110 protein-coding genes, 1 tRNA gene and 1 pseudogene (1 of these 112 only partly in view) are annotated in these 112,011 nt (G+C 63.5%); 64 read left to right on the top strand and 48 right to left on the bottom strand.

What is annotated here, in order from left to right; translation table 11 throughout:
* The 3 genes from HYH07_RS11185 to HYH07_RS11195 form a co-directional block, all read right to left on the bottom strand.
* Positions 1-593 carry the 5' portion of an outer membrane protein gene (locus HYH07_RS11185; RefSeq protein ID WP_220002548.1) on the bottom strand. The gene continues 112 nt to the left of window position 1, outside the view, so 593 of the gene's 705 nt are visible here — the first part of the coding sequence; it begins with the start codon at positions 591-593; its stop codon lies off the left edge, out of view.
* 284 nt (positions 594-877) lie between these two features.
* The gene (locus HYH07_RS11190; protein ID WP_220002549.1) at positions 878-1,297 is read right to left on the bottom strand and encodes a hypothetical protein; all 420 of its coding nucleotides are present in this window, start codon (positions 1,295-1,297) and stop codon (positions 878-880) included.
* A gap of 201 nt (positions 1,298-1,498) precedes the next feature.
* A complete protein-coding gene (locus tag HYH07_RS11195) occupies positions 1,499-1,891 on the bottom strand; it encodes a His-rich protein BRANT (protein WP_220002550.1) in 393 nt (130 codons plus the stop codon).
* Between the two features lie 251 nt (positions 1,892-2,142).
* On the opposite strand from HYH07_RS11195, the gene HYH07_RS11200 reads away from it, so the two are divergent.
* Positions 2,143-2,685 carry a lipopolysaccharide assembly protein LapB gene (locus HYH07_RS11200; protein WP_220002551.1) on the top strand — a complete coding sequence of 181 codons (543 nt, stop codon included), beginning with the start codon at positions 2,143-2,145 and terminating at the stop codon, positions 2,683-2,685.
* Positions 2,686-2,793: 108 nt separating this feature from the next.
* Positions 2,794-4,176, top strand: coding sequence for a serine hydrolase (locus HYH07_RS11205; protein WP_220002552.1), 1,383 nt, complete (start codon positions 2,794-2,796; stop codon positions 4,174-4,176).
* Positions 4,177-4,184: 8 nt separating this feature from the next.
* Here the strand turns inward: HYH07_RS11205 and HYH07_RS11210 are convergent, their stop codons facing one another.
* Positions 4,185-5,087, bottom strand: coding sequence for a LysR family transcriptional regulator (locus tag HYH07_RS11210; RefSeq protein ID WP_220002553.1), 903 nt, complete (start codon positions 5,085-5,087; stop codon positions 4,185-4,187).
* Between the two features lie 171 nt (positions 5,088-5,258).
* Between HYH07_RS11210 and HYH07_RS11215 the strand changes: the two genes are divergently transcribed.
* Complete coding sequence (locus HYH07_RS11215) at positions 5,259-5,648, top strand: RidA family protein (protein WP_220002554.1); 390 nt, start codon at positions 5,259-5,261, stop codon at positions 5,646-5,648.
* A 36-nt stretch (positions 5,649-5,684) separates the two neighbouring features.
* Here HYH07_RS11215 and HYH07_RS11220 read toward each other — a convergent pair whose 3' ends face one another.
* On the bottom strand, positions 5,685-7,250 hold the full coding sequence (locus HYH07_RS11220; protein WP_220002555.1) for a S10 family peptidase: 1,566 nt from the start codon (positions 7,248-7,250) through the stop codon (positions 5,685-5,687).
* Between the two features lie 247 nt (positions 7,251-7,497).
* Between HYH07_RS11220 and HYH07_RS11225 the strand changes: the two genes are divergently transcribed.
* The 3 genes from HYH07_RS11225 (at position 7,498) to HYH07_RS11235 (ending at position 9,519) form a co-directional block, all read left to right on the top strand.
* Entirely contained in the window at positions 7,498-8,277 is a 780-nt protein-coding gene (locus HYH07_RS11225) for an NAD kinase (protein WP_220002556.1), read from the top strand.
* Positions 8,278-8,364: 87 nt separating this feature from the next.
* Positions 8,365-8,910: a response regulator gene (locus HYH07_RS11230; protein ID WP_057745877.1), complete on the top strand. Its 546-nt coding sequence runs from the start codon at positions 8,365-8,367 to the stop codon at positions 8,908-8,910.
* A gap of 30 nt (positions 8,911-8,940) precedes the next feature.
* A complete protein-coding gene (locus HYH07_RS11235) occupies positions 8,941-9,519 on the top strand; it encodes an Hpt domain-containing protein (protein ID WP_220002557.1) in 579 nt (192 codons plus the stop codon).
* Positions 9,520-9,651: 132 nt separating this feature from the next.
* Here HYH07_RS11235 and HYH07_RS11240 read toward each other — a convergent pair whose 3' ends face one another.
* From HYH07_RS11240 to folE, 4 genes are all read right to left on the bottom strand, one after another.
* The gene (locus tag HYH07_RS11240) at positions 9,652-10,827 is read right to left on the bottom strand and encodes a DUF2336 domain-containing protein (protein ID WP_220002558.1); all 1,176 of its coding nucleotides are present in this window, start codon (positions 10,825-10,827) and stop codon (positions 9,652-9,654) included.
* A 156-nt stretch (positions 10,828-10,983) separates the two neighbouring features.
* Positions 10,984-11,991: a lytic transglycosylase domain-containing protein gene (locus HYH07_RS11245; protein WP_220002559.1), complete on the bottom strand. Its 1,008-nt coding sequence runs from the start codon at positions 11,989-11,991 to the stop codon at positions 10,984-10,986.
* A gap of 218 nt (positions 11,992-12,209) precedes the next feature.
* A complete protein-coding gene (gene hisI, locus HYH07_RS11250; protein WP_220002560.1) occupies positions 12,210-12,632 on the bottom strand; it encodes a phosphoribosyl-AMP cyclohydrolase in 423 nt (140 codons plus the stop codon).
* Positions 12,633-12,659: 27 nt separating this feature from the next.
* Positions 12,660-13,352, bottom strand: coding sequence for a GTP cyclohydrolase I FolE (gene folE / locus HYH07_RS11255; protein ID WP_057744242.1), 693 nt, complete (start codon positions 13,350-13,352; stop codon positions 12,660-12,662).
* Positions 13,353-13,593: 241 nt separating this feature from the next.
* Here folE and HYH07_RS11260 point away from each other — a divergent pair, with 241 nt between their 5' ends.
* Positions 13,594-14,049 (top strand): iron-sulfur cluster assembly scaffold protein, encoded by a 456-nt coding sequence (locus HYH07_RS11260; protein ID WP_220002561.1) that lies wholly within the window; start codon positions 13,594-13,596, stop codon positions 14,047-14,049.
* Positions 14,050-14,060: 11 nt separating this feature from the next.
* On the opposite strand, the gene HYH07_RS11265 is transcribed toward HYH07_RS11260, so the two are convergent.
* The gene (locus tag HYH07_RS11265; RefSeq protein ID WP_220002562.1) at positions 14,061-14,957 is read right to left on the bottom strand and encodes a hypothetical protein; all 897 of its coding nucleotides are present in this window, start codon (positions 14,955-14,957) and stop codon (positions 14,061-14,063) included.
* Positions 14,958-15,187: 230 nt separating this feature from the next.
* On the opposite strand from HYH07_RS11265, the gene yidD reads away from it, so the two are divergent.
* Together yidD and HYH07_RS11275 are read left to right on the top strand one after the other, a co-directional pair.
* On the top strand, positions 15,188-15,526 hold the full coding sequence (yidD, locus tag HYH07_RS11270) for a membrane protein insertion efficiency factor YidD (RefSeq protein ID WP_220002563.1): 339 nt from the start codon (positions 15,188-15,190) through the stop codon (positions 15,524-15,526).
* Between the two features lie 91 nt (positions 15,527-15,617).
* Positions 15,618-15,830, top strand: a complete 213-nt coding sequence (locus HYH07_RS11275) for a hypothetical protein (protein ID WP_220002564.1) — start codon at positions 15,618-15,620, stop codon at positions 15,828-15,830.
* Here HYH07_RS11275 and HYH07_RS11280 read toward each other — a convergent pair whose 3' ends face one another.
* Together HYH07_RS11280 and HYH07_RS11285 are read right to left on the bottom strand one after the other, a co-directional pair.
* Positions 15,831-17,033: a hypothetical protein gene (locus HYH07_RS11280; RefSeq protein WP_228749406.1), complete on the bottom strand. Its 1,203-nt coding sequence runs from the start codon at positions 17,031-17,033 to the stop codon at positions 15,831-15,833. It abuts the gene before it with no gap.
* A 14-nt stretch (positions 17,034-17,047) separates the two neighbouring features.
* Positions 17,048-18,412, bottom strand: coding sequence for an APC family permease (locus HYH07_RS11285; RefSeq protein WP_220002566.1), 1,365 nt, complete (start codon positions 18,410-18,412; stop codon positions 17,048-17,050).
* A gap of 371 nt (positions 18,413-18,783) precedes the next feature.
* On the opposite strand from HYH07_RS11285, the gene HYH07_RS11290 reads away from it, so the two are divergent.
* Entirely contained in the window at positions 18,784-20,085 is a 1,302-nt protein-coding gene (locus tag HYH07_RS11290) for an alpha/beta hydrolase (RefSeq protein WP_228749408.1), read from the top strand.
* A gap of 23 nt (positions 20,086-20,108) precedes the next feature.
* Here HYH07_RS11290 and HYH07_RS11295 read toward each other — a convergent pair whose 3' ends face one another.
* Together HYH07_RS11295 and HYH07_RS11300 are read right to left on the bottom strand one after the other, a co-directional pair.
* Positions 20,109-20,504, bottom strand: coding sequence for a hypothetical protein (locus HYH07_RS11295; protein ID WP_220002568.1), 396 nt, complete (start codon positions 20,502-20,504; stop codon positions 20,109-20,111).
* Positions 20,505-20,594: 90 nt separating this feature from the next.
* Complete coding sequence (locus tag HYH07_RS11300; protein WP_220002569.1) at positions 20,595-21,767, bottom strand: MFS transporter; 1,173 nt, start codon at positions 21,765-21,767, stop codon at positions 20,595-20,597.
* 185 nt (positions 21,768-21,952) lie between these two features.
* On the opposite strand from HYH07_RS11300, the gene thrS reads away from it, so the two are divergent.
* The 3 genes from thrS to HYH07_RS11315 all read left to right on the top strand — a co-directional run bounded on the left by thrS (position 21,953) and on the right by HYH07_RS11315 (position 25,984).
* Positions 21,953-23,995 carry a threonine--tRNA ligase gene (gene thrS, locus HYH07_RS11305; RefSeq protein ID WP_220002570.1) on the top strand — a complete coding sequence of 681 codons (2,043 nt, stop codon included), beginning with the start codon at positions 21,953-21,955 and terminating at the stop codon, positions 23,993-23,995.
* Between the two features lie 93 nt (positions 23,996-24,088).
* Positions 24,089-24,652: a nitroreductase gene (locus HYH07_RS11310; protein ID WP_220002571.1), complete on the top strand. Its 564-nt coding sequence runs from the start codon at positions 24,089-24,091 to the stop codon at positions 24,650-24,652.
* Between the two features lie 63 nt (positions 24,653-24,715).
* The gene (locus tag HYH07_RS11315) at positions 24,716-25,984 is read left to right on the top strand and encodes a serine hydrolase (protein WP_220002572.1); all 1,269 of its coding nucleotides are present in this window, start codon (positions 24,716-24,718) and stop codon (positions 25,982-25,984) included.
* 939 nt (positions 25,985-26,923) lie between these two features.
* Here HYH07_RS11315 and HYH07_RS11320 read toward each other — a convergent pair.
* Positions 26,924-27,775, bottom strand: coding sequence for a LysR family transcriptional regulator (locus HYH07_RS11320; protein WP_220002573.1), 852 nt, complete (start codon positions 27,773-27,775; stop codon positions 26,924-26,926).
* Between the two features lie 104 nt (positions 27,776-27,879).
* Between HYH07_RS11320 and HYH07_RS11325 the strand changes: the two genes are divergently transcribed.
* Positions 27,880-28,872 carry a zinc-dependent alcohol dehydrogenase family protein gene (locus HYH07_RS11325; protein ID WP_228749410.1) on the top strand — a complete coding sequence of 331 codons (993 nt, stop codon included), beginning with the start codon at positions 27,880-27,882 and terminating at the stop codon, positions 28,870-28,872.
* 16 nt (positions 28,873-28,888) lie between these two features.
* Here HYH07_RS11325 and HYH07_RS11330 read toward each other — a convergent pair whose 3' ends face one another.
* Together HYH07_RS11330 and HYH07_RS11335 are read right to left on the bottom strand one after the other, a co-directional pair.
* A complete protein-coding gene (locus HYH07_RS11330; protein WP_312016658.1) occupies positions 28,889-29,119 on the bottom strand; it encodes a hypothetical protein in 231 nt (76 codons plus the stop codon).
* A gap of 334 nt (positions 29,120-29,453) precedes the next feature.
* A complete protein-coding gene (locus HYH07_RS11335; protein ID WP_220002574.1) occupies positions 29,454-30,539 on the bottom strand; it encodes a hypothetical protein in 1,086 nt (361 codons plus the stop codon).
* Between the two features lie 233 nt (positions 30,540-30,772).
* On the opposite strand from HYH07_RS11335, the gene HYH07_RS11340 reads away from it, so the two are divergent.
* Positions 30,773-31,804, top strand: a complete 1,032-nt coding sequence (locus tag HYH07_RS11340) for a patatin-like phospholipase family protein (protein WP_220002575.1) — start codon at positions 30,773-30,775, stop codon at positions 31,802-31,804.
* Between the two features lie 103 nt (positions 31,805-31,907).
* Here the strand turns inward: HYH07_RS11340 and HYH07_RS11345 are convergent, their stop codons facing one another.
* Positions 31,908-32,336 (bottom strand): CBS domain-containing protein, encoded by a 429-nt coding sequence (locus HYH07_RS11345; protein ID WP_220002576.1) that lies wholly within the window; start codon positions 32,334-32,336, stop codon positions 31,908-31,910.
* 189 nt (positions 32,337-32,525) lie between these two features.
* Complete coding sequence (locus HYH07_RS11350) at positions 32,526-33,335, bottom strand: rhomboid family intramembrane serine protease (protein WP_220002577.1); 810 nt, start codon at positions 33,333-33,335, stop codon at positions 32,526-32,528.
* Between the two features lie 469 nt (positions 33,336-33,804).
* On the opposite strand from HYH07_RS11350, the gene HYH07_RS11355 reads away from it, so the two are divergent.
* Together HYH07_RS11355 and HYH07_RS11360 are read left to right on the top strand one after the other, a co-directional pair.
* The gene (locus HYH07_RS11355; RefSeq protein WP_220002578.1) at positions 33,805-34,359 is read left to right on the top strand and encodes a PAS domain-containing protein; all 555 of its coding nucleotides are present in this window, start codon (positions 33,805-33,807) and stop codon (positions 34,357-34,359) included.
* A 260-nt stretch (positions 34,360-34,619) separates the two neighbouring features.
* Complete coding sequence (locus HYH07_RS11360) at positions 34,620-35,408, top strand: Crp/Fnr family transcriptional regulator (RefSeq protein WP_220002719.1); 789 nt, start codon at positions 34,620-34,622, stop codon at positions 35,406-35,408.
* Positions 35,409-35,684: 276 nt separating this feature from the next.
* Here HYH07_RS11360 and HYH07_RS11365 read toward each other — a convergent pair whose 3' ends face one another.
* The gene (locus HYH07_RS11365) at positions 35,685-36,071 is read right to left on the bottom strand and encodes a phasin (protein WP_228749413.1); all 387 of its coding nucleotides are present in this window, start codon (positions 36,069-36,071) and stop codon (positions 35,685-35,687) included.
* A gap of 218 nt (positions 36,072-36,289) precedes the next feature.
* On the opposite strand from HYH07_RS11365, the gene HYH07_RS11370 reads away from it, so the two are divergent.
* The 3 genes from HYH07_RS11370 (at position 36,290) to HYH07_RS11380 (ending at position 37,587) form a co-directional block, all read left to right on the top strand.
* Positions 36,290-36,646, top strand: coding sequence for a hypothetical protein (locus tag HYH07_RS11370; RefSeq protein ID WP_220002580.1), 357 nt, complete (start codon positions 36,290-36,292; stop codon positions 36,644-36,646).
* 18 nt (positions 36,647-36,664) lie between these two features.
* A complete protein-coding gene (locus tag HYH07_RS11375) occupies positions 36,665-37,168 on the top strand; it encodes a GNAT family N-acetyltransferase (protein ID WP_220002581.1) in 504 nt (167 codons plus the stop codon).
* A gap of 125 nt (positions 37,169-37,293) precedes the next feature.
* Entirely contained in the window at positions 37,294-37,587 is a 294-nt protein-coding gene (locus HYH07_RS11380; protein WP_220002582.1) for a hypothetical protein, read from the top strand.
* 76 nt (positions 37,588-37,663) lie between these two features.
* Here HYH07_RS11380 and HYH07_RS11385 read toward each other — a convergent pair whose 3' ends face one another.
* A complete protein-coding gene (locus tag HYH07_RS11385; protein ID WP_220002583.1) occupies positions 37,664-39,661 on the bottom strand; it encodes a DEAD/DEAH box helicase in 1,998 nt (665 codons plus the stop codon).
* A gap of 285 nt (positions 39,662-39,946) precedes the next feature.
* Between HYH07_RS11385 and HYH07_RS11390 the strand changes: the two genes are divergently transcribed.
* Positions 39,947-40,471 (top strand): hypothetical protein, encoded by a 525-nt coding sequence (locus HYH07_RS11390; protein ID WP_220002584.1) that lies wholly within the window; start codon positions 39,947-39,949, stop codon positions 40,469-40,471.
* Positions 40,472-40,518: 47 nt separating this feature from the next.
* Here the strand turns inward: HYH07_RS11390 and HYH07_RS11395 are convergent, their stop codons facing one another.
* The 3 genes from HYH07_RS11395 to HYH07_RS11405 all read right to left on the bottom strand — a co-directional run bounded on the left by HYH07_RS11395 (position 40,519) and on the right by HYH07_RS11405 (position 42,790).
* Positions 40,519-41,031: a hypothetical protein gene (locus tag HYH07_RS11395; protein ID WP_220002585.1), complete on the bottom strand. Its 513-nt coding sequence runs from the start codon at positions 41,029-41,031 to the stop codon at positions 40,519-40,521.
* Positions 41,032-41,140: 109 nt separating this feature from the next.
* A complete protein-coding gene (locus tag HYH07_RS11400; protein ID WP_220002586.1) occupies positions 41,141-41,581 on the bottom strand; it encodes a VOC family protein in 441 nt (146 codons plus the stop codon).
* Positions 41,582-41,638: 57 nt separating this feature from the next.
* Positions 41,639-42,790 carry a zinc-binding dehydrogenase gene (locus HYH07_RS11405; RefSeq protein WP_220002587.1) on the bottom strand — a complete coding sequence of 384 codons (1,152 nt, stop codon included), beginning with the start codon at positions 42,788-42,790 and terminating at the stop codon, positions 41,639-41,641.
* Between the two features lie 182 nt (positions 42,791-42,972).
* On the opposite strand from HYH07_RS11405, the gene HYH07_RS11410 reads away from it, so the two are divergent.
* From HYH07_RS11410 to HYH07_RS11425, 4 genes are all read left to right on the top strand, one after another.
* Positions 42,973-43,380, top strand: a complete 408-nt coding sequence (locus HYH07_RS11410) for a nuclear transport factor 2 family protein (RefSeq protein WP_220002720.1) — start codon at positions 42,973-42,975, stop codon at positions 43,378-43,380.
* A gap of 208 nt (positions 43,381-43,588) precedes the next feature.
* Positions 43,589-44,806 (top strand): MFS transporter, encoded by a 1,218-nt coding sequence (locus HYH07_RS11415; RefSeq protein ID WP_220002588.1) that lies wholly within the window; start codon positions 43,589-43,591, stop codon positions 44,804-44,806.
* A 164-nt stretch (positions 44,807-44,970) separates the two neighbouring features.
* A complete protein-coding gene (locus HYH07_RS11420; RefSeq protein WP_057744308.1) occupies positions 44,971-45,582 on the top strand; it encodes a PilZ domain-containing protein in 612 nt (203 codons plus the stop codon).
* A gap of 330 nt (positions 45,583-45,912) precedes the next feature.
* Complete coding sequence (locus HYH07_RS11425; RefSeq protein WP_220002589.1) at positions 45,913-46,539, top strand: transglutaminase-like cysteine peptidase; 627 nt, start codon at positions 45,913-45,915, stop codon at positions 46,537-46,539.
* A gap of 127 nt (positions 46,540-46,666) precedes the next feature.
* Here HYH07_RS11425 and HYH07_RS11430 read toward each other — a convergent pair whose 3' ends face one another.
* Positions 46,667-48,010, bottom strand: coding sequence for an amidohydrolase family protein (locus HYH07_RS11430; RefSeq protein WP_220002590.1), 1,344 nt, complete (start codon positions 48,008-48,010; stop codon positions 46,667-46,669).
* Positions 48,011-48,364: 354 nt separating this feature from the next.
* Between HYH07_RS11430 and HYH07_RS11435 the strand changes: the two genes are divergently transcribed.
* Complete coding sequence (locus HYH07_RS11435; protein WP_220002591.1) at positions 48,365-48,574, top strand: hypothetical protein; 210 nt, start codon at positions 48,365-48,367, stop codon at positions 48,572-48,574.
* A gap of 19 nt (positions 48,575-48,593) precedes the next feature.
* On the opposite strand, the gene HYH07_RS11440 is transcribed toward HYH07_RS11435, so the two are convergent.
* Positions 48,594-49,301, bottom strand: a complete 708-nt coding sequence (locus tag HYH07_RS11440) for a GntR family transcriptional regulator (protein ID WP_220002592.1) — start codon at positions 49,299-49,301, stop codon at positions 48,594-48,596.
* Positions 49,302-49,568: 267 nt separating this feature from the next.
* Between HYH07_RS11440 and HYH07_RS11445 the strand changes: the two genes are divergently transcribed.
* The 6 genes from HYH07_RS11445 to HYH07_RS11470 all read left to right on the top strand — a co-directional run bounded on the left by HYH07_RS11445 (position 49,569) and on the right by HYH07_RS11470 (position 55,227).
* Positions 49,569-50,555, top strand: a complete 987-nt coding sequence (locus HYH07_RS11445) for an ABC transporter ATP-binding protein (protein WP_220002593.1) — start codon at positions 49,569-49,571, stop codon at positions 50,553-50,555.
* Between the two features lie 43 nt (positions 50,556-50,598).
* Complete coding sequence (locus tag HYH07_RS11450; protein ID WP_057744324.1) at positions 50,599-51,888, top strand: PotD/PotF family extracellular solute-binding protein; 1,290 nt, start codon at positions 50,599-50,601, stop codon at positions 51,886-51,888.
* Positions 51,888-52,847, top strand: coding sequence for an ABC transporter permease (locus tag HYH07_RS11455; protein ID WP_057744328.1), 960 nt, complete (start codon positions 51,888-51,890; stop codon positions 52,845-52,847). Before HYH07_RS11450 ends, HYH07_RS11455 begins: the two co-directional genes overlap by 1 nt.
* Before the next feature lie 3 nt (positions 52,848-52,850).
* A complete protein-coding gene (locus tag HYH07_RS11460; RefSeq protein WP_220002594.1) occupies positions 52,851-53,729 on the top strand; it encodes an ABC transporter permease in 879 nt (292 codons plus the stop codon).
* A gap of 5 nt (positions 53,730-53,734) precedes the next feature.
* Entirely contained in the window at positions 53,735-54,466 is a 732-nt protein-coding gene (locus HYH07_RS11465) for an aspartate/glutamate racemase family protein (protein ID WP_220002595.1), read from the top strand.
* A gap of 266 nt (positions 54,467-54,732) precedes the next feature.
* Positions 54,733-55,227: a hypothetical protein gene (locus tag HYH07_RS11470; RefSeq protein WP_220002596.1), complete on the top strand. Its 495-nt coding sequence runs from the start codon at positions 54,733-54,735 to the stop codon at positions 55,225-55,227.
* A gap of 219 nt (positions 55,228-55,446) precedes the next feature.
* Here the strand turns inward: HYH07_RS11470 and HYH07_RS11475 are convergent, their stop codons facing one another.
* Positions 55,447-55,755, bottom strand: coding sequence for a hypothetical protein (locus HYH07_RS11475; RefSeq protein ID WP_220002597.1), 309 nt, complete (start codon positions 55,753-55,755; stop codon positions 55,447-55,449).
* A gap of 103 nt (positions 55,756-55,858) precedes the next feature.
* Positions 55,859-56,170: a hypothetical protein gene (locus tag HYH07_RS11480; RefSeq protein ID WP_220002598.1), complete on the bottom strand. Its 312-nt coding sequence runs from the start codon at positions 56,168-56,170 to the stop codon at positions 55,859-55,861.
* On the opposite strand from HYH07_RS11480, the gene HYH07_RS11485 reads away from it, so the two are divergent.
* Complete coding sequence (locus tag HYH07_RS11485; protein WP_220002728.1) at positions 56,121-56,468, top strand: hypothetical protein; 348 nt, start codon at positions 56,121-56,123, stop codon at positions 56,466-56,468. The genes HYH07_RS11480 and HYH07_RS11485 overlap by 50 nt on opposite strands.
* Before the next feature lie 105 nt (positions 56,469-56,573).
* Here the strand turns inward: HYH07_RS11485 and HYH07_RS11490 are convergent, their stop codons facing one another.
* Entirely contained in the window at positions 56,574-57,104 is a 531-nt protein-coding gene (locus HYH07_RS11490) for a gamma carbonic anhydrase family protein (RefSeq protein ID WP_220002599.1), read from the bottom strand.
* An 82-nt stretch (positions 57,105-57,186) separates the two neighbouring features.
* Entirely contained in the window at positions 57,187-57,516 is a 330-nt protein-coding gene (locus tag HYH07_RS11495; protein WP_220002600.1) for a DUF6949 family protein, read from the bottom strand.
* Between the two features lie 217 nt (positions 57,517-57,733).
* On the opposite strand from HYH07_RS11495, the gene HYH07_RS11500 reads away from it, so the two are divergent.
* The 5 genes from HYH07_RS11500 (at position 57,734) to HYH07_RS11520 (ending at position 64,463) form a co-directional block, all read left to right on the top strand.
* A complete protein-coding gene (locus HYH07_RS11500) occupies positions 57,734-58,477 on the top strand; it encodes a hypothetical protein (RefSeq protein WP_220002601.1) in 744 nt (247 codons plus the stop codon).
* A 252-nt stretch (positions 58,478-58,729) separates the two neighbouring features.
* Positions 58,730-60,589, top strand: a complete 1,860-nt coding sequence (locus HYH07_RS11505) for a caspase family protein (RefSeq protein WP_220002602.1) — start codon at positions 58,730-58,732, stop codon at positions 60,587-60,589.
* Between the two features lie 14 nt (positions 60,590-60,603).
* The gene (locus HYH07_RS11510; RefSeq protein WP_220002603.1) at positions 60,604-62,448 is read left to right on the top strand and encodes a caspase family protein; all 1,845 of its coding nucleotides are present in this window, start codon (positions 60,604-60,606) and stop codon (positions 62,446-62,448) included.
* 368 nt (positions 62,449-62,816) lie between these two features.
* A complete protein-coding gene (locus HYH07_RS11515; protein ID WP_220002604.1) occupies positions 62,817-63,878 on the top strand; it encodes a tetratricopeptide repeat protein in 1,062 nt (353 codons plus the stop codon).
* 63 nt (positions 63,879-63,941) lie between these two features.
* On the top strand, positions 63,942-64,463 hold the full coding sequence (locus HYH07_RS11520) for a PaaI family thioesterase (protein ID WP_228749414.1): 522 nt from the start codon (positions 63,942-63,944) through the stop codon (positions 64,461-64,463).
* Between the two features lie 250 nt (positions 64,464-64,713).
* On the opposite strand, the gene HYH07_RS11525 is transcribed toward HYH07_RS11520, so the two are convergent.
* Positions 64,714-64,932, bottom strand: a complete 219-nt coding sequence (locus tag HYH07_RS11525; protein WP_007602550.1) for a DUF3126 family protein — start codon at positions 64,930-64,932, stop codon at positions 64,714-64,716.
* Between the two features lie 125 nt (positions 64,933-65,057).
* The gene (gene cysE, locus HYH07_RS11530; protein ID WP_057740949.1) at positions 65,058-65,882 is read right to left on the bottom strand and encodes a serine O-acetyltransferase; all 825 of its coding nucleotides are present in this window, start codon (positions 65,880-65,882) and stop codon (positions 65,058-65,060) included.
* Positions 65,883-66,169: 287 nt separating this feature from the next.
* Between cysE and HYH07_RS11535 the strand changes: the two genes are divergently transcribed.
* Complete coding sequence (locus tag HYH07_RS11535) at positions 66,170-67,534, top strand: hypothetical protein (RefSeq protein ID WP_220002605.1); 1,365 nt, start codon at positions 66,170-66,172, stop codon at positions 67,532-67,534.
* Between the two features lie 20 nt (positions 67,535-67,554).
* Here HYH07_RS11535 and HYH07_RS11540 read toward each other — a convergent pair whose 3' ends face one another.
* Positions 67,555-67,968, bottom strand: coding sequence for a hypothetical protein (locus tag HYH07_RS11540; RefSeq protein ID WP_220002606.1), 414 nt, complete (start codon positions 67,966-67,968; stop codon positions 67,555-67,557).
* A 107-nt stretch (positions 67,969-68,075) separates the two neighbouring features.
* On the opposite strand from HYH07_RS11540, the gene HYH07_RS11545 reads away from it, so the two are divergent.
* The gene (locus HYH07_RS11545; protein WP_220002607.1) at positions 68,076-69,011 is read left to right on the top strand and encodes a LysR family transcriptional regulator; all 936 of its coding nucleotides are present in this window, start codon (positions 68,076-68,078) and stop codon (positions 69,009-69,011) included.
* Positions 69,012-69,046: 35 nt separating this feature from the next.
* Here the strand turns inward: HYH07_RS11545 and HYH07_RS11550 are convergent, their stop codons facing one another.
* Together HYH07_RS11550 and HYH07_RS11555 are read right to left on the bottom strand one after the other, a co-directional pair.
* Positions 69,047-69,802, bottom strand: coding sequence for an alpha/beta fold hydrolase (locus HYH07_RS11550; protein ID WP_220002608.1), 756 nt, complete (start codon positions 69,800-69,802; stop codon positions 69,047-69,049).
* A 35-nt stretch (positions 69,803-69,837) separates the two neighbouring features.
* Positions 69,838-70,974 carry a hypothetical protein gene (locus tag HYH07_RS11555; protein ID WP_220002609.1) on the bottom strand — a complete coding sequence of 379 codons (1,137 nt, stop codon included), beginning with the start codon at positions 70,972-70,974 and terminating at the stop codon, positions 69,838-69,840.
* A gap of 306 nt (positions 70,975-71,280) precedes the next feature.
* Between HYH07_RS11555 and HYH07_RS11560 the strand changes: the two genes are divergently transcribed.
* Together HYH07_RS11560 and HYH07_RS11565 are read left to right on the top strand one after the other, a co-directional pair.
* A complete protein-coding gene (locus HYH07_RS11560; protein WP_007602543.1) occupies positions 71,281-71,526 on the top strand; it encodes a zinc-finger domain-containing protein in 246 nt (81 codons plus the stop codon).
* Positions 71,527-71,544: 18 nt separating this feature from the next.
* Positions 71,545-72,747, top strand: a complete 1,203-nt coding sequence (locus HYH07_RS11565; protein WP_220002610.1) for an FAD-dependent monooxygenase — start codon at positions 71,545-71,547, stop codon at positions 72,745-72,747.
* 18 nt (positions 72,748-72,765) lie between these two features.
* Here the strand turns inward: HYH07_RS11565 and HYH07_RS11570 are convergent, their stop codons facing one another.
* On the bottom strand, positions 72,766-73,176 hold the full coding sequence (locus tag HYH07_RS11570) for a twin-arginine translocation pathway signal (RefSeq protein ID WP_220002611.1): 411 nt from the start codon (positions 73,174-73,176) through the stop codon (positions 72,766-72,768).
* Between the two features lie 789 nt (positions 73,177-73,965).
* On the opposite strand from HYH07_RS11570, the gene HYH07_RS11575 reads away from it, so the two are divergent.
* From HYH07_RS11575 to HYH07_RS11605, 7 genes and pseudogenes are all read left to right on the top strand, one after another.
* Positions 73,966-74,054 (top strand) — tRNA-Leu (locus HYH07_RS11575).
* Between the two features lie 562 nt (positions 74,055-74,616).
* Complete coding sequence (locus tag HYH07_RS11580; protein ID WP_220002612.1) at positions 74,617-75,816, top strand: FAD-dependent monooxygenase; 1,200 nt, start codon at positions 74,617-74,619, stop codon at positions 75,814-75,816.
* Positions 75,817-75,850: 34 nt separating this feature from the next.
* A pseudogene (locus HYH07_RS11585) lies at positions 75,851-76,015 on the top strand (IS3 family transposase); the annotation flags it as partial.
* Between the two features lie 575 nt (positions 76,016-76,590).
* Entirely contained in the window at positions 76,591-77,496 is a 906-nt protein-coding gene (locus tag HYH07_RS11590; RefSeq protein ID WP_220002613.1) for a fatty acid desaturase, read from the top strand.
* 41 nt (positions 77,497-77,537) lie between these two features.
* Positions 77,538-78,284 carry a hypothetical protein gene (locus HYH07_RS11595; RefSeq protein ID WP_220002614.1) on the top strand — a complete coding sequence of 249 codons (747 nt, stop codon included), beginning with the start codon at positions 77,538-77,540 and terminating at the stop codon, positions 78,282-78,284.
* Positions 78,285-78,348: 64 nt separating this feature from the next.
* Positions 78,349-79,392: a lysine-2,3-aminomutase-like protein gene (locus HYH07_RS11600; RefSeq protein ID WP_220002615.1), complete on the top strand. Its 1,044-nt coding sequence runs from the start codon at positions 78,349-78,351 to the stop codon at positions 79,390-79,392.
* Between the two features lie 35 nt (positions 79,393-79,427).
* Positions 79,428-80,174: a GNAT family N-acetyltransferase gene (locus tag HYH07_RS11605; protein ID WP_220002616.1), complete on the top strand. Its 747-nt coding sequence runs from the start codon at positions 79,428-79,430 to the stop codon at positions 80,172-80,174.
* Between the two features lie 2 nt (positions 80,175-80,176).
* On the opposite strand, the gene HYH07_RS11610 is transcribed toward HYH07_RS11605, so the two are convergent.
* From HYH07_RS11610 to HYH07_RS11620, 3 genes are all read right to left on the bottom strand, one after another.
* Entirely contained in the window at positions 80,177-81,415 is a 1,239-nt protein-coding gene (locus HYH07_RS11610; RefSeq protein WP_220002617.1) for an MFS transporter, read from the bottom strand.
* Positions 81,416-81,901: 486 nt separating this feature from the next.
* Positions 81,902-83,281, bottom strand: coding sequence for a hypothetical protein (locus HYH07_RS11615; protein ID WP_220002618.1), 1,380 nt, complete (start codon positions 83,279-83,281; stop codon positions 81,902-81,904).
* Complete coding sequence (locus tag HYH07_RS11620; protein ID WP_220002619.1) at positions 83,278-84,597, bottom strand: hypothetical protein; 1,320 nt, start codon at positions 84,595-84,597, stop codon at positions 83,278-83,280. The genes HYH07_RS11615 and HYH07_RS11620 overlap by 4 nt, the downstream gene beginning before the upstream one ends.
* 401 nt (positions 84,598-84,998) lie before the next feature.
* On the opposite strand from HYH07_RS11620, the gene HYH07_RS11625 reads away from it, so the two are divergent.
* Both HYH07_RS11625 and HYH07_RS11630 read left to right on the top strand, forming a co-directional pair.
* Complete coding sequence (locus tag HYH07_RS11625; protein ID WP_220002620.1) at positions 84,999-86,249, top strand: multidrug effflux MFS transporter; 1,251 nt, start codon at positions 84,999-85,001, stop codon at positions 86,247-86,249.
* 54 nt (positions 86,250-86,303) lie between these two features.
* Positions 86,304-86,444: a hypothetical protein gene (locus HYH07_RS11630; protein WP_220002621.1), complete on the top strand. Its 141-nt coding sequence runs from the start codon at positions 86,304-86,306 to the stop codon at positions 86,442-86,444.
* A 51-nt stretch (positions 86,445-86,495) separates the two neighbouring features.
* On the opposite strand, the gene HYH07_RS11635 is transcribed toward HYH07_RS11630, so the two are convergent.
* Complete coding sequence (locus tag HYH07_RS11635; protein ID WP_220002622.1) at positions 86,496-88,094, bottom strand: glycosyltransferase family 39 protein; 1,599 nt, start codon at positions 88,092-88,094, stop codon at positions 86,496-86,498.
* Positions 88,095-88,553: 459 nt separating this feature from the next.
* A complete protein-coding gene (locus HYH07_RS11640; protein ID WP_220002623.1) occupies positions 88,554-90,164 on the bottom strand; it encodes an ABC transporter substrate-binding protein in 1,611 nt (536 codons plus the stop codon).
* Between the two features lie 280 nt (positions 90,165-90,444).
* On the opposite strand from HYH07_RS11640, the gene HYH07_RS11645 reads away from it, so the two are divergent.
* From HYH07_RS11645 to HYH07_RS11675, 7 genes are all read left to right on the top strand, one after another.
* Entirely contained in the window at positions 90,445-91,575 is a 1,131-nt protein-coding gene (locus HYH07_RS11645) for a M20/M25/M40 family metallo-hydrolase (protein WP_220002624.1), read from the top strand.
* 234 nt (positions 91,576-91,809) lie between these two features.
* Positions 91,810-92,751: an ABC transporter permease gene (locus tag HYH07_RS11650; RefSeq protein WP_220002625.1), complete on the top strand. Its 942-nt coding sequence runs from the start codon at positions 91,810-91,812 to the stop codon at positions 92,749-92,751.
* A 20-nt stretch (positions 92,752-92,771) separates the two neighbouring features.
* Positions 92,772-93,659 carry an ABC transporter permease gene (locus HYH07_RS11655; protein WP_057740926.1) on the top strand — a complete coding sequence of 296 codons (888 nt, stop codon included), beginning with the start codon at positions 92,772-92,774 and terminating at the stop codon, positions 93,657-93,659.
* Positions 93,660-93,685: 26 nt separating this feature from the next.
* Entirely contained in the window at positions 93,686-95,335 is a 1,650-nt protein-coding gene (locus HYH07_RS11660; protein WP_220002626.1) for an ABC transporter ATP-binding protein, read from the top strand.
* Between the two features lie 217 nt (positions 95,336-95,552).
* On the top strand, positions 95,553-96,716 hold the full coding sequence (locus tag HYH07_RS11665; protein ID WP_220002627.1) for a M20 aminoacylase family protein: 1,164 nt from the start codon (positions 95,553-95,555) through the stop codon (positions 96,714-96,716).
* 2 nt (positions 96,717-96,718) lie between these two features.
* Positions 96,719-98,140, top strand: coding sequence for an amidase (locus HYH07_RS11670; protein ID WP_220002628.1), 1,422 nt, complete (start codon positions 96,719-96,721; stop codon positions 98,138-98,140).
* Positions 98,141-98,278: 138 nt separating this feature from the next.
* A complete protein-coding gene (locus tag HYH07_RS11675; RefSeq protein WP_220002629.1) occupies positions 98,279-99,169 on the top strand; it encodes a crotonase/enoyl-CoA hydratase family protein in 891 nt (296 codons plus the stop codon).
* Positions 99,170-99,307: 138 nt separating this feature from the next.
* On the opposite strand, the gene HYH07_RS11680 is transcribed toward HYH07_RS11675, so the two are convergent.
* Positions 99,308-100,285: an NADPH:quinone oxidoreductase family protein gene (locus HYH07_RS11680; protein WP_220002630.1), complete on the bottom strand. Its 978-nt coding sequence runs from the start codon at positions 100,283-100,285 to the stop codon at positions 99,308-99,310.
* Positions 100,285-100,893 carry a 2-hydroxychromene-2-carboxylate isomerase gene (locus HYH07_RS11685; protein WP_220002631.1) on the bottom strand — a complete coding sequence of 203 codons (609 nt, stop codon included), beginning with the start codon at positions 100,891-100,893 and terminating at the stop codon, positions 100,285-100,287. Before HYH07_RS11685 ends, HYH07_RS11680 begins: the two co-directional genes overlap by 1 nt.
* Positions 100,894-101,189: 296 nt before the next feature.
* On the opposite strand from HYH07_RS11685, the gene HYH07_RS11690 reads away from it, so the two are divergent.
* Entirely contained in the window at positions 101,190-102,212 is a 1,023-nt protein-coding gene (locus HYH07_RS11690) for a methionine synthase (protein WP_220002632.1), read from the top strand.
* Between the two features lie 16 nt (positions 102,213-102,228).
* On the opposite strand, the gene HYH07_RS11695 is transcribed toward HYH07_RS11690, so the two are convergent.
* The 3 genes from HYH07_RS11695 to HYH07_RS11705 are packed head-to-tail and all read right to left on the bottom strand — an operon-like array spanning position 102,229 to position 104,162.
* Positions 102,229-102,846, bottom strand: a complete 618-nt coding sequence (locus tag HYH07_RS11695) for a hypothetical protein (protein ID WP_220002633.1) — start codon at positions 102,844-102,846, stop codon at positions 102,229-102,231.
* 18 nt (positions 102,847-102,864) lie between these two features.
* Positions 102,865-103,392, bottom strand: coding sequence for a xanthine phosphoribosyltransferase (gpt, locus tag HYH07_RS11700; protein WP_057740910.1), 528 nt, complete (start codon positions 103,390-103,392; stop codon positions 102,865-102,867).
* A gap of 32 nt (positions 103,393-103,424) precedes the next feature.
* On the bottom strand, positions 103,425-104,162 hold the full coding sequence (locus HYH07_RS11705) for a molybdopterin-binding protein (protein ID WP_220002634.1): 738 nt from the start codon (positions 104,160-104,162) through the stop codon (positions 103,425-103,427).
* A gap of 277 nt (positions 104,163-104,439) precedes the next feature.
* Here HYH07_RS11705 and HYH07_RS11710 point away from each other — a divergent pair, with 277 nt between their 5' ends.
* From HYH07_RS11710 to HYH07_RS11730, 5 genes are all read left to right on the top strand, one after another.
* The gene (locus HYH07_RS11710; protein WP_220002635.1) at positions 104,440-105,858 is read left to right on the top strand and encodes a circularly permuted type 2 ATP-grasp protein; all 1,419 of its coding nucleotides are present in this window, start codon (positions 104,440-104,442) and stop codon (positions 105,856-105,858) included.
* 4 nt (positions 105,859-105,862) lie between these two features.
* Entirely contained in the window at positions 105,863-106,807 is a 945-nt protein-coding gene (locus HYH07_RS11715) for an alpha-E domain-containing protein (protein ID WP_057740903.1), read from the top strand.
* 105 nt (positions 106,808-106,912) lie between these two features.
* The gene (locus HYH07_RS11720; RefSeq protein ID WP_220002636.1) at positions 106,913-107,761 is read left to right on the top strand and encodes a transglutaminase family protein; all 849 of its coding nucleotides are present in this window, start codon (positions 106,913-106,915) and stop codon (positions 107,759-107,761) included.
* A gap of 190 nt (positions 107,762-107,951) precedes the next feature.
* Entirely contained in the window at positions 107,952-108,710 is a 759-nt protein-coding gene (locus tag HYH07_RS11725) for a proteasome-type protease (RefSeq protein WP_057740901.1), read from the top strand.
* A gap of 25 nt (positions 108,711-108,735) precedes the next feature.
* Positions 108,736-109,494, top strand: coding sequence for an SDR family oxidoreductase (locus HYH07_RS11730; RefSeq protein ID WP_057740898.1), 759 nt, complete (start codon positions 108,736-108,738; stop codon positions 109,492-109,494).
* Between the two features lie 110 nt (positions 109,495-109,604).
* Here the strand turns inward: HYH07_RS11730 and HYH07_RS11735 are convergent, their stop codons facing one another.
* Positions 109,605-111,224, bottom strand: coding sequence for an FGGY-family carbohydrate kinase (locus tag HYH07_RS11735; protein WP_220002637.1), 1,620 nt, complete (start codon positions 111,222-111,224; stop codon positions 109,605-109,607).
* Between the two features lie 50 nt (positions 111,225-111,274).
* A complete protein-coding gene (locus HYH07_RS11740; protein WP_220002638.1) occupies positions 111,275-112,003 on the bottom strand; it encodes an SDR family oxidoreductase in 729 nt (242 codons plus the stop codon).
* Positions 112,004-112,011: the final 8 nt, after the last annotated feature.

Consider the following 112,011-nt stretch of genomic DNA (forward strand, 5'->3'; position numbering starts at 1 on the left):
ATCGTCGTGCTGCCGAAATTGTAATACTGGTACTCGGCCTTGGCCGACCAGTTCGGCGCGAACATGTATTCGAGGCCGGTGCCGACGGTGTAGCCGTCCTTGCTGTTGCCGCTGGCGGTGAAGGGCTGCGGCACGCCGGCGACGTTGACGCCGAGGCCGCCATTGCGCCAGGCGTAGCCGCCCTTGGCATAAAGCAGGGCCGGACCCCAAGTGTAGCCGAGGCGGCCGGTCACCGACCCGATCTGGTCCGTGTTCGATGTCACCTGCGTCCCGAGCGGGAACGTGACGCCCCTGTTGTTGGTCGGCAGCCAGGAATATTGGGCCTCGATACCCACCACCCAATTGGGCGCAAACTGGTAGTCGAAGCCACCCTGCACGCCACCCAGGAAGCGGGCGTCGCTGGACTGGAAGGTGGTGTCGCCTGCGAAGGCGCCGCCGACATGGCCGCCGATATAGAAGCCGGTCCAGTTGTAGATCACCTGCGGCGGCGTGTAGGCCGGAGCCTTGGTGTAGGGGCGCGGCTGCATGTCTGCCGCGGCCGCCGGTGCGGCCAGCGCCAGCAGAGCTGCTGCGCCCAGCAAAAACCTCTTCATGATCATCCCCGTTCTTTCAAATTCGACCCTCGGGAAACAACGTGGCGTGAATTTGGTTGCCTCGCGGCGATGCCGGAACGTTGATCGTTCGTTACTGTGACGGGGCGGCAACATCGCGATTTTGTTCCGTCACGTCCGCTTGCCGCGACCGACTTCGTTCGCGCAAGACTAGTCGTAACGATTTGTCGCAAGGCAAACCCGCCCCGTTCAAAGCTCGCCAAAATGTGATCCAGCAGCTCCGGCTGCTCCTGATCTAGCAGTCCGCGATGAAGGCGGCCTTTGCGCTACCGCGTCATCTTTTCCAGTTCTGGAAAGGGTGCGTAAACCGCGCCGGCGCAGAGCTCGCTGGCGCGATCGACGACACGGTCGGCTCTGCCATTGACATAGACCACGGCGCGCTCGCGCATGGCCTTGTAGCTGCCGTCAGTCTCCCGCGGCGTGAAGTGAAGGCAGCTGACGTAGAATTGCCGTCCGCCGATCTCACGCAGCACCGGATCCGCCATGCTGGCGTCGCGCACGCCGACCGGATTGTTGAGATAGGCGTGAATCAGGGCGAGTGCGTCGCCGCGAAAATTGTCGGGAAACGGCTGCGGGCCGCCGGCCTGGGTCCCTTCCATCAGGGACGGACGGTCACCATCGCCAAAACAGGCCGTGAGCGCCAGAGGCAGCAACAGGACCGTCGCGCGTTTCGCCAATTGCCCCAAGGGATCAAGTTCTCCAGTCAGTCGGTTCGGCAGACGTTGTAGCCCCAAGGTTGCACAAAGGGAATTCGCTTCCGCAAACGGCGCACCGGCCCGCCGTCAGCACCTCGCGCTTTGATGCGAAGCATGACGAACGGGCCGGGCCTGAACTCCACGCGAGACGACGGGGCAATGCCAGGGACGCCGCCTCGCTGGGGTCAGTTGTTAGCCGCGCTTCTCGGTCGCCACCGGCTTGGTGAGGCCCGGCTGCGTCTTCAGCGACTTCTTGGCCGACAGATGCTTGTGGTGATGACGATGCGTCCGCACGGTCTTGTGCTCGTCCGGCGTGACCGCGGCGTTGGCGTTCATCGCCTTGGTCTTGGTATCGACCTTGGCAGGCGACTTGATGTCGGCAGTCTTGTCAGCCGTCTTGGCATCGGCCTTGACGCCGGCGTCGGGCTTGGCAGCGGGGGTCGAGACCTTGCTCTGGGTCTGGTCCGACTTGATCACCGGGGCAGTCGCGGTGGTCTTGGCGGCATCCTTCGCGGCATCCTTGGCGAAGGCCGGAGCGGCGATGACGGAAGCTGCGAGCAAGGCTGCGGAAATGGTCTTCAACATGGTGGTCTCCTCTTGGAAGGATCTTGAGGCGGCGCCCTCTCGCCAACTCTTCGATCATGGGGGAGAGCCTAGACGGCGCGCGCTGAACCCGTTCTGAAGCGCGTAGCAGGCTTCCGTTCATCTGGATGACAAGTTTGTCATCTTGCGGCTGCCGAACCGGCCAGAGGCGGCCGGGAATGTTTTTGCCGCCCGGGTGTTCCGGTCTTTGGGCAATCGTGTAGGATCGCCACGTTCCATTCGGGAGAACTTAGATGCGCAGACTCGCAACGCTTCTTGTGCCGGGACTTGTCGCCATGAGCTTGGCGGCCGGACCGGCTCTGACCAGCGCCTATGCCGCCGGCAGTGACGAGCCCTCCTCGCCGCCGAAGTCCGATACATCGACCAAGAAGGGCAAGAAGAAGAGCTCTTCCGTCAGCGATCCGAAATTCCTCGCGGCGTACCGGACCGCGTACACCACGATCTACGACAAGCACGACTATACGGACGCGATCGGCCAACTGAAGCAGCTCAAGCGTGACGACGTCGCCGACGTCGCCAACCTGATCGGCTACTCCTATCGCAAGCTCGGCGACTACCAGTCGTCGAAGGTCTATTATGAGATCGCGCTGAAGGACGATCCGAACCACGTCCGCACCTGGCAGTATTACGGTCTCTGGCAGCTCGAGCAGGGTAACCGCGAACAGGCGCAGTATCACCTGAACAAGATCGCCTCGCTCGCCGGCACCGACAGCTCCGAATATCGCTCGCTGGCTGCCGCGCTTGACAAGCCGACCGGCGCGACGCTGGTCTACTGAGAAATCGCATCTTCTGAGGACGCGAACGGGCACAACCTTCCGGTTGTGCCCGTTCTGCTTTCTCGGCTAGCTTTCACACACCATCCTCCCTCACAAACCGGTGGCGCAATGGACACGTGGCTGCGATCCGCGATCGACTACATCGGCTCCTGGATCGAATTCCAACAGACGACCTTCCAGCAGCCAGGCGTCCTGCTCGCCTTCGTCCATCGCGGCGAGGTCGTCGCCGAGCATGCATTTGGGCTTGCCAATCTCGATACCGGCGAGAAGCTCACCCCGCGCCATCGCTTCCGCATCGCTTCGCACTCCAAGAGCTTTACCTCGGCCGGCATCATGAAGCTGCGCGAGCAGCGCAAGCTCCGGCTCGATGATCCAGTCGGCCAATATGTCAGCGGTCTGCATCCGCGCGTCGCCGAGACGACGATCGCGCAGGTGCTCTCGCACAGCGCCGGGCTGACGCGGGACGGCGTCGATTCCGGCCAGTTCATCGACAGCCGTCCCTATCTCAACGCCAAAGAGCTGCTCGCCGAGCTGAAGCAGCCGACCGCGATCGAGCCAGGCACGCGTTTCAAATATTCCAACCACGGCTTTGCCCTGATGGGCCTCCTCATCGAAGCCGTGACGAAGCAGCCCTACTCCGCCTGGATCAAGCGCGAGATCATCGAGCCTGCGAGCCTTCGCGAGACCGAGCCGAATACGCCGCTTCCCCGGGGTGCGCTGTTCGCGCGCGGCCATACGCGCAAGCTGCCGCTGGGCGAACGCTGCGTGATCCCAGGCGACAATCCGGCCCATGCATTGGCGTCAGCCGCGGGCTTCGTTGCCACTGCCGCGGACACCGCGCGATTCTTTGCTCAGCTTGCCCCCAACGCGAAGAAGAGCGTTCTGTCGGTCGCGAGCCGCCGCGAGATGACACGGCATCATTGGCGCGTGCCGCAGAGCTTCGAGGCCTATTACGGCCTCGGCGTCAACGCCGGCAAGACCGACGGCTGGGACTGGTTCGGCCACGGCGGTGGCTTCCAGGGGTATATCTCGCGGACCTGCTCAATTCCCGAATGCGAGCTCGCGATCAGCATTCTCAGCAACTCCATCGACGGCGGCGCACCGTTCTGGATGGACGGCGCGATGCAGATCCTGCGCGTCTTCAAAACACGTGGCGCGCCCGACCGACGCGTGCGCGACTGGACCGGCCGCTGGTGGACGATCTGGGGCGCGACAGACTTCGTGCCGGCCGGCAACCGCGTGCTCGTCGCCAACCCGCAGTTCAACAATCCCTTCATGGACGCCGGCGAGATCGAGGTCACGGGCCGCGATACCGGCAAGCTCGTCTGGGCAGCCGGCTATTCCAGCCATGGTGAGCCGGTGCGCCGCGCTCGCGACAAGCGCGGCAAGATCAGCGACGTCTGGCTTGGCGGAGCAAACCTCAAACCTGGAAGCGTCGTGGCGCGCGAGATCGCGCAGAGATACAAGCCGCGGAAACGACGGCCGAAATGATGGCCTTGCTAGGGCCTCGTGGCAAGCTCCCCGATCATCAGATCGATAAAGCGCCGCACCCGAGGCTCCAACAGGCGCTTACCGGGATAGAGCGTAACGATCTTGACCGGGTCGGTTTCAAAGCCGGGCAGAAGCCGCCGCAGGCGGCCCGCCCTTAAATCGTCCTTGATCAGGAAATCGGGAAGAAGCACGAGGCCGAGCCCCGCGAGGGCGCAGTCCCGAAGCGCCTCGCCGCTGTCGAGCCGCAAGCGACTGCGGACTTGCGCCCTGCTCCAGGGCCCGCCGGCCTCGCGAAAGCGCCAGCCTTGCCGCTGATTGCGGCTGGAGAAGATCAGGCCATCATGGGCAGCGAGATCGTCGATGTTCCGGGGCTCGCCACGCCCGGCGAGATAGGCGGGCGCCGCGCAAAGGATCGCTTCGTAGCTCGCGACCACACGCGAGACGAGCCGCGTGTCCGGAGCCGTCAGTCCGATCCGGATCGCCAGGTCGAATCCCTCCTCGACGAGGTCGGCGACGCGATCACTGAAACTCGCTTCGACCTGGATACCCGGCCATTGCAGGAGATATTTCTGCAGCAAGGGCAGAACGACGAGCCGGCCGAAGGCGTCCGGTGCAGTCAGCCGTAACACGCCGCGTGGCGTGCCTGATTTCTTGGCGACGCTTGCTTCCGCCTGGTCGATCGACGCTATTACCTGGAGGCCGCGCTCGTAGAACACGCGGCCTTCGCTGGTGACGCTCAGCTTCCGGGTCGAGCGATTCAAGAGGCGCGTGGCCAGCCGGTCTTCCAGCCGCATGACGGCCTTGCCTGCCGCAGAGCGCGAGAGGCCCATGCTCTGGCCTCCGGCCACGAAGCTGCCGGCCTCGACCACGGCCATGAACACGAGAATATCGTTCACATTCGCACGCGGCAAGATAAAGCCCCCTCGCTCGCCCGGCCGACGCATCGCTTCTGTGTCGCCCGCCATTCGCCAATCAGCCGGCTATATGCACCAACACGCCGCCGATGTCGCGGCGCGCGTCGCGGGGCTGCAACGGGAACGAACGTGCCGGGCGCCTCTGCGGCAAATCCAACGGAGACACAATTGATCAGCAAAACGAAAATCTTCGATCACGGCGTCGCCTGGGAAGCGGCCAACAGCGTCACCCAGGGCTACAGCGTCAACGGCACGATCTATATTTCGGGGCAGTTTTCCCATGATCAGCACGGCTTCATCGACGGCGACATCGAGACGCAAACCCGATTGACGCTCGACAATCTCGACCGCGTGCTCAAGGGCTTCGGCATCACGAAAGCGAACCTCGCCTATCTGGAGATCTATCTGACGAAGCCGCAAGAGCATTTCGAAACATTCGTCCAGGTGTTCAAGGACTACCTTGAAGGTCACCGTCCGGCCGCCACACTCATCGGCGTGACTTATCTCGCCTCGCCGCAGCAGATCGTCGAGATCAGCGCCGTTGCACACGCGAGCTGAGCCTGAGCGCGGGCACGGACGCCGAGCCTTGCCGAGCTATTCGCGGACCAGCGCCTCGACCTCACCGCGAAGCGCCTGCCGCGAGCCGTCGCGCGAATAGAACATATGACCGCCGGGATAGACGACGAACTTCACGCGCGTTGTCACGAAGGCCGGCAATTGGTCGAGCGCCCGCTTCGTGCCGAAATAGGGCGTCGCGAGATCGAACAGACCGTGCGCGACCAGCACGTTCAGCTTCGCATCGGTGGCGAGAATCTGGCGCAGCTCCGACAGCGATTGCGGTGGGTTGATGCCGCCGCCAAAATCCCAGTTGTGCTCGACGGAGCCATTGAGGACTTCATAAGAGCCGTCGGGCCGCCAGTTGAGTTTTTGCGTGAGCACATCGACCGCGGCGCTCGTCAGCGGCGCCTGAAGCGCATCGCCGGAAGGGTCGCCAAAGCGCGAGCTGCCCGAATCCGGATAGGGGTCGAGACCACGTACCGAGCCGTCGTAACGCCCGGTCACCATGCCGTTCTTGCGGTCGAGCTCGCGACGGAATTCGCCGACATCGAAGCGGCCGGCGAGCCTGCGGCTTACTGCCTGGTCGATGCCGGTGAGTTCGGCGACCTTGTCGGCGAGGCGATTGGTGGCCTCCTTGTCCGCCTCGCCCTTGACGAGGTCAGTCAGAAATTCGCCGCGTGCGTAGGCCTCCACGTCGGCGAGATCGGCGCGCTTGACCGGTCCCTTGGCTTCGCGCGCCACGGCCACGTAACTCGGCAAGCTCGCGACATATTGCAGCAGGCTGGTGCCGGTGAACTCGCGGAAATCGAGCAGCGGTGACACCAGGATCAAGCCTCTGACGCCCACGCCATGCTGAATCTGCAACTGACGCACGACCTTCGGCCCACGAATACCGCCATAGCTTTCGCCCGCGACATATTTCGGCGAGGTCAGCCGGTTGTGCTTTTCGAGCCAGCGGCGAATGACGAGCGCGATCGAGTTGACATCCCCGTCGACCGAGTAGAACCGCTTGCGCGCATCCTCATCGCTCGCGATGACGCGGCTGTAGCCGGTACCGACAGGATCGATGAAGACGAGATCAGTGAAGTCGAGCCAGGTCTCCGCGTTCGGTTTCACCTCGGGCGAGGCCGACGGCGACAGCCCCTCGCCATCAAGCGGCAGCCGCCATGGCCCGACCGCGCCGAACTGGAGCCAGGCCGAGGATGCGCCGGGGCCGCCGTTGAAGAGGAACGTCACCGGACGCGTGGCGCGGTCGGCGCCGTCGAGCTCGTAAGAGATGACGGCGACGTCGGCGAGCGGCTCGCGCTTCTCATTGAATACCCGGATCGAGCCGGCGGTCGCGGCGAAGTTGAGGGTTCGGCCCGGCAGATCGAGGGTCTGTTTGGTGGTCGAGTCATCAGGGAGGCGACGATCGGAAGCCGCTGGCGAAGCCTGCGCCGCATTTTGTGCATTGCCGCCGCGCCCGGTCTTCTGTCCGGCGGGCGTTGACGCCTCGTTGCGTGGCTGCGGCGGATCGTCCGCCCTCGCCGGGCCCGCAAGCGCGAAAGCAACGACCGCAAGCACCAGCCCTGCACGGCATTGCATCGGCAAGCTCATCGACATGTTTGTTCTCCTGCCCCGCTCGCTGCTTCTCGTCCCGGAAATAGCCGCCAATTGCGACGGTTTGGGGGACCGGAGGCCCTGGATCGGCTTTCCGGGGCCGATGAAGTCGGCTTTTGCCCTCAGACGGGACGTCCGGTCAGCCTCCCGCGTTTGCCTTGCCAACCGGTCATCCTCGACAATACGGGCCCAGGTCGTATAGACGACCTCGGCGGACCTTTCTCGAGCCAGCGGCACCTGCCTGGAAGCCATGACCAAGCCATCGCGATACGAACGGATCGCCTTCGTCGCCAGCCCGGGCAGCGAGGCCGCGGCCGCCTTCCACCAGCTTACGGCGCAATACGGCAATTGCGATCCCGACGAGGCCGACGTCGTGGTCGCGCTTGGCGGCGACGGGCTGATGCTCCAGACGCTGCACCACCACATGCGCTCCGGCAAGCCGATCTACGGCATGCACCGCGGCACGGTCGGCTTCCTGATGAACGAGTACTCGACGCATGATCTGCGCGCGCGGCTTGAGGCGGCCCATGAATCCGAGATCAATCCGCTGCTGATGCGCGCGACTGATGTCAACGACCGCGTCCATCTGCACCACGCCATCAACGAGGTCTACCTGTTCCGGCAGACTTCGCAGGCGGCGCGCCTGCGCATCCTGATCGACGAGCGCGAGCGCATGCCCGAGCTGATTGCCGACGGCATCATCGTTGCGACGCCGGCGGGCTCGACGGCCTACAATCTCTCCGCCCAAGGCCCGATCCTGCCGATCAACGCGGCGCTGCTGGCACTGACGCCGATCAGCGCCTTCCGGCCGCGGCGCTGGCGCGGCGCCCTGCTCCCCAACACCGCCTATGTCGTGATCGAGGTGCTGGAAGACGACAAGCGCCCGGTGGCGGCGGTCGCCGACCATGAGGAGGTGCGCAGGGTCCGGCGGGTCGAAGTCCTGTCCGACAAATCCATCTCGATGCGCATGCTGTTCGACCCCGGCCACAGCCTGGAAGAGCGCATCTTGCGCGAGCAGTTCGGCTATTGAGGCCCCTCCCGGGCGCCCGAAGGCAACGCTTCGTTAACCCGAGCCACGATATGGTTAACGAAGGTTGACCGCTTTGGCCCGGGCGTCATGTTCCGCATCGACTTCAACAAGCTGCGCTTTCTCGTCTGCGACGACAATCCCCATATGCGCCGCATCCTGCGGACGCTGCTGCATTCATTCGGCGCGCGCGAGGTCTATGAGGCCGAGGACGGCGCCACTGCGCTGGAAATGTACAGCCACTACGTGCCCGACATCGTCATCACCGACTGGGCGATGCCGATCTTCGACGGGCTCGAGCTGGCCCAGATGATCCGGCAGCCGGAATCCAAGGGCAATCCCTACGCACCGATCATCATGCTGACGGGGCATTCCGAGAAGCGCCGCGTCACTGTCGCGCGCGATGCCGGCGTCACCGAATTCCTCGCCAAGCCGATCTCGGCCAAGGGCCTCTACCAGCGCATCCTCAACGTCGTCGCCAGCCCCCGGCCCTTCATCAAGACCAAGACCTATTTCGGCCCCGACCGGCGCCGCAACACCAATTCCGCCTATATGGGCCCGGAGCGCCGTGTCGGCGAAAAGCACGAGGTGCTGCAGCAGCCCTCGCTGCTCGACAAGGCCCGCTCCACCATCTAGCGCAACGTCTCATCCGGCGAGGCAGGCATCATGGCGAAGAACACCGCAAAGGACATCGAGATCAAGGCCTTCGCCACGCATCACGTGATCACACAGCCCAATCCGCTGCGCAAAGTCCTGCGCCGGGTCGAGGCAAAGGACATGGATGATCCGATCGGCCGCGCCGAGCAGGCGCTGGCCGGTCTATCCGGCGAGTTCAAGAGCTGGATGACGACCGAGGTCAACCGTCTCTCGACCGCCTACGTCGCAATTCGCAACGACGGCTTCACCAAGGAACGGCGCGACGAACTATTCCACGCCGCGCATGACATCAAGGGCGACGCGGCGACGTTCGGTTTTCCGGCCGCGGCGGGAGTTGCCGAGAGCCTGTGCCGCATCATCGAGCATGCCCCGGACCTCGAGAAGGTTCCGGCAGAGCTGTTCACGCACCATATCAACGCCATCCTCGCCATCGTGCACGAGAACACCAGGCTCGACAGCATCAGCGTCTCCGCCGAACTCAGCCGCCGTCTGCGCAAGGTCGCCGACGACTATCTCACCGACGTCAACCGCGACCGCCCCGAGCATCTCGAGGTGATCCTGGCGCCGAGCATCGTGCCGGTGGAGTAGTACGCTCTCACCATTATGAAGATTGTAGTATCGTAGGGTGGGCAAAGCGAAGCGTGCCCACCAAAACTTGATTGTACGGATAAAAATGGTGGGCACGGCGCTATGCGCCTTTGCCCACCCTACGGCATCTCGTTACGCCGCGATCAAATCGCTATACATTGGATCAATCGCGTCCTCCGCGACCAGCTCGTCACAGAACAGCCTCGCCTCTTCGCGCGCTGATTCGGTGGCGAAGCGGCGCAGCAGGACCATCAGCGGCTCGGTGGCGCCGCGGTCGCTCTCGCAATGGGTGAGCACGCGCTCGACCATGCGCCGGCGCAAGCGCGCCGCGGTGTCGTCGGTATCGACATAGCCCTGCTCGTGGCAGGCATCGAGCGCGACCTGGAATGCGGCGAAGGTTGCTTCCGGCAACCCGGCACGACGGAGCAGCGCATGCAGGCTGTTGCCGCCGCGATCGTGCAGCAGCGCCGAGACGCGCGCCAGCGGCAGGTCGGCGAGCTCGGCCAGCGCTGCATCAAACAGGTCGAGATTGCTCGACAGCAGCGCGCGCAGGATCAGGCCCGCGGTGAGCTGGCCGGTGACGCGCAGGTGCTTCACCAGGCCCTGCATGTCATCGCCGCGCGAGCGCGCCGCGATGTTGATGGTGGAGCGGTCACGGGCCTCGATCGTCATGCGCTCGGCGCGGTCGGCGCTCAGCCAGTTGCGCGCGACGACGAACTGGGCCAGCGTATCGGAGAGTTTTGCCACCAGCGCGGCGCGCGTTGCGGCCGGAATATCGTCCAGCACCAGCATCGCCTCGCGGATCGCGGCGAGATGGCCGTGGCGCTCGACGATGCGCGTCCAGGAGAACGGCGCGAGCTCGGCATGGGGATTTTCGATCAGCTCGAGGGCCGCAGCCGCGCAGCCGACCTCGGCGATGGCGGCGCAGACCGAGACCGGCAGGTTGATGCGGCGGGCGACCGCGCACTGCACCTCGTCATTGCCGGTCGCGACGATGTCGACGAGATCGGCATCGATCAGCAGCGGCGAATGTTCGAGCACGGGGAGCGCCACGGTCGGCTGGTCCGCCGACAATGCCCGCACGATCGACGCCGGAGCGTCCATGCTGCGCGCAAAAGCCTCGGCCATCGCCCGCCGCACCAGCGGCGAAGGATCGTCGAGCAGCATCAAAAGCGCGCCTTCAGCGGCGACGCGGTCGTCATGGGAAAGATCTGAGATGAGCCAGGCCCGGGCCAACGCCCGCGTTGCCTCCGCCCGCTCACCGGCGGGCGCGGTCCTGATCCAATTGATGAACTGCCGAACAATCATGTTGCTTCCGGCTTACGCAACGAAAAGCGAAGCGGTGACTGGATGTCACCTGCAACACAAAATAAACCACGACGCTTAACAAAGCGTTCACCATAACTGGCTGGTTTTATTGATGAATTATTAAGGGCTGAAGGTCGCCGAGCGGGCGCGGCCGCGCTAGCTGGAGTATGCACCGCTGCGATCGCTGAAGAGATCGAGCGGTTGCGGCGGGCGCACGTCCGGTGTTGCCGAGGCGATTGACGTGAGCGAGGCGTTGTTGCCCCACAATTTCTGCACCGTCGTCGAGACCGGCTGTGTCGCATCGCCGGGCTGATAGATCGAGCGGAAAGCCGGCGTGACCGGCGTGTTGTCGGCGACGCTGGCCGCCGATGTTGCGCTTACCGGTGTCACGCCGCGCGCCTCCGGAAAGGTCTGGAGATAGGCGGCGCTGTTGATCATCGGCTGCACGCCATTGGTGGCGGCGACCTGCGTGGTCGAGGGCTTGTCGCCATACATCGCCATCGCGCTGCGCGTCGATTTCGCGTTCGAAGCGCTGGCGTAGCGCGCATTCAGCACCGAATAGACTTCAGAGACGCTGCGCGCGCGGCCGTCCCTGGCGTAAAAGATCGAGCGGTTGGCGGATGCCGCATTGGGAAACAGCCGCGCACCGACCGCTTGCGGATTGTCTTCGGCATTGGCGATCAGTTTCGCTGCGCCGCCGACACCCATGAAATGCGCCATGTAGAGCTCGCTGTCGGATGGCCTGCGGCCGAGCAGACCGGTGAGCCTGAAGCTGTTGGACTGCGTCAGCGCCGCCGCCATGCTGGATGCGGCCTCTGGATCGTCACGCAGCTTCAGGATCGAGCGCTTCATGAAGGGATCGTCGACGGTGTAGCTGCCCGACGAAGTCTTGGTAATGGCATCGGCATAGTTGCCATAGCCGAGCTGGGGACCCGCCTCCTTCACCGTGCCGAGCCAGGTCTGATCGATGAACTGATAGAGGCCGTGGGCGGATGACGTGGTGGCGCCAGCCGATGGATCGAAATCCGATTCCATCTTGGCGGTGGTCAGCATGTATTCGAAGCTGACGCCGGTCTGGTTCGAGCCCTGCTTGATCGCACCAGCGACGCGCTTCAAGCCGTCGCTCGCGGCTATCTGCGTGGCACTGGAATTGTCGACCGACATGATGAAGCGCCCGCCCCGCGCGGCGTTTGAGCGGCGCCGGCAATTCGGACGCCTGATCGTCCCACCGTGGGACATCTATGGTTAATGCGGGGTTAATTCCGGGACCGCCGTCATTCCGGGGCATCGCACAGCGATGAGCCCGGAATCCATTGAATCGCGCGTGCTGCCGTACAATGGATTCCGGGCTCGCGCTTCGCGCGCCCCGCAATGACGGGGGCCTATTTCTTGTAGACAGCGTTCGGATCGAACAGCCTGTCCGCATCGACGAACACCAGCCTTGCGCCCCCGCCTTCGGCCTCGATCTTGCGATAGAAGCACGACCTTCGGCCAGTGTGGCAGGCCGCGCCGATCTGCTCGACGCGAATCCAGACCGCGTCCTGGTCGCAATCGGTGCGGATCTCGACCACGCGCTGGGTCTGACCTGAGGTCTCACCTTTCCGCCACAAGGCATTGCGCGAACGGCTGAAGTACCAGGCTTCGCCGGTGGCAATGGTCTTGCGCAACGCCTGCTCATTCATATGCGCGACCATCAGCACGTCGCCGGTGGCGACGTCCGTCGCCACGCAGGTCACGAGGCCATTCGCATCGAACTTGGGAAGGAAAGCCAGGCCTTCCTCAATCTCATGGGAGTGAGCTGACACGACAAATCTCGCCAGTTGTTCGCGAGGTCAGCGCGTCATGCCTCGCACCATGGACAGGAACCGGGCCTGCTCCGCAGGATTGTCGCGGAACATGCCGGTGTAGCGGCTGGTGAACGTGGAGGCGCCATGCTTGGCGACGCCTCGCACCGACATGCAGGTATGCTCGGCCTCGATCAGGACGGCAACGCCGCGCGGTTTCAGGATCTCGTCGATCGCGGCTGCGATCTGCGCCGTCAGATGCTCCTGGGTCTGGAGCCGGCGCGCGAAGATGTCGGTCAGGCGGGCAAGCTTGGACAGTCCGACGACGCGCTCCACCGGCGTATAGGCGATGTGCGCCTTGCCGTAGAACGGCATCATGTGATGCTCGCACTGCGAGGTGAACTCGATGTCCCGCACCAGCACGAAGTCGTCATAGCCGGCGGTCTCGCCGAAGGTGCGATCGAGCACCTCGGCCGGGCACTGGTGATAGCCCTGATAGAGCTCGTCGAAAGCCTCGACCACTCGGCGCGGCGTGTCGAGCAGGCCCTCACGCCCGGTGTTCTCGCCGATATAGGCGAGCAGCGTCTTCACCGCCGCTTCCGCCTCGGCACGCGCGGGGCGCGGCTGGTCGGCGCGGACAGCGGCCGCGAGGAATTCGGCGGGGTCAAGCTCGGCCGGTCGGCTCTCGGGCTGCCGGTCGGAAGGCTTGTTCGGGCGGATGGATTTGATCGTTGCGTCCATGTCTACTCCGTTCGACGGCCTTGCGGCCGGAGTGTCACCGGCAGACGGGGCGGACAAGCCGCCGGACGCCTGAAGAGAACGGTTTTGGCGAAAAAGGCCACTCGGCAACAACGCCGGCTGACGGATATGGATCACCGCCGACGCACCGCCGGACTGTTTTTCCGCCAGTTCCGCCCCTATATAGGACCCTGGACCGCGCCAGCCAAGGCCGATCCGGCAGGTAAGTGTTGGACTCCATCACATGCTGAACGACATCTATAATAAGCGGATTATCGAGCTGGCCGGTAATATTCCGCGCCTCGGACGGTTGCCGGATCCCGATGCCACCGCGACCGCCCATTCGAAGCTGTGCGGCTCGACCGTGAAGATCGACCTCAAGATGGAGGGCGACACCGTCACCGACTTCGCGCATGACGTGAAGGCGTGCGCGCTGGGACAGGCCTCTTCATCCATCATGGCAAGTCACGTGGTCGGCTCGACTGCCAGCGAACTCCGTGAGTTACGCGAAACCGTTCGCAAGATGCTCAAGGAGAACGGCGCTCCTCCTGAAGGCAAATGGGAAGAAATTAAATTCCTCGAGCCGGTCCGCGACTACAAGGCGCGTCATGCCTCGACGCTCCTCACCTTCGATGCCGTGGTCGATGCGATCGGCCAAATCGAGGCCAAGGCGAAGCACCCGGCCCCCTTGCAAGCCTGAGACTGAGGCTCTTACTTCTGCGGCGCTGCGGCCGGCGTCGCCACGCCCCCGGTCGGGACCAGCGCTTCCGCCGTCTTGGTCGACTTGGCAGGCTCCGGTTCCTCGCCGAACCTTGCCTGCGTCTTTGGCGCAAGGTCCGCCATTGCAGGCGCCGTGACGTCCACATGCGGCAGCACGTCGGACACCAGATCGGTCGTGACGAGATTGGTCAACTTCAGCTCAGACGCATCGAGCTCATGCAGATCTTCCCACGGCGGCACGTTCAGAGCGAGCGACAGCAGATCCCCCGCCCCGCCCATGTCGAAGGTGTATTTGGCGAGCCGGCCGATGTCGCGTTCCACGATCATCAAATCCTGCGCGCTGTAGCTTGCCGCCTTGGCGTCGTCTGCGCGATCGCCCATCCAGATCTGATGGACGCGGACATGGGCCGCATCAGGCACGTAGCGCTTCTTGCCGGCCAGCAGCAGGAACACGCACATGGATTCGCAATAGGCCTCCGAGGCGACCCTCGGACGGGCGCCCTTCCCGCCGCCGTTCTGCTGCGTGACCCCGACGGTGGTCAGGAGACCGAGATTGCGGAAGCGCCGGCCCAGCGTGATCGCGTCGTTGACAGAACCGCCGCTGGAGTCGAGCACCACTGTAGCGCCGCCGAGCTGCCGGCCGCGGGCGAAGTCGTCAAAGTCCTTCGGAGTATCTGCGGTGATAATGCCGACTGCGCTGACCCAGCCGCGGCAATTAGGCTCGCAGGCAACCCAGCCAAACTTCATCGGCAGCTTGCGCTCTTCGAGCGAGGCGCCAGCGCTGGCCGGCGAGCCAAAGGTCGCGATGGCCCCCGCCAGCACGACGCCGCAAGCGGCGGTTCCCACCAGCAACCAACCACGAAGGTTGAGCGACTTCAGAACTGTCAAACTGGTTCCTTCCCCAAGCCCCAAGGCGATTCAGGCAAGCCCCGTATCGGTGTTCCCGCGAGTCTACACATGGACGTCACAAAAATGGTATCCGGGGGAATACAGATCGTCCATAGGTACTTGCTGCACTGCTCCCTGAAAGCAGGCAAAATATGGCGCGCGTACAACAGCTCGCTGTTCCCTGCGCTGGAACCGAGCATTGGTGCGCACAGGACGTCGGCACATCGCACATGAAGCGCTCAGCCTGCGAGCATTGTTCCGCACCAATTGCGCAAGCCCTGCGGCTGCCGCGCAGATTTGGTCGCGCGCTGATCTGGCTCTATCGGCATACGCTGTCGCCCTTGGTCGGCTATAACTGCCGACATCTGCCGACCTGCTCCGTATACGGCGACGAAGCCATCGAGCGCTTCGGACTCTGGGCCGGTGGCTGGATGACAATCGCCCGGCTGTTGCGCTGCAATCCCTTCGGCACATCAGGCATCGACAACGTGCCTCTCGCTGCCCCGCAACGCGCACGCTGGTATTTGCCGTGGCGCTACGGCCGCTGGCGCGGCGTCAACGCCTCGTAACCATGCTGCGCTGCTTCACGCATCGCTACCCTGGGCGGAACCGGAACTTCTCCCTCGCGTTGTTGTGATGCTCCCGCAGGAGGAAACAACAATGCGCTGGAAAATCAGCCGTCATTTTCATTTCAGGCCTGGTTTGCACATTAGCTTCAATCCCAGGGATCACGATCCGCGCACGATCGACATGATCGCGATGGCCGCGCTACTCGTGCTGGTCATCGGCTCCGGGTGGTATCTGGCAACATCTCTTGCAACGCCGCCAAGCACGACAGCCTTCATCGTGCCCAGCCAGAACGTGCACTGGTAGCTAACGAAACCAGAAAAAGCGTCCGGGCGGCGGTGGAATCGACTCGGGCGGACGCGGCCGTTTGGGCCGCGGCGGTTTCGGCGCCGGCTCGACGGACGACGACGCCTCCGCAGCAGGCAGCGTATCGCCCCCCGCGACCTTCACGGACAGCAGCAAATTCGACTCGTGCATGCGCCAGCGATAGCCGACGCCGAAATCGATGGGCTGCGCGCGCGTGAACAACTCGGCGTAACGGTCCTGATAGCGGCCGGGGAATTCGTCGATCGGACCGAGATAGCGGCCGAACGGGAAAAAGCGCCATTGCCGCGGATTGTAGTTGGCGAGCGGAATGCCGGAATCGTCCTGGATGATGGTCGCGCTGTTGGCGAGCAGCCAGTCGCGCGCGACGGTGAAGTTGCCGGAGTGCAGCAGATAGGACGCGCTCTTGATCAGACTGTTGCCCGGGCCGAGGGTCTCGCAGAATTTCAGGAAGCCGGCGGCGCGTGCCCCAGGATTGGAGAGATCCGTCGAGAAATAATAAAGGGTGCGCGCCTCACCGTCGGAGCCCGCGAAGGTGATGCGGACGCCGCGCGTGGCGTTCGGCCCAGGATTGTCATTCCCGACGTGTACTCCGCCCTTGTCGTCGAGCGCGACCATCTCGACGTTGCGGATGGTTTTGCCGGAGCGCGCCAGGAAAACGTAGAGGATCGGGAGGGTGCCGTTGACCTGATTTGTGTGCAGGTCGACCTTCATCTGCTTGGTGATGAAGAAGGAAAAGCTCAGGATCGAGCCGAGCGAGCGCTCGACATTGTACAGCGCCGCATCGACGGAGCCGCGCGACAGCCTGGTCAAATCAGGCACCGCGCCGACAGGTTCGAGCGCGCCGAGCACATAGGTGCTGGCCTTGGAATAGAAGGCGTTGGCGTAGAGGAAATCCGGGCCACTGAACAAATAGAACATCGTCGGCCGCGGCGCGGCGAGATTGACGTCGGACCAGCTCCGGATCTTCGAAAGCTGCCGCTGCTCGAGCTGGGCGAAGGCGCCGTCGAAGAATTTTGCGTGATGCTGCCAGGAGGAGTCCCTGGTCAACGCCATCAGCGGCGAATCCGCCGCAGGCTGCATGCCCGCGAGGAAGCGCGCGGTGTCGTCGTAGGTGACCTCGGCCGCACGTACGGACGAGATGGTCGCGGCCAGCAGGGCAAGAGCGACGGCCGCAAATCTCATGGGTCGAAACATGTCTATTCGCGATTGTGTGAATTGGCTGCGGCGACCGGCCGCCTGCGGAAAACAGCGTAAATCAACAGGCCCGCGAGCATGACGAGCATCCCCGACAGCGACTGCACGGGCCGCTCGGTCAGGAGGTAGTACATCATGAACGCGGTCACGAGCAGGAAAATGAGGGGCGTGAACGGGTATCCCCAGGCGCGGTAAGGCCGCGGCAAATCAGGATCGGTGATGCGCAGCTTGATGACGCCGGCCACCGTGAAGAACGAGCAGAACAAGAGCGCGAACTGGATGAAGTCGAGCACAGCCTCGAAGCTGCGCGTGAACAGCAGCAGGTTGGCGACCGCGAGCTGAAACAGGATGGCGTAGGCCGGCGCGCCTCTCGCCGATCGCTTCGAGAACACGCGCAGCGCGGGAATGTCCTCCCCCATCGTCATCATCACGCGCGGGCCGATCCACATCATCGCGCTGATCGAGGAGATCAGGCCGACGCAGATCATTGCCCCGACGATCCGGCCGCCAAGCGCGCCGAAGATAGCGCTGCCGGCGACGCTTGCGACATCGAGCTGACCCGCCAGCGCGCTGATCGGCGTCGCATAAAGGAACACCGCATTAAGCGCGACATACAGCACCAAGACGATCAGCGTACCCGCAAGCAGCGCGCGCGGAAGGCTCTGCTGCGGCGTGTTCATCTCGCCTATGATGTAGGTCGCGGCATTCCAGCCGGAGAACGAGTACATCACGAAGACGAGCCCGATCGCGAAAGGCGCGCTCACGATATGGGCGAGATCGCCAGCTTGCGGAGCAAAGGAGATCGGCTGCGGCATACCGACGACGAAGCCGGCGATCAGGAAAGCGATGATCAGCACGACCTTGAGAATGGTCGAGATCAACTGAAAGGTCGACGAATGCCTCACGCCGGTCAGTTGCACGATCGAGACCAGCCAGACGACGCCGATGGCAAGCGGGATCGGCGGAAGATCTGGCATCACCGACTTGGCGTATTCGCCGAACGCCATGGCCGCGAGCGCCACGGGCGCTGCGAAGCCGACCGTGGCCGAGACCCAGCCGGCAAGGAAACCGAAGGCCGGGTGATAGGCGCGACCGAGGAAATTGTACTCGCCGCTCGAGCGCGGAAACATCGCGCCCAGCTCGCTGTAGGAAAACACGCCGCACAGCGCGACGATGCCGCCGACCGTCCATAGCGCGAGGATGGAGAAACCCGAGGGGATATCCTTGACCTGGAAGCCGAGGCTGGTGAAGACGCCCACCCCGATCATGTCCGCAACCACGATCGCGGTTGCGACCAGAACGGAAACCCCGGAGCCGCTGGTCAGTCGCCCGCTCCAGGGCGCAGTTCCCGCATCTGATGCCGTCATCTGGGTCCTTGAGCCTCAGGCATCGAGCCTCGTTGGAGGCATCGTGCAGATTGGTTCAGTCAATTCAAGCAGGGTTAACAAGGGTTAAATGAGGCGGCCAAAATCGGTAGTCCGCCACCTTCTCTACGCGCTTTGGGCCAATAACCCCGTAGTCGCCCGAGCTATGCGCCTGTCTCTCCCACAATCGCGACACGATTGCGTGGCATTTTTCGGTCACTCTGGAGGTGGGGAAGTTTCTCCGGACGCTTAACGTCTCCTAAACGCCAGTCGGCTCAATGGTCTTAAAGTTTGCCGACGGTTCGTGACTTGGATGGGGTCAGGCTTGGGGTCATGGGTGGATGGTCGGGGCCGTTCCGAAATTGAAGGCAGACATGCGCGCTGACCGGACCTGGGCGTCCGGGGCGCGCGGTCGCGCGCTTCGGATCGCCCTGGCCTCAGGCTTGGTGCCACTGTCGCTCACGCTGGTTCAATGCGGCCAGTCGCCCAACCCGACAGCGCTAGCCGCAAGCTCGCAGGCCAACGTCCAGGTCGTTGCGAAGACCAACCCGCAGACCGCCAATCAGCGCGTCGCAAGCGACACGTTCGAGGATCGCTTCCCTGCCCCGCAGTTCAGGGAGCGCTTTCCCTCGGCGAGCGAGAGTTTCCTGCAGCGGCAGATGTCGGACTTCTCGCCCAAGCGCGCCGTGCAGCAGCAGCCGGAGCAGGCGCCCTACAAGGTCGCCTCGCTCGCGCCGCAGGTCCCCTATCAGCGTCCGCCGCGCCAGGATCTGACGACCCTCGTCAGCATGAAGTCCTCGGCCTTCCCCTATTTCGGCAACAACCCCGCCTCCGACGCGCCCTTCCTCAACATCTCCAAGGGCGACCGTCGCGGCCATCGCAGCTATTCGGGCCGCGTGTTCTGGCAGGACGAGACCTACAACGACAGCCGCGTGCTGGTGCACGTCCCCGAACATTTCGACGTACGCAAGCCTGGCGTGATCGTGGTGTTCTTCCACGGCAACGGCGCGACGCTCGAGCGCGACGTGCGCGACCGCCAGCTGGTGCCGCAGCAAATCACCGATTCCGGCGCCAACGCCGTGCTGCTGGCGCCGCAGATGGCCTTCGATGCCGCCGATTCCAGCGCCGGAAAATTCTGGCAGCCCGGCGGCCTCAAACGCTTCATGGAGGAATCGGCGAGCCACCTTGCGCAGCTGACCGGCGATCCCAACAGTGCGCGCGCCTTCGCTAACATGCCGATCGTGATCGTCGGCTATAGCGGCGGCTTCCTACCGACCGCGTGGAGCCTCGAGGTCGGCGGCATCAGCGATCGCGTCCGCGGCGTCGTGCTGCTCGATGCGGTCTATGGCGAGATGGACAAGTTCGCGTCCTGGATCGAGAGCCACCGCTCCGGCTTCTTCGTCAGCTCCTACACCCACTACACGGCAAGGCGCGACCGCGAGCTGATGAGCATGCTCAAGCAAAAGGGTATCGCTGTCTCCGAGGACATGGACGGCCCCTTGCGTCCGGGCAGCGTCGTGTTCGTCGAAACCGGCGAGGGCATCACCCATCGCGACTACGTCAACCGCGCGTGGACGCAGTACCCGCTCAAGGACGTACTGGTGAAGATGTCGGCAACGCCGGCGCTGGCACTGACGCGCGTCGCCACCACCAGCTCATCGGCACCAACCCGCTAGCCCGGACACGAGCGACCGGGCGCTCAGTTCTTCGGCAGCTTCGGAATGCTCTCGGCAAAGCCGTTGAAGCAGGCCAGCCTCTCGTCCTCTTCCTTGAAGAATTTGCAATCGGCGTAGCCCTTGGCCTTGGGCGGCTTCGGCTTGGGCGCGGGCGGGATGATGGCGTCGTAGCAATTGAGTCGGTCCTTGGTGCCATCATCCACGTCGAGGCAGGCCTGGAGCCGCGCCGCGACCGATTGCGGCTTGCCCTTCGCTGCCGCAGCAGCGGCCGGCTTGGCGGCCGCCTCCTTGGTCCCAGCCTTGGTCCCCTTGGGCTTGACCTGCACCAGCGGCTTGTCCCCCACCATCGGTGGCTTGTCGGTTTGCGCAAGTGCGGAGCCTGAATAGAGCACCGCGGCAATCGCCAGAATCATCCTCATTTCAGTCAACTCTCTTTGGTCCCCACCTCTGGCCTTCTAGCGCCCTCCCGCGCCGTTTGCCAAGCGCCTTGCGCAGGGCAAACACAGCCATCAGACCGAGACCACAGCGGCCGGCCGGGGCCGGCTCACGACCACCAGGACCAGCGCCAGGACGACGAGACCGACCGCCACGAAGCCTGTGCTGTGCAGCAGGTCGCGGGCAAACAACAGCCCGCCGACGGCGGAGCCAATGGCCTGGCCGATATAGAGGACCGATGTATTGAGCGCGACGGTTGCGGGCGCAAGCGGCGGAGCGGCCGCGACCAGCCGCACCTGCTGCATCGAATTGGTCGAGGCAAAGCCCAGCCCCCAGATCGCAACCCCGATCGCCATCAACACCAGGCTGCCCGCGCCAATCGCCCACCCCGCGACGCCCGCCAGCAACAGGCACGTGAACAGCAGGGAGGTCCGATAAGGGCCCCAGGTATCGACGATGCGGCTCGCCACCACGACGCCGAGGAAGCCGCACACACCGTAGATGCCGAACACAAGGCCAATCGCGTCCGGGCTTGCGTCGGTCAGCTTCTTGAGCAGCGGGCCCATAAAGGTGAACACCGCGAACTGTCCGGACATTTGCAGCATGGTGATCAAAAGCAGCAGCAGGATAGACCTGTTGCGGCCAACCTCGCTCCACGTCTTCAGGTCGACCGGCGTACCCTTGAGGCCGGCCGGCAGCCGCACCAGCAGCAACAGGAAGCTCACACATCCGAGCGCGCCGATCGTGCCATAGGCGGCGCGCCAGCCATAGCGACTGGCGATGAAGGTGATCAGCGGCAGGCCGACGGCGGCCGCAAGCGACCAGCCGAGGAAGATATAGGCGATCGTGCTGCCACGCCGCTCCGCCGGCACGATCAGCGCCGCCGTGCCAGCGGCCTGCGGCGTGTACAGCGCGCCGACGGCGAGCATCACCAGGCGGATGAAGAGGAGGCTCGTGTAGTCGGGTGCAAAGGCCGAGGCGAGATTGCCGAACGCCAGCACCGCAAGCGTGGTCGTGAGCAACATCCGCCGTTCGATGCGGCTGGTCAGCCACGCCGTCAGCGGCGAGCCGATGCACAGGATGATCGCACCGAAGGTGATGAGCAGCCCGGCCGCATGGATGCTGACGCCGAGCCCGGCCGACATCTCCGGCAGCATCCCCGCAGGAGCCAGCACCGAGCAGCCGGTCACGAGATTGCCAAGCATCAGGGCGGTTGCCGTAAAACGGCCGGCGCGGGGACTTTCCATGCAGCTGCATGTAGAGCGGCTGGCAGCCGGTTAAAGGGCGCTGCTCGAAATAGTTGACGGGCCGCCTCCGCTTTTGCGCGCCACTTTCTTGGAAATGCCGGATTGCACGGGCCGAATCGCCTGATATATCGCTCGTTCCCGCTTACCTGCGCTCGTTCGCAGGAGTGAGCCTCAGGAGAAAAGCAATGTCCGACCAGCCCAAATCCGAATCCGGCTTCCAATATTCCCTCAGCAATCTGAAGCCCGTGTCCCCCGCAGCCAAAGTCACCCTCACCTTCCCCGACGGCGCCCAGCGCCAATATGACAAGAGCATCACCGGCCTCGACATCGCCAAGGGCATCTCGCCCTCGCTCGCCAAGCGCACCGTGGCGATGATGCTCGACGGCGTGCTCACCGATCTCAACGACCCCATCGAGGCCGATGCCAAGCTCAGGCTGATCTCGCGCGACGAGCCGGAGGCGCTGGAGCTGATCCGCCACGACTGCGCCCACGTGCTCGCTGAAGCCGTGCAGACGCTGTGGCCGGGCACGCAGGTGACCATCGGCCCCGTGATCGAGAACGGCTTCTATTACGACTTCTTCCGCAATGAGCCGTTCACGCCGGAAGACTTTGCCGCGATCGAGAAAAAGATGCGCGAGATCATCGCGCGCGACAAGCCTTTCACGAAAGAGGTTTGGGATCGCGAGAAAACCAAGCAGGTGTTCCGCGACAAGGGCGAGGCCTTCAAGGTCGAGCTGGTCGACGCCATTCCCGGCAACGAGCCGATCAAGATCTACTACCAGGGCGACTGGTTCGATCTCTGCCGCGGCCCGCACATGACCTCGACCGGCAAGGTCGGAGGCGCCTTCAAGCTGATGAAGGTGGCCGGCGCCTATTGGCGCGGCGACAGCAACAACCCGATGCTGACCCGCATCTACGGCACGGCCTTCGCCAAGCAGGAGGACCTCGACGCTTACCTCAAGCAGATCGAGGAAGCCGAGAAGCGCGACCATCGCAAGCTCGGACGCGAGCTCGACCTCTTCCACTTCCAGGAGGAAGGCCCGGGCGTCGTGTTCTGGCACCCCAAGGGCTGGACGATTTTCCAGCAGCTGATCGCCTATATGCGCCGCCGCCTGACCGGCGATTACAGCGAGGTCAACGCGCCGCAGATCCTCGACAAGGTGCTGTGGGAGACCTCTGGCCATTGGGGCTGGTACCGCGAGAACATGTTCGCGGCGCAGTCGGCCGGCGACGAGGCCGAGGACAAGCGCTGGTTTGCGCTGAAGCCGATGAACTGCCCCGGCCACGTCCAGATCTTCAAGCACGGCCTGAAGAGCTACCGCGACCTGCCCTTGCGCCTCGCCGAGTTCGGCGTGGTGCATCGCTATGAGCCGTCCGGCGCCATGCACGGGCTGATGCGCGTGCGCGGCTTTACCCAGGACGATGCGCACATCTTCTGCACCGAGGACCAGCTCGCCGAGGAATGCCTGAAGATCAACGATCTGATCCTGTCGACCTATGCCGATTTCGGCTTCACCGGCGATCTCACGGTCAAGCTGTCGACGCGGCCGGAAAAGCGCGTCGGCACGGATGCGATGTGGGATCACGCCGAGCGCGTGATGGCGACGGTGCTGCGCGAGATCCAGGCGCAGAACAACCACATCAAGACCGAGATCAATCCGGGCGAAGGCGCCTTTTACGGGCCGAAGTTCGAGTACGTGCTGCGCGATGCCATCGGTCGCGACTGGCAGTGCGGCACCACGCAGGTCGACTTCAACCTGCCGGAACGGTTCGGTGCATTTTACATCGACCATGACGGCGGCAAGAAACCGCCCGTCATGGTGCACCGCGCGATCTGCGGCTCGATGGAACGCTATATCGGCATCCTGATCGAGCACTATGCCGGCAACTTCCCGCTCTGGCTTTCGCCGGTGCAGGTCGTGGTCACCACCATCACCTCGGAAGGCGATGAATACGCCAAGGTGGTGCTGGAGCAGGCGCGACGCGCGGGGTTGCGTGTCGAGATCGACCTGCGCAACGAAAAGATCAACTACAAGGTCCGCGAGCATTCGCTGGCCAAGATTCCGGCGCTGCTCGTGGTCGGCAAGAAGGAGGCCGAGACGCATTCGGTCTCGGTCCGCCGGCTCGGCAGCGACGGCCAGAAGGTGATGACGACGGAGGAGGCAATCGCCGCCCTCGTCGACGAGGCGACCCCGCCTGACGTCCGGCGGGCGCGCGGCGCGGTCTGATCGTTGAAATCGATCTAAAATCGCTTTCGGTCGCGGGCGTGCATGCCTATCTCGGCATGGCACGCCCGTCGCCCATCCGAAGAGGCCATCGCAATGCCTGATGCCATCGAACTCCTGAAAACCCGCCGCTCGGTCAAGCCGCGCGAGATGACCGGCCCCGGCCCCTCGCCGGCCGAGCTCGAGACCATTCTCACGATCGGCGCGCGCGTGCCTGACCACGGCAAGCTTACGCCCTGGCGCTTCATCATTTTCGAGGGCGATGCGCGCCAGCGCGCCGGCGAGGTGATCGCAACAGTCTTCGCCCGCAAGAATCCCGGCGCCCCCGCAGCCGATGTCGAGACCGAACGCAAGCGCCTGACCGATGCGCCGCTGGTGATCGGGATCGTCAGCTTCACCAAGCCGCATCCCAAGGTGCCGGCGTGGGAGCAGGAGCTGTCGGCGGGCGCCAGCGCCATGAACATCGTCACGGCCGCCACCGCGCTTGGCTACGGCGCGGCCTGGCTGACCGGGTGGTTCGCGTTCGATCGCGACGTGCTTGATGGACTCGGCCTCAAGGCGGACGAGAAACTCGCAGGGCTCGTGCATATCGGCAAACCGACCAAGCCGAGCGAGGATCGCCCGCGACCGGTCCTTTCCGAAATCGTGACCCGTTTCTAATCGAAGTTTCGTTGACGCCCCTGATGTCTTGCGGCTTTGCTTCCGGCGAGGGAGGAAGCCCGGATGAAGCGTCGTGAATTTCTGGTCGGGGCCGCGATGCTGGCCGGCACGATGGCGCAGGGCCGCGCTGGCGACGTCCCCGCTCCCGCACCCGACAGACTGCGAGGCATCACCACGTTCTTCGAAAACGAGGTGACCAGCGGCCGCTTGGCGGGCGCGATTGTGCTGATCCAGCAGCACGGCAAGCCTGTCTATTTCAAGATGTTCGGTGTCCGCGATGTCAGGACGCGCCTGTCGATGACGCCGGACACGATCTTCGCCATCCATTCGATGACCAAGCCGATCACCAGCCTCGCGGCAATGATGCTGATCGACGAGGGCAAGCTGGCGCTTAGCGATCCCGTGTCGAAATACATCCCGCTCTTCGCCGCCACGAAGGTGGGAATGGAAATCACCAAGCCCGATGGCTCGATGGCGCTCGAGATGGTGCCGCCGGTCCATGCGGTGACCATCAGGGATTTGATGCGGCACACCTCGGGCATCACCTACGATTATATCGGCGGCAGATGGGTCGAACTCGCCTACAAGGCGGCGCATATCTTCGAGGGCCCCTTCAACAACAGGGAATTTGCCGACCGTATCGCAAGGCTGCCGCTGGCGCGCGAGCCGGGGACGCTGTGGCGCTACGGCCATTCGACCGACGTGCTCGGGGCTGTCATCGAGATCATCACCGGGCAGACGCTGTACGATGCGCTCAAGCAGCGCATCTTCGATCCGCTCGGCATGACCAGCACCAAATTCCTGCTGTCGACCCAAGACGAGATCGAACGGTTGGCGCGGCCGCTGCCGAGCGACCAGATCCTGCTCGATGGCGAGCGCGAACGTCTCGACCATCCGGAATGGCAATCCGGCGGCGGCGGCCTGCTCTCGACCATCACTGACTATCAACGCTTCGCGCAGATGCTGCTCAACGGCGGCGAGCTCGACGGCAAACGCTACCTCAGCCCGGCCGCCTTCATGGCCATGACGAGTGATCAGATCGGGCCCGGCTCCGGCGTCGAACGCGACTATTTCTATTTCCCCGGCGATGGCTTCGGCTATGGCTACGGCCTTGCGGTCCGAACCGACCCCGGCAACGCCAAGCCGCCGCCGGCGGGCTCGATCGGCGAATTGAAATGGGACTCGGGCAGCGGCACCTATTTCGGCGTCGATCCCAAGCTCGATATGGTCTACCTCCTGATGCAGCAGACCCAGAACGAACGCGGCCGCATCACGCCTGCCTTCAAGGAACTGGTCTACGGCTGCTACCCCGAAGAGCTACGCCGCCCGTGACATCCTGCACTCTGGTGTCCCGGACGCGCTGCAGCGTTCTTACGCTGCTGCGCAGAGCCGGGACCCAGCAAGCGTCAGAGCTCGCTGATAGATGGGCCCCGGCTCTGCAGCGCACCGCACCGGACGATGCTCCGCATCGCCGGGTACGCTGCGCTGCGTCCGGGGCACGAGTTTGCGTTTTGGGCACACCTGCATCAACACCGTCATTGCGAGCGCAGCGAAGCAATCCAGAGTCTTTCCGCGACATCTCCGGATTGCTTCGCTGCGCTCGCAATGACGGAGTATGCGGAAGCATGGTCGCTCCATCAATTTGTATCCTCTTCGCAGACACAGCTTCACATCCTCGCGGCTCAACTCGCCCGAGCTTTGCTTGAAGCGTCACCCTCAACTGAAAGAGGGCGCAGGGAAGACCGGGTGCCCGACTGGCACCCGCGGTCCACTGTGCGATAGTCTGCGCTACAAGAGGCTGCACAGCGGCATACAGGTGAAGCCGCAACATCCGGCCTTCCCTGCGCAGTGGTTTGACGGCTTATGTCGTGATCTCCCCGGGGAGCGATGCACTATTGCCCCCGTCGTCTCGCAGATGACTGAGGTGCACGTCCGGTTGGACATCGCACCTCACCACGAGCCTTGGCGCACAGGCTCCGGGCGCCAGGACCACACGATTTTGCCGTACGCAGGAACCACACCGGTCGTTTGCGCGATGGTTTCGCTCACGGTTGCCCGCCCTGCAAAGCCTGATCGCGCCGATGTGACCCACGCCCACCGCCGTCCGGCCCGCGTCGTGACGATCGCGATACGCCCCTCTTCCATGGGCCGGGTTGCGACGACACATACGCCATTTCCGAATTTCGATAAAGTGGAATATTTTTCCCGGCAGGTATTGCCCCACGCCTCGTGTGTTTTGCCCGCCGGGCAACGCAAGCGATTGTGGCCGCATCACCCCGCCATCTTCTCGATCACGAGATCCAGGAGCGCCCGCAGCCGTGCCAACCGCCTGAGATCGCGGTGATAGCCGACATAAGTGTCGCGGCCGGGCGGGCTCGCGCCGATGTCGAGCACGACCAGGCGGCGATCGCGATCGCCGAGCGGCCGCGGCAGCACAGCAAGCCCGCCGCCGAAGGCGCAGAGCTCGGCCTGCGCCTGCCTGTTGTTGCTGCGCGCGGCGATCTCCGCCTTCGGCAGCGCGCGCTTGAGCCAGGCGGCGTCGGGCATCTCGGCGAATTCCGCGTTCATGGTCACGATGCGGACGCCGCTGCCGTCGCCCGCTCGCGGTGCCTTGCTGCCCTTCTTGCCGTAGAGCGCATAGGGGATGTGAAGCAGCTTTCGGGAAATGACCTCGGGCTCGCTAAATGGCTTGATGCGAAAGACGAGGTCAGCCTCCCGCCGTGGCAGACTGTAGAGCCGGGCATCGGTCAGGAGCTCGACGATCACCTTGGGATGGCTCTTGCCGAACGCTGCGATAACAGGCGACAGCATCAGCGTGCCGAACCAGTCCGACGAGGACAGACGCAAGATACCGTCGAGCTGCGTCTCGGCACCGGTCGCCTGCCGCTGCAGCGCAATGGTCTCCTCCTCAATCCGCTCGGCACGCGCCAGCACGGCCGTGCCTTCGTCCGTGAGCACAAAGCCATCGGCCGTGCGCTGGAACAGCGTTTGCCCAAGTGCCTGCTCGAGCGCGCGCAGCCGCCGCCCCATCGTCGGCTGGGTCTGGCCGATTTTTCGCCCGGCAGCCCCTAACGTGCCCTCGCGCGCGATCGCCAGGAAGATGCGCAGGTCGCTCCATTCCATCGAGTTTTCCGCCCATTCAAAAATGCACGATCATCGTACATCCCTGTTCCTTCCCATGCAAAAATTATGAGCATATTGGAGAGCGACAACGGAGCAAGATGATCATGACCACACCATCGACGATGCGCGCAGGCGTACTGGAGACCCAGAACGTCCCCTTGCGCATCTCAACCATTTCCACACCCGAGGTCGGCCCGCGCGAGGTGCTGGTGCGTATCAGCGCAAGCGGGGTCAATCCGCTCGACACCAAGATCCATGCCGGCGCGGCCGCGCATGCGCGCCATCCGCTGCCGGCCATCCCCGGCATCGATCTCGCCGGCGTGGTGGAGCAGACCGGACGCGAGGTCTCGCGATTCAAGGTTGGCGACGAGGTCTACGGCATGACCGGCGGCGTCGGTGGCGTGCAGGGATCGCTAGCCGAATTCGCTGCCGTCGATGCCGACTTGCTGGCGCTGAAGCCGGCCAATCTGAGCATGCGCGAGGCCGCCGCCCTGCCCCTGATCTTCATCACCGCCTGGGAGGGCCTGATCGACCGCGCCGCTTTGAAGGCCGGCCAAAAAGTCTTGATCCATGGTGGCGCGGGCGGCGTCGGCCATGTCGCGATCCAGATCGCACACGCATTCGGCGCGGACGTGTTCGCGACCGGCTCGGCCTCGCAGCGCGCGACCATCGAAGGTTTTGGCGCTGCATTCATCGACCGCGACACTTCAATTGAGGCCTACGTCTCTGAGCACACGGGCGGCCGCGGCTTCGACATCGTCTATGATACCGTCGGGGGCAAGGTGCTCGATGCCTCCTTTGCGGCAGTGCGCCGCTTCGGCCACGTCGTCAGCGCGCTCGGCTGGGGCACGCATGCGTTGGCGCCGCTGTCGTTCCGCGCCGCGACCTATTCCGGCGTGTTCACGCTGCTGCCGCTGCTGTCAGGCGAAGGCCGTGCGCATCACGGGGAGATCATGGCGGAAGCCACGCGCCTCGCCGAGGCCGGCAAGCTGGTGCCGTTGCTCGATGCCAGGCGCTTCACGATGGAGAGCGTCGGCGAGGCCTATGCGCTGATCAGGGATCACGCCGCGAAGGGCAAATTGGTGGTCGATATCTAGCGCCGCAGAACTGGCGCTAATCCTCGCTCGACGCCGCCGAGCGGTTGCGCAAATAGGCCTGCGACAGCAGGAAAAATAGGGCGCGCTCGCCGTGATATTTGGCTGACGGACGCGTGCGCTCGAAGCCATCGGCAAAAACCTTGCCGGACTGGTCGCAGACCTGCCACCGCCAGCCGAATCGTTTGCGCCTGGTGAGGATCACTTCGAACATGCCGACGCGCTTGGTCCCCTGCTCCTTGCCGGCCACGCAAGCCTACCCGAGGCCGCGCCGGCGTCCCCATTGGACGGATGCCCGACATATAACCCAGCGGGACGGAAAGCGAATGAAATTGATTATCGGAAATGCGTATCTTGCAAAGGTGTGACGACGTCGCGGTGAGGCTGGAATAAGTCGATGCCGCCGGTGTTTCCAAATCCTTCGACGGAGCTTGGTAGCGCTTACAGCGGTATGCAAAGCGAAACACAGTGCGGAATGTCTAGTAAGCAAACGCTCACCGGACGTTCGCAACAAATGTTAGGTCCGTCTCGCGTCTGGAGATGCGCTGGATGAGAAGCGCGGTGCGATTTTGCGGAGGCCGCAACTACCGCGCCACGACTTCGACCTCACCATCCACGCCGTTGACGACGTTGAAGCCGCGCTCGTAGACCTTGCCCTCGTTCTTGGCGATGGCGCGGTATTCGCCTTCGGAGAGCACAACGCGCGGGAAGGCGCCGATCGATTCCTTGATGACGTCGCCGCCGGGCGTCAGCACCGACCAGGCGGTGTTGGCGAGCGCCTCGCCGCCCTTGTCGCTGACGAGCTTGAGCGTGATCACGGCAGCGCGGTGGGTGATGGTGACGTCGGTGAGCTTGCCGGTCTGGACGCGGATGTCCGAGCGCACCACCGAATTGGCGTCGCCGTAATTGGAGATGATGTAGTAGGTGCCTTCCGGGATCAGCACGACGTCGCCGGCGGCGACGTTCGGCACCAACGCGGCGCGCTCGCCGGATTCGAACTGGCTGCCCTTGTAGATCGCAAACGAGATCTGGTTCTGCGGAATGCGGCTGGTGCCGACGCGGCCCTCGATGCGCAGGCCCCCGGCCGGCAGCACGAAGGACTCGCGGTCGGTCTCGGCCTTCAGGCTGACGGTACGCACCGCGCTGACGAGGCCGAAGGCGACGTGCACGACGTAATTACCGGGCGGCAGCACGATGCTGGGGGTGGCGCTGCGGTCCTCCTTGATCAGCCTGAAGGTGCCGTTCTCGTCGGGACGATCGGAAAAGACGCGCCAGACCAGGCCGCCGTTGATCGCCGGAGAATCCTTGCCGTATCTTGCGGTCAGCGACAGCACACCCTGGCCCGGCACGGCCGCGTTGAGCGGTGCGGACGGCGGCACGGTCGACACGGCCGGTGGCGGCATGCTCGGCGTATTCGGCTGGGTCAGGGTCGGCGGCAGGCTCGGGGGAGCGGCGCCGGGACCGGACGGCGGGGCGAGGCTGACGGCGCCGCCGGGATCGGGCACCGAGGCTGGGGGCACCGGCGGCGGACGATCGGAGAAAAGCTGCGCCCGCGCAGCGTTTTGGCCCGAGGTAACGAGGCACGCGGCCAAGGATGCGGCAAAGACAAGCGCCGGCAGCAGCCTGCCGCCGCGCCGCCATCTGATGATGCCGTCACCCCCTGGAGTCATGCCTCCTGCTTTTCACCGAAAACGCGGCAAATTCAAGCCTCTGAAATCCCATGGATTACGGTTCTGTGGAACCCGGTTGACGCCTGCGTGATTAGATCTGAGGCAACGGGTTCTCGCCACACTCCTGCCCCCTGCGTCCCGAACGCTATAAACCATGCTTTGCCCTGTTTCTGGCGAAGTGGAAGCGCGGCGCCTACTCTGGAGTGAGCAAGGCCCGGAGTGGGAGAATTTCGGTGCTGGATATGTTGAGAGGTCGGGGTGTGAACGGCGCAAATGGCGAGAAAGTCGGTCTCGGCAGTATCCGCCGGCCCGTTATCGGTCTTGCCCTCGGCGGCGGCGCGGCGCGCGGTTTTGCCCATATCGGTATCATGAGAACGCTGCTGGCCAACGGCATCGTGCCCGATGTCGTGGTCGGCACCTCGATCGGCGCCGCGGTCGGCGGCGCCTATGCGGCCGACCGGCTCGACGCGCTGGAAGACTGGGCCCGCAGCCTGCAAGGCGTGCGCAACATCCTCGGCTATCTCGACATCCGGCTCAACGGTTCGGGTCTGATCGGCGGCGAGAAGCTCGCAAGCCGGCTGGAGCAATCGATCGGCCAAACCCTGATCGAGGACCTGCCGATGAAATATGCCTCGGTCGCGACCGAGGTCCGGACCGGCCATGAGATCTGGCTGACACGCGGCCGTCTGGTCGAGGCGATGCGCGCCTCCTATGCGCTGCCCGGCATCTTCGCGCCCGTGATGGTCGGCGATCGCTGGCTGGTGGACGGCGCGCTGGTGAACCCGGTGCCGGTGTCGGCGGCGCGGGCGCTCGGTGCCGAAATCGTCATCGCGGTCAATCTGTCCACCGACATCTTCACGCATTCGACGACGATCCATGCGCATGGGGCGATGCCCGTGCCTGTCGCCACCCCTGTCACTGAAGAGACCCCGGCCAAGCGGCGTTTTCCGCGCATCTTCTCGGCGGAGAGAACCGTCAAGCGCGAGTTTTTCGGCACTGCCGGCCGTCCAGGCATCTCGTCGGTCATGATCGATGCCTTCAACATCATGCAGGACCGCATCACCCGGGCGCGGCTCGCCGGCGATCCGCCGGATCTTCTGATCACGCCGCGGGTCGGCCAGTTCGGCTGGTTCGACTTTCATCGTGCCGAGGACCTGATCGCGCTCGGCGCGCGCGCCGCCGAACGCGCGCTCGAACAGATCCAGGAAACGATCCACGTGCTGGCGCCCGCGCCCGCAGGCGCCGCGCCAAAAGCGGTCGAATAAGACCCGACGCGCGTTGAGATCAGGGATCGTCATCGCGCTTCAGGTTATTGTTTGAGCATGATCTTTTCGGAAAACCGCTGCGCACTTTTCCGGATCAAGCTCCTCAGGCCGTCTTGATGTAGTCGCGCAGGGCTTCCTGTTCGGACTCGTATTCGCGCACGCGCCATTTGACGACGTCGCCGATCGAGATCAGCCCGACAACCTTGCCGTTGTCGACGACCGGCAGATGGCGGAACTTGCCTGTGGTCATCATCTCCATCAGCTCGGCGACCGTGTCGGTCTCCTTGCAGGTCACGACCTTGCGCGTCATGACCTGGGAGACCGGCTCGTCCAGCACGCCGGCGCCGCGCTCGCCGAGCACGCGCACGATGTCGCGCTCGGACAGGATGCCCTCGAGCCGGCTCTGGTCCATCACCAGCACCGCGCCGATCTTCTTCTCGCCGAGCAGCTTGATGGCAGCGGCGAGCTTGGCGTCCGGCGCGACGCTCATGATTTGGTGGCCCTTGGTATTGAGAATGGAACGTACCGTCATTGTTGCCTCCCTGAATCGGACCCGTCCGCTTTGCGCGGTCCGGACTTGTTCGCGAGTCTTCAACTAACAGTTTCAGCGCCGGTTGCAGGCTCGAGCGCTTTGCGAAGTGCAGCCTCCATCGGCTTGCTGCTTCGGAACATTTTTCGAAGGGAATGATGGATGAATTCGGGCCGCGCCGCAAGCGCCGCCTCAAATACCGTTTGAAATGTCCTGTGATGACGCATCCGCAGCATCATCGCTTCGCACGCGCGGCACCGGATCGAACAGCGTGAACAGCAACAAGCCTGCGAAGAAGCCGCCGATATGCGCTTCCCAGGCGACACCTGCGCTATCGCCTTCGACGCCGATCCCGCCGACGCCGAAGATGATGTTGAGGGCGAACCAAACGGCGAGGAAGCCGACGATCCGTCGATCGCGCAGCGCCCGAAACAGCGGCAGCGCTGGAACTTTTGCGGCGGTATCGGCGTCCGAACGGCTGAACGACAGGAAGCTGCCACGCACGAAGGCGAAGCGGATCGCCGCCGCCATCGCGCCGGAGACCGAGGCCGAGGCGCCGATCATCGGCACCACCGCATGCTCGTGGGTGACGAGATGGGCAAGTGCGCCGGCCGCCGCCGTCACCGCCAGGAACACGAAGAAGCGCAAAGCCCCGAAGCGCCGCGCCAGCGCGCTGCCGAACGGCAGCAGCCACAACACATTGAAGGCGAGATGGGTGAGATTGGCGTGCAGCAGCGAATAGGTGACGAAGGTCCAGACCTTGGCGCCGGCGCCGCCCTCGAACTGCAGATTGACCAGCGAGGAATCGTAGCGCTTCGGAATGAAGCCGAAGACGTCGATAGTCCAGTTCTCCAGCTCCGGCGGCAGCAGCACCCGCAGATGGATCAGCGCCAGCAGGGCGACATAGGCCGTCAGCGGCCACGGCAGGGTCAGGATCGGCTCGCGCGGGGCCTCTTCGACGACGACCTGATGGTCGGGCGGGGGTTGTGACGGGGAATCCAAGGCGGTTTCGCTTTCAGGCGCGATCGAGGCAGAGGGCTTCTCGAAGTAAGGGATTTGGAGATAGTCGCCTTTCCCGACCTTGCGCAAGTGCACGAAAGGAAAAGGCAGGGCCCTGGGAAAGCCCTGCCCGTCCGTGTCGGCCTTTCCGGCGCTATGGGAGAACAAGGTGTATCCCCACCCCTCCCCGCGGCCAGTGACCAAACTGTTTGACGCCCGTGTACAGGCCTCGCCGAGAACCTGGAGAAAGCGGCAAGGCTTGTGACCGGTATCACCATAGCAGGCGTGCCGGACAGGCAAAGCGCATAGTTAATTTAACGTTAACGGCACAAAACTGGCGGTGCGGGCGGCAAAAACGCGTCCGCGGCATGGACGCTGCAATTCCCCTCCTGCACAACATCAAAGGGATCTCAGGTGCGCTGAAGCGGGACAGCTTTGTCCCATGAGGTTGCGCCGAGGGTAAGCGTCGAACATGAAACATCCATCGAGCCGCGCATTCTTCGCGTATTGGGACAACAAGCGCGGCAGCGCGCGGGCCCCTGACCGGGCCGATATCGATCCGGCCGCGGTGCGCGAGCTGCTCGGCGACATCTTCGTGCTGTCTTGCGAGCAAAAACTCGGCTTTCCGTTCCGCGTCGCCGGCACGCGGGTCTGCGCGCTGGCCGGCCGCGATCTCAAGGACCAGGGCTTTGCCGCGCTGTTCACCGACGCGAGCCGCAGCGAGATCGAGGAGATCACGACCATCGTCGCCGAAGAGACCTTGGGCGCGATCGCCGGCCTCACGGCGCAGCGGGAGGACGGCAGCAAGTCGCATCTCGAGCTGCTGCTGCTGCCCTTCAACGCCCGCCCGCATACACCAGTCAGCGTGACCGGCGTGCTCGCGCCGTTCGACGATGAATGCGGCGCGCTCGGCCCGTTCACCGTCACCTCGTGGCGCTACCTGCACCAGCCGGAGAAACTGCTGCCGCGCGCGATCCGCAAACTGCAGATCGCCCGCGGATTGATGGTGTATGAGGGGATAAGGTAGAGCAACGATCGCGCCGTGCGCGCAGCGTGTGAAAACGGCCCGACCATCGTTTTCTGAATCAGACGACGATCAGAAACGTCGACCAAAGGCGTGGGCCCAAGGCTTGGGCACAAGGCTTGGGCCGAAGCCTTGCGATCGATCAACGGAACCTTACCTGCCAGGATACGTTGGCTTTTGCCGCCCGAGTATCTGCGCGGCAACGCGGCTCGGCTGAGACGATGCGTTTCCCAGCCGCTTCCGTCGAGGGATAAACACCCGTGATGGAGTACGCGACCAGAGTTGGCAATCGCCTGTTAGCTGCGTTACCGCCGGCCGATTTTGCTTTGCTTGCGCCGCATTTGCGGAAAGTACCGCTCCAGCACGACGCAGTCCTGCTTCGATCGGGCGACCGGATCGATCACATCTACTTTCCCTGTAGCGGCGCAATCGCCCTCATCATGGAGCTGCCAAACGGACAGACCGCCGCAACCGCCGTGGTCGGCAACGACGCCGCCATCGGCCTCATGACGGCGCTAGGGCCCGTCCGCTCACCCATGACCGCGGTCGTGCGCGTCGCCGGCACGGCGTTGCAGATATCACCCACGCGATTTCAGACGGCGCTCGAACGCAGCCCCGCGCTCAGAGGTTTGGTTCAGATTCTCACCAGGGCGCTGATGACGCAAATCCAGCATGTCGCAGCCTGCAATGCACTGCACTCCGTCGAAGCCCGCCTGGCCCGCTGGCTGCTTCACATCCACGATCGGGCCGATGGCGGTGACGTCCTGCCCTTGACGCAAGAGACGCTGTCGGAATTGCTCGGCGTCCGGCGTACCACGGTCACGCACGTCATCGGGACCCTTCGAACGTCAAGGGCGCTGAAATCCAGCCGGCGCGGTCAACTCGAGATCGACAGGCAGCGCCTCGAAGCCGTCGCATGCGAGTGCTACAAGGTGATGAGCCGAAGGATCGACCGGATCGTTTCGCAGGATGCCATGAAGCTGCTTCACGCAGCGCCGCCGCCGAACGATTCCCTGTCCCCGGACGTCCCGTTCGCCAAGGCCGACTCGTAGACCCAGGCCTCCTTGGCGAACCACTCGTGTGTCGCCGCGCACATCTTGCAATAGGTCCGCGAAAAGAACACTGCAGTGCACCGAAACCTTTCGCGATCCATCTCGATGCCCGTCGAAATGACCCTTCCCGTTTCCGGGCACTTGATCACTACCATACCCATCCCGATTTCCTCCAGCTTGGCATCACCTCGACTATGAGGCGCCGCAACCGGCTGGACGGCATCTTTTCTTGCGAAGACGCTCACCCAGCCGGTCCGCGCGGCCAACCACTTCGATTCAAGCAGCGCTACGCAATACTCGATTCAAGCTCTGCTTGATCGGCTCAGCCGTTTCGGTCGCAACCCTCTGGGCGAGGTCCCAAAGCTCGCGATTCTGGGCCGAAGCTGTTTCAAGGATCTCGCGGCTATGGGCGGTGGAGAGATCTACGAGATCGGCAAACGACCTCGCATCGACGAGCTGGGAAAAAAATTCGAGCGTGGAGGTGGTGTTGGCGTGGGATATCTCGATGACCTTGGTGCGGTAGTCGGCGGCCCGCTGGGAATTGGTCGTGCAGGCATCGCAGAGAGCTGCGGTGATCTCCTCCGAGGTCGCCTTGATCTGCGCAAAATTTGCCTGGGCCCGTGTCGCGCCCTGTTCGGCGAGATTGCCGAAGATCGTCTGCATGTTGAAGAACGGGACGTCGAACTGGAGCTTTGCGCTTCCGTTGGGTGCTCCGTTTTGCGGAGCAGCATTCGTTTCGGCGTTCAGATTGGCATCACTCACGGGCTTTCATCCTTTCAAGCGAAACTAGATAATGGATTGAAGACTCCCCGACGCATCCAGGTGCTTGCCGCACCGGGACGCCAGTGCTCCTGCTTTCATGTTGGTGGGATGCGCTGCGGATGAACGCCCTCGCCCCCTGCCGAAGCCGATTATGCACAACGAAAGTCGAAGCTTCGGTTCGCTTTCAGACTCTTCGCTTGATTTTATTCGAATCATGCGACGAAGCGGCGCATCACCGCATCGCGCCTCTTCAAAGTTGCTGCAATCGCATACGCCAACTTGAGATCGGCGCAAGCTTGCGCCGGACATCGCCCGCACAAGCGATGCCCGGCCGCATCATCGATCCATCACGGCATCGCCAGATGCCAGGCGCCATTCAGGAAATCATCGCCGGTGATATCGCCGGGCTATTGCTCGATGCGGGCCAAGATATTCTTGGCTGCGCGCATCAAGGCGGCGGAATAGATTGCGGTTGATGATACGGAGCAGCGAAGATGAGCACGCCTCGATGGCGCGGCGCGCACGCCACCGATCTCGCAGCGATCAGCGCGATCGCGGCGCGGATCCATCCCGATCTGCCCGAGCGGCCGGAGGTGCTCGCGGAAAAGATGCGGCTCTATCCGGATGGCTGCCGCGTGCTCGCCGCAGGCAGCGGGATCGCGGGCTATGGCCTGGCGCATCCCTGGATGCAGCAACAGATCCCGCCGCTCGACGGTTTCCTCGGCCCATTGCCTGAACATGCCGACTGTCTCTACATACACGACGTCGCGGTGCTGCCCGACGCCCGCGGCGGCGTGGCGCGCGGCTATGTCGCCGACATTGAACAGCTCGCGCGATCATCCGGCATCACGATGCTTGCGCTGGTCTCGGTCTATGGCACGCGCGTGCTGTGGGAGCGTCTCGGCTTCCACGCCATCGGACCGGATGCGGCCTCGCGCGACAAACTGGCGTCCTACGGCGCAGGCGCAACCTACATGCTGCGCGAGCTTGCCGGGTAGCCGCCCCTCCCCGCGCGCGGCCTCACACGGGCGTGAAGCCAATCCTCGAACTGGTTTCGATCAGCTTCCGTCGAAGGATCGAGCGAGCCGTTCCGGTCTCGCCGAACCGAGGCTGGAGATTTCCCATGAAATTCACATTGCCCACACTTGCTTTGACAGCGCTCGTCGCCACGACCGCGTTCACTGCAACCAACGCCAATGCGGTGCAATTCCATACCTATCGCTGCGACATCGATTTCTTCGGAGGCTGCGGCATCATCCCGCTACCGGACCCGCCACCCGCGCGGCGTCACGTCGTTCGCGTCGACCGGGATACGTCGCCGACCTACATGAAGCAGATCGACCCGCGCTACAGCTCCTCCATGCGTGACGCCGGCGGCGGAGGTGGAGGTGGCGGCGGAGGGGGCGGCGGCCGCTGAGCCCACGGCTAACTTTTCAGACGATGTCGCCGGTGCAATCCGACGGCATCTTGCTGCCTGCGCCATCGGCGGCCGCTCAGCCGCGGCGCTTCTTCTTGTTCTTCTTGCCCGACGCGCCCGGCCATTCGGTGACCGACGGCGCGTATTTGGCGTCACCGGATTTGTTTCCGAATGTCTTGTTCTTCTTCCCGAACGCCGGCTTGCCGGATTTGCCGCCGTCGTGCGGCTTTGCGTGGGGCTTTGCGTACGGCCTGCCCTGGTGCTTCGCGTCAGGCTTTCCCCGAGGCCTGTCGTGCTGCTTCGGCTCACCGACGTTCCAGGGATCGTCGCTGTGGCGAACGACATGAGCGTCGTCACCGTCATCGCGCTGCGGAGCGCGTGGGCGCTTCTCCACTGCTGCCGCCGCCTGCGGCGCCGCGGTCACCAGCTCGATGCGGATGCTGTCTTCCTTGTCCGGTCGCTTGACCTTGGCTGCAAAACTTTCCGCGACGCGCTCGGAGATCTCGAACTCGGTGGTGGTGTCGCTGATCTTGATCGCGCCGATGTCGCGCTTGTCGATGCCGCCGCGGCGGCAGATCATCGGCAGCAGCCAGCGCGCCTCCGCATTCTTGCGGCGGCCGATGGCAGCCCGGAACCAAACCGTCGGCTCCGCCATGACATGCTTCGAGGACCCTTTCGCCGATTTGGCGCGAGGACGCTCGGAGCGATCGTCGCCGCGCGGGGCGCGATCGTCGCGGCTGCGATGCTCGCGCCGTCCGCGCTCCTCGCCGGGATCGATGATGTCCTCAGGCGACGGCAGCCGGGCGCGATAGAGCCGCGCAAGCGCGGCGGCGATATCCTCCGCCGACCGCTCGGCCAACAGAGCCTTCGCCAGCTCCAGATCGTCTGATGTTGTCTCCTCGGTGAACAACACCTCCTTCATGCGCTCATGATCGAGCTTGCGGATTTCATCCGCCTGCGGCGCCGTGCCCCAGACCGCCTCGGTGCCTGAGAGATTGAGCAGCAACTCTGCACGACGCCGTCGTGCCGGCGGCACCAGCAGCACGCTTGTGCCCTTGCGGCCCGCGCGACCGGTGCGGCCCGAGCGATGCTGCATCACCTCGGGGTCGTTCGGCAAATCGGCGTGAATGACGAGATCGAGGCTCGGCAGGTCGATGCCGCGCGCGGCGACGTCGGTCGCGACGCAAACGCGGGCGCGCCCGTCCCGGAGCGACTGGAGCGCCAAAGTGCGCTCGTTCTGCGTCAACTCGCCCGACAGCGCGACCACGGAGAAGCCGCGCTCAAGCAGTGCCGCCTGCAAATGCCTGACCGCATCGCGCGTGTTGCAGAACACCAGCGCGCTCGGTGCCTCGTAGAAGCGCAGCACGTTGACGGCCGCATGCTCGACATCACCGGGAGCGACCCGGATGGCACGGTACTCGATGTCGGCGTGACCGCCCTCGTCGCCCGCGACCTCGATGCGAAATGCGTCCTGCTGGTACTGTTTCGCCAGCGCCACGATACCGCGCGGAAAGGTCGCCGAGAACAGCAGCGTGCGCCGCGTCTCCGGCGTGGTCTCGAGGATGAACTCCATGTCCTCGCGAAAGCCGAGATTGAGCATCTCGTCGGCCTCGTCGAGCACGACGACCTTCAATTCGGAGGTGTCGAGGCGGTTGCGCCTCAGATGATCGCACAGGCGGCCGGGCGTGCCGACCACGATGTGGGCGCCGGCGGCGAGCTCGCGCTGCTCGCGGCGCGGGTCCATGCCGCCGACGCAGGAGACGACGCGCGCCCCGGCATGCTGATAGAGCCAGGTCAGCTCACGCTGGACCTGCAAGGCGAGCTCGCGGGTCGGCGCGACGATCAGCGCCAGCGGCGCCGCGGCCTGCGCGAACCGCTCGGCGTCGCCCAGAAGGTCCCTGGCCATGGCCAGCCCGTACGCAACGGTCTTCCCCGAGCCTGTTTGCGCCGACACCAGGAGGTCGCGGCCGACAGCATCCTCGCCGAGCACGGCGAGCTGAACAGGTGTCGGTGAATCATAATTGCGCTCGGCCAAAGCACGGGCGAGCGGCGGGGTCAGGGCCGGAAAAGACACGGAATGGAAAACCTTGGTTGGTCCGGGCGCGGAACGGAAAGAGCCGAGGGACCTTGACGCTGCAATCACTGCAGAAGGCCCGATCACACCCTTGATGATTTCGATTTGGACGCTCTTTACGCCAGAAGCTGTCAAATCACCATGGCTTTGATGCATGGCATTGGCGACAGGGTGAACAGGTGCGGGATGCTGGCCCTGCCCCAAACGCGATTTCGGGCCGGAATGGCGGACTTTTGCGGCCATCTCGCTTAAATTGCCCACGTTTGGACGTACCGGAATGGACGCATGGCCTCGTCGGACGAACGTCAGTGCGGCGAATGCACGCTTTGTTGCAAAGTGATGGCTATCGAGGCGCTCGCCAAGCCGGCAGGCAACTGGTGCGCGCATTGCAATCCCGGCCGCGGTTGCACGATCTACGTCGAACGGCCTACCGAATGCGGCAGCTTCAGTTGCCTCTGGCTCATCAACAACCTGCTCGACGCGCGCTGGAAGCCGAACCGCTCCAAGCTGGTTCTGACCACCTCGGAGGACGGCATCGAGATCCGCTGCGACCCCGGCGCGCCCCATGCGTGGCGCAGGGAGCCCTACGCCAGCGAGATCCGCGCCTGGGCCGAGGAAGGCGAGCGCGACGACATGACGGTCGTCGTCATCGTCGGCCAGCGCATGATCTTGATCACGCCGGAGCGCGAATTCGATCTCGGCATCGTGGGGCCGGATGACCGCATCGTGCGCGAGCTGGAGGGCGCGAAGGTCGTGGGCGCGACGGTGGTGAAGGAGCTTAACGCCGCCTCAGATTCCGTCGACGATTGACGGATGCATGCCCACTCGTCCCCGCCTACGGCATAGCAAGCGCGGCCCTAATCCCTTGATGTCACGGGCCTGCCGAAGCTTTCGGCCAGCCTTGCTCTGGCCCGCGCGACACAGTCTTTGGCCGCCCGACTTAAGGCGCGGATCGCGCGCCAGGCTTCGGTCGCCTGCAGCCATGCCTTCATCTCGGTGAACTTGCCGTAAACCCACGCGAACGCCGGGATCCGCATCAGCTTGTCGCGCGTCAGGTGAAACAGGCGCTCGACCAGCACAAGCTTGAGCAGCTCACAGCCGACGAACGCCGCCACGCCGCTCAGGAACTGACCTGTTGCAACGAGGTAAGCCGCCAGCGGCTTGATCGGCTCCAGAATGAGCACGGGCACGGAAAACAGCGCCAGCGACGGATAAGGCGGCAGCGATCTGATCCAGGCGCGGAGCCGTTTGAGCTCGAAATGCCGGGCAATCCAGCGCGAGATCGGCATCGCCACGGCCATGAACACCGCATCCACCAGGAAGTAGACGGCGGCCAGGACGTAGGTGATGGGTTCCAGGATTCGCTTCACGATATACTCTCCCGCAAACTCAAAGCCGGAACCCGGGCTTAAGTTTCACGCCCCAGTGGATCATTCGCGGATGCCCTGTGGAATTTGGCGGCATTCGGTTCCATCCACCTCAGATCTCGGCGTAGATTTCCAGAAGATTGCCGTCGGGATCCCTGAAAAACAACGTGCGATGCCCGAACGGCTGGTTCGTCGGCGGCGACAGCAGCGCCACGCCCTGCCGCACGAGCTCCTCGGCGCGGGCATCGACCTCCGCCGGCGAGACCTTGAAGGCCAGTTGCAGCGAGGCGCTCCCCGCCGGAATCGGAGCATCGGCCGCCGTGCGGCTCGGTCGCGCTAATGCAAGCGTGTTGCTCCCGATCCCATACTCGATCCAGTTCGGCGATAATTCGCGCAGCAGGGATAGAGCGAGCACGTCCTCGTAGAAGCGGCGCATCGCCGCCATATCGCGCACGAAGATGACGGTGTAGTCGATCGCGCGGATGGCGCTGAAGGGGGAACGGGTGCGCGGGTTGGCGTCTGTTGTCTGTTCGCTTGTCATCTCGTCCTTCATTCCAAACTCCGACTCGTAGCCCGGATTACGCTTCCGCTCCATCCGGGCTACGAGATCTCATTCCACCAGTTCCGGCCACGGCACGATGGTCGATTTCACTGTCTTCATCGCCATCGCATCCTTCACCGCTCGCGCGACGCCCGCTTCCGTGAACGGATAGATCGTCTGCATCTTCAGCCACGGATATTTATCGCGAGTGCGGTAGAGCATGTCGACGCCAAGCGGCAGATCGTTGCCGGTGAAGCCCCAGGAGCCGAGCACGTTGAGGTCCTTGGTGCAGATGCGATGCCAGGAGGTCTCGATCGAGCCGGCGTCGGTGAACTGGCCCATCTCGACATAGGTGCCGCCGTCGCGCAGCATCTCGATGCCTTCGGGGCCCGCTGATGGGTGGCCGGAGCAATCCATCACGAGATCAGCGCCGAAGCCGCGGACGATGTCGCGGACGCGCGCGATCCGCTGTTGCGGCGATGTGAGCTCCTCGATGTTCACGGTCGCCTCCGCGCCGAACTCGCGCGCGAGCTTTAGCCGCGGCTCCTCCGGCGCGCCGACGCAGATGACGCGCCCTGCCCCCATCTCCTTCGCCGCCGCGACCGCCAGAATGCCGATCGGGCCCGAGCCCTGGATCACGACCGTGTCGGCCCAGCTGAATCCGCCGGCGCGGCTGGCGCGGTTGAAGGCGCGGATGCAGGAGGTCAGCGGCTCCGACAGCGCGCCAAGGCGCAGCGACATGTCGTCGGGCAGCTTGTAGATCTTGGTGCCCGGCAGCATGTCGAGATCGACATAGACATATTCAGCCCAGCCGCCCCACATATGCGGCGCCTTGTCGAAGCCGAGATAGCGGCCGTAATAAACCGGCGTCAGGCATTTGTTGGCCGTTTGCGGATAATGAATGCAGTAATAGCAGCGGCCGCACGGCATCAGCGGCGGGATCATCACTTTCGAGCCGACCTCGAGCGGCTTGCTCATGAAGTCCTCGGTGAATTCGTCGCCGCATTCGACGATGACGCCGCCGAGCTCGTGGCCGAGCGTGAACGGCCAGGGCAGCGGCTTCGGCCAATGACCTTTCAAGATGTGCAGATCCGTGCCGCAGACGCCGCACGCCCCGATCTTGATCAGCGCACCCTTGCGGCCGACCTTCGGCCACGGCACGGACTTGATCACGGGCTCCGAGCCTGGTCCTGCGTGGGTGCAGACGCGGATTGAATCCATGGCAGCTTCCTCGCGGCCCGCTTGTTGTGTTTGATTGGTTGCTGGCCGCGCTCAGCCTATGACAGGTACGCCGCGTTGGGAACAGCAACGCAGGTGTTGACACTCTTTAGTTGTGTCCGCAGGTTGTGGATGCCGGAGCATCAAAGCGCGCCGTGTGGCCGCAGCAAGATTGTCGGGGTTCCATGACTGATAGCATACGTGCGCTTTTCGATTGCTGGGAGCGGGTCTGGCATGAGGGACGATTCGATCTGGTCCCAGACTGCGTGGGATCGCATTATATCCGTCACGATGAGAGAGGCGACCGAAGCGTCACGCGGGACGAGTATGCTGCGGAATTGCAGATGGTGCATCGAGACCGGCCCGGAATCCGCGTTGTGGTGCATGATCATTCCTTCACGTTCGACCGCGCGTGGTTCCGATTTGCGTTCGTATGGCCCGATCCCGCAAGTGGCGAAAAGCGCAGCCGCGCCGGAATGCAAAGCTATCGTATCGAGGGCGGCAAGTTGGCCGAAACCTGGATCACGATGCTCGGCCTTGGTACCACATGGGCCGACGAGCCCCAGGATAGCTGGACCTGCCGCAAGAAGTGAGGAAGGCGCCGGCTCGGGACGCCGCTCGTCCCGCCGTCGCGATTTTGCAGCGCCTGTGCATGGTCCATAGCGGAACGACGTCACAGCTAGCATGCAAGGCATGGCAGGTCTTCGACCACGTGCAAGCTCTTGAGCGTCCGCAGGTGAGCGTGTAAGGCCGGACAGTCCCTGCCCAGGTGCCCGCTTGAATCCCCTTCCCCAAAATCCCATGACCGCGTCCGGATCGTTCGCGGCAATGAAGTCCGTGCCGTACCGGCTGCAGTTCATCGCCTATGTGCTGGCGATGATGGCTGACAATATCGAGCACGTGATCAGCTATTGGGTGGTCTTCCAGAAATTCCACTCGCCGACGCTGGGCGGCTTTGCCGTGCTGTCGCACTGGCTGCCGTTCCTCTTGTTCTCGGTCGTGGTCGGCGGGCTCGCCGACCGGTTCGATCCGCGCCGCATCATCCAGTGCGGCATGCTGTTGTTCATATTGGCTTCGGCCGGTTGGGGCTTCTTCTTCATCACCGACACGATCCAGATGTGGCACGCGATGCTGCTGCTGGTGATCCATGGCTGCGCCGGCGTGCTCTGGCAGACGCCGAACCAGCTGCTGCTGTACGATCTCGTCGGTCCTGCGGACCTTCCGAGCGCGGTGCGGCTGAATGCGATGGCGCGCTACCTCGGTATTCTGGTCGGCCCGGCGGTCGGCGGAATCATCATGCTGAGGCTCGGCCCCTCGCACGGCATCATCTTCAACACGCTGTTCTATCTGCCGATGCTGCTGTGGCTGTTCTGGGCGCCGGTGCGCGACGGCAGCCTTGCCGTGCGGCGCTACGCCGTGCGTGGCTTTGCCGACATCTTGCTGACCATCCGCGCCATCGGCAGCCAGCCGGTGCTGACGGCGATGACATCGCTTGCCGGCCTCACCTCCTTCATGATCGGCAACGCCTATCACGCGCAGATGCCGGGCTTTGCCGGCGATCTCGGCCATGGTGATCCCGGCGTGTCCTATAGCGTGCTGCTCGCGGCCGACGCCGGCGGTGCACTACTCGCCGGCATTGCGCTGGAATCGTGGGGACGCCTCAAGGGCACGGCGCGCACCGCGATCACGCTCGCGATGCTCTGGAGCGTGGCGCTGCTCGGCTTTGCCTCCGTGCGGATCTATCCGGTCGCGATCGTGCTGCTTTTCTGCGCCGGCTTCTTCGAGCTGTCGTTCAACACCATGGCGCAGGCCCTGGTGCAGCTGAATGCGCCCTCCGACATCCGCGGCCGTGTCGTCGGTCTTTATAATATGGCGGGACTTGGCATGCGGGCGTTCAGCGGCATCACCGTCGGCGTCTTTGGTGCGGCGATCGGGATTCACTGGTCGCTGGGCCTGTCGGCCGCAGTGTTGCTGGCCGTGCTTTGCCTACTTTATGGGCGTGCGACCAGGACGGCCTAGACTAGGGGGCCGGCCGGTTGCCCCGATCGCGGAGCCACCGGAGAACAGGCCGCCCCTGATGTGGCTTTGTCCGTCATCGCCGCGCCAAATCATAACGTGGCATTAACCCTATGCACCTTAGGGTCGTGTCGGACTCCGCCCGGGCGGGGGGTCGGGTAGTGAAAATGGCGTTGGCGAACAAAAAATTTCTTCCGGCCGCCGAGGAACGTCGGCGTTTCCAGCGGGTGAAGGTGCACCTGCTCGGCCGTTACATGCTGCCGGATCGCCGTGAATTCCCCTGCCAGGTGATCAACATGTCGCCGGGGGGCCTTGCGCTGCTCGCGCCCGGCATCGGCAATGTCGGCGACCGCGTGGTCGCCTATCTCGACCATATCGGCCGGGTCGAGGGCAAGATCACGAGGATCATCGACAACGGCTTCGCCATGACGGTGGGCGCGACGCCGCGCAAGCGCGACAAGCTCGCAGCCCAGCTGACCTGGCTCGCCAATCGCGACATCCTCAACCTGCCGGAAGATCGCCGCCACGACCGTATCGTGCCGCGCAACCCGATCGCCGTGCTGACGCTCGAGGACGGCACCAAGATGACCTGCCGCATCATCGACCTGTCGCTGTCGGGCGCGGCGATTGCGGCTGAGAACCGTCCGCCGCTGAAATCGACCGTTCTACTCGGCCGGGTCCAGGGCCGCGTGGTGCGAAACCTCGAGGACGGCTTCGCGCTCGAATTCATGCACGAGCAGCCGATCGAGACACTCGAAGAGAGCGTTACCGCGCGGTAAAGCGCGACGGCGTCAAAACCCCGGTTTTTCCAGCTCCGAAGGCGGCCTCTGCGATGCAGACGCCGGCTTTTTCGCGTCTCGCGGACCGCTGCAGGCGGTTAACGCCCGGCCTGTCCCCCCGCTCAAGCCGCGGTTCCCTCAGTGTTTCCGCGTTAATTGCTACAATTTGAATCAATTGCAGTATTCTCAAATTTTAATCGAGATCTATTCAAGTATAGAGCGAATTCGCTGCCAGTTTTACTTGCATTCGTCTCGACTTGACTTGGTCGACTTAGCGGCAACGCAAAAGCTCCATGCGAAATGTGGTCCCAACAAGAAACGGGGGCCGCAATGTTGGATTTCAGGGGACAGGGAAAAGCATTGGCGCTCGCCGCCATGCTGTTCGGAATGAGCGCGGCGGTGCAGGCCGGCGAAAGCCGCCTGCTCTACGCGAGCCTCGGCGACACCACGCGCGCGCCGATCGGCTGGGTCGAGTTTTGTGCAGAGAACGCCGCTCAGTGTCAGGGCGGACCGACGCAACCACGCGACATCGTGATGTCGCAGGCCGCGTGGCGCGACCTGACCAAGGTCAATCGCTGGGTCAACGAGACGATCAAGCCTCTGACCGACGAGGAGCACTGGGGCGTCGTCGAGAAATGGTCGTTGCCGACCGACGGCTACGGCGACTGTGAAGATTACGTGCTGTTGAAGCGCAAGATGCTGATGGATGCCGGCTGGCCGCGCGAGGCCCTGCTCATCACTGTGGTGCGCGACAAGAAGGGCGAAGGACACGCGGTGCTGACGGTGAAGACCGACAAGGGCGAGTTCGTTCTCGACAATCAGAACGAGAACGTCGTCGCTTGGACGGAGACCGGCTACCGCTTCGTCAAGCGCCAGTCGCAAAGCGATCCCAACGTCTGGGTCTCGCTTGGCGATACCAAGCCGGCGGTCTCGACCGCCAGCGCAAGAGACCAGTAGTTCGATCAGTGGCAACGAGACAACAGGTTACGCGACCCGGTCACATCCCCACCCCTCCCCGTCCCAGACCGGTTCGCGCGCGGCCAGGCTTCCCCCAAAGCCTGGCCGCAACTTTTTAGGGCGCTTGTCAGCGCGGCAGGATGTTCTTGTAGATCCTGCCGTCCTTCATGATCACCACGAAGCTCTTCGCGGGATCCGCGACGAGGTTGATGTTGTCGAGCGGATTGCCGTCGACCAGCAGAAGATCGGCGAGCGCGCCCTCTTCGACAACGCCGAGCTTGCCGGGATAGGGATTGCGCAGGCCGGAGAGGCTCAACAATTCCGCATTGCTCGACGTCGCCATGGCCAGCGCTTCGGCCGGCGTGTACCAGCGTGTCAGTGCCGCCAGCAACGACCCCTGCCTCTCCGCCTGGGCCCGCGAGAACAGGATATCGGTGCCGAAGGCAGTCTTGAGGTGATACTTTTTCGCCAGCGCATAGACGCGATCGGTGCCGGCGACGACCTGCTGCTTCTTGTCCCGCTCCGACGGCCCGAGCGCGGCGGCCGCGCCGGACATCTCGAGGAATGGCTGGGTGCTGAGCCAGATCCCCTTCTCGGCCATCAGCTTCGCGCTCGCTTCGTCCATCAGATGGCCGTGCTCGATGCATTTCACGCCGGCTGCGATCGAGCGCTGGATCGCGACCGGCGTATAGGCGTGGGTGGCGACATAAGTGCCCCAGTTGTCGGCGGCTTCGACGGCGGCGCGCAGCTCGGGCTCGGTGAAGGTCGAGACGTCCAATGGACTGAACGGCGAGGCCACGCCGCCGCCCGCGGTGAGCTTCACCTGCGAGGCGCCCTGCATCAGTTGCTCGCGTGCGCGCACGCGCACTTCGTCCGGGCTGTCGGCGACCATGCTGCCGCCGATCTGCTCCATGCGGCTGAGCATGCCACCGAGGGTTCGCGGCAGGTCGGAAAGCTGACGGAAGTCGCCATGACCGCCGGTGATGGTGATGATGGCCCCCGACGGATAGATGCGCGGTCCGGCGACAAGCTCCTCGTCGATGGCCTGCTTGAGGCCGAAGGTCGGTCCGCCCATGTCGCGTATGGTGGTGAAGCCGCGCATCAGCGTTGCCGTCGCTTCGCTGGCGGCGAGCAGGTTGTTGTAGCCGATATCGCCGGCAATCGCCGCCATTGGCGTCGGCCGCACCAGCATCGCGTGCCAATGCGCATCGATCAGTCCCGGCATCAGCACCCGGCCGCCGCCGTCGACGACCTGGCCAGTGGCCCCGACGTCCGCGGTCGAGATCTTCTCGATCTTGCCGTCCCTGACGAGGACATTGGATGGCACCGAGAGCGTCGCGTTCTTGCCGTCGAAGATCTTGACGTTGCGGAACAGGACGGCGTTGTCCTGTTGAGCCGGCACGGGCGATGCGATGCAGCCAATCGTTGCGAGCAGCGCCGTGAAGCCGGCTAGCCTAGGCAATCCCGACATGTTCGATCTCCCCGCGCCAACTCCACAGCGGATTCGCTGATGCCAGAGCAGCTCCGAGAACTCGTTGCGCGAACGAGAGTTGACGCCTGCCATCAAGCAGAGTCAATTTACAACTATAGAGCGATTTGGTATTGTAGCCATACGAGCCCGACGGAGATGCATGTCCAGAATTAATCCATCGGGAAATGCTGGCAGATGAGTAAGCGAGGCTGCCTCGGTTGCATCGAACTCCAACCAAAGCTCGAGCAACGCAATCGATCTCAGATCAACGCAAGATTGCGACCATCGCCGACAGGCGTACGATAGCGCAGTCTGCACAGCAGCGAACAACGCGCAGCAAGTGCGAGGCGTAACATGGTGGCACAAACAAGCGACGGACACCTCCTGCTCGTCAAGAAACTCGGCGGTCTCTTCGCAATCATCTTCGGATGCCTGCTGATCGCGGTCGGCGTGACCTTTGAATACGGCGGCGTAACTTTCACCGGTGTGCTGCTGCTGGTCGTTGGCGCTGTTCTGCTGGTGTTGAAGATCGTCAGGCGCAACGAAGGATCTTCGTTGCCATAGCCGGGCGATGCGGCTCGCCTCAAGCCCCGAGCACGTCGGCAAGCCGCAACTCGTCCACGGCGGGATCCTTCAGGAACAGCTCGGCCTCGATCTCGTTCAGATGCGACAGCATCCGCGTGCGCGCAGCCTGCTTGTCGCGCTTGTGAATCGCAGTAACGATCTCGGCATGATGATCGGTGCCGCAGGCGGGCGTGTCGTGACGGCGATAGAGCAGGATGATGAGCGAGGAGCGCGCGATCAGTTCCTTCAGGAAGCCGAGATAGATGCTGTGGCCGCTCATCTCGGCGATGAGCCGATGAAATTCGCCGGAGAGCCGGACCGAGGCGCGCGCATCACCGCGCAGTTCGGCTTCGCGCTCCTCGCTGAGGTGCTGCTGAAGGCGCTCGATCCACGCGGGCGAAACGGCATCAACGGCGTGATCGACGATGGTGGGCTCGATTAGGCGGCGCGCCTCGAACACCTCGCGGGCATCCGCAGGCGTCGGGCGGGCAACGAATGCACCTCGGTTCTTCTCGATGTTGACGATGCCCTCATGCGCGAGCTGCTGTAGCGCGGTGCGGACCAGCGTGCGGCTCGCACCATAGATCTCGCCGATCTCATCCTCGCCGAGCTTGGTGCCCGGCAGCAGGCGATGCTCAAGGATCGCCGCGGTCACACCCTCCCTGATCCGGCTGACGCGATCGCTCGCGTCGGGCGCATCGGGCTTCGGGCGGGATTTGGCGGCCATCAGTTCGAAGTGTTGGGTTTGAGGACGCGATCGGGCGTTCGGCCTTCGATGGTAATCGACGAGCTGTATCCAATCACAGGCGAAACTTTATACAATCTTCGCCCATTTTGTGTGCATGCTCCTGCCGACCCGAGGCATCGCCCAAACACGCTGGATTCGATCTAACGATCTGACTCCGCTGCACAGTTTTCGAATTCAGGAATATTGGCGCTGTTGGCACGGACCTTGCGGAGAGAGGCGGAGCACCGCCCTCCTCTCGGACACGCCATGGCCACTCCTGCCGCTCTCGAACTGGTTGCCGTCACCAAGCGCTATGACGCGACGGTAGCGGTCGACAATGTCAATCTCAAAATCCCGGCCGGTACCTATTGCTGCCTGCTCGGCCCGTCCGGCTGCGGCAAAACCTCGACGCTTCGCATGATCGCCGGTCACGAAGCGGTCAGCGAGGGCGACATCATCCTCGGCCCGCAGAACGTCACGGACCTCGAGCCCGCCAAGCGCGGCACGGCCATGATGTTCCAGTCCTACGCATTGTTTCCGCACCTCACTGTGCTCGACAATGTTGCGTTTGCCCTGAAAATGCGCGGCATCGACAAGCCGACGCGCCACAAGCGTGCCGGCGAGCTGCTCGAACTCGTCGCGATGAGCCCCTATGCGAGCCGCCTGCCGGCCCAGCTCTCCGGCGGCCAGCAGCAGCGCGTGGCGCTCGCGCGAGCGCTGATCACCGAGCCGCAGATCCTGCTGCTCGACGAGCCGCTGTCCGCGCTCGATCCGTTCCTGCGGGTCAAGATGCGCGGCGAGCTGAAACGGCTACAGCGCGAGCTCGGCATCAGCTTCATCCAGGTCACCCACGGCCAGGAAGAGGCGATGGCCCTCGCCGACCACATCGTGGTGATGAACCAGGGCAAGATCGAGCAGCAGGGCACGGCCCGCGACATCTTCCACCATCCCCGCACCGAATTCGTGGCGCGCTTCATCGGCGGCCACAACGTCCTCAGCGACGCCGGCAAGCTGATCGCCGTGCGCGCCGATCAGCTCGGCATCGTGCCGTTCGTTGATGGCGCATTCGGCGCGCCGGCGCTGCTGACCCAGACCGAGTACCAGGGCTCCTATGTTGCCGTCTCGCTCACGCTGGACGACGGCACCGCCCTGTTCTCCCATCTTCCCGAGTCCACCTTCGACGTCCATCCGTTCCGGCCGGGCGATCGCGTGCTGGCCACCTGGGATCCCGCCAAGGCGCAACGTCTACAATAGCGCCGTCATTTTAGAAAATGCGCAACACAGAGGAGTGACTGGAATGACAGAGACGACCAAGAAGACAGGCGTCAGCCGCCGCACGCTACTCAAGGGCACCGCGGGTCTCGCTGGCCTCGCCGCCGGCTCCGGCGCCATCACCGGCTTCCCCTACGTGATGTCGGCCGAGCCGAAGGTGCTGCGCTATCTCGGCACCGCCGTGAACGAGGGCGACGACATCTCCAAGCAGTGCCTGAAGGACACCGGCATCAAGATCGAATACATCACCGCGACGACCGACGATGTCACCAAGCGCGTGATGACCCAGCCGAATTCCTTCGACGTGCTGGACACCGAATATTTCTCGCTGAAGAAGCTGGTGCCGTCGGGCAACATCCTTGCCCTCGACGCCAAGAAGATCAAGGAATTCGACAACATCACCCCCGTCTTCACCAAGGGCGAGACGCCCGGCGGCAAGAAGATCGGCGGTCAGGGCACCGCGCCCTGGAAGGTGCTTTATCTCGAAGGCAAGGACTCCAAGACGTTCTCCAAGACGGCGACCGAGTTCGTCACGCTGATCCCGACGGTCTACAACGCCGACACGCTCGGCATCCGTCCCGACCTGATCAAGCGCCCGATCTCCTCGTGGTCGGAGTTGCTCAATCCCGAGTTCAAGGGCAAGGCCTCGATCCTCAACATCCCCTCGATCGGCATCATGGATGCCGCGATGGTCGTGGAAGCCACCGGCAAGTACAAATATGCCGACAAGGGCAACATGACCAAGGAAGAGATCGATCTCACCATGAAGGTGATGACCGAAGCGAAGAAGGCCGGCCAGTTCCGCGCGTTCTGGAAGGACTTCAACGAGAGCGTCAACCTGATGGCCTCGGGTGAGACCGTCATTCAGTCAATGTGGTCGCCGGCGGTGACCAAGGTGCGCTCGATGGGCATCCCCTGCACCTTCCAGCCCCTCAAGGAAGGCTATCGCTCCTGGGCGTCCGGCTTCTGCGTCTCCAAGGGCGTGTCGGGCGACAAGCTCGACTGGGCCTATGAGTTCGTCAACTGGTTCCTGTCCGGCTATGCCGGCGCGTATCTCAACCGCCAGGGCTACTACTCGGCCGTGCTCTCGACCGCGAAGGCCAACATGGAGCCCTACGAGTGGGCCTACTGGATGGAAGGCAAGCCGGCCGAGAAGGACATCAAGGCGCCCGACGGCTCGCTGCTGGAGAAAGCCGGTGCCGTGCGTGACGGCGGCTCCTATGAGGACCGCATGGGCGGCGTCGCCTGCTGGAACGCGGTGATGGACGAAAACGACTACATGGTCCGCAAGTGGAACGAGTTCATCGCCGCGTGATGGATACGTCAGAAGACATCCTGCAACAGGCATCCCCGGACCTCGTCCGGGGATCCCAGACGAGGCGCGCGGCGAAATCCGCGCGCTTGTCGCCGTCTTTCGTCTCCTGGCTCCAGGCCGGGCCGATGATGCTGGTGTTTCTCGCCTTCTTCCTGATCCCGCTGGTCTTCGTCGTCATCGTCTCGTTCTGGGACTACAACGAATATCAATTGCTGCCGGCCTTCTCCGGCCGCGGCTATACCGACACGTTCGAAGGCTGCATCGCGCAGCTCCCGGATCTCTGCACGATCGCAAAAACCTATCTGAAGACGCTGAAGCTCTGCTTCCTGGTCTGGGCCATCACGCTCTTCATCGGCTTCTGGGTCGCCTATTTCCTCGCCTTCCATGTCAAGTCGAAGACCTGGCAGATGGGACTGTCGCTGCTCTGCACGATCCCGTTCTGGACCTCCAACGTCATTCGCATGATCGCCTGGATCCCGCTGCTCGGGCGCAATGGCCTCGTCAACTCCGGCCTGATGAAGACGGGACTGATCAACCAGCCCTTGGAATGGCTGCTGTTCTCCGAATTCTCGGTGGTGCTGGCGCTGGTCCACCTCTTCACCTTCTTCATGGTGGTGCCGATCTTCAATTCGATGGTCCGCATCGACAAATCGCTCATCGAGGCGGCCTACGACGCCGGCGCCTCCGGCCTCCAGACGCTGGTCAACGTCATCATTCCGCTGGCCAAGCCCGGCATCGTGATCGGCTCGATCTTCGTCATCACCATCGTGATGGGCGACTTCATCACCATCGGCGTGATGGGCGGCCAGCAGATCGCCGCCGCCGGCAAGATCATCGAGACCCGGGTCAACGCGCTGCAATTCCCGGCTGCGGCCGCCAATGCCGTGATCCTGCTCGTCATCACCTTCCTGATCATCACCATGATGTCGCGCATCGTCGACATCAAGAAGGAGCTGTAGGCGATGAAGGAAGGACGCCCGCGCTCATTCTACGTGCTTGCAATCTTCTTCGCGGCCTATGTGCTGTTTCTTTACGGCCCGATGATCGCGATCTACGTGCTGTCGTTCCAGGGGCCGCAAGGCGGCCTCACCTTCCCGATGAACGGCGTGTCGACCTACTGGCTGACAAAGCTGTTCCAGGGCACCGGCATCGTCGATCTCGGCGCAGCCTTCCGCCGCTCGCTGCTGCTTGGCGTCATTGTGATGGGCGTCACCGTCGTGCTGTCGGTTGCTGCCGGCATGGCCTTCCGCAGGAAGTTCAAGGCGCAGAGCATTCTGTTCTACTCCGCGATCGCGAGCCTGATCGTGCCCTCGATCATCACCTCGCTCGGAATCTCATTGGAGTTCCGCATCATCGACGATCTGATCAAGGCGCATTGGAACGGGAATTTCGAGACCTCGATGGGCCTGCTCACCTCGGGTCTCGGTGCGCACCTGACCTGGACGCTGCCGTTTGGTCTCTTGATCATGTTCGCGATCTTCAACCGCTTCGATCCCAGGCTCGAGGAAGCGGCGCGCGATCTCGGCGCGACGCCGTGGCAGGCCTTCCGTCATGTCGTGCTGCCGATCATCCTGCCGTCCGTGATCGGCATCGGCCTGTTCGGCTTCACGCTGTCCTGGGACGAACTGGCGCGCTCCAGCCAGGCGATCGGCGCGGTCAATACGTTGCCGCTCGACCTCCAGGGCCTCACCACGACGGTGACGAACCCGGATATCTATGCGCTCGGCACCATCATCTCCGCAGTGTCCTTCGCGGTGATCACGCTTGCGCTGGGCACCATCCACATGCTCAACAAGCGCCAGGCGGCCAAGGGGTCGGACGCAGGCAAGGGACTTGTCTAACTGCAATGCGGCTGCACGTCGTCAATCCCAACACCACGGCGACGATGACGGCGAAGATCGCCGCGGCGGCCCGCGCCATCGCACTGCCCGATACGGTGATCGACGCGCGCCAGCCCGCGATGGGGCCGGTTTCGATCGAGGGATTCTACGACGAGGCTTTCGCGGTGCCCGGCATGCTCGGCTGCATCCGCGAGGCCGATCGCGACGGCGCGGATGCGCACATCATCGCCTGCTTCGACGACACCGGCCTCGATGCCGCGCGTGCCGTGGCGAAAGCGCCGGTGATCGGCATCGGCGAAGCCGGCTTTCACATGGCGAGCTTGGTCGCGGCACGCTTTGCCGTGGTGACGACGCTTGGCGTCTCCATCGTGCCGATCGAACATAATTTGCGGAAATACGGCCTGGCCGAGCGCTGTGTCCGCGTCCGTGCCGCCGAAGTCCCGGTGCTCGCGCTCGAGGAGCGCAATACGGAGGCGCTCGGCAAGATCTCCGCGGAGATCACGGCAGCGATCCGCGACGATCGCGCCGAGGCCATCGTGCTCGGCTGCGCCGGCATGGCCGATCTTGCGGCAGAACTCGCCGGCACCCACGGCCTGCCCGTTGTTGATGGCGTTGCCGCCGCAGTGACGCTGGCGGAAGGAATGGTCCGGCTCGGGCTCGCGACATCCCGGCTTGGCCCCTACGCGGCGCCGCGCGCGAAGGCCTACTCAGGCCCGTTTGCACCGTTTCAGCCCTGAGCGTCTGCTGCGCACTGACGGCACGGATCTTCGACGGTGTACCGCGTTCAGCCTTATCGCACGACGATTCAGCCGTCGTTGAAGGCAGCCCGTCCTTAAGCGCTGCCGAAGCTCCGGCGGAGCCTCGCTTTTTCCTCAAGTGGCCACCTTTTTGTCCCAATTGTTGCTGAAAAGTAACACTTTCGGGACGCCCCGGCCGCATTGTCTGCGTTCTAGTGCTGCCGCTCTTCGCCACTCACCAAGTTTCAATTTGGGTCTTGTCAGCGATGATCGATCTCGCAGAGGACACACCGTCCAATCCCCTTCTTCGTCTTGGCGCCCAGCCGATCGCGTTGACGGCTGCCGCGCTGCTGCTCCTGATCGCCGGCGTCACCTCGATCGCGATCTGGCGCGCTTATACCGGCACTGCGCCTGAGACCGACCGCGTGGTCGCCTCGCGGCAGCTTCAGGTGCGCGCGGCGCAGGCCTCCGAACAACTGGTCGAGAAGACCAAAGGACTGGAGGCGACCCAGCAGGAATCGATCGATCAGCTCCAGGTCGTGCAGGACCAGCTCCAGAGCATGAAGAAGCTGCTCGCCTCGCAGCAGGCCGACACCAAGCGCCTGTCGGATCAGGTCACCAGTCTGAACGAGTCCATCGACGGGCTGCGGCAATCCTTTGCCAGCGTCCGGTCCACCGAGGCCGACACGCCATCGGTTACTCCGAGGAAACCGGCGCCCCACCGCGTCCATGCCAGCGCCCGCAAACGCGCGAGGGGCTGATTAGATCCCGGGTCACGACCCTTTATTTTCGCCGGATGTGAAATGGATCACATTTGTCGGTGTGATTCCGGGCCATGTTCGGCTCTACCGGATGGCGTGAGCCGATTTCAATATCCGGGGCTGGCAAGGTCGTTGACGGTATACTGCGTCAACGGCCTTGTTTTTTGATGCCGAGTATTTTGGCGCCTCGGCCAGGCACCGCCCTCATGACAGTTGCTTCTATTCACAAACTTGAACACGGCGGACGCGCCAGCCCCATTGCGTCATGACCCGCTGCCGCACCAGGTAGCACTGCGCAGCGTAGTCCTCGTAGCCGACGCCATAATATTCGCCATAGTACGGGTAGCCATAGCCAAAAGCGCTGTGATAGCCGGCACCCGCAATGCCGGCGCCGATCGCCACACCCGGCCAGAAGCCGCCGCCGTGCCAACCATGGCCCCAGCCGCCACCCCGTGCCTGCGCCGCCTGGGGCGCTGCGAGACCAACCGCCGCGAGGGCCAGTGCGGCCACGATCAACTTGCGCAACATCAACTCACCCTCCGCGTGGAAACGCTCCACACAGCAAATCAGGAGCAAGCTAATGTCACTTGATCGCTGACGACAGGAGGACCGGCTCACTTCCGCGCGAGCGTCAGCAGCCGCGGCAGATGCTCTTCATCTTCTTGTCGAGCAGGCGGTTCTCGGCGCGTACCGTGGCATCGGCGTCGGGGTTCGTGCCCGAGGCTGCGCCGGTGGTGACACCCGGCGCGGTGTTCGCGCCGGAGGATTGCGCCGTACCCAGACTGTTGGTGCCGGGCGGCGGCGCCGGCGCATTGGCGACACCGCCGGTCGATCCGGTCGCACCGCCGGTGGTCTGTGCGAACGAGACAGCGGGCATTACGGCGAGGCCGATGATGACGACGATCAAGATCTTGATCGAAGCGCTTGCGGACGGCTGGGTCATTGGAAAATCTCCCTGCCCGATCAACGGTTGCAGCAAAAACAGGTTCCGGAACAAATCCCGTCACATCAGCTTGAAACTCGACCGCGCAGCGACCAAGGTGGCAGCGCGCGAAACTGTGAGAGGCAAAATCATGATGACGGATCGCGATCCCTTTGCAGAAGGCGAGCGCGCGGCGCGCGAAAACATTCCGGCCGAAGCCAACCCTTACACAGACGGCAGTGACGAGCACGCCTTGTGGGCGGCCGGGCATGAGAAGGTCGCCGGCACAATCGAAGCGCGGGAATCCGAGGGAAACTGACGCTCCTCCGGACGGCTGCTAAGCGGCGGCGCCCATCTCGTTGCCGAGATCCTCGACCATAGTCACAAAGATATGCGCGTCCTCTCCGGCGATCCGAAGCCCGTATCAGCCGATCCGCTTCAGGCCCTTCTGGAAGCGCGGGCCGTTGGCGACATAGAACCTTGCGGCGCTGCCCATCTTCTGCACCTGGGCATCATCGAGCGTGCGGATGACGCGCGCGGGCGAGCCGATGATCAGCGAGCGTTCGGGGAACTCCTTGCCCTCTGTGATGACAGAGCCGGCGCCGACGATGCTGTTGCGGCCGATCTTCGCGCCGTTCATGACGATCGATCCCATGCCGATCAGCGCGCCCTCCTCGACGGTGCAGCCGTGCAGGATGACGTTGTGCCCGACGGTGCAGTTCCTGCCGATGACAAGCGGAAAGCCGAGGTCGGTGTGGCAGGTCGAGCCGTCCTGCACATTGGCGCCCTCGCCGATCTCGATCCACTCATTGTCGCCGCGCAGCACCGCGCCGAACCAGACGCTCGCGCCCGGCTTCAGGCGCACCTTGCCGATCACGGTCGCGGTTTCCGCGATGAAATAGTTGCCGTCGGAAGGAAGATCGGGCGCCTGCCCGTCGAGCTCGTAGATCGCCATGGAGGTCTCCTGTCACGCTGGCCCAAGCCATAGCGAAACGACGCCGCGGAGGCAAAGGGCGGCCGCGCAGCCCTGCAAGCCGTCAGCCGATGACGCCGGTCGCGCGCAGCGTCATCAGGAAGAAGGTGCCGCTCATCATGCTCCAGAAGCAGGCAATGATGGTCGCCATCATCACGAACTCGAAGCGGCGGCTTTCGAGCCGCATGCCGCGCAGCGTATTGCGCATGATGATGAAGGGCGCCGCGAACACCAGGAACGGCACGGCCGCAAACGTCGTCGGCGCCACGCCCTCCTGCAGCAATCCGAAGCCTGCGGGGCGCTGCGACAGCGCCTGGTAACCATTGGCGAGCGCACCCGCGAGCGCAAAGCCGATGCAGATCGAGAAGAAGGTGTTGAGAGCTTCAGGTGTCATCGGAACAGTCCGCCCATACGCAACGCGAGGAGCCTTCCTGTGACAAATAGTGCCGGTTAACGCTACATTATCCTTAAGCGAAGGTTAACGCCGCCGCCCGCCCTGCGCAGAGCCCCCGGCAGCCCGGAGCCTTCCGCGAAATCGCCGCCACGTGGCATATTCGCCGGTGATTCGTCGGCCATCGGCCGACCGGCCCCGGATCCATTTGCGCGACCTCATGACGGTGTTTTCGGCAACCTCCCCTCGCTCTTCCAGGACGAATGCCAAGATGAGCGCCAAGATGAGTGCCAAGGCGCGTGCCCGGACCCATCTCGTCCCCCTCGCGCTCACCGGTGCGTTCGCCGCGAGCGCGGTCGGGCTGGTGGCCTATCTGTTGTGGCCGACCTGGAGCACGGGCGGCACTGACGCGCCGGACAAGCTGCCCGTCAGCGTCGGCGGCACGCTGTTCAACCTGCCGGTCTCCGCGATCCGGATGAAGATCCAGCGGCACTCCGGACCGCAGGAGCGCATCGACCTCGACTTCCTCTATCCCTCGCTGGAGGCACCGAGCGGGCCGACGCATGTCACCGCGGATACCGTCGACACGGCGATGCAGCCGATCGACCGCATCTTCCTGTCGATCGCGGCGCATCACGATGCGCTCTCGCCCGAGCAGCGGACGACGACGATCTATCCGCGCTATCTCGAACAGGCCGCAACGGTGCCGGACGACGGATTGACGATGCGCTCCTTCCGCGGCGACACGTCCTATGGCGGTGAGGACCTGTATTCCGCCAGCTCACCCGCGCTCACCGCGCGCTGCATGCGCGATGCAGCCACGCCCGGCATGTGCCTGTCCGAGCGCCGTGTCGACGGCGCCGACCTCACCTTCCGCTTTCCGCGCAGCTGGCTGTCGCAATGGCGGGGCGTTGCGGAAGCGATGGACAAGCTGACCGCGCAGCTGCGCGGACCGAAGGGCTGAGAACGGAGCGAGCAAAAATCGAAAACAACCCCATGCACAGTAGCCAAGCGCCCCTGCGGTTGTTTCTGGTTTTCAAAAATTCGCCTTTTTAGAAATTTCTGTTGACTCCTCGGCCGAAATAGGCCATGATGGCCTCATGGAGAAATTGATTTGGATGGCGCGGTGGCCTGAAATGTGACCGATGTCACAGACAACAAATTGCATCCGGCCATTCTACGGATAGTCTGAGACTTATTGCATTCGGGGGCTGGAATGCAGCTTCGGCTGTTTGGTTGGTTAATTGTTGCGGCTTGGCTTGCGACCTCGCTTGGGACCGGCTCTGCGCTGGCCGCCGAAAAACGCGTCGCGCTGGTGATCGGCAATTCCGCCTACAAGAGCGCCCCGCGGCTCGCCAATCCGGTGAACGACGCCACCCTGGTCGGCGGCATGTTCAAGACGGCCGGCTTCGACAATGTCGATGTCAGGCTCGACCTCAACGCCGGCGACATGCGCCGGTCGTTGCGTGAGTTTGCGGGCCGAACCCGCGATGCCGACGTTGCGGTCATCTACTATGCCGGGCACGGCATTGAGCTCGACGGCACCAACTACCTGATCCCCACTGATGCCGTGCTGGAAACCGACGGCGACGTGCTCGACGAGACCGTCGCGCTCGACCGCGCGCTGTTCGCCGTGGAGCCGGCCAAGCAGCTCCGGCTCGTCATCCTGGATGCCTGTCGCGACAATCCGTTCGCCAAGACGATGAAGCGCACGGTTGCCTCGCGCGCGATCGGGCGCGGTCTTGCCAAGGTCGAGCCGACCAGCCCGAACACCATGATCGCCTTCGCGGCCAAGGCCGGCTCAACCGCCTCGGACGGCGATAGCAAGAACAGCCCGTTTGCCACCGCGCTGGTCGAACGCCTGCCGACGCCGGGGCTCGACCTCGGCAAGGCGTTCCGTTTCGTCCGCGACGACGTGCTCAAGGCCACCGGCAACAAGCAGGAACCCTTTGTCTATGGTTCGCTCGGTGGCGATGACGTAGCGCTGATTCCGGCCAAGCCGGCCGCGGCTGGACCGCAGGCAAATCCCGACGGCGAAATCCGGCGCGACTACGAACTGGCCCTTCAGATCGGCACCCGCGACGTATGGTCCTCCTTCATCAACCGTTACCCAAGCGGCTTCTACACCGACCTTGCCAAGGGCCAATTGAGCAAGATTGTCGCCGAAGAAACCCGGGCCGCCGCCGCGGAAAAGGCCAGGCAAGCCGAGGACGAGAAGTCTCGGCTTGTCGCCGAGCGGGCCAAGAAAGCCGAACAGGAGAAGGCAGCAGCAGCCGCCAAAGCTGCCGAGGACGCCAAGGCCGCGGCCGAAAAGGCCAAGCAAATCGAGGAGGCCAAGGCGGCCGCAGCAGAACAACGCAGAAAGGATGCCGAAGCGGCCGTGGCGAAGGCGCTGGCGGACAAGCAAGCCGCCGAGAAGGCGCTCGCCGACAAGATCGCGAACGACAAGGCGACCGCAGAACTGGCAGCGAAGCAGGCTGCGGACGCGAAAGCACGGGAAAGCGAGCAGAAAGTTGCCGCCGTTGCTCCGACCTCTTCCCCGTCGAGCCTCTCTCCACAAGAGACCGCGAAGCTGGTTCAGTCCGAACTCCGCCGTGTCGGCTGTCTGGCAACCGCGGCCGACGGCGACTGGAACGCGTCATCGCAACGCTCGCTGACGCTGTTCAACAAATATGCGGGAACGAAGTTCGACGCCAAGCTCGCAAGCTTCGACGCGCTCGACGCAATCAAGGCCAAGCCGGGCCGAGTCTGCCCGCTGGTGTGCGATCACGGCTTCAAGGCTGACGGCGATGCTTGCGTCAAGATTGCCTGCCGCGCCGGCTATCGCGTCAACGATGACAATGAATGCGAGAGGATACAGGACAAGAAGCCGGTCGCCACGCGAGAGGAGGCGAAGTCGAGGGACGGCGACAAGACGAAGGTGGAGTCCCCACCGTCGAACCCGCGAGCGAGCGGCCAAATCTATTGTAACAACCTGGGCTGCCGCCCCGTCCGGCCGGGTTGTCGGCTCGTAGTGCCGGACGGCGGGGCCGCTGGCGTCGCTAAGGGTACTTATACGGGTGAGGTCTGCAATTGAGAACGAGGGCTGCAATGGGCGCGCTTCGGTTTCTTGGTTTGGTCATCCTCGCTGCCTGGCTCGGGGGCAGCTCGGCGCACGCCGAGAAGCGCGTCGCGCTGGTCATCGGCAACTCGGCCTACAAGAACGTGGCGAGGCTCGCGAATCCTGCGAACGATGCCGCTCTGGTCGGCGACATGTTCAAGAAGGCCGGCTTCGACGCCGTCGACGTCAAGCTCGACCTGAACGTGGTCGACATGCGCAAGGCGCTGCGCGAGTTCGGCAGCAAGGCCCGCGCGGCCGACGTCGCGGTGGTCTACTACGCGGGTCACGGCATCGAGCTCGATGGCACCAACTATCTGATCCCGACCGATGCTGCCTTGGAGACCGATACCGACGTTCTCGACGAGGCGTTCCCGCTCGACCGGGTGCTGTTTGCCATCGAGCCTGCCAAGCAACTGCGCCTCGTCATACTTGATGCCTGCCGCGACAACCCGTTCGCCAAGACGATGAAGCGCACGATCGCCTCGCGCGCGATCGGCCGCGGCCTTGCCAAGGTCGAGCCGACCAGCCCGAACACCATGATCGCCTTCGCGGCGAAGGCAGGCTCGACTGCTTCGGACGGCGATAGCAAGAACAGCCCGTTTGCCACCGCGCTGGTCGAACGCCTGCCGACGCCGGGCCTCGATCTGGGCAAGGCCTTTCGATTCGTCCGTGACGACGTGCTCAAGGCCACCGGAAACAAGCAGGAGCCCTTTGTCTATGGCTCGCTCGGCGGCGACGACGTTTCGCTCGTTCCGGCGAAGCCTGTGGTCACTGCGCCCCAGGGCCCGCAAGCCAACCCTCAGGACAGCATCCGCCGGGACTACGAGCTGGCGCTGCAGGCCGGAAACCGCGACGCATGGGAAGCATTTTTGCAGGCCTATCCCGACGGCTTCTATGCCGGCCTTGCGCGTGCGCAACTGAAGAACGTCGCTGCCGAAGAGGCCCGCGCAGCCGCAGCGGCGAAAGCGCGCCAGGCGGAAGACGAAAAGGCGCGCCTTGCGGCTGAGCGCGCCAATAAGGCTGAGCAGGAGAAGGCGGCGGCCACCGCCAAAGCCGCAGAGAATGCCCGAATTGCCGCTGAAAAGGCCAAGCAGGTCGAGGAAGCCAAGGCGCTCGCGGCCGAGCAGCGCCGGAAGGATGCCGAGGCCGCCGTGGCCAAGGCGCTGGCCGACAAGCAGGCCGCGGAGAAGGCGCTCGCCGACAAGATCGCGAACGACAAGGCAGCGGCCGAGCTGGCCAAACAGACGGCTGAGAAGACGCAAGGCGAGCAGAAGGTCGCAGCCATCGTCCCAACCCAATCGCCCTCCTCTCTCTCGCCGCAAGAAACCGCCAAACTGGTGCAGTCAGAGCTCCGGCGCGTCGGATGTTTCGCGAGCAACGCAGACGGCGACTGGAATGCGTCATCGCAACGCTCGCTGACGCTGTTCAACAAATATGCGGGGACGAAGCTCGACACCAAGCTCGCAAACATCGAGGCGCTCGACGCCATCAAGGCCAAGCCGGGCCGGGTCTGCCCGCTGGTCTGCGACCACGGCTTCAAGGCCGATGGCGATGCCTGCGTGAAGATCACCTGCCGCGCCGGCTTCCGCATCAATGACGACAATGAATGCGAGAAGGTGCAGGACAAGAAGCCCGTCGCGACCCGCGAAGATGCCAAGCCGCGCGACGATCAGAGAAAGAAGAGCGAGGCCGCGCCCGCGAAGCCACAGGCGACAGGGCAAATGGTTTGCAGCCAAGCCGGCTGCCGTCCGGTTCGGCCGGGTTGTCGACTCGAATTTGCGCGCGGGTATGGGGGCGGCAGCGCCACCGCGACCAACTTCGAAGTCTGCAACTGAGGCCGAGCGATAAGAGCACCCCGCGGCTCACCACCCGACGGCAGGCGACCTCAGGTCCATCGTCCGTCATTGCGAGCCAACGGGTCCGCGCGAAGCGCGGCCCGATGACAGGCTCCGCGAAGCAATGACGATGCTGATGCAGCTGTGCCCAAAACGCGATCTCGGGCCCCGGACGCCGCGCAGCGTCCCTTCGAAGGTGCGCTGCAGAGCCGGGGCCTTGTTGCAGAGATCCGTTGTGCGGCTTCTGGGTCCCGGCTTTGCACTGCAATGCTGCGGGTTGCTACGCGCCCGGGCGGCAGTTCGTCGGCCGGCCTGAACCTCCTGCTTGGGAACGACGACAAACAGGGCAAATTGTCCGGGGGGTTGCCATGTCGACGTTGAGGGTAGTGCTGCTGGGTCTGGCGGTCGCCTTGTCCGCGCTGGCGGCTCTGGCCTTTTGGTTGGCGGCGACGCCAGCCGCGGCCGACGATGTGAATACATGTGGAAGGGCATCTGGCGAAGAGGCAATAGCCGCGTGTTCGCGAGCGATCGATTCCGGTCAATACAGCGGTCGTCAGCTTGCCGCCCTTTTCAACAATCGTTGCTCCGAGTGGAACGGAAAGCAAGAAAGCGACAAGGCCCTTGCAGATTGCAACCAGGCCATCGGGCTCGATCCGAACTACGCATTGGCGTTCTTCAACCACGGCAACGCCTATTTTGCCAAAGGCCAATACGACCGCGCCATCGAGGATTACGACCAATCGATCCGGCTCAATCCGAACTATGCACACGCGTTCAACAACCGCGGCAATACCTATGGCAACATGGGCCAGCGCGACCGCGCTATCGAGGACTACAGCCAGGCGATCCGGCTCAACCCGAAACACGCAGATGCGTTCTACAACCGCGGCATCGCCTATGACGTCGAAGGCGATCACGACAGCGCCATCGAGGACTACAACCAGGCAATCCGGCTCAAGCCGAACCGCGCGGATATGTTCTACAACCGCGGCATCGCCTACAAAAGCAAAGGCCGATACGACGACGCCATCGCGGATTACAGCGAGGCGATCCGCCTCAATCCGAACTACGCAAGCGCGTTCAACAACCGCGGCAACATCTATAACGCCAAATGCGAATTCGACCGCGCCATCGAAGATTTCAACCAGGCGATCCGGCTTGATCCGGGCCATTTCGAAGCGTTCAACAACCGCGGTGCCGCCTACAACGCCAAGGGCGAATACGACCGCGCCATCGAAGATGCGAACCAGGCGATACGGCTCAATCCAAACTTCGCGATCGCATTCTATAACCGCGGCATATCATGGGAGCGGAAGAACGATCCGCCACGCGCGTTGGCGGATTTCAGAACGTTCTCCGAATTGGCTCCCTCCGACCGAGATGGTCAAAAGGCAGTGGAGCGCGTCACAAAGGCGGTGAACGGTCCGTGATCGCCATGTTTGCAACGCGCCGAACGGCGGGGGGCGCTGCAACCAAATGGCAAAAACACCCCCATGCCAGATGCGCGCGATCACGTGCCCTACCCACAGATTGTTGCCGATAGCAAAGCGCGGCCAGACCTTGCGCCGGATCGACTGCTTGGTACCTTCACTTTTCAGGAAAACGTCGGGGTGAACGATGTGAGCGATGCGACGGCAAACCTCCCGCCCGGTGCGCAGTTGCTGGGGCGCGAGTGGCTCGGCTTCGACGAGAGCGGGCGAGCGCTGATCCGCTTCCAGGCTCAGAGCGCGTTCACCAACAGGCATGGGACAATCCAAGGCGGCTTCCTCGCGGCGATGCTGGACTCGGCCACGGGGATTTGCGCCTTGGCGGCACTCACACCCGATCTGACAGTCGTGACCACGAGCCTCGATACGCGTTTCCTTAAGCCCGCAGCGGTTGGCCCCATGACGGCGCGTGCCCGGATCATCGAACGGATGGATCGCGAGATGGTCGTGCAGGCCGATCTCATCGATGCGGAGGGCGTCGTGGTTGCCGATGCAATTGCGCGGCTGCGCGTGCTTACGAAGAAATAGAGTTATGCGGCCGTAACGCTGATGGTGTGGAAAGAGCGCGCCTCGATCTTCAATGCGTGCCCCGGACGCAGCGCAGCGTCTCTTCGACGGTGCGCTGCAGAGCCGGGGCCCATGTTGCAGAGGTGCGCTGTGTGGCTTCTGGGTCCCGGATCTGCACTGCAATGCTAAAAAGCGTTGCAGTGCGTCCGGGACACGAGAGAACGCCGCGCGCGGCTAAAACTCCGCTTCGCGCGCAATCTCGGCGTACCAACTATTCCTGGTCGACCAGATCGTCCTCGAGGATCGCCATCTGGAACTGGAACGAGCGATCATCGTCCTCGTCGTCGACGAAGAGGACGCCGATGAACTCCTCGCCGATATAGACCTCGGCGGAATCGTCCTTCTTCGGCCGCGGCACGACGCGGATCTTGGGATTGCCGAATACGCGCTTCAGATACGCGTCCAGCTTTCTGACTTCTTTGACGTCCACGGCAAGTCTCCGATCGAAATTGGTCGGCCGCGTTTTAGGACGAGACGCGGCGAACCGCCAGCATGAATTGCCAAAGAATTTGGGGACGAAAGGGCCGGCAAATCCGGCCCTTGGGAAACGCAGGCTTAAAGTCCCATCGCGTTGATCATCTGGTCCATGGTGCGCGACGGCTCGGCGCAGCCGGCCTCGCCGACGATCTTGGCCGGCACGCCGGCGACCGTGACGTTGTGCGGCACGGGCTTGACCACGACCGAGCCTGCCGCAATGCGCGCGCAATGGCCGATCTCGATATTGCCGAGGATTTTTGCGCCGGCGCCGATCAGCACGCCATGACGAATCTTCGGATGGCGATCCTCGTTCTCCTTGCCGGTGCCGCCGAGCGTGACGCCGTGCAGGATCGAGACGTCGTCCTCGATCACAGCGGTCTCGCCGCAGACGAAGCCGGTGGCATGGTCGAGGAAGATGCCGCGGCCGATGCGCGCGGCGGGATTGATGTCGGTCTGGAACACCGCGGAGGCGCGGCTCTGCAGATAATATGCAAAGTCCTTGCGGCCCTTCAGATAGAGCCAGTGCGCCAGGCGATGGGTCTGGATCGCATGAAAGCCCTTGAAGTAGAGCAAGGGATCGATGAAGCGCGAGGTCGCGGGATCACGGTCGTAGACGGCGACGAGATCGGCGCGGAAGGCGTTGCCCAAATCAGGGTCCTCGCGCAGGGCCTCGTCATAGGTCTGGCGCACCAGGTCGCCCGACAGCGCCGAATGATCGAGCCGGTCGGCGAGACGGTGGATCACGGAATCCTCGAGACGGCTGTGATGCAGCACGGTCGAGTAGATGAAGGTCGCAAGCTCGGGCTCGCGGTGGACGATGTCCTCTGCCTCGCCACGGATCCGGTCCCAGATCGGATCGAGCGACGCGAGCTTTCCTCCCGGATTGACCTGATGCACTGCCATGATTTTCTCTTTGGGATTTGCTCTTCGGATAGGCTGGTCTCGGTGGCCTTATAGCACAGTGTAGGCGACAAAGTCCTGACGGGCTTGCCTGAGAGTGAACTGCGCCTTGCTTTGCGGAAGCACGCCAACGCATTGAAACACAACAGATTCTTCTGGTGCCCCCAGACCGCAAGGTCGGCTTGAAATGGTCAGAGTCTTGCCAAATTCAAGCCGGGTCGCGTCAAACTATTGGTGAATTTCGTCCCGACCCTCATCGCGGGCATGGTCATGACGACCACGGAGCCGTTTTGAGCATCATCACCGAACAATCGCGCGCGCGCGCCGCGCCTACGCTTTGGCTGCGGCTGGCGGCGGTGGCTCTGCCCCTGCTCATGATCGCGCCGGCGATCTGGAACGGCTATCCGCTGTTGCAATGGGATACCGGGGGCTATCTGGCGCGCTGGTACGAAGGCTATCTGGTGCCGAGCCGGTCCACCGTGTTCGGCCTCTATCTGCACTATGGCGAGGCTTTCGGATTCTGGATCAACCTCGCGGTCCAGTCGCTGGTCACGATGTGGCTGTTGCAGCTCACCTTGCGCGTCCTCTCGATGATGCAGACGGCCCGCTTCGTCGCCATCAGCCTGCTGCTGATCGTGTCGACGGCGTTGCCCTGGCTCGCCAGCATGCTGCTCACCGACATCTTCGCCGGGCTGTCGGTGCTGTCGCTGTTTCTGCTGATCGTCGGCGGCAGTCGCATCTCGGGGTTCGAGAAGGCCGCGCTGTTCGTCTTCACCGCTTTTGCGGCCGCAACCCATAGCGCCACGCTCGGCGTGCTGCTCGGGCTCTGCGCCGTCGGCTGGATGGTGCGGCCGTGGCTTGGGCCGCGTCTGCCGATGTCAGGTCTTGCCCGGGCGAGCCTGACCATCGTCGCGGGCGGGATGATGCTGATCGCGGCTAACCACGCGCTATCAGGCAAATGGGCCTGGACGCCCGGCGGCACTGGCGTCGCCTTCGGCCGCATGATGCAGGATGGCATCGTTGCGCGCTTCCTTGGCGATCATTGCCCGCGCGAACACTTCAAGCTCTGCCCCTATCGCAACGAATTGCCGGCGACGGCCGACGAATTCCTGTGGGGCAAGAGCATGTTCAACACGCTCGGCCGCTTCGACGGCCTGGGCGACGAGATGGGCACCATCGTCGAGCGATCGCTCGCCGACTATCCGGCCTGGCAGCTAGGCGCCGCGCTGCGGGCGATGGGCCGGCAATTGCTGCATGTCGCGACCGGCGAAGGCGCCAGTGTCTGGATTCCGCACACCTACGGCATCATCGAGCGCTATATCCCGGCGCAGGTCGCGCCGATGCGCGCGGCGCGCCAGCAGAACTGGGAGCTCGATTTCAACACCATCAACCGGCTGCACGTGCCCGTCGCGCTGGTTTCGATGCTGGGGCTGCTCGTGCTGCTGGGACACGCGCTCGCTTATCGCCGGCTCGACGACCTGACGCTGCTGGCGGCGACCGTGACGCTGGCCCTGCTCGGCAATGCCTTCATCTGCGGCGTGATCTCGGGACCACACGACCGCTACGGCGCGCGCATGGTGTGGCTTGCGACCTTCGTGGTGCTGATGGCGCTGGCGCGGCGGCTGGGCGAGGAGCCGGCGCGCAACGAAGGATGACGAGCCTTGCCTCGATGCGATCACATCGCTTTGACGAGCGCGAACAGCCGGAAATCCTCGAGCGCCGCGTGCCGATGCGGGGCGACTTCGCGCCGGTAAGTCTCGTTATCGACGATCGAGCGGAAGGTGGCGAAATCGCCGTACTCATTGAGCGCCGCTTCGTCCCAACGTTCGCCTGACGAGCCGACAAGGCTCGCCAGGACCGGCCCGGCGAACATCCGCACGAGCGGCTTGCCGGCCGCGAGACGGCGAAATGCCGGCCTATAGCGTTCATGAAGGGCTTCACGGCCCGAGCAGGGCGCGGCGTCGAAGCCGTCCTCGTACCGCGCATGCACGCGGTAGCGCAGCAGATTGAGCATATAAACCGGCTGGCCGGGTGGAATCGCGCGCTCGGCTTCGTCAAGGGCTTGCAGAGTGATTTCGACGAGGTTCATGGGACTTCCCGCGTTTTGAGCGCTGCAGAATGCGCGCTGACGCTCCGTATCTAGCGGTCCGGGAAGGACTCTTGTAGTGACCGCGTAGCCATGATTATGTGGACTACATGTCCACAACGACCTTGCCTCCCGACGTCTCGCGTCTCCTCGCCTTCGTCCGCGTCGTCGAGGCGGGCTCCTTCGCCGAAGCCGCGCGGCGGGCGGGAACGACCACCTCGGCGATGTCCAAGGCGGTGGCCCGCTTCGAGAAGGCTCGCGGCTTGCGGCTTTTGCATCGCTCCACCCATTCGTTGGCGCTGACCGAAGAGGGCGACAGGCTGATGGCGGCGGGACGCGGGCTGGCCGAAAGTCTCGCCCGTGTCCAATCCGCGCTCGGCGAAGTCGCGCGCGACGATGGCGGACGGGTGCGCGTGACCGCGCCCGCCTCGTTCGCGCGCGCCTGCATCCTGCCGCGACTGCCCGCGTTCCTGCGGGAACGGCCGGAAATCGAGATCGAGGTCAAATTCCGCAACGAGATTCTCGATCTCGCGGCGGAAGGTGTCGACGTCGCGATCCGCTCAGGGCCCCTCGACCGCGCGCCCGGCCATCAGGCGCGGCGGCTTTGCACCTTCTCATGGATCGCCTGTGCCTCGCCGGCCTATTTGAACGCGCGCGGCGCGCCGGCGACTCCTTACGAGCTGTCCGCCCACGTCCACGTCGGCTTCCGCAATCCTGCGAGCGGTCAGATCCTGACCTGGCGCTTTGCCGACCCGCGCGGCAAAGCACCCATTCGCGTCACGCCCAAGCCCAAGCACATTTGCGACGACGCGCACGCTTCGCTTGCCTTGATCGCGGATGGGTTTGGGATCGGCTGGGGACCAGCGTGGCTCGTCAGCGAAGACCTTCGCGCCGGCCGCCTGGTCGAAGTGCTTGCGCCCTGGCGCGCGTCTGGGGAACCGCTATGGATGCTGCGCACCTCCGACCGCCGCCCGCCCCTGCGCACACAGCGCGTCATGTCGTTCCTCAAAACGCTTCCCGCCGCGTTCAGCGACGCAGCAGTGTGACGCGCCGGCGTCACCGGGGCAACGACGCGATCGCCTCAGCCGCGGCGCGACAGGAAATCCAAAACGCCTGTCTTGTAGACCTTGTCACCGACCGCGCGCATGTGATCGCGGCCGGGAATATCAAGCACTTCCGATCCCGGGATGATCGCACCTAACGCGCTGGCCGAACCCGCAACGTCATCGGCCGAGCCGACCGCGATCAGCACGGGCACATCGATGCGCGCGGCCTCGTCGCGGGTCATGAGATCGCGCGTGCCACGCAGGCAGGCGGCCAGCGCCACACGGTCGGAGCGGGTCTGGTCCGCAAACGCACGAAAGGTGCGGCCGACGGGATCGCTGACGTCGTCGAGCGAGGGCGCTTCCAGCGCCTTGGCGACGTTCTCGCCAGGACCTGTGCCCTCGATCAGGCCGCCGATGCCGATGCCGCCGAGGATCGCCGAGCGCAGGCGCTGCGGCTCGTTGAGGCCGAGCCAGGCCGTCATCCGCCCGCCCATCGAATAGCCCATGATGTCGGCCTGCGGGATGGCGAGATGATCCATCAGCGCCAGCACGTCGCTGGCCATGGTGGGGATCGAATATTGCGCGGGATCGTAGAGCTTGACGCTCTCGCCATGGCCGCGATTGTCCAGCGCAATGACGCGGCGGCCGTTCTTGCGCAGCTCCGAGACCCAGGTCGGATAAACCCAGTTCACATTCTTGCTGGAGGCAAAGCCGTGCACCAGGATGATCGGCTCGCCCTCGCCTTCGTCGAGATAGGCAATTTCAACGGCGCCGTTGTGAAAGCTCGGCATCAGCAGGTCCACAATGTTGGTGGGGAAGTTCGATCTTAGGCGGTCGGGACCGCGCTGGCCAGAGCAGCCTCAGCTGCCATCTGCGCCCGGCGAAGCCGCCGGGCCCGTCTGCGATCGCACCATGCCTGCGTCAGGCGCTCCGTGGTCGCCTTGATCGAGGATATTAGGCCGAACAGCGTCAGCGCGGCACCGAACAGCCACAGCGTCAGATCGAACGCGCCGCCGACGAGCAGCAATGCACCACGCCCCAGCAGCTTCATGATCGCGCGCGTCTTGCCGCCCTGCGCTTCCGCCAGCCGCGCCGCGCGCGCGACATCCTTGGGCCCTTCGGCAATGCGCAAGCTATCCATGGCGCCGCGCGTCCCTGATTTCTCGACGACGCGCGTGACGTCCTTGCCGAGCCGGACCAGCGCACCGGCCTTCTCGACGCGGAATGCGGCCTTGATTGCGCTCACGGTCTCACCCGGGCGGAACACCGAACCCTTGGCGACCGCGTTCTGCAGCAACGGTGCGTCGACCACTTCGCGCGCGGACCGGCCGGCCCATGCGGCGAGACCCTCGCCGAGCCGCCCGACCTTGCGGGCATCCTTCACCAGCGTCAGCCCGGCACGAACGGGCGCGGCGCCGCCGGCGGACACGTAGGTCACGGCGGTGACCGCAAGACCTGCGGTGGCAAGCCCGAGCACCAGGCGATCGGTATCCTCACCCATCGCAAGATGCTTGCCCTCGCGCACGACGTCCCTGATATCGCCGATCACGAAAAGATCGCCGGCGACCGTCCCTGACAGGCTGGCGACATCATCGGCATTGCCGGTGACGAGACCGGTGGCGAAGCGCTTGGCGAAATGCGAGGTGGAATTCTCGGTCTTGACCGCGTCGCTGACCCTGCTGAGCACATCGTCGGGCAGCGCGATGTTGCGATCACGCGCGAGCGCGACAAAGCTGTCGGCGAGATCGGCATCACCAGCCCTCAGCGCAGCCTCGATATTGTCCTGAACCAGGTGGTCGTTGCTCGCGAGGGCCTCATCAAGCTTGAGCTCGGACAAGGCCGCGGGATCGTCCCTCGCGGCGAGCACAGCGCCGGCCTGCCGGGCATGCGGTGCTACCTGCGCGAGCACGAGGCTGCATGCAGCAATTCCTGCCAAGGCGAAGCTGATTCGCAGCCACTTCATGCTGAAAGCCTGGACATTGGCAGAATCATTTTGCGCCTGATGGTTGGTCTTTCGTCGCGAATTCGCATGTCCGAGACAGATAGTATGCCCAAATTGCGACACAACGTCCCCGACGAAAGAAGGGCTTCTCTGAAGCGACAAGATTGTGTCGAATTTGCATGAGCAAATGAGCATGGGGCAATTGCGAACCTTTCGGTTCCGTCGGGCTAGCAATCACTTGCACCCAACAGTATGGTCCGCGCGTCAATAATATGCGCGTCACTGCTGATTGTGTCTGCCGCCATTGCCACTCCAGGATGAACTACGATGTCCGACCATGTCGTCCCGCACTTCCATAACGATGCCGGTGTCCCCGTCATCGAGATCGGCTCGCAAGAGTTCATGTGCGTCGGCGCCAACCCTCCGTTCGACCATCCGCACGTGTTCCTGGACCTCGGCAACGACAACGAGATCATCTGCCCGTACTGCTCGACGCTGTACCGCTTCGCCGCCGACCTGAAGGCGGGCGAAGCCCGTCCGCCCGAATGCGTCTTGAAGGACAAGGTGGCCTGACCGCTTCCTTCGGTCAGGGTGGCCCTCCCGCGAACGATCGTCATTGCTGGTGCCGGGATCGGAGGATTGACGGCTGCGCTTGCGCTCGCTGAGCGCGGGTTTCGCATCGTCGTGCTGGAAAAGGCCGAGCGGCTCGAGGAGGTCGGTGCCGGCCTGCAGCTCTCCCCCAATGCCAGCCGCGTGCTGGTCGAGCTTGGCCTCACCGACCGGCTCAAGCTGCGCGCCGTGGTCCCGGAAGCAGTCTCGATCATGAGCGCGCGCGCCGGCGGCGAACTGTTGCGGATGCCGCTCGGCGAAGCGGCATCAGCGCGCGCCGGGGCCCCCTATTGGGTCGTGCACCGCGCCGACCTGCAATCGGCGCTCGCGGGTGCTGTCGCCGATCATCCCGATATCGATTTGAAGCTGGGCGCGACCTTCGAGGATGTCGCCCCTCACGCCAAGGGACTGACGGTCGTGCATCGCAGCGGCACCATCCGCCGCAGCGATCTCGCCAGCGCGCTGATCGGCGCCGACGGCATCTGGTCGACGGTGCGCCAGCATCTGTTTCCCGAGGTGCAGCCGCACTTCGCCGGGCTGATCGCCTGGCGCGGCACGCTGGATGCCACGCAATTGCCGAAGGATTTTACGGCGCGGCGGGTGCAGCTCTGGATGGGCGCGAATGCGCATCTGGTCGCTTACCCCATCGCGGGCGGCCGCCAGCTCAACGTGGTGGCGGTGCTGCCGGGAACCTGGAACAGGCCTGGCTGGAGCACGCCAGGCGATCCCTTCGAGCTGATGGAGGCCTTCGCCGCGCCGCGCTGGCCGCCGACGGCGCGGATGATGCTGGCCACCGTCGACAGCTGGCGCAAATGGGCGTTGTTCGGCGTGCCCGACGGATGCCCCTGGAGCAAGGGCCCGGTCGCGCTGCTCGGCGATGCCGTGCATGCGATGCTGCCGTTTGCCGCGCAAGGTGCCGGCATGGCGATCGAGGATGCCGCCGTGCTCGCCCGGCATCTGAGCCTCGAGGACGCCGAGGACGCGGGCAGCGTCTCCGCAGCACTGCAGCGATATGGCCAGGCGCGTCAGGCCCGTGTCAGGAAAGTGCAGCGCACCGCGCGGCAGCAGGGCCGCATCTATCATCTGGGCGGTGCCTTCGCGCTCGCGCGTGATCTGGTGATCCGCGCGCTGGGACCCGGGCGCATGCTGGCGCGGCAGGACTGGATCTACGGCTGGCGTCCGTGATGCGAACGCCGCGGCACGCTAGCGCTTCGGCGCGGGCTTGATGTCCGGCCGCTGAGGTGCGGTGGTCGCCGGCGTCATGTTGGGCGGCGTTTCCCGGCACCGGCTGCGGCGCCAGGCGTCTTCGGCCAGCTGCGCCGAGCCGCGAACCGCGAGGTAATCGTTGCGATAGGCGAGCTCAGACACGACGGCGCCGCCGGTCCCGGTCTCGGCCTTGTCCATCAGCCTCTGCAACTCCGCGGTGCGCTCGGCGAGTTTTTTGCGCTCGGCCTCGAGTTGCTTGCAGTCGTACAATTCGTATTTGGCGGGATCGGCAAAGGCGGGTGCGACCGTCTCGCTCATGCCGGCGCAGCCTGATAGCGCGAAGCCGGCCACGACCAGCGCGGCAACCGCGCAAGGCGCGCGTGAGGAAGAGAAAGGCGAAGCAGGCATGGGTCGCAAAATAGTCCTTCGTGAATTGACAATGCCTAAAGCAGGGCCAGATGTCCGGATTGAGGCTTTGCCTTGTGCCGCCGGCTCGCTTAAGCAAGCCCCCCTATGCAGCCGAAGCGCCGATTCCAGACGGCTGGACGGGGCTTAAATGTTTGATCTCGTTGGATCAAGCGGGCATGGCGGAATTGGTGGACGGAAAGGGACTTAAAATTCAGCCAGATCCGAAAACAGCCCGGCGCATCGTCGACGCAGCCGGTACCGATCTAGCCCTAGCACCCCGTCTTTAGAACGTGCCCGATTTCGATTGGCGTACAGTCCTCTTTGCTAGCAGCCCTGATCTCCATCGCCACCAGAAACGTAACCAGGGCGAGGAGAGCCACGCCCACAACAAACACTTTCATTGCATTCCAAATCCCGCATTCCGGCGCGGCTTCTGCCACAACCTGCGGGCGAGAGCCACCCTGCCGCCGGTAAGGTGGTAAACGGGCCGCTTCACGTTGACGTGTATTCGACGCGCAGCCCGTACTCCAAACAGGGGACGGCGCTACCTATCGGACTTCGACGCTCGCCACTCAAACCGGCACGACGACAAGGCGCAGCTCTACGCGTTCGACTGCCTGGCGCTTGATTGCTGGCGCGCTACGTCGGCCTGCGCGGGCAGACCAATTTCGACAGCAGTGCGCTATCGCGCCCGCAAGAACAACAAACGGGTGAACCTGTGTCTAACCGGAGGGTTTTTCTGTCCAACGGGTTGCCCTCCGCACCGAAAAATCGTTATAGCTCAATCATGCGGGCATGGCGGAATTGGTAGACGCAAGGGACTTAAAATCCCTCGGCTCGCAAGAGCTGTGCCGGTTCGATTCCGGCTGCCCGCACCAACGTTATCTTCGTCCAGCGGCTGGAGATAAGGACATATCGTCGGGCGAAGGCAGATTCGGCCATGTTAGACGGGGTGCGGAAATGCCCCAGGCTCAGCAGCTCCCGCGATGCTGCGATGCTGCCCCAGAAACCCGCGGTTCTCTTGCTGTCTTCTTCAAATGAAGACAACGTCAGTTTTTGCTGTAGGCGCGGCGCGCTAGTTAAGTGCGCTGGACTGCACCCCTTCAGGGGTGCAGTTCAGCGCTGTCACCGTAATCTTGACGAGCGCCGTGCCCGTCGCAAGCGGCTTTGCATCACAAATGCCGAGGAGCCGGCATTGTGCCGCTACCTATCGTTAGAGCAAGCAGAGTGATGTCAAGGCGGGCCGCAGCAAAAGCGGGTGCGAAGGCGAAACGTCAACTCGTTCTAATTTGATGGTGGTTAGAATAATTGCAGAGCCGCTGCTGATTGCGTCTCAGTGCGGTAGGATTGCAGTGAGAAGCGCGAACAGTCGTTCCCACACTTTATGCCGAAAGTGGTCGTAGAGGTCGGCGAGGCGCGGACAATATACGAGGGTGGCCTGTGAAAGCTGAACGGAAAATCCTGATCTGCGGAGCTGGTGTGGCAGGCCCAACCTGCGGTTACTGGCTGAGCAAAAACGGCTACTCCGTCGTTATAGTCGAAAAAGCGAAAGCCCTGCGCGATGGCGGGCAGAATGTCGATATCAAGGGTGCGGGGCAGCATGTCGTCGCAAAGATGGGCTTGACGGAAGCGATCGAAGAGAAAAACACCCGTGAACAAGGTCAGAAATATCTGGATGCAGAGGGCAACGAGATTGCTGCTTTTCCCAAGGGGTCAGTAGGCAGCCTGACGAGCGATTACGAAATTTTGCGCGGCGACTTAGCCCAAGTCCTTTTCGACGCCACCCGTGGGATGTGCGAGTACAGATTTGGCTTAGCCGTAAGCAGCCTCGAAGACGATGATCAAGGCATATCCGTAACCTTCAATGATGGGTCAGTTGAAGACTTCGAGCTGGTGATTTGCGCCGAGGGATTCAATTCGCCGACAAGGGCACTGGTTCTTGCCGAGCAGACTCACCTTCGCTATCTCGGCGCATATATGTCGTTCTTCAAGATTCCCCGGCGTCCGGAGGATGACAACTGGGCCTATACAGTTAACGGCATAGGAGGGACGTTCATAGCCCTACGGCCCGGCAAAGACCAGGAGACGACGGTTCTAATTACTTTCCTCAGGGGGAAAGACGACGTTGCCGCCGACGATCCTACGGCAAGAAGGGAACTGTTGCTGGGCGCCCTCAAAGGCCGGGGTACAGTCGCAGATCGAATCAGCGAAGAATTGGGATCGGTCCGTGATTTCTATTTTGGACCGATGAGCCAGGTCCATGCGACGACCTGGTCGAAGGGTAGATTCGTTCTGCTGGGCGATGCGGCGCACTGCCCCACGCCATTCACGGGAGAGGGAACCGCTTTAGCCCTCGTCGGAGCTTATGTCCTTGCGGGAGAGATCAAGCGCGGCGCGGATTACAAGGCGGCCCTTGCTTCTTATGAAGGGCTTGTGCGTCCCTACGCCGAAGCATCGCAAAAGCGCTTGAACCCGACACTCGTCCGGTTGATTCACGTAAAGTCGCAGACGGGGATTTTGCTGACGCGGATTATTCAGCGGTTCTTTTCAAACAAAATCGTGCAGAAGCTGCTGAAGCCAAACGACGAGAAGCGGGCAAGAAAGATAGCGGACGACTTCGCCTTTCCGACGTATCAATAACTTGCTGGCGGCGGCCTGAGCTTCGCATCCCCCGTTCACCGGTGTGCTCGCCGGTAACGGCATCGCCATCAGCATGGACGGCCACGGCGCCTGGCGGGACAACGTGTTCGTCGAGCGGCTGTGGCGCAGCGTCAAATATGAGGAGGTCTATCTGCGCGCCTACGAAGGCGTTAGTGAAGCGCGCACCTCGATCGGCCGCTAGACATCACTTTCTAAATACAACGCGAAGTTTTTTATTTTACCTCCACATCTTATATGCTAGGCGACGCGTTGAACGTGCAATTGAGCGCCTTGCGCTGACGTGTTCGTCAAGATTGAGAGGAAGAGAACGATTTTGCAATTTTGCTTCCCCTGCGAACACAGTGGTCAAATCTTCAAAGACACACTTGCCCCAGCCGAACCAAACACGGGTCAGAACGCCAGGATCTCTCCACCGCCCGAAGAATCGCTGTGACCAAACGATAGGCAATGGTCCGATCATGTTGTCGTCGGGAGCGGACACCACGTTCCTCGCAGCAACGCCGAAATCTTCGCATCCTTCTGAATGACAAGCTAGCAGCACAGCTTGCTGCCTAGAGCACAGGGCGTCCTGAGCGGAGGAGTCTACTCACGCATTCTTGAACCGTTCCCCACTCTACACGCCACGCACATGAGCAACTTCTTCGCCGGTCAAGATCGACAAAAACGAAAACGCCTTGTAGGTGTCTTAGATTCGCTCAACAATCATGAGATGTATCGCCGATACCCGTGATCTTTGGAAGGACCAAGACTACCATGCAGCAATCTCTGACCGCCGAAGCTGATTTGGGGCTTAGGCAAAAAGTTCGGTCCAGCGATATTGTGTTCTCCTTGAAGCTGGCGATTTTGACGATCGGCTCGGTTGCCGGCGGCTATCTTGCGAGCTGGCACAGCACCGCCTTCGTCGTCGTGGGCATAATCCTTCTTGGCCTTTGGCAAGCCCACGCGGTGGAGCTTCAACACCAAGTTCTGCATGGCTTAGGCTACCGAAACGCACGCATCAACCATCTGGTCGGCGTCCTGCTTGGGCTGCCGATGCTGGTTTCATATTCGGGATACAGGGCTAGTCATCTTCGTCATCACCGGTTGTTGGGTACGCCGGACAACAAAGAGTTCTTCGACTATGGGGATCAGTACGGTGGAAAACCGCTGACCATATATCAGGTGGCCTTGCGACTTTTGATGTTGCAGCACTATGTCACCTTCGCCAGGAGCGCATTAACGGCGCTACGCAACAAGCCGTTCGATGGTGAGAGCAAAGCGACCTCCGATCGAATGCGATTTGAATACCTTCTCATGCTAGCTGCGATCTGCGCGCTTCTAATCCTTGGGCTCTGGCTCCACGAATGGCGCCCGCTTATCGCTTGGGCGGCTTCTTTCGCGTTGGTAGCGACGCCGGTTCATGCCCTGATCGAGATGCCCGAGCACTATCTTTGCGACATGACAACGACTGACGTTTTCGCCAATACGCGCTCCATCAAGTCGAATCTGTTTCTGACCTGGTTCACCAACGGTAACAACTACCATGTGGAGCATCATCTTGCTCCCGGACTTCCAATGGAGGCACTACCGGATCTATTCGACCAGAATGTCGGAAAGCATCAATACGTTGAACCGACCTATCGCGAGTTCTTTCACCGCGTGTGGATGAACAACCGCTAGATCAAAGTCGGAATACTTTCGGCCTCTCGACGGAGACTTCTATGGAGCTGACGATGACCAAAAGCAAACTATCCAACTACGCGCCGCTCCAACCACCATGCGGGGAGGCGCGAGTTCTGACCAAGGCCGACTTCACCGCAATCATGGATCTCCGTGAGGTCGTCTTTGCCGCCCTGCCGAACCGCCAATTTCTTTATCCGGAGGACGATGACGAGAGCTTCATTCGAGATCATCTTGGCTTAGAGGGAATGAGTGTCGGCATTTTCGATGGCGGACAACTGATCGGGTTTACGAATGTCACCCTTCCAGATGGGAATCGGCTTGGCGAGCCGTGGCTTGGCATTCCCGGTCGACGCGTTCAGCGCCACCACGCGTTGCTTATGAACGGCATCGTGCGGCCCGGATTTGAAGGAAACGGACTCCACAAATACCTTATCGCCGAGCGTCTTCGTATCGCGGAAGCCGACAATCGACCTTTGGCGCGCGTGTTGGCGTCGCCTTACAACTATCGAAGCTGGGGCAACTTCATTTGGCATGGCTTCATTGTGAAGGGATTTATTCGCCCTTATGAACCAAAGTTCGGGACACTCCTGCGCTACGTCATGGACGTGGACGCGCGCCAAAAGCTCGTTGGCAACAGAGAAACATCCGTTCTCGTCGACAGCCGTGACATCGAGAAGCAAGAGGCATACTTCGAGCAGGGAATGCTCGGCTTCAATCGCGTCATGGACGGCCCGACGGCGTCGATCGAATTGATGCATCCAATCGAGCCTCCAATCGAATATTGAGCGGCGATTCGACGTCGGCGCCGATTCCTCTGCGCCTGCTCGCCATCCCTGGTAAAGTTCTCGCATGACATCGAATATCAGAAGCCTTTACGATCTGTATGCCGCCAAGCTGATACCATCCGACCGAGTCCGACCGCTTGTTGAAGTCGTCGAACGTTATCCGGTCGCGCTCACGGAGGCGATGGCCGGCCTGATCGATCGCGACCGTCCTGAAGACCCAATCGCGCGACAGTTCGTACCGACTATGCTCGAACTTGATGCGCGCTCGCACGAAGAGGTAGATCCGATCGGCGACGACTCGCACAGCCCCGTCCGTGGCGTGGTGCACCGGCACCCCGATCGAATTCTATTGAAGGCGACAGGGGTTTGCCCGGTCTACTGCCGCTTTTGCTTTCGGAAAGAGATGGTCGGCCCGCAAGCAAAACGCGAGATGACCGCCATCGACCTCCAGCGGGCTGCGGAATATGTCGCAGGCCACCCCGCCATACGCGAGGTTATAGTGACGGGCGGAGATCCCTTCGTTCTTTCTGCCGAACGGATACGCTCGATAACCGAGACCTTTTCAGCCATTCCACATGTTCGGATCTTGCGTTGGCATACCCGCGTGCCGCTTGTTGCACCTTCGAAAGTGACGGATGCATTCGTTGGCGCTCTCGCGACGGACAGATGCGCGATCTTTGTCGCCATTCATGCAAATCATGCTCGAGAGTTTACGGACGAAGGCCGTGCAGCCATCCGCCGTTTGCGACAAATCGGCGTCAGCCTTCTTGGCCAGACAGTCTTGCTTCAAGGCGTCAACGACAATATTCGTTCGCTAAGTGAGTTAATGATGGCTTTTGTCGAAGCTGGAGTGAAACCTTATTACCTACATCACCCCGACCTCGCGAGAGGAACGGGCCACTTTCGAGTGAGCCTCAAGAAGGGCGTTGCCCTAATGGACGAACTGCGCCGCTCGGTTACCGGGCTAGCACTTCCGACTTACGTTCTCGATCTTCCGGGAGGCATCTTCAAGGTACCCTTGCCTGGTGCATGCTCATTCGGTGAGGATGGCACCGTCGAGCTCAAAGATCCGTTTGGAAATATTCATCTCTACCGAGATGCGCTCTAGTACTTCCTGTTAAAGAACGAGCGAGGTCTTTGATTATGCAACACGACAAGTTCGACATCCTGCAAATAGAGGAGCGCGGCTTCAATGCATGGCCCGCCATTCATACGACTCACGTAAACGGCTGGCTGATTAGAGTTGGAGGTGGCCTAACAAAGCGGGCGAATTCCGCAAACTGTCTCACGCCGTTTGGATCTTTTACTGAGGTCAAGAACGCGGCTGAGTTGATTTTTGAACGGCAAGCTCTACCTCCGATCTTTCGGATTACGCCTCTCGTCCCGGAAGGTATCGATCGCTTGCTGGAGCAAGATGGATACACGAGCGAAGACGCCTGCATTGTTTTGGCAGCTACGAAGGACACATTTCCCGCGAATTCCGCCGGCAACATTGTGCTGCGAACGAGGGCCGAAGAAGAGTGGTGCGACGGCGTCGCTCGTGCGAGCGCGATACCTGCGCACTTGCGAACTGCCCACGATCGACTTGTGGGTTCCGTTCAACTGCCTACCGCCTTTGCGACGGCGTATGCTGACGACGTAGCAGCCGGATACGCGATGGCAGTGATCGACCGCGGCATGGTCGGCATATTCGACGCGGTCGTGAACCACTCACACCGTGGAAAGGGAATTTGGCAAGCACTTGTGGCGAGATTGCTCCATTGGGGTGAGCAACAGGGAGCAACCGCATCCTACTTTCAGAGCACCGAGACAAACGAAGTTATTCGCAAGCTTGGCTTAAAGCTCGGCTTTCGTGAAATCTACCGTTATCACTATCGCTGCCGTCTCTGAACTCAAGCTTTCCTTCCTTGAGCGGCATAGATGGCGACGCCGTAGCTGAGCGCGCCGATTGTGGCCAGCGCAAATAATACCCAAACAACGGGCCCGTAGCTTCCAAATTTGTCCCATGCAATCGCCACGGTGATAGGCGCCGCTGCTGCGCCGATGCGGGCGACAAGAGTGATTGTTCCATTGATCGAGCCGTAGCCTTCGGGTCCAATCAGGTCGGGGATTGCGGTTCCGCGGAGGATGGTAATGAGCCCATTTGCCGTACCGTATAGAACAAGCGCCGAAGCAGGCGCTATGGTAACTTGCGGTAGTGCGAGCAGCAGCGCCAACGAGACAGGTAAGGCTGATACGGTGACGATCCCAATCGTTTCCATCGAAAAATACCGACGGGTCGCCAGCAATGCAACACGACTACCCACCTGTGCAGGTCCTATCAACGAGTAGGCAAAGGTGATCGTTAGATCGGAGAAGCCTCGCTCGTGCAGGAGTGGGATGATGTGAAACACGACTACCGAGGCAAGGGTGGAATGAATCGAAAACGTGACCAGGAGAGCCCAGAACGAGGGATGGCGTAGCGCGCGCTTTAGGGCAGCCGTACTCGCTGCCCCGGCATCGGATTCGATCTTCCCCTTCATCGTCGTTGATCGCTCGCGCAGGCCAAGCGCGTGGATTGGCAGGCATACAACGAAAAGAATGACCGCAAGCATGAGCAGGGTCGACCGCCATCCCTGCCAGCTAACTAGCCAAGCTGAAATTGGGACAAATACCGTGGGAGCTAGCCCCCCCAACAAAGTCATTCGACTGATCTGATCTCTGTAGCTTGTGGGAAAGCGTCGCGTCAGCACGGCGAACCCGGCCTCGTAGAGAGATCCAGACATAGCGACGCCAAGTCCAATGCACACGAAATAAAGCGTAGAGAGGTGCTCCATGCTCGACCAGAGGAGGAGGCACGCCCCCCCAAGTAATGTACCTCCGGTCATAATGATGCGCCCGCCTAACCTGTCGAGACATATTCCGACTGGAAAGGCCGCCAATCCCGTTATGAGGAGCCCAATCGACCAGGCGCCGTTGACGGTGGCCTTATCCCAACCGAAATCGCGCTCGATCGGCACTGATACAACGGCAAAGGTATAGTAGAGAGCGCCCCAGGAAATAAGTTGAGCTAAGGAGAGGAAGCCGACAAAGGAAACGTCGCGACGGGTTTCCGACTGGCCATCCCGCAATCGTCGAAGCCCGGTCAGCACCCGCGTCTCCTCATCGTCCGAGATTGACTCAAAAGAAGTCGCGAGCGGTTGCCGCTTCCCATCGCTGATCCATTTGTTGAAAGGTTGGAGGAATAAGACGCTAGGCTCACTAGCGTCAATCTGCTTCACTGGATGAAGAAGAAGTTGCTCCCGGCGGCGCCATATGCAGGGCGAGGCTAGATTGTGTGATCGTCGTCCTGAATTGAACTACCAAAGCTCGGATATCCGCCAGGGCAATTGCGATTGTGTATACTATCACAAGTTGCTGACAGGCTGTCGAGCGAATCTTGGCCCGGTGTAAAGGCGCGCTCGGTTGGGCGCCGTTGTCAGGTGTTTTCTTCCTTGAGCCACTGGATGGCTTGCCTGCAAATAGGTGATGATTTCGGTATCGGTCTCCATCCCGTGGCGCTATCACCAAAGAGATTCCCGAACGAACTAAGATCGACGGCGAAGTCTACGAGCTGAATGCAGCAGCCTAAATCCGAACTAGCCCCCCACGGGCGTTGAAAATCCCTCGGCTCGCAAGAGCTGTGCCGGTTCGATTCCGGCTGCCCGCACCACCTGCCCCGGCGCCTGCGACTGCGCCCGCAGCATGATCCAGAAGCACACGAGCGCGATTCCCAGCTGATCAAAGCCATCTATGAAGACATAACCCGTGATCGACGCCAGCGCCGGGAGGCCAACCGCGATCGTCAGGACCACGGCAAGCCCGATTGCGGGAAGATCGACGACGAGAATGGCGGCGTAGAGCGCGACATCGAAGAAGGCATATTCCTTCACTCGCGGGGCGCAGAGGTAGAGCGCATACATCGCCAGCACGACGAGGCGCATGGCCGGGACGGGATGCTCAATCAGCCAGCGGTCGAACCACTTTAGGGCTGATCTTGCGTCGGCCGGCCGGCGCGCAGCAACCATGCGCCAGACCGAAACGACGAACGGCGCGATCACGAGCGCAACCGCGGCGAAGCCATAAAGCAAGACGACGACCAACTTGCTGCCGACGAGTCCGAGATGGTCCGCGAGAGTGAGCGCGAGGAACAGGAGCGACGGATTGACGTCGTCACCTGGCGAATGTTGCCCCGGGATCTGGCCGGAGATCGCGCTCAACCAGCTCGGAAACAGGTTTGCGTAAAACACCGCCGAGATCAGAACCGGCAGCGCGAACGCGCCGGCCGCAACAGCAATCAGCATCAGCTTGCGCGAACGCCGCACCGGCAAGAGGTAGAGCGCAGCGAGGATCGGACAGTAGACAAGCTTGAACGAGGTCAAAAGGCCGAGCAGCGCAGCCCCGGCAAATTGCAGCGGCAGGCTCTTGGTCCCCTGCCCTTTGCAGCGAGCCGGACGCAGCAGAAGAGCCAACGCCACCGAGGTCAGCAGGCCGCTCAGAATCGCAAAATTGCCGGTCGCCAGAATCCATTCCAGGCCGACGAAGCCGCCCAGCACGAAGATGATCCGTAGCGCGGTGTCGCGGAAGCTTCGGCGGCTCTTGCCGAGACCAGGCAACGCCAACGCGCACAGGATGGCGAGAACGAGATAGATGGCCTTGTAGTGGGTCACCAGGACGCCGCCGGCACAGAGCGGACGAAACGCGTCCAGCGTCACGGGCAGATAGGGATAGGAATACTTCGCGTCCTTGAGGTTCTTGATGACATAGGGATCGAGCCCGGCGATATGAGCATCGACGGCGGCGCAGTTCACCCGCGCGTCCCAGCCGAAGGTCTCGTCCATGCCGAGATAGATCGCGGTGGCGGCAGCAACCAGCACGGCCGCGACCACGATGAGGCGGGCCAGCCAGCTCGCGCCTGGCGCACCTGCCGCAAGTGGCCGCCCCGTGCCGGCAATGGATGTAGCACCGCCGCTCTTCATGGTACCAACTCTTCCCGATCGTCGCGCGCCGGCACGCCGTGAAAATCGAACAGCATGGTCCAAAAGCAAACCAGCGCGATGGCGAGCAGAGCGAAGCTGCCCTCGAACGCAATGCCGGCAATCGATGCCAGCGCGGGGATGGCTATGGCGACGGTCAAGACCATGGCGAGCGCCGGCGTCGAAAGATCGACGACGAGGACGGCAAGATAGAGCGCCAGCTCGAAGAAGGCATATTCCTTGATGCGCGGCGAGCACAGATAGAGCGCAAACATCGCAAGCACGGTGACGCGCATGGCCGCTTGCGGGTGATTGATCAGCCAGCGGTCCAGCTCTGCCAGGAATGATGCTCTCACGGCGGCAATTCCAATCCCGAGCGCGCGCAGCAACACCAGGGCAAAGGGTGCGATCACGAGCGCGCATGCGGCAAGCGCGTAGATCGCGAACTCGATCGGCCTATGGTCCGCGAGCCCGATATGGTCCATGAGTTTCCGCGCAACCAGAAGCAGCGATGGATTGATCTCCTCCAGATGGACCGAATGCTGGTTGGGGATCTGTCCCTTGATCGCCAGCAGCCAGCTCGCGAACAGCTCGGGATAGACCACCGCCGAGATCAGGATCGGTAGCACGAAACCGAAGCCGGCCGTCGCGAGAAGCGCGAGCTTCCGTGCTCGTCGCAGCGGCAGGAAGTAAACTGCGGCCAGGATGGGGCAGAACACCAGCTTGAACGACATGACGAGACCGAGCAGCGCAGCGCCGGCGGCCCGCATCTTGAAGCGCCTGTTGTCACCCACTCCCGCATGGAGCAGCAGCGCCAGCGCGACCGCCGTCAAGAAGCCGCCCAGAACCGCAAAATTTCCGGAAGCCAGCACCCATTCGAAACCAACGAATGCACCGAGCGCACAGAGGACCTTGAGGCCGACATCGCGCAAACAGGCACGCGAGCTGCGTAGTCCAGGAAGGAGCAAGCCGCAGAGCGCCGCGAGGACGAGATAGAGGCCCCTGTAGTGATCGACCAGAAGGCCGCCTGCGCAAAACGGACGGAACGCGTCAAGGGTCGCCGGGAGATAGGGATAGGAGTAGGAGGTGCCCTTCAGGTTCTTGACGAAATAGGGATCGAGCCCCGCGACATGCGCATCGACGGCCGCACAATTGACGCGGGCGTCCCAGCCGTATCCCGTACCCGTCGCCGTGTCGTTGGCCAGATTGTAGAGCGCCAGCAGGGTGACGATCGCGATCAGGGAACCGAGCCAGACACGCTTCGCAGCCGTGTCGGCCGACGGCCCCAACCATCGAGTCGCACCTGTGACGTCGGACACCGCAAAACCTGTCTGCTGCTCGAGCTCCCCCGGCGCCTGATCCGGCGTCCAGTCAGCACACAGTGGACAGCATAGTGTTGCGGATTCATCTCCCCAGACGGTTGTCGCCGCTCTTATGGTGAATCCCTGGTTTCCAACTTCTGCAGCGGACGGCAGGTCAAGCTGATGCTGATCCATCGCGATCTCGATTATGTCGAGACCGCCGGTCTGATGGAGCTGGACCTCGTCGAGCGGGCTCGGCGCACGCGCTGACGCCTCCCGCTGCCACCCGCGCCGTCTTCACCATTTATTGTCCGTCTGGTTGTCAGTTTCCCTGCCCCGCCGGACAGCCATCCCGAAACATGGGTTGTGCGACGCAGCATAGGCTTTAGATATGGCCTCTGAAATCAGAGGTGAACTGCTTGTCCGACGTGAATGCCGACGAATGGGTGTCATCGGGACACCGTCCGATGGGTTTTCCCGAATTTGTCATCGTGATCGCGTCCATCATGGCGCTGAATCCGCTCGCGATGGACATGATGCTGCCCGCGCTGCCCAATATCGGGGCCGCCTTCAGCATTCCCAACGCCAACCATCTCCAGCTCGTGCTGTCGACCTTCCTGATCGGCTTCGGCGCCGGCCAGTTCATCATGGGCCCGCTGTCGGACCGGTTCGGACGCCGGCCGGTGCTGCTCGGCGGCATGGCTGTTTACGCGGTGGCGAGCGTGCTGGCGGTGGCCGCACCCACCTTCGAGACACTGTTGCTGGCCCGCGCGCTCCAGGGGCTCGGCACTTCGGCGACACGCGTCATCGCGACCTCGATCGTGCGTGACTGCTATGCCGGCCGCCGCATGGCCAGCGTGATGTCGCTTGCGATGATGATCTTCATCGCCGTGCCCGTGATCGCACCATCGTTCGGACAGGCGGTGCTGCTCATGACGCATTGGCGCGGCATCTTCGTCGTGCTGATGCTGTACGGCGTCATCGCGCTGGCATGGAGCGTTTGGCGGCTTCCGGAGACGCTGCCCGAGACGGAGCGCAGGTCGCTCGCCCCTGCCGACGTGCTTTCGGCGTTCCGCCAGACCGTCACCAACCGCCAGACCATCGGCTATGCGACGGCGGCCGGCAGCGTCATGGGCGCGCTGTTCGCTTTCGTGTTTTCCGCGCAGCAGGTGTTCACCGGCATCTATCATCTCGGCCATTACTTCCCGCTCGCCTTCGCCACGATCGCGGCCGGCACCGCCGTTGCAGGGTTTCTCAATTCCAAGCTGGTCGGGCGGCTCGGCATGCGCGTGATCTCGCACGGCGCGCTCTCGCTCTATGCTGCGGTCGCAGGCGTCATGCTGCTGACCGAGATTCTCGGCGTGCTGCCGCTGCCCCTGTTCATGGCGCTGTCGGCGCTGATGATGTTCTCGTTCGGCATGATGGTTGCCAATTTCACCGCGCTCGCGATGGAGCCGCAGGGCCACATCGCCGGCACGGCCTCCTCGCTCTACGGCTCGATCACGACGCTGATCGGCATTGCGGTCGGCACCGCGATCGGCCAAAGCTTCGACGGCACGCTGCTGCCGTTCTCGACCGGCTTCTTCCTGTCGACGCTCGCAGCGCTCGCGATCGTGCTTGTCGTGGAGAAGGGACGGCTGTTCAAGCCGCATTATCGCCCGATCGTGTGAGGAACTTCAAAGCCGTCTCGATGTTGTCCTGCAGCAATTCGAGAGGCGGCTTCAATGGAACTGGAACAGCACGACGAGCATCGCGAGTCGAACCGGCAGCATACCGAACCCGTGGTGTCGCCCGCCGAACAAGCCGCCGTCGCCCCGCCCTTCGCCAGCGAGGGGCTCGAGCAGGTCCGCGACAGCCACTGCTGAGAGGCAAACAATAACCAAAAGCGTGACGATTCATCCTGGTCTCATCGCGCTTTAATCCGGACTGCGCTTGCTCGCACCGAACTCCTGTGCGGCACTCTCGGGCGGCGCGTCACCGTTGGCGCGTGGCGGCACCATCAGCACGACCACATCCCGAGACAGGCCGGGCCGGCCCCACAGCGAGGCCTGCACGGTGAACTCCCGCCGGACGAAGGTCCCGGCGCGCGAGGACACCCATTCCATCCAGCGACCGCAATAATCCTGGCCCTTGAAACAGAGTGCAGCCCAGCCGCGATCCAGCGTCGTCTTGCGCGGCAGCCCCCAATCGTACTGATGCTCGAACGGCCGCGCGTAGTGCGGATGATCGGGACTGTAGAAGGCGGTGGCGAAAGCCAGTGAATCGTCGCCACTGACGGCCCTGAGGGATTCGCCGGTCAGTTCGTGCCATTGCCGGGTGAGCTCGCTTGCGGCTTGCGCGTAAAGATTCCGCGCCTCCTCGTAGCCGTTGACATTGCGATAGGCGGCAAGGATGGGAGCCGCGACCAGGACGGCGACCAACGCAACACCTGCAACAATGACCGTGACGTTGACGGTGTAGAAGCGCTCAATCGGGTAGCGGGCGCCGCAGACGATGAGCACGACGAACAGGAACAGTCCCTGCAAAGCCCATAGCGACGGCAGATCGGTGCCCATCGCGAGCGAGGTCAGCACCGGCAGAACGATGGTGCCGATGGCGACGTAGAACAGCAACCGAAGGCCGGGGCTCATCGCAACGAAGTCGGCCGGAAACTGCTTCAGGCGCGTGCCTGATATCAGCACCCAGATCACGGCCGCAACGCTGATGGCCGCGATCAGCCCAAGCAGGAAATTCTTGACGTCATCGATCGAACTGAGGGCATTGCCGTTGGCATGGGCCAGCGCGTAGTCGAAGGTCGACGCTCCCGTGGTCGCAAGCCAGTAGATGTGCGGCGACAGCACCGCGAACCCTGTTGCGACCGAGATCCAGGGCGAGGCCGAGGTGAGATAATCGCGACGCGCCGGGTGCGCGAGCGCAGCCAACGCAAAGCTCGCGACCAGGAAGATCGAGTAATACTTGCCGACCATGGCGAGCGCCGCGGCGCATCCGGCCGCTACCGCCCAGAACACGGACCGTGTTTCGAACGCGCGCAGGAAACACCAAGTAGCCAGCGGCCAGGTCGCCAGCAGCACGGCGTTGGCGTTGAAGCGCTGGGCGTGGAATTGATAGGCCGGCGTCAGCATCAACAGCAGCAGCACAAGGATGCGCTTGTGCCCGGTGACGAATTGCCGCGCGATACAGTCGACGAAGAACAGCGCGAGCCCGGCATTCACCATCGCCATCAGCTGCAGCGACACGTCGCTGATCGGGAAGATGAAGGTCCAGCTTGCTGCGACCCATCCCATCAACGGCGGATGCTTGTGATAGCCGAAGGCGAAATTCCGCCCCAGCGTCCAGGCCTCGAGCGTATCCGGGTGCAGACCGCCACCGGCATAGGCGATGGCAAGATAAAGCGTCCAGCTTGCGACGAAGCAGGCAATGAGAAGCGGCACGGCCCAACCCGCCTCCACACCGTCGAGCCAGCGCAGCAACGGGCGCCGCCAGCGCGCCGGCGCGCGATCCGATCGTTCGGCCATCGCCTGGAATGCAAAATCGATCGGCACGAGACTCAAATCAAAAGGAAGCAAGCAGTATTGCGCGGCAAATCACTTATTTCATATTGGAAACAAATAGCAACAATTGGAAATTGGAAGAGCTAAACGCGCCCCCACTCTCAGCGAAGGGCTATCGCATATGGAGCTCTTGAGCGACCTGCGCGCACGCCTCGTCCTTCGAGACGACCGCTTCCAGCGGTCTCCTCAGGATGAGGCTAAATGGGCTTCCCGCTAAGACAGCTACCAAACACTCAGCCCTCATCCTGAGGGCCCGCCAGAGGCGGGCGTCTCGAAGGATGCGCCGCAAGGAAACAGCTCTCCAATGCGATAGCCGTGGCTCTGACCGAAGGCGTAACGGCAAAAGACAACGGCGCCGCTCATGACAGCGGCGCCGCCTGTTGATGGGATGAAGGTGCAGGATGCGCCTCATCCCTTGTCACGTTACTCCGACTTGTCGATGTTCCAGAACACCGGGGTTGCCGGCCCGTCGAGCACGCCGGACAGCGACTTCCGCCAGGCGCTCGGCGCCAGATACTGGCCGAGCGGGATGTAGATCACCTGGTCATAGGCTTCCTTCTGGATCTCGGTCGCGATCTTCTTCTGATCGTCGAGCGAGGCGGCGTGGACGAAGTCGTTTTTGAGCTGCTCGATCTTGGCGTCCTCCGCCCAGCCGAACCAGCCGCCCTTCTTGCCCTGACCACCGATCGAGAGATTGGCGATCGGGTTGGACACGTCGGCGCTGACCCAGTTGGTGAAGAACATGTTCCAGCCGCCCTCCTTCGGCGGCTTCTGGCTGGCCCGGCGGCTCACCACCGTCTGCCAGTCGGTCGCCTGCGCGTCAACCTTGAAGCCGGCTTCGCGGAGCAGTTGCACCGCGACCGTCGGCTGCGCCTTCAGCGTCACGACATCGCCGGGCACCATGACGACGACGGGTGTGCCGTCATAACCGGATTCGGCGAGCAGCTTCTTGGCTTCCGCCATGCCGTTGCCCTTGACCAGCGATTCCGAGCCGATTTCGGTGGCGAACGGCGTATCGCAGATGAAGAAGGCGCCGCAGATCTTGTAATATTTGGGATTGCCGACGAGCGCGTCGAGCACGTCCTTCTGGTTCAACGCCAGCAGCGCGGCGCGGCGGATCTTCGGATTGTCGAAGGGCGGATAGAGGAAGTTCATGCGGCCGAGCGTCTGATAGCCGAACTTGTTCAGCGTCTCGACCTTGAGGTCGGGATTGCCTTCAAGCACCGGCAAGAGATCCCACGGCGGCACTTCCATGAAATCGATGTCGCCCGATTGCAGCGCGTTCACCGCGGTCTGCGGGTCCGGCATGGTGATCCATTCGACCCGGTCGACCTTCACCACCTTGCCGCCAGCGGTCCAGCTCGCCGGCTCCTTGCGCGGAACGTAATCCGGATTCTTCTCGTAGACGGCCTTTACGCCGGGCTGGAATTCGCCCTGTACGAATTTGAACGGGCCGGAGCCGATCTGCTCGGGGATCTGCTTGTCCGGAGGCGTCTCGGCGAGCCGCTTCGGCATCATGAAGGGCACGCGCGAGGACGGCTTGCCGATCGACTCGAGAACGAGACCGTAGGGCTCCTTCAGCTTCAGTGTGATGGTCTTGGCATCGGTCGCTTCGATGCTGGCGGTGAAATCCATCAGCTTCTGGCCCATGCCGTCGACGGCGGCCCAGCGCTTCAGCGAGGCGACGCAGTCTTCCGCCGTCACCGGCGTGCCGTCATGCCACTTCAGGCCGTCGCGCAGCGTGAATGTGTAAGTGAGCTTGTCGTCGGAGATCTTCCAGTCCGCCATCTGCGGCTGGATCTTGAAGTTCGCATCCGTCGTGATCAGCGTGTCGTAAACCATGTAGCCATGGTCGCGCACGATGTAGGCGGTGGTGAAGATCGGATCGGTGATGCGCAGATCCGAATGCATCACGGCGGTGATGGTCTTGCCGGCCGCAAGCACTGGCGAGGCCAGTGCGGTCGAAAGCGCGAGGACCGACAGCGCAAGCTTGGAGGCGAACGCGCGACGCCCCATGCGCATCAAGTGGAACATATAAAGTTTCTCCTGACGTGAAACTGTTCAAAGGCGGATTATTGGTTGAGCATTCGGTGCGGTCTTTAGGCGAACTAACCTCATGCAATGCCTTTGTGTTTTCGAGACTTGCAGACAGCCTTGAGCGCGTCAATCCGGTTTCGGTGCAGGCCCTTGCGGCGCAGGTGCGGGCTCCACAAAGACCGGATTGGCTCTACAATTCAACTCCGCCAGTCCTGCCTGCTCGTCGCCTGCACCTTGCAATGCGCGTTCCATCTTTCGAAGCCTGAGAGACATTAAGATGAATCCAGCCAATCTTCCCTTCGATTCCGAGGCCATGCTCGAGGGCCTGCGCACCTGGGTGGAATGCGAGAGCCCGACCTGGGATGCGAGCGCGGTGAACCGCATGCTCGATATCGCGGCGCGGGATATGGCGATCATGGGTGCGACCATCGAACGCATCGCCGGCCGTCAGGGCTTCGGCGGCGCCGTTCGCGCGCGTTTTCCCCATCCGAGGCAGGGCGAGCCGGGCATCCTGATCGCCGGACACATGGATACGGTCCACCCGGTCGGCACCATCGAGAAGTTGAAGTGGTGGCGCGAGGGCAACCGCTGCTACGGCCCCGGCATCTTCGACATGAAGGGCGGCAACTACCTGTCGCTGGAAGCGATCCGGCAGCTGGCGCGCGCGTCGTTCACCACGCCGCTGCCGATCACCATCCTGTTCACGCCGGACGAGGAAGTCGGCACACCCTCGACGCGCGACCTCATCGAGGCGGAAGCCGCGCGCAACAAATATGTGCTGGTGCCCGAGCCCGGCCGCGCCGACAACGGCGTCACCACCGGACGTTACGCCATCGCGCGCTTCAATCTGGAAGCGACCGGACGGCCGAGCCATGCCGGCGCGACCTTGTCGGCCGGACGTTCCGCCATCCGCGAGATGGCGCGGCAGATTCTTGCGATCGACGCGATGACGACCGAGGACTGCACTTTCTCGGTCGGCATCGTGCATGGCGGGCAATGGGTCAATTGCGTCGCCACGACCGCCACCGGCGAAGCGCTGTCGATGGCCAAGCGCCAGGCCGATCTCGACCGCGGCGTCGAACGCATGCTGGCGCTGTCGGGCACCACCAATGACGTCACCTTCAAGGTGACGCGCGGCGTGACGCGGCCGGTGTGGGAGCCGGATGCCGGCACCCTGGCGCTGTATGAAAAGGCGCGCGGCATCGCCAAATCTCTCGGCGCGGAGCTACCCCATGCGAGTTCCGGCGGCGGATCCGACGGCAACTTCACCGGCGCGATGGGCATTCCGACGCTCGACGGGCTTGGCGTGCGCGGCGGCAATGCCCACACGCTGGAGGAGTATATCGAGGTCGAGAGCCTGGTTGATCGCGGCCGGTTGATGGCGGGGCTGCTGGCGACGCTGGAGTAATCGCACTGCGATCACAGTTCTGTAGGATGGGCAAAGGCGCGCTTGCGCCGCGCCCACCATCTGCCTCCGATCGACAAAGGTCGTGGGCACGCTTCGCTTTGCCCACCCTACGAAGACTGGCCGCACTGCGAAATCTGTGGCCCAGATGGCACGGGAATTGCTGAAATGTTAGGCTGATGGCAGAACGGGCCATGACCGTTGCCGACGATTTGACTCTCATCTGACGGATCCAACTTGCTCGGATATCTCCTTCGCCGAATCTTCGCCGCCGTGCCCGTGATGGGCGTCGTCGCGCTTTTCGTGTTCCTGCTGCTGCGGCTGACGCCCGGCGATCCCGCCGCGATCCTCGCCGGCGACAATGCGACGCCGGAGCGGCTGGAGCGCATCCGCACCTCGCTTGGCCTCAACGAGCCCTTGATCGTGCAGTTCATCACCTGGGTGAACAAGCTGCTGCATGGCGATCTCGGCACCTCGCTGATCTCCAACCTGCCGGTGATGAAGATGATCGGCCAGCGCGTCGAGCCGTCGATCTCGATCGCGCTGTCGACCATCATCCTCGCCGTCATCGTCGCAGTGCCGCTCGGCGTCATCGCAGCCTGGAAGCACGGCACCTGGATCGATCGCTTCGTGATGGGTCTGTCGGTGCTCGGCTTCTCGGTGCCGGTGTTCGTGGTCGGCTATCTCCTGATCGAAGTCTTCGCGATCGACCTGCGCTGGGTGCCGGTGCAGGGCTTCAAGAGCATCAGCGCAGGCTTCGGGCCGTTCTTCGAGCGCATCATCCTGCCGACCTGCGCGCTCTCCTTCATCTACATCGCGCTGATCGCGCGCATGACGCGCGCGGCCATGCTCGATGTGCTGGGCGAAGACTATGTGCGGACGGCGCGCGCCAAGGGCATCAACGAGGTCGCGGTGATGCTGCGGCACGCGTTGCGCAACGCCGCGGTGCCCGTGATCACCGTGATCGGCACCGGCTTTGCGCTGCTGATCTCCGGCGTCGTCGTCACCGAGAGCGTGTTCAACATTCCCGGCATCGGCCGCCTCACCGTCGATGCGGTGCTGGCGCGCGACTATCCGGTGATCCAGGCGATGATCCTGCTGACCTCGCTGATCTACGTCGTCGTCAACCTGCTGATCGACGTCGCCTACACGCTGCTCGATCCGCGCATCCGCTACTAAGGCTAAGGACAAGAACAACGATGACGGTCGATAGCCTTCCCCAGTCCTCCATTCCGATCACGTCGCCGCTGCGGCCGCGCCTCGGATTCCTCACCTCGACGCCGATCATCGCCACGGCCACGATCTGCCTTGCGCTGATCGTGCTGATCTCGATCCTGGCGCCGCTGATCGCGCCGCATGATCCGATCCAGCTTGCGCCCTCGCTGCGCCTCAAGCCGGCGTCGGCGCAATTCCTGCTCGGCACCGATGCCTACGGCCGCGACCTGCTGTCCCGCGTCATCTACGGCGGCCGCATCTCGCTCCTGATCGGGATCGGCTCGGCGATCCTCTCGATCGCCATCGGGCTCGCGATCGGTCTCGTCTCCGGCTTCTTCAAGCTGGTCGATTCCGTAATGATGCGCGTCATGGACGGCCTGATGGCGATGCCGAGCATCCTGCTCGCGATCGCCGTGGTCTCGCTGTCGGGCGCGAGCATCTGGACGGTGCTGGTCGCCATCACCATCCCCGAGATCCCGCGCGTCGCACGCCTCGTGCGCTCGGTCGTGCTGTCCGCGCGCGAGGAGCCCTATGTGGAAGCCGCGATCTCGGTCGGCTCGTCCTTGCCGAAAATCATGTGGCGGCACCTGATGCCGAACACGATCGCGCCGCTGATCGTCCAGGGCACCTATGTCTGCGCCTCCGCCATCCTCACCGAGGCCATCCTCTCCTTCCTCGGCGCCGGCATCTCGCCGGAGACGCCGACCTGGGGCAACATCATGGCCGAGGGCCGGCAGTACTTTCAGCTCAAGCCGACGCTGATCTTCTGGCCGGGCCTTTTGCTCTCTATCGCCATCCTCAGCATCAATTTGATCGGCGACGCCGCCCGCGACGCCCTCGATCCCCGCATGAAGCAGCGGGAGGGGAAGTAATGGGAATGACGGCGGAGAGAAACGACGTGACCAACCCAGTCCTCGACATCAACAACCTCGTCGTCTCCGTCGGCAAGAAGCCGGGCGGCGCAAAGATCATCGACGGCATCTCGATAAAGGTCCACGAAGGCGAGACGCTTTGCCTCGTCGGCGAAAGCGGCTCGGGCAAGTCGGTGACCTCGCTCACCACGATGGGCCTGCTGCCGAAGGGCACGCTGGTTCCATCAGGCGGCAGCGTGAAGCTCGTCGGCGAGGAAATCCTCACCGCGACCGATCGCCGCCTGCGTCAAATGCGTGCCACCAAGATGGCGATGATTTTCCAGGAGCCGATGACCGCGCTCAATCCTGTCGTCCCGGTCGGCCGCCAGATCGACGAGGTGCTGCGCGCCCACACCAGGCTCGACGCCAAGGCGCGCAAGAAGCGCATCCTCGACATGATGGAGCAGGTCCATCTGCCCCAGGTCGAGCGCATCTTCGCCTCCTACCCGCACCGGCTCTCCGGCGGCCAGCGCCAGCGCATCATGATCGCGATGGCGCTGGTGCTGGAACCGAAGCTCTTGATCGCGGACGAGCCGACCACCGCGCTCGACGTCACCACGCAGAAGCAGATCCTGTCGCTGATCCGCGAGCTGCAGCGCGATCACGGCACCGCGGTGCTGTTCATCACCCATGACATGGGGGTGGTGGCGGAAATCGCCGACCGCGTCGCGGTGATGCGGCAGGGGCGCCTGGTCGAGACCGGCCCGCTCGACACCGTGCTGCGCAACCCCACGATGGAATACACCCGCAATTTGCTCGCCTCCGTGCCGAGCCTGGTGCCGCGGCCGCCGCGTGAGGACAGCCGAGAGCCCGTCGTGCTCGAGGCCAACGACCTCAGCAAGGTCTACAAGGAGCGCGCCTTCTTCGGCAAAGGCCGCGAGGTCGTCGCCGCCGACAAGGTGACGCTGACGCTGCGCAAGGGTCGCACCCTCGGCATCGTCGGCGAGAGCGGCTCGGGCAAGTCGACGGTGGCGCGCTGCATCGTGCGCCTGATCGACCCGACCTCGGGCGGCGTGCGCCTCGCCGGCCGCGAGATCTCCGACATCTCGCGCCGGCTGCTGCAGCCGCACCGGCAGAAGATCCAGATCGTGTTCCAGGATCCTTATCGCTCGCTCAATCCACGCGTCAGCGTCGGCGAGAGCATCGCGGAAGGCCCGATCAATTACGGCGTCTCGCATGCGAACGCCATGAAGCGTGCCCGCGAGCTGCTCGAACTGGTCGGCCTGCCGGCCGACGCCGTCTCGCGCTATCCGCATCAGTTCTCCGGCGGCCAGCGCCAGCGCATCGCGATTGCGCGCGCGCTCGCGCTCGACCCTGACGTGCTGGTCGCGGATGAAGCGGTCTCCGCGCTCGACGTCTCGGTGCAGGCCCAGGTGCTGGACCTGCTCGACGAGATCCAGAAGCGGCTCGGCATCGCCATCCTGTTCATCACCCATGATTTGCGCGTGGCCGCGCAAATTTGTGACGAGGTCGTGGTGATGCAGCATGGCCGCGTGGTCGAACAGGGCCCTGCCGCAGAGGTTCTGACGCATCCGCAGGAGGCCTACACCAGGGCGCTCCTGGATGCCGCCCCCGGCCGCCACTGGGATTTTGCGAATTTCCGGCCGGTGTCGGAGGGCGTGGGGGCGACGGCCTAACTCTCTCTCCGCGTCATTGCGAGCGCAGCGAAGCAATCCAGACTGTTTCCGCAGAGCGATTCTGGATTGCTTCGCTGCGCTCGCAATGACGGTGTGCGCGGCAAGCATTCCCAAAACAGCTTGAGCCCATGCGTGGCGCGATTGTCTCGTTGCTTGCCCTTGCCGCGAAGGCGGAGCTAACGTCGCGCGCTTCCACTCGCTGACGGAAAAGGACCACATGCCCACCATCGACCGCATCGACGGCTATGCCGACGAACTTACCGCTATCAGGCGCGACCTCCACGCCCATCCCGAGATCGGCTTCGAGGAGGTGCGGACGTCCGGCATCGTCGCCGACAAGCTGGCAAGCTGGGGCATCGAGGTGCATCGCGGTCTCGGCGGCACCGGCGTGATCGGAATCATCAAGGGCAAGGGTTCGGGCAGCAGACGCATTGGCCTGCGCGCCGACATGGACGCGCTGCCGATGGAAGAGAACACCAATCTGAAATGGAGCTCGAAAATCCCCGGCCGTTTCCACGGCTGCGGCCATGACGGCCACACCACCATGCTGCTCGGCACCGCGCGCTATCTGGCCGAGACACGGAATTTCGACGGCACCGTGCACCTGATCTTCCAGCCGGCCGAGGAAGGCCTCGGCGGCGCCCGCGCCATGATCAAGGACGGCCTGTTCGAGAAGTTTCCCTGCGACGAGCTCTACGGCCTGCACAACGCGCCCGATCTCAACCACGGCGAGATCGCGATCCTGCCGGGCCCGGCCATGGCCGCCGCTGACTTCTTCGACCTCCGCATCACCGGCTATGGCGCCCATGGTGCGATGCCCGAGCGCTCCAAGGACGCGGTCGTGATCGCGACCACGCTGGCGCAGGCGATCCAGACCATCGTCAGCCGCAATGTCGAGCCGCTCGAGGCTGCCGTGGTGTCGATCACCCAGATCCATGCCGGCTCCGCCTACAACGTCATTCCCGGCGATGCGCATCTGTGCGGCACCATCCGCACCTTCTCGAAGGAAGTCCGCACTCTCGTCAGCGAACGCATCCGCACCATCTGCTCCGGCATCGCCAGCGCCTATAATTGCGTGATCGACGTCGACATCCGCGACACCTTCAACGTGCTGGTCAACCAGGCCGAGCAGTCCAAGGTGGTCGAGGAGGTCGCGCGCACCGTGGTCGACCCCGCCAAGGTGATCACCCGCAGCCAGCCGAAGATGGGCAGCGAGGATTTTGCCGACATGCTGGAGACCATTCCCGGCGCCTATTTCTGGGTCGGCCATGACGGCTCCGTGCCCGTGCACAATCCCGGCTTCGTGCTCGACGACAAGATCCTGCCGATCGGCGCCAGCATGTTCGCCCGGATCATCGAAACGCGCATGCCGGTCGGTTAGCAATGCAGAAGAACAGTGCTGAGGATGCGGTCACCTCGCTGCACGATCTCTCCGCGGTCGATCTGATCGCGGGCTACCGGGCAAAACAATTCTCGCCAAGCGAGGTGCTGGAGGATCTGCTCGCGCACGTCGCTGCGTGGGAGCCGCATCTGAAGGCGCTCTATGCATTCGATCCTGAGAGCGCGCGCGAGGCCGCAAAAGCCTCGACAGCGCGCTGGACCGGAGGCGAGCCGTCAGGCCCGCTCGACGGTGTGCCTGTCACGATCAAGGACAACATCGCCACCGGGGGCGTGCCGGTGCCGCTGGGCGCTGCGAGCGTCAAGCTGGTGCCGGCTGAGAAGGACGCCCCGCCCGCCGCGCGTCTGCGTGAGGCAGGTAGCATCATCTTCGCCAAGACCACCATGCCCGATTACGGCATGCTGTCTTCGGGGCTCTCTTCGTTCCATGCGCTGGCGCGCAATCCCTGGGACCTCTCCAAGACTCCCGGCGGCTCCAGTGCGGGCGCCGGCGCGGCCGCCGCAGCGGGCTATGGCCCCCTGCACCTCGGTACCGATATCGGCGGCTCGGTGCGGTTACCAGCGGGCTGGTGTGGCCTTGTCGGGTTGAAGCCGAGCTTTGGCCGCGTGCCGATCGATCCCCCCTATGTCGGCCGCGTCGCCGGCCCGATGACCCGCACGGTCGATGATTGCGCGCTCATGATGAGCGTGATCGCCAAGCCCGATCGACGCGACGGCATGAGCCTGCCGGCGGAGCCGCTCAACTGGAAGGGACTTGAGAAGTCGCCGCGCAAATTGCGCATCGGCCTGATGCTCGATGCCGGCGTCGGCCTGCCGGCGGAAAGGGCCGTCCGCGAGGTCGCGGTGAAGGCCGCAAAGGCATTCGAATCCGCAGGCAGCGTCGTCACCGAGGTCAACGGCATCTTGACGCGCGAGATGCTCGACGGCCTCGACAATTTCTGGCGCGCGCGGATGTGGGACGATCTGTCGAAACTGACGCCGGCCGACCAGGCAAAGGTGCTGCCCTACATTTTCAAATGGGGCGCTTCAGGCGCAAGGCTATCGGGCGTCGATGTTATCAGAGGCTTCAACCAGACCATGGCGATCCGCGCGGCGGCCTCGAAATTGTTCTGCGAGCTCGACTATGTGATTTCGCCGACGGCGCCTAACGTGAACTACCCGGCTGACTGGGCCTCGCCCACCAACGATCCGATGCGGCCGTTCGAGCACATCGCCTATACCGTGCCGTGGAATATGTCGGAGAACCCGGCCGTCACCATCAATGGCGGCTTCGATGACGCGGGCTTTCCCATCGGCGTGCAGATCGTCGGCCGCCGCTTCGACGATATCGGCGTGCTCGGCATGGCCAAGGCGTTCGAAGGCCTGCGCGGCCCGCAGAGGCCTTGGCCGAGGCCGCCGGCTCGTTAAACGCGCATCTAGCGTCTCAACACAAATCGTCATGCGCGGGCTCGACCCGCGCATCCATCCTCTTCAAAAAAGATGGATTGCCGGGTCAAGCCCGGCAATGACAGAATTGATTCAAGAACGAGAGGAAGGAAACCACCCATGGCGTATGAGACGATCAAATACGAGGTCGCCGAGCAGATTCTCACCATCACGCTGAACCGGCCCGACAAGCTCAACGCCTTCAACGCGCAGATGCAGGCCGAGCTGATCGACGCGTTCGACGCCGCCGACAAGGACGACAATGTCCGCGCCATCATCGTCACAGGCGCCGGTCGCGGCTTTTGCGCGGGTGCGGATCTGTCGTCGGGCGCCGATACCTTCGATCGCGACGCGCGGCGCGGACCGGTGAAGCGTTTCGCGGATGGTAGGGTCGATTACAGCGACCCGCAGGTGCGCGACGGCGGCGGCCAGGTGACGTTGCGCATCTTCAAGTGCCTCAAGCCCGTGATCGCCGCGGTGAACGGTCCCGCGGTCGGCATTGGCGTCACCATGCAGCTCGCGATGGACATCCGCATCGCATCCGAGGCCGCGCGCTTCGGCTTCGTGTTCTCCCAGCGCGGCATTGTGCCGGAGGCGGCCTCGAGCTGGTTCCTGCCGCGCATCGTCGGCATCTCGCAGGCGCTGGAATGGTGCTATTCGGGCCGCGTCTTCCCGGCGCAGGAGGCCCTCGCCGGCCGCCTCGTCAGCAAGGTCGTGGCGCCGGATGACCTCATGCCGACTGCTCGCGCACTGGCAAAAGAATTCGCGGCCAAGACTGCGCCGGTGTCGGTCGCGCTGATCCGCCAGATGATGTGGCGCATGATGGGCGCGGACGATCCCATGGAAGCGCACAAGGTCGACAGCCGCGGCATCTATGCCCGTGGCCGCTCGGAGGACGTGAAGGAAGGCGTGGTGTCGTTCCTGGAGAAGCGGCCGGCGCAGTTCAAGAACAAGGTGTCGAGCGATATGCCGGATTATTTCCCGTGGTGGACTGAGCGGGAGTATAAATGACGCTCTGGTAGGGTGGGTTAGCCCTTGCGATTGCGCGAAGCGCAATTCGCTGGGCGTAACCCACCTCTTCTCTTTCCGCGGTGACGGAAGCGGTGGATTACGCCTTCGGCTAATCCACCCTACGGCGCTACGGCCCCATCACTGCATCACCAGCGCCACGCGTCCGATCGCCTTGCGGTCGAGCAACAGCCGCATCGCCTTGGCGTAATCTTCCAGCGGCAGGCGGTGCGAGATGCTGGGGCGCAGCTTGCCCTCCTCCGCCCATTGCAGCAAAGCCTTCAGCCTGATCTCGCCAAGCCCCGGGTTTTTCCGCACGGCTTCACCCGCGCGGACGCCGAGCACGCTGGCGCCCTTGATCAGCAGGAGATTGGTCCTGGCCGAACCGATGCCGCCGGTGAAGCCGATCACCAGGAGCCGTGCGCCCCAGGCAATGCAGCGCATCGAGTCTTCAAAGACCTGACCGCCGACGGGATCGAACACGACATCGGCACCGCGGCCCTCGGTGATGCGCTTGACGGCATCGCGAAACGGCTCGCGGTCGTAGCGGACGAGATGATCGGCACCGCGCGATTTCGCAATCGCCAGCTTCTCGTCGCTGGACGCCGTCGCGATCACGGTTGCGCCCAGCATCTTGCCGATCTCGACGGCGGCAAGGCCGACGCCGCCGCCGGCGCCGTGCACCAGCAGCACCTCGCCCCGCTCGACCCGGCCGCGGTCGATCAGCGCGTGATAGGCGGTGCCATGGCCGGCGAGATAGGTCGCGGCTTCCGCGTAGTCGAACGTCGACGGCATTGGCGTGAGTTGCGAAGGCGTCACCACCGCTTCGTCCGTGAAAGCACCGTAACGCATCTTCACGATAACCTTGTCGCCGATGGAGACGCCCCTCGCCTCCGCGCCAACCTCGGTCACATCGCCGGCAGCTTCCACGCCGGGCGTGAACGGCAGCTCGGGCTTGAGCTGATACTCGCCCGCGGTCATCAGCACATCAGGAAAGTTCAGCCCCGCAGCGCGGATCGCGACCCGCACCTCGCCCGGCTTCAGGGCGCGCGATGGAAACTCTTCCAGCCGCAACGTTTCGGGCGCGCCGAGCGTCCGGCAGACGACAGCGCGCACCATCAGGCTGCGCTCGCCGTGCTGCGCAGCAGCGCCTCGCGGATCAGCGGCAGGCGATCGTTGCCGAAGTACATGTCGGTCTTGTTGACAAAAATGGTCGGCGAGCCGAACCCGCCGCGGGCGACGACCTCCTCGGTGTTGGCCTTGAGCTGATCCTTGATCGCCTGCTCCGAAATGCCGGCAAAGAATTTCTGCTCGTCGATGCCGACTTTCCTGCAGATCTCAGCGAGCACCGCGTCCTGCGAGATGTCCTTGTCGCCGCCCCAATAAGCCTCGAACACTGATGTCGCGAACGGCACCATGTCTTTTCCGAGCCAGACGCAGCCCCGCATCGCCTTCACGCTGTTCACTGGAAACACCGTCGGCGGCATCTTGATCGATAGTCCTGCCGAGCGCGCCCAGTCGGCGAGATCCTTCTTCATGTAGCGCGCCTTCAGCGGCACAGGTTTCTCTCGCTGTGCGTAGACGCTGGGGTTGACCGTGTTGAAGATGCCGCCGACCAGGATCGGTCGCCAGGTGATCTCGGCCCCGAGCTCCTTCGCGAGCGGCTGGATGTTGTGGAAGGCGAGATAAGTCCAGGGGCTGGAGCAGTCGAAGAAGAATTCGATCATGGCGTTTCCTTGGTGTTCTGCTTGTTTTGATTTCGTCATTCCGGGATGCGCCGCAAGGCGCAGGCCCGGAATCCATTTCGCAGCATTCACCGCGGCCCGATGGATTCCGGGTTCGCGACTTCGTCGCGCCCCGGAATGACGAGCGGAGATGTCCTACTTCCTTCCCAACACGTCCCTAGCCCTCTGGCGGTTATTGGGAGAGAGCGCCGGAATAGAGGGGCGACTTTTGTGGTTCTGTACCTCGAGGTTAAGACATGGCAGGAAGGGGCGCAACACAACCCGCCGGGAGGGCCGCCATGCTGTTTCCAACCACGATCGCCGGCTCCTTGCCGAAGCCGGAATGGCTCGCCGAGCCCAATATGCTCTGGGCGCCCTGGAAATCCGGAGGCGACGAGCTGCTGCGTGCCAAGCGCGATGCGACGCTGATCTGGCTCAAGGTCCAGGAGGACGCCGGCATTGACATCGTCACCGAGGGCGAGCAGGCCCGGCAGCATTTCGTGCACGGCTTCCTGGAGAAGATCGAAGGCATCGACTTCGCCCACAAGGTCGAGATGGGCATCCGCAAGGATCGCTACAAGGCGATGGTGCCGCAGGTGGTCGCGCCGCTGCGGCTGAAGGGGCGCGTGCACGACTTCGAGGCGCGCGTGGCGCGGACGCACACCCAGAAGAAGCTGAAATTCACCCTGCCCGGTCCGATGACGATCATCGATACCATTGCGGACCGTTACTATGGCGACCGCGTCAAGATGGCCTTCGCTTTTGCCGAGCTCTTGAACGAGGAGGCCAAGGCGCTTGCCGCCGACGGCGTCGATCTCGTGCAGTTCGACGAGCCGGCTTTCAACGTCTACATGGACGAGGTCAACGACTGGGGGATCAAGGCGCTGGAGCGCGCCGCGCAAGGGCTCACCTGCACCACCGCCGTGCACATCTGCTACGGCTACGGCATCAAGGCCAACACCGACTGGAAGGAGACGCTGGGCAGCCAGTGGCGGCAGTATGAGCAGATCTTTCCGGCGATCGACGCCAGCCCGATCCAGCAAGTCGCGATCGAGTGCCGCAATTCCAAAGTGCCGCTCGATCTGCTGGCGCTCCTGAAGAACAAGATCGTGCAGGCCGGCGTGATCGACGTCGCCAGCGATATGGTGGAGACCGCCGAGGACGTCGTGCAGGTGATCGACGCTGTCTCGAAATTCGTGCCCAAGAGCAACATCATCGCCACCACCAATTGCGGCATGGCGCCGATGCGGCGCGAGATCGCCGAAGCCAAGCTGATGGCGCTCGGCGCCGGCGCCGCGCTGGCGCGCGAGAAGCTGGGGTGATGACGAGGATTTTGCGCTAGGGCCGCGCGGACGGGTGCAGCACCGGCCGATAGCCGGCGTTCAGCGTCCGAAGTGTCGACGGCGGCGTGAGCAAGGCTGCGTCGCCGGCGAGCTGCTCCACCACGGAGTATCCCGCCGGCGACCACTTTAGCACCCTGCCCCGCGTGACCAGATAGCTGGCCTCGCCTTGCTGTAGCATCGCGCCGTCAGGCAGCTGGTCGAGCGGCACCAGCAGCGCGTGCAGCCGCTTCCTGCCGTGCTCGAGCCGCTCGTGGTGCAGCACCGCGTCGATGCCGTGCATGCGGGCGTCGTGCACGCGGTTGCCGTTCTCCCAGGCGGCGCGGAAGCGATTGGCATCGTCGCGGCGGCAATAGAAGCAGGGGCGATGCCCGGCGGCGAGCGCGGTAGCCTCGTCGAGAAAGAACAGCTCGGTCCAACTTCGCTGCGCCATCACCTCGCGGCGGCGGCCGCGGAATTCGCAGGTGCAGGTGAGCCAGGCCGGCGACGACCAGCGCTTCTTCAGCAGCGTCTTGGTGGCGGGATCATGGATGATGCCGCGATTGCCGGTGAACATGCCGCGATGTGGCGTTGCAATGATGTCGCCGGTCGGCGTGACGCGGTTTTGCAGGGGCATGGGCCCTCCGCGCGTCTCTCACGCCGCGCCGTCGCGAAGCGGGGGGTGATAGGACAGCGCGGTGTCCCAGGGGAAGAAGATCCAGGTGTCCTGCGAGACTTCCGTGATGAACGTGTCGACCAGCGGACGGCCCTTCGGCTTGGCATAGACGGTGGCAAAATGTGCATCCGGCAGCATTTCGCGCACCAGCTTGCCGGTCTTGCCGGTGTCGACGAGGTCATCGACAATCAACAGCCCCTTGCCGGTGCCGCCGCCGAGTTTCATCGCCTGTTCGGAAATGCCCTTGAGGACCTGGAGATCGCCCTGCTTGTCATGGTCGTAGCTGGCGATGCAAACCGTATCGATCACGCGCACGCCTAGCTCGCGCGCCACGATCGCCGCCGGCACCAGGCCACCGCGGGTGATCGCGATCACCGCGTGGAACGGCCCGACCTCGTTGAGCCGCCAGGTCAGTGCCCGGCAATCCCGGTGGAACTGGTCCCACGACACTGGAAAGGGCCTGCCTGCCCGCTCCTGCGCGCTCAGTTCCGGTGCTTCACCAGCCATCGTCGTCTCCTGCTTTCGTCTGCCGGCATTTGCTACCGGGTGACGTTCAATCCCGCCAGCATTTCCTTCACCGCCGCCATCGCTGCGGCGAGCTTATCCGCATCGCGCGAACGCACCACCAGATTGGTGTTGGGCTTCTGCTCCTCGTCCATGAAGGGATAGCTGCCGATGATGGTGTCGGGGTGGGCGGCGGCGATGGCCCTTAAGGGGCTGCCGATATCACCCTCCCGCGCGTTGGCGCGGACCGATTCGGACAGCATGCGGACACCGGATTTTAATTTGGGTGAGACGATGTCCATCATCGCCTGCATGATCGAGGGCACGCCGGCCATGACGATGACATTGCCGATCTTGAAGCCGGGCGCGAGGATGGTCGCGCTCTGGATCAGCTCGGCGCCATCGGGGATGCGAGCCATGCGCAGCCGGGCTTCATTGAGGTCCTGCTCGCTCCAGCGCTCCCTGAAACGTGCGACCACTTCGGGGTGGTGGTCAATGCCGACACCGAACGCCTTGGCGACGCTGTCGGCGGTGATGTCGTCGTGGGTCGGCCCGATGCCGCCGGTGGTGAAGACATAAGTGTAGCGATGCCGCAGTGCATTCAGAGCTGCGATGATGTCGTCCTCGTCGTCGGAGACGATCCTCACTTCCTTCAGGTCGATGCCGATATTGGTCAGGTATTCGGCGATGAAGCCGATATTCTTGTCCTTGGTTCGGCCGGACAGGATTTCATCCCCGATGACCAGAATGCCCGCCGTGACGATCTCGCTCATGCCTTAAGTCCCTCACCTGTAGTGCCGAATTTGCCGGGGTAACGCGTTGAAGTCACGCGCTTTTGCTGCCGAAATAAGCAATCCTCAGCCATTTTTTCAGGCAGGCCGCCGACTAGCCCCGGCAAATGCCCTCTCTCAATGCTTATCGCGCTGGCCCGCCCCTTGCTACCACAGGAAAGTCATGCACTCTTGCCGCATGGCCAGGACGTTGCGGTCTTCACCAAGGCCAGACGACCTGCCACATGGCGCAAGGCCTTGCGGAGACAAGTCGGGATCTATGGCAGTCGCGTTTGATGAAATGAATATTCCCGGCGGGGACCTTCGCCCCGCCTATCAGGAGCTGGCGCGCTGGCTCAAGGAGACGCCTCCCGAGGCGCTCGAATATCGCCGCCAGGAGGCCGAGCTCCTGTTCCGCCGGATCGGCATCACCTTCGCCGTCTACGGGGACTCCGAATCCACCGAACGCCTGATCCCGTTCGACGTCATCCCGCGCATCATGTCCGGCAAGGAATGGACGGTACTGGAAAAGGGGCTGAAGCAGCGCGTCAAGGCGCTGAACATGTTCCTGCGCGACATCTATCACGGCCGCGACATCCTTCGCGCCGAGGTCGTGCCCGAGGATCTGATCTTCCAGAATCCGGTCTTCCGTCCGGAGATGAACGGCCAGCAGGTGCCGCACGACGTCTACGTGCACATCGCCGGCATCGACATCGTCCGGGTCGACGCCGAAGACTTCATCGTGCTTGAGGACAATGCGCGCACGCCCTCGGGTGTGTCCTACATGCTGGAAAACCGCGAGATCATGATGCGGCTGTTTCCGGATCTGTTCGCCCGCCACAGGGTGGCGCCGGTCGAGCGTTATCCGGATGAGCTGCTCGCCGCGCTGCGCTCGGTCGCACCGCACAGCGCATCGAGCGAGCCGACGGTCGCGCTGCTCACGCCGGGCGTCTACAACTCCGCCTATTACGAGCACTCCTTCCTTGCCGACAAGCTCGGCGTCGAGCTCGTCGAAGGCCGCGACCTCGTCGTCAAGAACAACGAAGTGTTCATGCGGACGACGGAAGGGCTCAAACGTGTCGACGTGATCTACCGCCGCGTCGACGACGATTTCATCGACCCCCTCACCTTCCGCCCGGACTCCGTTCTCGGCGTACCTGGATTGATGTCGGCCTACGCGGCCGGCAACATCACGCTCGCCAACGCGGTCGGCACCGGCATCGCCGACGACAAGGCGATCTACTCCTACATGCCCGACATCGTGAAATTCTATCTCGGCGAGGAGCCGATCCTGAAGAACGTGCCGACCTGGCGCTGCCGCGAGCCGAAAGATCTGGCCTATGTGCTGGACAATCTCAGCGAGCTCGTCGTCAAGGAGGTGCACGGCTCGGGCGGCTACGGCATGCTGATCGGCCCCGCCGCCACCAAGGCGACGATCGAGGCCTTCCGCGAGAAGCTGAAGCGCGAGCCGGAGGGCTTTATCGCGCAGCCGACGCTGGCGCTCTCGACCTGCCCGACCTGCACGGCCTCCGGCCTCGCCCCGCGCCATGTCGACCTTCGCCCCTTCGTGCTGACCGGCAGCAAGAGCACGACCATCGTGCCGGGCGGGCTGACGCGTGTGGCGCTGAAGGAAGGCTCGCTCGTGGTGAATTCGAGCCAGGGCGGCGGTACCAAAGACACCTGGATTTTGGACGAGTAGAGAGATGCTGTCGCGTACCGCCGAAAACCTCTACTGGCTCGCCCGCTATGTCGAACGGGCCGAATATCTCGCACGCACCATCGATGCGACCCTGCGCGTCACCGCGCTTCCCGCCACCTATATCGGCAAGACCAACGAATGGGATTCCGCGCTGCTCACCGCCGGCGTCGCGGAAAGCTTCTATCAGACCCATGAGGAAGCCAACGAGCACAACGTCGTCGACTACCTCTCGTTCTCGGCCGACAATCCCTCTTCGATCAGGAACTGCATCGAGGCGGCGCGGCTGAATTCGCGCTCGGTGCGCACGGCGCTGACCAGCGAGATGTGGGACACCATCAACTCGGCCTGGATCGAGTTGCAGGAGGTCTGGAGCAAGGGCACCTCGACCCGCGAAGAGCTTGCAAAGTTCCTGCGCTTCGTGCAGGAGACCTCGCTGCGCTTCGACGGCTCGGCCTACCGGACCATGCTGCGCAATGACGCCTACTGGTTCTCCCGCCTCGGCCTGCATCTGGAGCGCGCCGACAACACCGCGCGCATTCTCGACGTGAAGTATCACGTGCTGCTGCCGGAGGAGGAGCATGTCGGCGGCCCGCTCGACTTCTATCAGTGGAGCTCGATCCTGCGCTCGGTCTCCGCGTTGACGGCCTATCACTGGGTCTATCGCGAGACGCTGAAGCCGTGGCTGGTCGCGGACCTGCTCATCCTCAACGGCACGCTGCCGCGCTCGCTGGCGAGCTGCTACGAGAATCTCGTGCGCAATCTCGACCAGATCGGCGTCGCCTATGGCCGCCAGGGCCCGGCCCAGCGCCACGCCCGCGGCATCCGCAACCGGCTCGAACACAGCAACATGAACGACATTTTCCAGCATGGCGTGCATGAATTCATTCAGGAATTCATCGCTGACAATTCCAGGCTGGGCGAAATCATCACGAAGCAGTATTTGATTTGACATACGCCGTCATTCCGGGGCGCCCGAAGGGCGAACCCGGAATCTCGAGATTCCGGGTTCGGTGCTGCGCACCGCCTCGGAATGACGCAAGAAAAATGGTCCACCATGCGCCTGCGAATCCAGCACACCACGACCTATCGCTACGAGCCGGCTGCGACGAGCGTGATCCAGATCCTGCGCATGACCCCGTGCAGCCATGACGGGCAATATGTGGCCGAATGGCAGATCGACGTCTCCACCGACACCAAGCTCGACATGCACGAGGACGCGTTCGGCAACGTCACCCATGTGCTGTCCTGCGGGCCCGTCAGCGACATCCGGATCACCGCCGAAGGTCTGATCGAAACCCACGACACCGGCGGGGTGCTGCGCGGTGCCGACGAGCGCTTTCCCACCGACATGTTCCTGCGCACCACCGACCTGACGGCAGTCAATCCGGCGATGGCGGCGGTCGCGCGTCAGTTGCGCAGCGAGGCCGAGAGCGACACGCTCGGCTTCCTGCACACGCTGATGAGCGAGATCAGCGATCACATGACTTTCGACGAGGATCCGACCAACAGCGGCACCTCGGCCGCCGAAGCGTTCACGCTGAAGCGCGGCGTCTGCCAGGACTATGCGCATATCTTCATCGCCTGCGCCCGCACCGGCGGCGTGCCGGCGCGCTTCGTGTCCGGGCATTTCCTGCGCTCCGACGGCACCGTGCATCAGGACGCCGGCCACGCCTGGGCCGAAGCCTATGTGCCTGATCTCGGCTGGGTCGGCTTCGATCCCGCCAACAGCATCTGCACGACTGATGCCCATGTCCGCGTCGCAATCGGGCTCGACTATCTCGGCGCGGCCCCCGTGCGCGGCACCCGTTACGGCGGCGGCGCGGAGACGCTGACCGTCGCAGTCAAGGTCGAGCAGGCCGGCCGCGGCGGGCAGTCGCAATCACAGTCGCAGCGGCAGGGATAGATTGTCATTCCGGGGTCGATGCGATGCATCGAACCCGGAATCCATCGGGCCGCGGAGTTAGAGGAGAGATGGATTCCGGATTTCGCGCTGACGTGCGCCCCGGAATGACAGCCATCCCCGGGGAATCGGGGGTTGGAGCGGGCGGCGAAATTGGCTAGTAAGTCCGCGCAAACGCGTTCGGGGACTGGAAATGACCTATTGCTGCGGAATCCTGGTTCGGGACGGTCTGGTGATGATCGCCGACACCCGCACCAATGCCGGCCTCGACAATGTCTCGACCTTCCGCAAGCTGCATATCTTCTCCAAGCCCGGCGACCGCATCATGGCGATCGCCAGTGCCGGCAACCTCGCCATCAGCCAGTCGGTGCTGTCCACGCTGACCGAAGGCCTCGAAGACCCCAACACGGGCGAGATCGAGACGCTGATGAACGCGCCGACCATGTTCCAGGCCGCCCAGCGTATCGGCCGGGCGATCCGGGCCGTGCACGCGACCGAAGGGCCGGCGCTGAAGTCCGAGGACGTCTCCTTCGACGTCTCCTTCCTGTTCGGCGGCCAGATCAAGGGCGCGCGCATGCGGCTGTTCATGGTCTACACCGCCGGCAATTTCATCGAGTGCACCACCGACACGCCCTACTTGCAGATCGGCGAGCACAAATACGGCAAGCCGGTGCTTGACCGCGCCATGCATTACGACGTCGAGCTCTACGAGGCGCTGAAGACCGGCCTGATCTCGATGGATTCGACGATGCGCTCGAATCTCGGCGTCGGCCTTCCCATCGACGTGCTGGTGGTGCGCACGGACGCCTGCGAGGCCGATCTCAACCACCGCATCGAGGCGGGCGAGCCCTATTTCCACGACCTGCGCTCGCGCTGGTCGGCGGCCTTGCGCGCCGCGCATCAGAACATTCCCCGGCCGCCTTACAAGAACGAAAAAGAACCCAAGACCTGACAACAGAAAGAAAAGGCAGGAAACGATGAGTGAAGCAAAAAAGATCGCCCTGGTGACGGGCGCTGGCACCGGTGTCGGACGCGCGGCGGCACTGGCGCTGATGAACACCGGCTTCACCGTGGTGCTCGCCGGCCGCCGCCTGGAGATGCTCGAGGAGACCGCCAAGCTCGGCCCCGCGGGCAAGAGCCTCTGCGTCACCGCCGACATGACCAAGCCTGATTCCATCGCAGCGCTGTTCGACAAGGTGAAGGCGACCTATGGCCGTCTCGACGTGCTGTTCAACAATGCCGGCATGGGCGCGCCCGCCGTCAATTTCGAGGACCTCAGCCTCGAGCAGTGGCAGGCGGTGGTGAACACCAACCTCACCGGTCCGTTCCTGTGCACCCAGCATGCCTTCCGCATCATGAAGGACCAGAGCCCGCGGGGGGGCCGCATCATCAACAACGGCTCGATCTCGGCGCATGCGCCGCGGCCCTTCTCGGCGGCCTACACCTCGACCAAGCACGCCATCACCGGCCTCACCAAGGCCAGCAACCTCGACGGCCGCATGTATGACATCGCGGTCGGCCAGGTCGACATCGGCAATGCCGCGACGCCGATGACCGATCGCATGGTCAACGGCCCCGGCGTGCTGCAGCCGGACGGCACCACCAAGCACGAGCCGCGCATGGACGCGAAGGCGGTCGGCGATGCCGTCGCCTACATGGCCGGCCTGCCGCTCGATGCCAACGTGCTGTTCATGACCGTCATGGCGACCAAGATGCCGTTCGTGGGGCGGGGCTAGCGCCAAACTGCGAAAACAACCCCATGCACAGTAGACGCCGGAAGGCGTCTCCTGCCGGGGTGACGCAACGTAAGTCCGCGCGCTATCTCAACAATCGTCGTTGCGGGCGCTCAAACATCCGCCCGCCCCGCACGGATTGATCGGCCGACCTGCTGCAAGGCCTCGAAGGCTGCGAAGCGCTTCTCGTTCCAGCCTGCCAGGACTGCGTGGGGCGTATGTATTTCTCCCAGAGCCGACATCGCCTCCATCGCCTCCGCAACGCTCACGTGATCGCCGGACGCAACCGCCCCGAGCATCGCGGAGCCGAGCAACACGGGCTCGGGGGATGCCGAAGCAGCAACGGTCAAGCCGGTCGTATCGGCGAGCACCTGCCGCACCAGGCGGCTCTGGGCCGCACCTCCGCTGACGACGATCGTATCGATGGCGATGCCTTTGTCCTGCTGGGCGCGCACGATCTGCCTCGCGCCGTAACCAAGGCCGCACAGGCCGGCAAGATAGAGGGCGAGCAAGCTCTCCAGGTCCGCGCGCATATCCAGTCCAGCGATCAGCGCGCGCGCATCGGGATCGGCGAAGGGCGCGCGGTTGCCGAGAAATTCCGGCACGACATGAAGTTCGCCGACCAATTCCTTGATCATCCCCGCACCGCCGCGCACCTCCACTTCCGAAGCGAGCCAGTCGGAGGGCAACCGCTGATCCTGACCTGCCGCCTCCGTGGCCTGCGCGGAATAGGGATGCATCTGGATGAGATGGTCAATGGCTGCACCGGCGACTGACTGTCCGCCCTCATTGAGCCATAGGCGCGGCACCATGGCCGAGAAATAAGGCCCCCAAACGCCGGGAACGAACGTCGGCTCCCTCGTCGTTGTCATGGTGCAGGCGGACGTTCCGAACACGTAGGCCATGCGCGTGAGTACCGTCCCGGCAGCTCCGCGGGCGCCTACCGTGCCGACACCGCCGGCATGGGCGTCGATGAGACCTGCCGCAACCGATGTGCCCGACATCAGGCCAAGGTCGCTCGCGGCCTCCACCGTCAGGCCGGCGCCGAGCCGTGTCCCGCCGGGCACGATCTCGGTGCCGATCCGACGAAACTGCTCGTCCGCCAGCGAGCCGAGCCCGATCGCACGAAAGAAGTCGGCGTCCCAGCGGTCTTCGTGGCCGAGATAAGTCCACTTGCACGTGACGGTGCAGGTGGAGCGAGCAAGGCTCCCCGTTGCGCGCCAGGTCAGGAAATCGGTCAGGTCCAGGAACTGCCAGGCGTCCGCAAAGCTGCGCGGCATGTTCTCGGCAAGCCATAGCAGTTTCGGCGTCTCCATCTCGGGTGAGATCGTCCCCCCGACATAGTCCAAAACTTTCGCGCCAGTGCGGTTGATCCGGCGCGCTTGATCGATGGCGCGGTGGTCCATCCATACGATGATATTGCGGGCCGGGTCGCCGGACGGCCCCACGGCAAGCGGCGCGCCGCCACTGCCCAGCACCACCAGCGAGCAGGTCGCGTCGAAACCAATTCCGGCAATACTGTCAGGCGCGATGCCGGCCTTTCCGACCGCGCCGCGCACGCTGCGGCATACGGCGCGCCAGACGTCCTCGCTCGATTGCTCGACAATATCGCCAGCCTCGCGCCAAAGCGTGATGTCGGCCCTGTCGGTGGCGACAAGCCTGCCGGAGCGATCAAAGATTCCGGCTCGCGCACTGCCCGTGCCGACGTCGATACCCAGAAAATGACGCGTCATCGCGGAGACCCTCACCATGCAGCAACGTTCAGATCGCAGATGCGGAAGCGCTATAGATCGTTGCTCTGCGGCAGGATCACGAGGTCGCGGATCGTGACGTTTCTCGGACGGGTCAACATGAAGAGCACCGCCTGCGCTACCTCCGTGGGCTGGATGAGGCCCCCTGCCGCCATCTCTGCGTCGAGCTTCTCCTTCGGCCAGTCGCTGATCAGCGCGGTCACGACCGGGCCCGGCGCCACGGCGCCGACGCGCAGGCCATATTTTGCGACCTGCCGACGCACGGTATGGACAAAGGCCTGCACGGCATGTTTCGAGGCGGTGTAGATCGGCTCCCAGACGACGGGAACGAGACCGGCGATCGAACTGGTGACGATGATGTCACCGCTCTTGCGCTCTACCATGTGCGGCAGCACCGCGTGGATGGAGCGAAACAGCGCGTTGACGTTGAGGTTGAGCATGCGGTCCCACGCGTCGGGGTCGCCGCCAAGCACCTCGCCGCCGACATAGGTACCGGCATTGGCATGGAAGATGTCGAGCCGGCCCACTTTTTCCAGCACTTGCGGCATCATGCATGCCATGCTCGCATGATCAGTGAGGTCGATACGCAGCGGGATCGCGTTCTCGCCAAGCTCGGAACAGACCTTGTTCAGCGCCTCCTCTGCCCGATCGACCAGCACGACGCGCGCACCGGATTCGATCATCGTCCTGGCGCATTCGAGACCGATGCCAGAGGCGGCACCGGTGATGGCGGCAACTTTTCCTGCAAGTTCCTGGCCCACGGTCGGTC

The organism is Bradyrhizobium sp. BR 10261, from assembly GCF_019455395.1.
In the GTDB taxonomy this organism is placed as follows: domain Bacteria; phylum Pseudomonadota; class Alphaproteobacteria; order Rhizobiales; family Xanthobacteraceae; genus Bradyrhizobium; species Bradyrhizobium manausense.

What these genes read in the sequence shown, in the direction of transcription:
- HYH07_RS11365 (WP_228749413.1), bottom strand. Translation starts at nt 36,071, where the DNA reads ATGCAGACGATCTTCGGCAATCTCGCCGAACAGGGCGCGACACGGGCC.
- HYH07_RS11300 (WP_220002569.1), bottom strand. Translation starts at nt 21,767, where the DNA reads ATGGAAAGTCCCCGCGCCGGCCGTTTTACGGCAACCGCCCTGATGCTT.
- HYH07_RS11280 (WP_228749406.1), bottom strand. Translation starts at nt 17,033, where the DNA reads ATGAGATTTGCGGCCGTCGCTCTTGCCCTGCTGGCCGCGACCATCTCG.
- HYH07_RS11260 (WP_220002561.1), top strand. Translation starts at nt 13,594, where the DNA reads ATGCTGAACGACATCTATAATAAGCGGATTATCGAGCTGGCCGGTAAT.
- HYH07_RS11290 (WP_228749408.1), top strand. Translation starts at nt 18,784, where the DNA reads ATGCGCGCTGACCGGACCTGGGCGTCCGGGGCGCGCGGTCGCGCGCTT.
- HYH07_RS11425 (WP_220002589.1), top strand. Translation starts at nt 45,913, where the DNA reads ATGTTGGATTTCAGGGGACAGGGAAAAGCATTGGCGCTCGCCGCCATG.
- HYH07_RS11655 (WP_057740926.1), top strand. Translation starts at nt 92,772, where the DNA reads ATGACGGTCGATAGCCTTCCCCAGTCCTCCATTCCGATCACGTCGCCG.
- yidD (WP_220002563.1), top strand. Translation starts at nt 15,188, where the DNA reads ATGAAGCGCTCAGCCTGCGAGCATTGTTCCGCACCAATTGCGCAAGCC.
- HYH07_RS11730 (WP_057740898.1), top strand. Translation starts at nt 108,736, where the DNA reads ATGAGTGAAGCAAAAAAGATCGCCCTGGTGACGGGCGCTGGCACCGGT.
- HYH07_RS11715 (WP_057740903.1), top strand. Translation starts at nt 105,863, where the DNA reads ATGCTGTCGCGTACCGCCGAAAACCTCTACTGGCTCGCCCGCTATGTC.
- HYH07_RS11570 (WP_220002611.1), bottom strand. Translation starts at nt 73,176, where the DNA reads ATGCCTGCTTCGCCTTTCTCTTCCTCACGCGCGCCTTGCGCGGTTGCC.
- HYH07_RS11685 (WP_220002631.1), bottom strand. Translation starts at nt 100,893, where the DNA reads ATGATCGAATTCTTCTTCGACTGCTCCAGCCCCTGGACTTATCTCGCC.
- HYH07_RS11375 (WP_220002581.1), top strand. Translation starts at nt 36,665, where the DNA reads ATGAGCACGCCTCGATGGCGCGGCGCGCACGCCACCGATCTCGCAGCG.
- HYH07_RS11335 (WP_220002574.1), bottom strand. Translation starts at nt 30,539, where the DNA reads ATGACTCCAGGGGGTGACGGCATCATCAGATGGCGGCGCGGCGGCAGG.
- HYH07_RS11540 (WP_220002606.1), bottom strand. Translation starts at nt 67,968, where the DNA reads ATGAACCTCGTCGAAATCACTCTGCAAGCCCTTGACGAAGCCGAGCGC.
- HYH07_RS11200 (WP_220002551.1), top strand. Translation starts at nt 2,143, where the DNA reads ATGCGCAGACTCGCAACGCTTCTTGTGCCGGGACTTGTCGCCATGAGC.
- gpt (WP_057740910.1), bottom strand. Translation starts at nt 103,392, where the DNA reads ATGGCTGGTGAAGCACCGGAACTGAGCGCGCAGGAGCGGGCAGGCAGG.
- HYH07_RS11345 (WP_220002576.1), bottom strand. Translation starts at nt 32,336, where the DNA reads ATGACGGTACGTTCCATTCTCAATACCAAGGGCCACCAAATCATGAGC.
- HYH07_RS11225 (WP_220002556.1), top strand. Translation starts at nt 7,498, where the DNA reads ATGACCAAGCCATCGCGATACGAACGGATCGCCTTCGTCGCCAGCCCG.
- HYH07_RS11205 (WP_220002552.1), top strand. Translation starts at nt 2,794, where the DNA reads ATGGACACGTGGCTGCGATCCGCGATCGACTACATCGGCTCCTGGATC.
- HYH07_RS11245 (WP_220002559.1), bottom strand. Translation starts at nt 11,991, where the DNA reads ATGTCGGTCGACAATTCCAGTGCCACGCAGATAGCCGCGAGCGACGGC.
- HYH07_RS11520 (WP_228749414.1), top strand. Translation starts at nt 63,942, where the DNA reads ATGCCAGATGCGCGCGATCACGTGCCCTACCCACAGATTGTTGCCGAT.
- HYH07_RS11725 (WP_057740901.1), top strand. Translation starts at nt 107,952, where the DNA reads ATGACCTATTGCTGCGGAATCCTGGTTCGGGACGGTCTGGTGATGATC.
- HYH07_RS11470 (WP_220002596.1), top strand. Translation starts at nt 54,733, where the DNA reads ATGATCGATCTCGCAGAGGACACACCGTCCAATCCCCTTCTTCGTCTT.
- HYH07_RS11630 (WP_220002621.1), top strand. Translation starts at nt 86,304, where the DNA reads ATGGAACTGGAACAGCACGACGAGCATCGCGAGTCGAACCGGCAGCAT.
- HYH07_RS11465 (WP_220002595.1), top strand. Translation starts at nt 53,735, where the DNA reads ATGCGGCTGCACGTCGTCAATCCCAACACCACGGCGACGATGACGGCG.
- HYH07_RS11550 (WP_220002608.1), bottom strand. Translation starts at nt 69,802, where the DNA reads ATGCCGAGCTTTCACAACGGCGCCGTTGAAATTGCCTATCTCGACGAA.
- HYH07_RS11705 (WP_220002634.1), bottom strand. Translation starts at nt 104,162, where the DNA reads ATGAGCGAGATCGTCACGGCGGGCATTCTGGTCATCGGGGATGAAATC.
- HYH07_RS11560 (WP_007602543.1), top strand. Translation starts at nt 71,281, where the DNA reads ATGTCCGACCATGTCGTCCCGCACTTCCATAACGATGCCGGTGTCCCC.
- HYH07_RS11670 (WP_220002628.1), top strand. Translation starts at nt 96,719, where the DNA reads ATGCAGAAGAACAGTGCTGAGGATGCGGTCACCTCGCTGCACGATCTC.
- HYH07_RS11320 (WP_220002573.1), bottom strand. Translation starts at nt 27,775, where the DNA reads ATGGAATGGAGCGACCTGCGCATCTTCCTGGCGATCGCGCGCGAGGGC.
- HYH07_RS11515 (WP_220002604.1), top strand. Translation starts at nt 62,817, where the DNA reads ATGTCGACGTTGAGGGTAGTGCTGCTGGGTCTGGCGGTCGCCTTGTCC.
- HYH07_RS11495 (WP_220002600.1), bottom strand. Translation starts at nt 57,516, where the DNA reads ATGACACCTGAAGCTCTCAACACCTTCTTCTCGATCTGCATCGGCTTT.
- HYH07_RS11605 (WP_220002616.1), top strand. Translation starts at nt 79,428, where the DNA reads ATGCAACACGACAAGTTCGACATCCTGCAAATAGAGGAGCGCGGCTTC.
- HYH07_RS11455 (WP_057744328.1), top strand. Translation starts at nt 51,888, where the DNA reads ATGGATACGTCAGAAGACATCCTGCAACAGGCATCCCCGGACCTCGTC.
- HYH07_RS11390 (WP_220002584.1), top strand. Translation starts at nt 39,947, where the DNA reads ATGGCCTCGTCGGACGAACGTCAGTGCGGCGAATGCACGCTTTGTTGC.
- HYH07_RS11440 (WP_220002592.1), bottom strand. Translation starts at nt 49,301, where the DNA reads ATGGCCGCCAAATCCCGCCCGAAGCCCGATGCGCCCGACGCGAGCGAT.
- HYH07_RS11680 (WP_220002630.1), bottom strand. Translation starts at nt 100,285, where the DNA reads ATGGTGCGCGCTGTCGTCTGCCGGACGCTCGGCGCGCCCGAAACGTTG.
- HYH07_RS11665 (WP_220002627.1), top strand. Translation starts at nt 95,553, where the DNA reads ATGCCCACCATCGACCGCATCGACGGCTATGCCGACGAACTTACCGCT.
- HYH07_RS11310 (WP_220002571.1), top strand. Translation starts at nt 24,089, where the DNA reads ATGCCTGATGCCATCGAACTCCTGAAAACCCGCCGCTCGGTCAAGCCG.
- HYH07_RS11480 (WP_220002598.1), bottom strand. Translation starts at nt 56,170, where the DNA reads ATGACCCAGCCGTCCGCAAGCGCTTCGATCAAGATCTTGATCGTCGTC.
- HYH07_RS11555 (WP_220002609.1), bottom strand. Translation starts at nt 70,974, where the DNA reads ATGAAGTGGCTGCGAATCAGCTTCGCCTTGGCAGGAATTGCTGCATGC.
- HYH07_RS11445 (WP_220002593.1), top strand. Translation starts at nt 49,569, where the DNA reads ATGGCCACTCCTGCCGCTCTCGAACTGGTTGCCGTCACCAAGCGCTAT.
- HYH07_RS11490 (WP_220002599.1), bottom strand. Translation starts at nt 57,104, where the DNA reads ATGGCGATCTACGAGCTCGACGGGCAGGCGCCCGATCTTCCTTCCGAC.
- HYH07_RS11640 (WP_220002623.1), bottom strand. Translation starts at nt 90,164, where the DNA reads ATGTTCCACTTGATGCGCATGGGGCGTCGCGCGTTCGCCTCCAAGCTT.
- HYH07_RS11220 (WP_220002555.1), bottom strand. Translation starts at nt 7,250, where the DNA reads ATGTCGATGAGCTTGCCGATGCAATGCCGTGCAGGGCTGGTGCTTGCG.
- HYH07_RS11370 (WP_220002580.1), top strand. Translation starts at nt 36,290, where the DNA reads ATGAACGCCCTCGCCCCCTGCCGAAGCCGATTATGCACAACGAAAGTC.
- HYH07_RS11315 (WP_220002572.1), top strand. Translation starts at nt 24,716, where the DNA reads ATGAAGCGTCGTGAATTTCTGGTCGGGGCCGCGATGCTGGCCGGCACG.
- HYH07_RS11600 (WP_220002615.1), top strand. Translation starts at nt 78,349, where the DNA reads ATGACATCGAATATCAGAAGCCTTTACGATCTGTATGCCGCCAAGCTG.
- HYH07_RS11615 (WP_220002618.1), bottom strand. Translation starts at nt 83,281, where the DNA reads ATGAAGAGCGGCGGTGCTACATCCATTGCCGGCACGGGGCGGCCACTT.
- HYH07_RS11720 (WP_220002636.1), top strand. Translation starts at nt 106,913, where the DNA reads ATGCGCCTGCGAATCCAGCACACCACGACCTATCGCTACGAGCCGGCT.
- HYH07_RS11415 (WP_220002588.1), top strand. Translation starts at nt 43,589, where the DNA reads ATGACCGCGTCCGGATCGTTCGCGGCAATGAAGTCCGTGCCGTACCGG.
- HYH07_RS11690 (WP_220002632.1), top strand. Translation starts at nt 101,190, where the DNA reads ATGCTGTTTCCAACCACGATCGCCGGCTCCTTGCCGAAGCCGGAATGG.
- HYH07_RS11485 (WP_220002728.1), top strand. Translation starts at nt 56,121, where the DNA reads ATGACGACGATCAAGATCTTGATCGAAGCGCTTGCGGACGGCTGGGTC.
- HYH07_RS11545 (WP_220002607.1), top strand. Translation starts at nt 68,076, where the DNA reads ATGTCCACAACGACCTTGCCTCCCGACGTCTCGCGTCTCCTCGCCTTC.
- cysE (WP_057740949.1), bottom strand. Translation starts at nt 65,882, where the DNA reads ATGGCAGTGCATCAGGTCAATCCGGGAGGAAAGCTCGCGTCGCTCGAT.
- HYH07_RS11235 (WP_220002557.1), top strand. Translation starts at nt 8,941, where the DNA reads ATGGCGAAGAACACCGCAAAGGACATCGAGATCAAGGCCTTCGCCACG.
- HYH07_RS11460 (WP_220002594.1), top strand. Translation starts at nt 52,851, where the DNA reads ATGAAGGAAGGACGCCCGCGCTCATTCTACGTGCTTGCAATCTTCTTC.
- HYH07_RS11400 (WP_220002586.1), bottom strand. Translation starts at nt 41,581, where the DNA reads ATGAAGGACGAGATGACAAGCGAACAGACAACAGACGCCAACCCGCGC.
- HYH07_RS11645 (WP_220002624.1), top strand. Translation starts at nt 90,445, where the DNA reads ATGAATCCAGCCAATCTTCCCTTCGATTCCGAGGCCATGCTCGAGGGC.
- HYH07_RS11695 (WP_220002633.1), bottom strand. Translation starts at nt 102,846, where the DNA reads ATGCCCCTGCAAAACCGCGTCACGCCGACCGGCGACATCATTGCAACG.
- thrS (WP_220002570.1), top strand. Translation starts at nt 21,953, where the DNA reads ATGTCCGACCAGCCCAAATCCGAATCCGGCTTCCAATATTCCCTCAGC.
- HYH07_RS11595 (WP_220002614.1), top strand. Translation starts at nt 77,538, where the DNA reads ATGGAGCTGACGATGACCAAAAGCAAACTATCCAACTACGCGCCGCTC.
- HYH07_RS11505 (WP_220002602.1), top strand. Translation starts at nt 58,730, where the DNA reads ATGCAGCTTCGGCTGTTTGGTTGGTTAATTGTTGCGGCTTGGCTTGCG.
- HYH07_RS11295 (WP_220002568.1), bottom strand. Translation starts at nt 20,504, where the DNA reads ATGAGGATGATTCTGGCGATTGCCGCGGTGCTCTATTCAGGCTCCGCA.
- HYH07_RS11420 (WP_057744308.1), top strand. Translation starts at nt 44,971, where the DNA reads ATGGCGTTGGCGAACAAAAAATTTCTTCCGGCCGCCGAGGAACGTCGG.
- HYH07_RS11735 (WP_220002637.1), bottom strand. Translation starts at nt 111,224, where the DNA reads ATGACGCGTCATTTTCTGGGTATCGACGTCGGCACGGGCAGTGCGCGA.
- HYH07_RS11195 (WP_220002550.1), bottom strand. Translation starts at nt 1,891, where the DNA reads ATGTTGAAGACCATTTCCGCAGCCTTGCTCGCAGCTTCCGTCATCGCC.
- HYH07_RS11275 (WP_220002564.1), top strand. Translation starts at nt 15,618, where the DNA reads ATGCGCTGGAAAATCAGCCGTCATTTTCATTTCAGGCCTGGTTTGCAC.
- HYH07_RS11325 (WP_228749410.1), top strand. Translation starts at nt 27,880, where the DNA reads ATGACCACACCATCGACGATGCGCGCAGGCGTACTGGAGACCCAGAAC.
- HYH07_RS11635 (WP_220002622.1), bottom strand. Translation starts at nt 88,094, where the DNA reads ATGGCCGAACGATCGGATCGCGCGCCGGCGCGCTGGCGGCGCCCGTTG.
- HYH07_RS11230 (WP_057745877.1), top strand. Translation starts at nt 8,365, where the DNA reads ATGTTCCGCATCGACTTCAACAAGCTGCGCTTTCTCGTCTGCGACGAC.
- HYH07_RS11450 (WP_057744324.1), top strand. Translation starts at nt 50,599, where the DNA reads ATGACAGAGACGACCAAGAAGACAGGCGTCAGCCGCCGCACGCTACTC.
- HYH07_RS11410 (WP_220002720.1), top strand. Translation starts at nt 42,973, where the DNA reads ATGACTGATAGCATACGTGCGCTTTTCGATTGCTGGGAGCGGGTCTGG.
- HYH07_RS11710 (WP_220002635.1), top strand. Translation starts at nt 104,440, where the DNA reads ATGGCAGTCGCGTTTGATGAAATGAATATTCCCGGCGGGGACCTTCGC.
- HYH07_RS11675 (WP_220002629.1), top strand. Translation starts at nt 98,279, where the DNA reads ATGGCGTATGAGACGATCAAATACGAGGTCGCCGAGCAGATTCTCACC.
- HYH07_RS11430 (WP_220002590.1), bottom strand. Translation starts at nt 48,010, where the DNA reads ATGTCGGGATTGCCTAGGCTAGCCGGCTTCACGGCGCTGCTCGCAACG.
- HYH07_RS11435 (WP_220002591.1), top strand. Translation starts at nt 48,365, where the DNA reads ATGGTGGCACAAACAAGCGACGGACACCTCCTGCTCGTCAAGAAACTC.
- HYH07_RS11285 (WP_220002566.1), bottom strand. Translation starts at nt 18,412, where the DNA reads ATGACGGCATCAGATGCGGGAACTGCGCCCTGGAGCGGGCGACTGACC.
- HYH07_RS11590 (WP_220002613.1), top strand. Translation starts at nt 76,591, where the DNA reads ATGCAGCAATCTCTGACCGCCGAAGCTGATTTGGGGCTTAGGCAAAAA.
- HYH07_RS11475 (WP_220002597.1), bottom strand. Translation starts at nt 55,755, where the DNA reads ATGTTGCGCAAGTTGATCGTGGCCGCACTGGCCCTCGCGGCGGTTGGT.
- folE (WP_057744242.1), bottom strand. Translation starts at nt 13,352, where the DNA reads ATGGACGCAACGATCAAATCCATCCGCCCGAACAAGCCTTCCGACCGG.
- HYH07_RS11500 (WP_220002601.1), top strand. Translation starts at nt 57,734, where the DNA reads ATGACGGTGTTTTCGGCAACCTCCCCTCGCTCTTCCAGGACGAATGCC.
- HYH07_RS11240 (WP_220002558.1), bottom strand. Translation starts at nt 10,827, where the DNA reads ATGATTGTTCGGCAGTTCATCAATTGGATCAGGACCGCGCCCGCCGGT.
- HYH07_RS11510 (WP_220002603.1), top strand. Translation starts at nt 60,604, where the DNA reads ATGGGCGCGCTTCGGTTTCTTGGTTTGGTCATCCTCGCTGCCTGGCTC.
- HYH07_RS11380 (WP_220002582.1), top strand. Translation starts at nt 37,294, where the DNA reads ATGAAATTCACATTGCCCACACTTGCTTTGACAGCGCTCGTCGCCACG.
- HYH07_RS11360 (WP_220002719.1), top strand. Translation starts at nt 34,620, where the DNA reads ATGGAGTACGCGACCAGAGTTGGCAATCGCCTGTTAGCTGCGTTACCG.
- HYH07_RS11405 (WP_220002587.1), bottom strand. Translation starts at nt 42,790, where the DNA reads ATGGATTCAATCCGCGTCTGCACCCACGCAGGACCAGGCTCGGAGCCC.
- HYH07_RS11355 (WP_220002578.1), top strand. Translation starts at nt 33,805, where the DNA reads ATGAAACATCCATCGAGCCGCGCATTCTTCGCGTATTGGGACAACAAG.